This window comes from Vibrio nigripulchritudo, assembly GCF_027924785.1.
Classification (GTDB): Bacteria; Pseudomonadota; Gammaproteobacteria; order Enterobacterales; family Vibrionaceae; genus Vibrio; species Vibrio nigripulchritudo.
The window spans coordinates 1,901,354-2,016,696 of record NZ_AP027049.1; the positions used below are offsets into that span (position 1 = coordinate 1,901,354).

111 protein-coding genes, 2 tRNA genes and 2 pseudogenes (2 of these 115 running past the window's edge) are annotated in these 115,343 nt (G+C 44.9%); 44 read left to right on the forward strand and 71 right to left on the reverse strand.

Features of this window, described 5'->3' with window-relative positions; genetic code table 11:
- The 3 genes from QMG91_RS08700 to QMG91_RS08710 all read left to right on the forward strand — a co-directional run.
- Positions 1-947 carry the 3' portion of an extracellular solute-binding protein gene (locus tag QMG91_RS08700; protein ID WP_004400474.1) on the forward strand. 97 nt of this gene lie to the left of the window's left edge, so the window shows 947 of its 1,044 coding nt (coding positions 98-1,044); the start codon falls outside the window, past its left edge; the stop codon is at positions 945-947.
- A gap of 208 nt (positions 948-1,155) precedes the next feature.
- Complete coding sequence (locus QMG91_RS08705; RefSeq protein WP_281830336.1) at positions 1,156-1,548, forward strand: hypothetical protein; 393 nt, start codon at positions 1,156-1,158, stop codon at positions 1,546-1,548.
- A gap of 132 nt (positions 1,549-1,680) precedes the next feature.
- Positions 1,681-2,865: an aspartyl protease family protein gene (locus QMG91_RS08710; protein ID WP_281830338.1), complete on the forward strand. Its 1,185-nt coding sequence runs from the start codon at positions 1,681-1,683 to the stop codon at positions 2,863-2,865.
- A gap of 96 nt (positions 2,866-2,961) precedes the next feature.
- On the opposite strand, the gene cobB is transcribed toward QMG91_RS08710, so the two are convergent.
- From cobB to QMG91_RS08725, 3 genes are all read right to left on the reverse strand, one after another.
- Positions 2,962-3,699 (reverse strand): Sir2 family NAD+-dependent deacetylase, encoded by a 738-nt coding sequence (gene cobB, locus QMG91_RS08715; RefSeq protein WP_022590831.1) that lies wholly within the window; start codon positions 3,697-3,699, stop codon positions 2,962-2,964.
- Between the two features lie 146 nt (positions 3,700-3,845).
- Positions 3,846-5,066 carry an ammonium transporter gene (locus QMG91_RS08720; protein ID WP_281830341.1) on the reverse strand — a complete coding sequence of 407 codons (1,221 nt, stop codon included), beginning with the start codon at positions 5,064-5,066 and terminating at the stop codon, positions 3,846-3,848.
- Between the two features lie 281 nt (positions 5,067-5,347).
- On the reverse strand, positions 5,348-5,764 hold the full coding sequence (locus QMG91_RS08725; RefSeq protein ID WP_004400464.1) for a BLUF domain-containing protein: 417 nt from the start codon (positions 5,762-5,764) through the stop codon (positions 5,348-5,350).
- Between the two features lie 77 nt (positions 5,765-5,841).
- On the opposite strand from QMG91_RS08725, the gene QMG91_RS08730 reads away from it, so the two are divergent.
- Positions 5,842-7,548 (forward strand): sensor histidine kinase, encoded by a 1,707-nt coding sequence (locus QMG91_RS08730; RefSeq protein ID WP_281830343.1) that lies wholly within the window; start codon positions 5,842-5,844, stop codon positions 7,546-7,548.
- Positions 7,549-7,657: 109 nt separating this feature from the next.
- A complete protein-coding gene (locus QMG91_RS08735) occupies positions 7,658-8,863 on the forward strand; it encodes an MFS transporter (RefSeq protein ID WP_281830345.1) in 1,206 nt (401 codons plus the stop codon).
- 37 nt (positions 8,864-8,900) lie between these two features.
- Here QMG91_RS08735 and QMG91_RS08740 read toward each other — a convergent pair whose 3' ends face one another.
- From QMG91_RS08740 to QMG91_RS08775, 8 genes are all read right to left on the reverse strand, one after another.
- Entirely contained in the window at positions 8,901-9,872 is a 972-nt protein-coding gene (locus QMG91_RS08740; RefSeq protein WP_281830348.1) for a formate dehydrogenase subunit gamma, read from the reverse strand.
- A 9-nt stretch (positions 9,873-9,881) separates the two neighbouring features.
- The gene (fdh3B, locus tag QMG91_RS08745; protein WP_004401723.1) at positions 9,882-10,490 is read right to left on the reverse strand and encodes a formate dehydrogenase FDH3 subunit beta; all 609 of its coding nucleotides are present in this window, start codon (positions 10,488-10,490) and stop codon (positions 9,882-9,884) included.
- 11 nt (positions 10,491-10,501) lie between these two features.
- Positions 10,502-13,357 carry a formate dehydrogenase subunit alpha gene (locus QMG91_RS08750; RefSeq protein ID WP_281830349.1) on the reverse strand — a complete coding sequence of 952 codons (2,856 nt, stop codon included), beginning with the start codon at positions 13,355-13,357 and terminating at the stop codon, positions 10,502-10,504.
- A gap of 11 nt (positions 13,358-13,368) precedes the next feature.
- Complete coding sequence (locus QMG91_RS08755; protein WP_281830351.1) at positions 13,369-13,563, reverse strand: transcriptional initiation protein Tat; 195 nt, start codon at positions 13,561-13,563, stop codon at positions 13,369-13,371.
- Between the two features lie 42 nt (positions 13,564-13,605).
- Positions 13,606-14,220 (reverse strand): TorD/DmsD family molecular chaperone, encoded by a 615-nt coding sequence (locus QMG91_RS08760; protein WP_281830353.1) that lies wholly within the window; start codon positions 14,218-14,220, stop codon positions 13,606-13,608.
- A 10-nt stretch (positions 14,221-14,230) separates the two neighbouring features.
- Positions 14,231-15,907, reverse strand: coding sequence for a 4Fe-4S dicluster domain-containing protein (locus QMG91_RS08765; RefSeq protein WP_281830354.1), 1,677 nt, complete (start codon positions 15,905-15,907; stop codon positions 14,231-14,233).
- 179 nt (positions 15,908-16,086) lie between these two features.
- On the reverse strand, positions 16,087-16,674 hold the full coding sequence (locus tag QMG91_RS08770) for a DUF3306 domain-containing protein (protein ID WP_281830458.1): 588 nt from the start codon (positions 16,672-16,674) through the stop codon (positions 16,087-16,089).
- The gene (locus QMG91_RS08775; protein WP_281830355.1) at positions 16,610-17,041 is read right to left on the reverse strand and encodes a DUF3305 domain-containing protein; all 432 of its coding nucleotides are present in this window, start codon (positions 17,039-17,041) and stop codon (positions 16,610-16,612) included. The genes QMG91_RS08770 and QMG91_RS08775 overlap by 65 nt, the downstream gene beginning before the upstream one ends.
- Positions 17,042-17,156: 115 nt before the next feature.
- On the opposite strand from QMG91_RS08775, the gene QMG91_RS08780 reads away from it, so the two are divergent.
- Entirely contained in the window at positions 17,157-17,984 is an 828-nt protein-coding gene (locus tag QMG91_RS08780; protein ID WP_281830356.1) for a formate dehydrogenase accessory sulfurtransferase FdhD, read from the forward strand.
- Positions 17,985-18,238: 254 nt separating this feature from the next.
- Positions 18,239-20,146 (forward strand): methyl-accepting chemotaxis protein, encoded by a 1,908-nt coding sequence (locus QMG91_RS08785; RefSeq protein ID WP_281830358.1) that lies wholly within the window; start codon positions 18,239-18,241, stop codon positions 20,144-20,146.
- 90 nt (positions 20,147-20,236) lie between these two features.
- On the opposite strand, the gene QMG91_RS08790 is transcribed toward QMG91_RS08785, so the two are convergent.
- From QMG91_RS08790 to QMG91_RS08825, 8 genes and pseudogenes are all read right to left on the reverse strand, one after another.
- Complete coding sequence (locus QMG91_RS08790; protein WP_281830360.1) at positions 20,237-20,539, reverse strand: DUF6506 family protein; 303 nt, start codon at positions 20,537-20,539, stop codon at positions 20,237-20,239.
- Positions 20,532-20,969: a hypothetical protein gene (locus QMG91_RS08795; protein ID WP_281830362.1), complete on the reverse strand. Its 438-nt coding sequence runs from the start codon at positions 20,967-20,969 to the stop codon at positions 20,532-20,534. The genes QMG91_RS08790 and QMG91_RS08795 overlap by 8 nt, the downstream gene beginning before the upstream one ends.
- A gap of 190 nt (positions 20,970-21,159) precedes the next feature.
- Entirely contained in the window at positions 21,160-21,537 is a 378-nt protein-coding gene (locus tag QMG91_RS08800) for an NUDIX hydrolase (RefSeq protein WP_281830364.1), read from the reverse strand.
- 2 nt (positions 21,538-21,539) lie between these two features.
- Complete coding sequence (locus QMG91_RS08805; protein WP_281830366.1) at positions 21,540-21,881, reverse strand: hypothetical protein; 342 nt, start codon at positions 21,879-21,881, stop codon at positions 21,540-21,542.
- Between the two features lie 172 nt (positions 21,882-22,053).
- Positions 22,054-22,416 carry a VOC family protein gene (locus QMG91_RS08810; RefSeq protein ID WP_281830368.1) on the reverse strand — a complete coding sequence of 121 codons (363 nt, stop codon included), beginning with the start codon at positions 22,414-22,416 and terminating at the stop codon, positions 22,054-22,056.
- Between the two features lie 71 nt (positions 22,417-22,487).
- Positions 22,488-23,219: a class I SAM-dependent methyltransferase gene (locus QMG91_RS08815; protein ID WP_281830370.1), complete on the reverse strand. Its 732-nt coding sequence runs from the start codon at positions 23,217-23,219 to the stop codon at positions 22,488-22,490.
- A gap of 23 nt (positions 23,220-23,242) precedes the next feature.
- Positions 23,243-23,795 (reverse strand): annotated as a pseudogene (locus QMG91_RS08820) (GNAT family N-acetyltransferase).
- Positions 23,796-23,816: 21 nt separating this feature from the next.
- The gene (locus tag QMG91_RS08825) at positions 23,817-24,452 is read right to left on the reverse strand and encodes a GIN domain-containing protein (RefSeq protein ID WP_281830372.1); all 636 of its coding nucleotides are present in this window, start codon (positions 24,450-24,452) and stop codon (positions 23,817-23,819) included.
- 324 nt (positions 24,453-24,776) lie between these two features.
- Between QMG91_RS08825 and QMG91_RS08830 the strand changes: the two genes are divergently transcribed.
- From QMG91_RS08830 to QMG91_RS08840, 3 genes are all read left to right on the forward strand, one after another.
- Positions 24,777-25,595, forward strand: coding sequence for a class I SAM-dependent methyltransferase (locus tag QMG91_RS08830; RefSeq protein WP_281830374.1), 819 nt, complete (start codon positions 24,777-24,779; stop codon positions 25,593-25,595).
- Positions 25,596-25,924: 329 nt separating this feature from the next.
- On the forward strand, positions 25,925-27,046 hold the full coding sequence (locus tag QMG91_RS08835; RefSeq protein ID WP_281830376.1) for an NAD(P)/FAD-dependent oxidoreductase: 1,122 nt from the start codon (positions 25,925-25,927) through the stop codon (positions 27,044-27,046).
- 19 nt (positions 27,047-27,065) lie between these two features.
- Positions 27,066-28,049, forward strand: a complete 984-nt coding sequence (locus QMG91_RS08840) for an arsenic resistance protein (protein ID WP_022590854.1) — start codon at positions 27,066-27,068, stop codon at positions 28,047-28,049.
- 63 nt (positions 28,050-28,112) lie between these two features.
- Here the strand turns inward: QMG91_RS08840 and QMG91_RS08845 are convergent, their stop codons facing one another.
- Entirely contained in the window at positions 28,113-28,445 is a 333-nt protein-coding gene (locus QMG91_RS08845) for a YnfA family protein (protein WP_022550693.1), read from the reverse strand.
- A 206-nt stretch (positions 28,446-28,651) separates the two neighbouring features.
- The gene (locus tag QMG91_RS08850) at positions 28,652-29,596 is read right to left on the reverse strand and encodes a LysR family transcriptional regulator (protein WP_281830379.1); all 945 of its coding nucleotides are present in this window, start codon (positions 29,594-29,596) and stop codon (positions 28,652-28,654) included.
- Between the two features lie 119 nt (positions 29,597-29,715).
- Here QMG91_RS08850 and QMG91_RS08855 point away from each other — a divergent pair, with 119 nt between their 5' ends.
- Complete coding sequence (locus QMG91_RS08855; protein WP_022604174.1) at positions 29,716-30,402, forward strand: DJ-1/PfpI family protein; 687 nt, start codon at positions 29,716-29,718, stop codon at positions 30,400-30,402.
- A gap of 82 nt (positions 30,403-30,484) precedes the next feature.
- Here QMG91_RS08855 and QMG91_RS08860 read toward each other — a convergent pair whose 3' ends face one another.
- Both QMG91_RS08860 and QMG91_RS08865 read right to left on the reverse strand, forming a co-directional pair.
- Complete coding sequence (locus QMG91_RS08860; RefSeq protein WP_281830381.1) at positions 30,485-31,363, reverse strand: AraC family transcriptional regulator; 879 nt, start codon at positions 31,361-31,363, stop codon at positions 30,485-30,487.
- 169 nt (positions 31,364-31,532) lie between these two features.
- On the reverse strand, positions 31,533-31,901 hold the full coding sequence (locus QMG91_RS08865) for a DUF805 domain-containing protein (protein WP_281830382.1): 369 nt from the start codon (positions 31,899-31,901) through the stop codon (positions 31,533-31,535).
- Positions 31,902-32,207: 306 nt separating this feature from the next.
- On the opposite strand from QMG91_RS08865, the gene QMG91_RS08870 reads away from it, so the two are divergent.
- Entirely contained in the window at positions 32,208-32,384 is a 177-nt protein-coding gene (locus QMG91_RS08870; protein WP_281830383.1) for a DUF6435 family protein, read from the forward strand.
- Between the two features lie 121 nt (positions 32,385-32,505).
- Here QMG91_RS08870 and QMG91_RS08875 read toward each other — a convergent pair whose 3' ends face one another.
- The 12 genes from QMG91_RS08875 to QMG91_RS08930 all read right to left on the reverse strand — a co-directional run bounded on the left by QMG91_RS08875 (position 32,506) and on the right by QMG91_RS08930 (position 47,575).
- On the reverse strand, positions 32,506-33,411 hold the full coding sequence (locus QMG91_RS08875; protein ID WP_281830384.1) for an AraC family transcriptional regulator: 906 nt from the start codon (positions 33,409-33,411) through the stop codon (positions 32,506-32,508).
- Positions 33,398-34,891 carry a xylulokinase gene (xylB, locus tag QMG91_RS08880; RefSeq protein ID WP_281830385.1) on the reverse strand — a complete coding sequence of 498 codons (1,494 nt, stop codon included), beginning with the start codon at positions 34,889-34,891 and terminating at the stop codon, positions 33,398-33,400. The genes QMG91_RS08875 and xylB overlap by 14 nt, the downstream gene beginning before the upstream one ends.
- Positions 34,892-34,929: 38 nt before the next feature.
- Complete coding sequence (locus QMG91_RS08885) at positions 34,930-35,739, reverse strand: L-iditol 2-dehydrogenase (protein WP_022595191.1); 810 nt, start codon at positions 35,737-35,739, stop codon at positions 34,930-34,932.
- A 216-nt stretch (positions 35,740-35,955) separates the two neighbouring features.
- Entirely contained in the window at positions 35,956-37,338 is a 1,383-nt protein-coding gene (locus QMG91_RS08890) for a mannitol dehydrogenase family protein (RefSeq protein WP_281830386.1), read from the reverse strand.
- Positions 37,328-38,437: an ABC transporter ATP-binding protein gene (locus QMG91_RS08895; RefSeq protein ID WP_281830387.1), complete on the reverse strand. Its 1,110-nt coding sequence runs from the start codon at positions 38,435-38,437 to the stop codon at positions 37,328-37,330. Before QMG91_RS08895 ends, QMG91_RS08890 begins: the two co-directional genes overlap by 11 nt.
- Positions 38,434-39,246: a carbohydrate ABC transporter permease gene (locus QMG91_RS08900; RefSeq protein WP_004401241.1), complete on the reverse strand. Its 813-nt coding sequence runs from the start codon at positions 39,244-39,246 to the stop codon at positions 38,434-38,436. The genes QMG91_RS08895 and QMG91_RS08900 overlap by 4 nt, the downstream gene beginning before the upstream one ends.
- Positions 39,247-39,255: 9 nt before the next feature.
- Entirely contained in the window at positions 39,256-40,116 is an 861-nt protein-coding gene (locus QMG91_RS08905; RefSeq protein WP_022550684.1) for a carbohydrate ABC transporter permease, read from the reverse strand.
- A 121-nt stretch (positions 40,117-40,237) separates the two neighbouring features.
- A complete protein-coding gene (locus QMG91_RS08910) occupies positions 40,238-41,548 on the reverse strand; it encodes an ABC transporter substrate-binding protein (RefSeq protein ID WP_022550683.1) in 1,311 nt (436 codons plus the stop codon).
- A 246-nt stretch (positions 41,549-41,794) separates the two neighbouring features.
- Positions 41,795-43,387, reverse strand: coding sequence for an ABC-F family ATPase (locus QMG91_RS08915; RefSeq protein ID WP_022550682.1), 1,593 nt, complete (start codon positions 43,385-43,387; stop codon positions 41,795-41,797).
- 76 nt (positions 43,388-43,463) lie between these two features.
- Entirely contained in the window at positions 43,464-44,042 is a 579-nt protein-coding gene (locus tag QMG91_RS08920) for an RBBP9/YdeN family alpha/beta hydrolase (protein WP_281830388.1), read from the reverse strand.
- A gap of 22 nt (positions 44,043-44,064) precedes the next feature.
- Positions 44,065-46,098, reverse strand: coding sequence for a sensor histidine kinase (locus QMG91_RS08925; RefSeq protein WP_281830389.1), 2,034 nt, complete (start codon positions 46,096-46,098; stop codon positions 44,065-44,067).
- On the reverse strand, positions 46,088-47,575 hold the full coding sequence (locus QMG91_RS08930) for a sigma-54-dependent transcriptional regulator (protein ID WP_281830390.1): 1,488 nt from the start codon (positions 47,573-47,575) through the stop codon (positions 46,088-46,090). Before QMG91_RS08930 ends, QMG91_RS08925 begins: the two co-directional genes overlap by 11 nt.
- Positions 47,576-48,154: 579 nt before the next feature.
- On the opposite strand from QMG91_RS08930, the gene QMG91_RS08935 reads away from it, so the two are divergent.
- From QMG91_RS08935 to QMG91_RS08960, 6 genes are read left to right on the forward strand one after another with little or no spacing between them, the layout of a single operon-like run.
- On the forward strand, positions 48,155-48,967 hold the full coding sequence (locus QMG91_RS08935) for an ABC transporter substrate-binding protein (RefSeq protein ID WP_281830391.1): 813 nt from the start codon (positions 48,155-48,157) through the stop codon (positions 48,965-48,967).
- A 2-nt stretch (positions 48,968-48,969) separates the two neighbouring features.
- The gene (locus tag QMG91_RS08940) at positions 48,970-49,668 is read left to right on the forward strand and encodes an ABC transporter permease (protein ID WP_281830392.1); all 699 of its coding nucleotides are present in this window, start codon (positions 48,970-48,972) and stop codon (positions 49,666-49,668) included.
- Positions 49,669-49,679: 11 nt separating this feature from the next.
- The gene (locus QMG91_RS08945; RefSeq protein ID WP_022550676.1) at positions 49,680-50,384 is read left to right on the forward strand and encodes an energy-coupling factor ABC transporter ATP-binding protein; all 705 of its coding nucleotides are present in this window, start codon (positions 49,680-49,682) and stop codon (positions 50,382-50,384) included.
- Positions 50,362-50,946 (forward strand): molybdenum cofactor guanylyltransferase MobA, encoded by a 585-nt coding sequence (mobA, locus tag QMG91_RS08950; protein ID WP_281830393.1) that lies wholly within the window; start codon positions 50,362-50,364, stop codon positions 50,944-50,946. The genes QMG91_RS08945 and mobA overlap by 23 nt, the downstream gene beginning before the upstream one ends.
- A complete protein-coding gene (locus QMG91_RS08955) occupies positions 50,943-52,724 on the forward strand; it encodes a bifunctional molybdopterin-guanine dinucleotide biosynthesis adaptor protein MobB/molybdopterin molybdotransferase MoeA (RefSeq protein WP_281830394.1) in 1,782 nt (593 codons plus the stop codon). The genes mobA and QMG91_RS08955 overlap by 4 nt, the downstream gene beginning before the upstream one ends.
- Before the next feature lie 59 nt (positions 52,725-52,783).
- Entirely contained in the window at positions 52,784-53,047 is a 264-nt protein-coding gene (locus QMG91_RS08960; protein ID WP_022550673.1) for a DUF2960 domain-containing protein, read from the forward strand.
- 66 nt (positions 53,048-53,113) lie between these two features.
- Here the strand turns inward: QMG91_RS08960 and nagK are convergent, their stop codons facing one another.
- The gene (gene nagK, locus QMG91_RS08965) at positions 53,114-54,022 is read right to left on the reverse strand and encodes an N-acetylglucosamine kinase (RefSeq protein ID WP_004400394.1); all 909 of its coding nucleotides are present in this window, start codon (positions 54,020-54,022) and stop codon (positions 53,114-53,116) included.
- A gap of 107 nt (positions 54,023-54,129) precedes the next feature.
- A complete protein-coding gene (locus QMG91_RS08970) occupies positions 54,130-54,888 on the reverse strand; it encodes a tRNA-uridine aminocarboxypropyltransferase (RefSeq protein WP_281830395.1) in 759 nt (252 codons plus the stop codon).
- A gap of 138 nt (positions 54,889-55,026) precedes the next feature.
- On the opposite strand from QMG91_RS08970, the gene QMG91_RS08975 reads away from it, so the two are divergent.
- Positions 55,027-55,815, forward strand: a complete 789-nt coding sequence (locus QMG91_RS08975) for a sterol desaturase family protein (protein ID WP_022591125.1) — start codon at positions 55,027-55,029, stop codon at positions 55,813-55,815.
- Here QMG91_RS08975 and QMG91_RS08980 read toward each other — a convergent pair.
- Positions 55,812-57,845 carry a methyl-accepting chemotaxis protein gene (locus QMG91_RS08980; RefSeq protein WP_281830396.1) on the reverse strand — a complete coding sequence of 678 codons (2,034 nt, stop codon included), beginning with the start codon at positions 57,843-57,845 and terminating at the stop codon, positions 55,812-55,814. The genes QMG91_RS08975 and QMG91_RS08980 overlap by 4 nt on opposite strands.
- 107 nt (positions 57,846-57,952) lie before the next feature.
- On the opposite strand from QMG91_RS08980, the gene QMG91_RS08985 reads away from it, so the two are divergent.
- Positions 57,953-58,441, forward strand: coding sequence for an NlpC/P60 family protein (locus QMG91_RS08985; protein WP_409351256.1), 489 nt, complete (start codon positions 57,953-57,955; stop codon positions 58,439-58,441).
- Between the two features lie 72 nt (positions 58,442-58,513).
- Here QMG91_RS08985 and QMG91_RS08990 read toward each other — a convergent pair whose 3' ends face one another.
- The 3 genes from QMG91_RS08990 to QMG91_RS09000 all read right to left on the reverse strand — a co-directional run bounded on the left by QMG91_RS08990 (position 58,514) and on the right by QMG91_RS09000 (position 60,951).
- On the reverse strand, positions 58,514-58,858 hold the full coding sequence (locus QMG91_RS08990) for a DUF3802 family protein (RefSeq protein WP_004401229.1): 345 nt from the start codon (positions 58,856-58,858) through the stop codon (positions 58,514-58,516).
- A 174-nt stretch (positions 58,859-59,032) separates the two neighbouring features.
- Positions 59,033-59,989: a sensor domain-containing diguanylate cyclase gene (locus tag QMG91_RS08995; RefSeq protein ID WP_281830397.1), complete on the reverse strand. Its 957-nt coding sequence runs from the start codon at positions 59,987-59,989 to the stop codon at positions 59,033-59,035.
- Positions 59,989-60,951, reverse strand: a complete 963-nt coding sequence (locus QMG91_RS09000; RefSeq protein ID WP_281830398.1) for a response regulator — start codon at positions 60,949-60,951, stop codon at positions 59,989-59,991. Before QMG91_RS09000 ends, QMG91_RS08995 begins: the two co-directional genes overlap by 1 nt.
- Positions 60,952-61,211: 260 nt before the next feature.
- Here QMG91_RS09000 and QMG91_RS09005 point away from each other — a divergent pair, with 260 nt between their 5' ends.
- Both QMG91_RS09005 and QMG91_RS09010 read left to right on the forward strand, forming a co-directional pair.
- Complete coding sequence (locus tag QMG91_RS09005; protein WP_281830399.1) at positions 61,212-62,084, forward strand: fructosamine kinase family protein; 873 nt, start codon at positions 61,212-61,214, stop codon at positions 62,082-62,084.
- Positions 62,085-62,397: 313 nt separating this feature from the next.
- The gene (locus QMG91_RS09010) at positions 62,398-62,601 is read left to right on the forward strand and encodes a CPXCG motif-containing cysteine-rich protein (protein ID WP_004401225.1); all 204 of its coding nucleotides are present in this window, start codon (positions 62,398-62,400) and stop codon (positions 62,599-62,601) included.
- A gap of 106 nt (positions 62,602-62,707) precedes the next feature.
- On the opposite strand, the gene QMG91_RS09015 is transcribed toward QMG91_RS09010, so the two are convergent.
- Positions 62,708-63,319 (reverse strand): riboflavin synthase, encoded by a 612-nt coding sequence (locus QMG91_RS09015; RefSeq protein ID WP_022593345.1) that lies wholly within the window; start codon positions 63,317-63,319, stop codon positions 62,708-62,710.
- A 90-nt stretch (positions 63,320-63,409) separates the two neighbouring features.
- On the opposite strand from QMG91_RS09015, the gene QMG91_RS09020 reads away from it, so the two are divergent.
- Both QMG91_RS09020 and QMG91_RS09025 read left to right on the forward strand, forming a co-directional pair.
- Positions 63,410-64,780 carry an MATE family efflux transporter gene (locus QMG91_RS09020; RefSeq protein ID WP_004401222.1) on the forward strand — a complete coding sequence of 457 codons (1,371 nt, stop codon included), beginning with the start codon at positions 63,410-63,412 and terminating at the stop codon, positions 64,778-64,780.
- Between the two features lie 102 nt (positions 64,781-64,882).
- Positions 64,883-65,890, forward strand: coding sequence for a DUF3080 domain-containing protein (locus QMG91_RS09025; RefSeq protein ID WP_281830400.1), 1,008 nt, complete (start codon positions 64,883-64,885; stop codon positions 65,888-65,890).
- 20 nt (positions 65,891-65,910) lie between these two features.
- On the opposite strand, the gene QMG91_RS09030 is transcribed toward QMG91_RS09025, so the two are convergent.
- On the reverse strand, positions 65,911-66,753 hold the full coding sequence (locus tag QMG91_RS09030) for a DNA ligase (RefSeq protein ID WP_281830401.1): 843 nt from the start codon (positions 66,751-66,753) through the stop codon (positions 65,911-65,913).
- 339 nt (positions 66,754-67,092) lie between these two features.
- Between QMG91_RS09030 and QMG91_RS09035 the strand changes: the two genes are divergently transcribed.
- From QMG91_RS09035 to QMG91_RS09045, 3 genes are all read left to right on the forward strand, one after another.
- A tRNA-Val gene (locus QMG91_RS09035) sits at positions 67,093-67,169 on the forward strand.
- 26 nt (positions 67,170-67,195) lie between these two features.
- A tRNA-Val gene (locus QMG91_RS09040) sits at positions 67,196-67,272 on the forward strand.
- A gap of 426 nt (positions 67,273-67,698) precedes the next feature.
- Entirely contained in the window at positions 67,699-68,880 is a 1,182-nt protein-coding gene (locus QMG91_RS09045) for an EAL domain-containing response regulator (RefSeq protein WP_281830402.1), read from the forward strand.
- A 622-nt stretch (positions 68,881-69,502) separates the two neighbouring features.
- On the opposite strand, the gene QMG91_RS09050 is transcribed toward QMG91_RS09045, so the two are convergent.
- Positions 69,503-69,631, reverse strand: a complete 129-nt coding sequence (locus QMG91_RS09050; RefSeq protein ID WP_262415327.1) for a hypothetical protein — start codon at positions 69,629-69,631, stop codon at positions 69,503-69,505.
- A gap of 43 nt (positions 69,632-69,674) precedes the next feature.
- On the opposite strand from QMG91_RS09050, the gene QMG91_RS09055 reads away from it, so the two are divergent.
- Positions 69,675-71,759 carry an EAL domain-containing protein gene (locus QMG91_RS09055; RefSeq protein WP_281830403.1) on the forward strand — a complete coding sequence of 695 codons (2,085 nt, stop codon included), beginning with the start codon at positions 69,675-69,677 and terminating at the stop codon, positions 71,757-71,759.
- Entirely contained in the window at positions 71,746-72,759 is a 1,014-nt protein-coding gene (locus QMG91_RS09060; protein ID WP_281830404.1) for a GGDEF domain-containing protein, read from the forward strand. The genes QMG91_RS09055 and QMG91_RS09060 overlap by 14 nt, the downstream gene beginning before the upstream one ends.
- 59 nt (positions 72,760-72,818) lie before the next feature.
- Here the strand turns inward: QMG91_RS09060 and hppD are convergent, their stop codons facing one another.
- Both hppD and QMG91_RS09070 read right to left on the reverse strand, forming a co-directional pair.
- Positions 72,819-73,892 (reverse strand): 4-hydroxyphenylpyruvate dioxygenase, encoded by a 1,074-nt coding sequence (gene hppD / locus QMG91_RS09065; protein WP_281830405.1) that lies wholly within the window; start codon positions 73,890-73,892, stop codon positions 72,819-72,821.
- Positions 73,893-74,117: 225 nt separating this feature from the next.
- Positions 74,118-74,786: an SH3 domain-containing protein gene (locus QMG91_RS09070; protein WP_281830406.1), complete on the reverse strand. Its 669-nt coding sequence runs from the start codon at positions 74,784-74,786 to the stop codon at positions 74,118-74,120.
- A gap of 175 nt (positions 74,787-74,961) precedes the next feature.
- Here QMG91_RS09070 and QMG91_RS09075 point away from each other — a divergent pair, with 175 nt between their 5' ends.
- Positions 74,962-76,068 carry a M20/M25/M40 family metallo-hydrolase gene (locus QMG91_RS09075; RefSeq protein WP_281830407.1) on the forward strand — a complete coding sequence of 369 codons (1,107 nt, stop codon included), beginning with the start codon at positions 74,962-74,964 and terminating at the stop codon, positions 76,066-76,068.
- A 32-nt stretch (positions 76,069-76,100) separates the two neighbouring features.
- On the opposite strand, the gene QMG91_RS09080 is transcribed toward QMG91_RS09075, so the two are convergent.
- Together QMG91_RS09080 and QMG91_RS09085 are read right to left on the reverse strand one after the other, a co-directional pair.
- A complete protein-coding gene (locus QMG91_RS09080; RefSeq protein WP_281830408.1) occupies positions 76,101-76,478 on the reverse strand; it encodes an AAA family ATPase in 378 nt (125 codons plus the stop codon).
- A 70-nt stretch (positions 76,479-76,548) separates the two neighbouring features.
- Positions 76,549-78,537 carry a GGDEF domain-containing protein gene (locus QMG91_RS09085; protein ID WP_281830409.1) on the reverse strand — a complete coding sequence of 663 codons (1,989 nt, stop codon included), beginning with the start codon at positions 78,535-78,537 and terminating at the stop codon, positions 76,549-76,551.
- A gap of 389 nt (positions 78,538-78,926) precedes the next feature.
- Here QMG91_RS09085 and QMG91_RS09090 point away from each other — a divergent pair, with 389 nt between their 5' ends.
- Entirely contained in the window at positions 78,927-79,754 is an 828-nt protein-coding gene (locus QMG91_RS09090) for a DUF481 domain-containing protein (RefSeq protein ID WP_281830410.1), read from the forward strand.
- A gap of 47 nt (positions 79,755-79,801) precedes the next feature.
- Here the strand turns inward: QMG91_RS09090 and QMG91_RS09095 are convergent, their stop codons facing one another.
- The 3 genes from QMG91_RS09095 to QMG91_RS09105 are packed head-to-tail and all read right to left on the reverse strand — an operon-like array spanning position 79,802 to position 81,563.
- Positions 79,802-80,161 carry a hypothetical protein gene (locus QMG91_RS09095; protein ID WP_022601946.1) on the reverse strand — a complete coding sequence of 120 codons (360 nt, stop codon included), beginning with the start codon at positions 80,159-80,161 and terminating at the stop codon, positions 79,802-79,804.
- A gap of 60 nt (positions 80,162-80,221) precedes the next feature.
- Complete coding sequence (locus QMG91_RS09100; RefSeq protein ID WP_004407786.1) at positions 80,222-80,956, reverse strand: oxygen-binding di-iron domain-containing protein; 735 nt, start codon at positions 80,954-80,956, stop codon at positions 80,222-80,224.
- Positions 80,934-81,563: a hypothetical protein gene (locus QMG91_RS09105; protein ID WP_022613705.1), complete on the reverse strand. Its 630-nt coding sequence runs from the start codon at positions 81,561-81,563 to the stop codon at positions 80,934-80,936. The genes QMG91_RS09100 and QMG91_RS09105 overlap by 23 nt, the downstream gene beginning before the upstream one ends.
- Before the next feature lie 179 nt (positions 81,564-81,742).
- Between QMG91_RS09105 and QMG91_RS09110 the strand changes: the two genes are divergently transcribed.
- On the forward strand, positions 81,743-82,618 hold the full coding sequence (locus QMG91_RS09110; protein WP_281830411.1) for a glycerol kinase: 876 nt from the start codon (positions 81,743-81,745) through the stop codon (positions 82,616-82,618).
- A gap of 42 nt (positions 82,619-82,660) precedes the next feature.
- Here QMG91_RS09110 and QMG91_RS09115 read toward each other — a convergent pair whose 3' ends face one another.
- Complete coding sequence (locus tag QMG91_RS09115) at positions 82,661-83,317, reverse strand: DUF2726 domain-containing protein (protein WP_004407781.1); 657 nt, start codon at positions 83,315-83,317, stop codon at positions 82,661-82,663.
- A 144-nt stretch (positions 83,318-83,461) separates the two neighbouring features.
- Between QMG91_RS09115 and QMG91_RS09120 the strand changes: the two genes are divergently transcribed.
- On the forward strand, positions 83,462-83,920 hold the full coding sequence (locus tag QMG91_RS09120; protein WP_281830412.1) for an A24 family peptidase: 459 nt from the start codon (positions 83,462-83,464) through the stop codon (positions 83,918-83,920).
- On the opposite strand, the gene QMG91_RS09125 is transcribed toward QMG91_RS09120, so the two are convergent.
- The 3 genes from QMG91_RS09125 to QMG91_RS09135 all read right to left on the reverse strand — a co-directional run bounded on the left by QMG91_RS09125 (position 83,907) and on the right by QMG91_RS09135 (position 86,393).
- Complete coding sequence (locus QMG91_RS09125) at positions 83,907-84,671, reverse strand: substrate-binding periplasmic protein (RefSeq protein ID WP_022593378.1); 765 nt, start codon at positions 84,669-84,671, stop codon at positions 83,907-83,909. The genes QMG91_RS09120 and QMG91_RS09125 overlap by 14 nt on opposite strands.
- Before the next feature lie 19 nt (positions 84,672-84,690).
- Complete coding sequence (locus QMG91_RS09130) at positions 84,691-85,491, reverse strand: hypothetical protein (RefSeq protein ID WP_022550602.1); 801 nt, start codon at positions 85,489-85,491, stop codon at positions 84,691-84,693.
- Between the two features lie 113 nt (positions 85,492-85,604).
- On the reverse strand, positions 85,605-86,393 hold the full coding sequence (locus QMG91_RS09135) for an EAL domain-containing protein (protein WP_022601935.1): 789 nt from the start codon (positions 86,391-86,393) through the stop codon (positions 85,605-85,607).
- 416 nt (positions 86,394-86,809) lie between these two features.
- On the opposite strand from QMG91_RS09135, the gene QMG91_RS09140 reads away from it, so the two are divergent.
- The 3 genes from QMG91_RS09140 (at position 86,810) to QMG91_RS09150 (ending at position 90,540) form a co-directional block, all read left to right on the forward strand.
- Positions 86,810-87,775 carry a phosphate/phosphite/phosphonate ABC transporter substrate-binding protein gene (locus QMG91_RS09140; protein WP_281870254.1) on the forward strand — a complete coding sequence of 322 codons (966 nt, stop codon included), beginning with the start codon at positions 86,810-86,812 and terminating at the stop codon, positions 87,773-87,775.
- Positions 87,772-89,913 (forward strand): EAL domain-containing protein, encoded by a 2,142-nt coding sequence (locus QMG91_RS09145; protein WP_281830415.1) that lies wholly within the window; start codon positions 87,772-87,774, stop codon positions 89,911-89,913. Before QMG91_RS09140 ends, QMG91_RS09145 begins: the two co-directional genes overlap by 4 nt.
- A gap of 153 nt (positions 89,914-90,066) precedes the next feature.
- Positions 90,067-90,540, forward strand: a complete 474-nt coding sequence (locus QMG91_RS09150) for a DUF6795 domain-containing protein (protein WP_281830416.1) — start codon at positions 90,067-90,069, stop codon at positions 90,538-90,540.
- Positions 90,541-90,628: 88 nt separating this feature from the next.
- Here the strand turns inward: QMG91_RS09150 and QMG91_RS09155 are convergent, their stop codons facing one another.
- Positions 90,629-92,185, reverse strand: a complete 1,557-nt coding sequence (locus tag QMG91_RS09155; RefSeq protein WP_281830417.1) for a methyl-accepting chemotaxis protein — start codon at positions 92,183-92,185, stop codon at positions 90,629-90,631.
- 646 nt (positions 92,186-92,831) lie between these two features.
- Here QMG91_RS09155 and QMG91_RS09160 point away from each other — a divergent pair.
- Together QMG91_RS09160 and QMG91_RS09165 are read left to right on the forward strand one after the other, a co-directional pair.
- The gene (locus tag QMG91_RS09160; RefSeq protein WP_281825936.1) at positions 92,832-94,802 is read left to right on the forward strand and encodes a sensor domain-containing protein; all 1,971 of its coding nucleotides are present in this window, start codon (positions 92,832-92,834) and stop codon (positions 94,800-94,802) included.
- 442 nt (positions 94,803-95,244) lie between these two features.
- Entirely contained in the window at positions 95,245-96,126 is an 882-nt protein-coding gene (locus tag QMG91_RS09165; RefSeq protein ID WP_004407768.1) for an AEC family transporter, read from the forward strand.
- Positions 96,127-96,155: 29 nt separating this feature from the next.
- Here the strand turns inward: QMG91_RS09165 and rlmF are convergent, their stop codons facing one another.
- The 3 genes from rlmF to QMG91_RS09180 all read right to left on the reverse strand — a co-directional run bounded on the left by rlmF (position 96,156) and on the right by QMG91_RS09180 (position 98,384).
- Positions 96,156-97,157, reverse strand: a complete 1,002-nt coding sequence (rlmF, locus tag QMG91_RS09170; protein WP_281825943.1) for a 23S rRNA (adenine(1618)-N(6))-methyltransferase RlmF — start codon at positions 97,155-97,157, stop codon at positions 96,156-96,158.
- Between the two features lie 15 nt (positions 97,158-97,172).
- The gene (locus QMG91_RS09175) at positions 97,173-97,667 is read right to left on the reverse strand and encodes a M48 metallopeptidase family protein (protein WP_004407760.1); all 495 of its coding nucleotides are present in this window, start codon (positions 97,665-97,667) and stop codon (positions 97,173-97,175) included.
- Positions 97,668-97,769: 102 nt separating this feature from the next.
- Complete coding sequence (locus QMG91_RS09180) at positions 97,770-98,384, reverse strand: glutathione S-transferase (RefSeq protein WP_022550593.1); 615 nt, start codon at positions 98,382-98,384, stop codon at positions 97,770-97,772.
- 126 nt (positions 98,385-98,510) lie between these two features.
- On the opposite strand from QMG91_RS09180, the gene QMG91_RS09185 reads away from it, so the two are divergent.
- Positions 98,511-99,095: a TetR/AcrR family transcriptional regulator gene (locus QMG91_RS09185; protein WP_281825947.1), complete on the forward strand. Its 585-nt coding sequence runs from the start codon at positions 98,511-98,513 to the stop codon at positions 99,093-99,095.
- 2 nt (positions 99,096-99,097) lie between these two features.
- Here QMG91_RS09185 and QMG91_RS09190 read toward each other — a convergent pair whose 3' ends face one another.
- Genes QMG91_RS09190 through QMG91_RS09215 form a run of 6 tightly spaced genes read right to left on the reverse strand, consistent with a single transcriptional unit; the run spans position 99,098 to position 105,691 of the window.
- A complete protein-coding gene (locus QMG91_RS09190; RefSeq protein ID WP_004407755.1) occupies positions 99,098-100,219 on the reverse strand; it encodes a response regulator in 1,122 nt (373 codons plus the stop codon).
- Positions 100,219-103,410, reverse strand: coding sequence for a hybrid sensor histidine kinase/response regulator (locus QMG91_RS09195; protein WP_281825950.1), 3,192 nt, complete (start codon positions 103,408-103,410; stop codon positions 100,219-100,221). Before QMG91_RS09195 ends, QMG91_RS09190 begins: the two co-directional genes overlap by 1 nt.
- Positions 103,403-103,990 (reverse strand): SpoIIE family protein phosphatase, encoded by a 588-nt coding sequence (locus tag QMG91_RS09200; protein ID WP_281825952.1) that lies wholly within the window; start codon positions 103,988-103,990, stop codon positions 103,403-103,405. The genes QMG91_RS09195 and QMG91_RS09200 overlap by 8 nt, the downstream gene beginning before the upstream one ends.
- The gene (locus QMG91_RS09205; RefSeq protein ID WP_281825954.1) at positions 103,987-104,412 is read right to left on the reverse strand and encodes an anti-sigma regulatory factor; all 426 of its coding nucleotides are present in this window, start codon (positions 104,410-104,412) and stop codon (positions 103,987-103,989) included. Before QMG91_RS09205 ends, QMG91_RS09200 begins: the two co-directional genes overlap by 4 nt.
- Positions 104,412-104,780 (reverse strand): STAS domain-containing protein, encoded by a 369-nt coding sequence (locus tag QMG91_RS09210; RefSeq protein WP_004401027.1) that lies wholly within the window; start codon positions 104,778-104,780, stop codon positions 104,412-104,414. The genes QMG91_RS09205 and QMG91_RS09210 overlap by 1 nt, the downstream gene beginning before the upstream one ends.
- Positions 104,781-104,788: 8 nt before the next feature.
- The gene (locus QMG91_RS09215; RefSeq protein WP_022591163.1) at positions 104,789-105,691 is read right to left on the reverse strand and encodes a protoglobin domain-containing protein; all 903 of its coding nucleotides are present in this window, start codon (positions 105,689-105,691) and stop codon (positions 104,789-104,791) included.
- 233 nt (positions 105,692-105,924) lie between these two features.
- Here QMG91_RS09215 and QMG91_RS09220 point away from each other — a divergent pair, with 233 nt between their 5' ends.
- A complete protein-coding gene (locus tag QMG91_RS09220) occupies positions 105,925-106,152 on the forward strand; it encodes a glutaredoxin family protein (protein WP_004401025.1) in 228 nt (75 codons plus the stop codon).
- 5 nt (positions 106,153-106,157) lie between these two features.
- Here the strand turns inward: QMG91_RS09220 and QMG91_RS09225 are convergent.
- Positions 106,158-107,035: pseudogene (locus tag QMG91_RS09225) on the reverse strand (LysR family transcriptional regulator).
- A gap of 93 nt (positions 107,036-107,128) precedes the next feature.
- On the opposite strand from QMG91_RS09225, the gene QMG91_RS09230 reads away from it, so the two are divergent.
- The 3 genes from QMG91_RS09230 to dbpA all read left to right on the forward strand — a co-directional run bounded on the left by QMG91_RS09230 (position 107,129) and on the right by dbpA (position 110,415).
- Positions 107,129-108,346 (forward strand): MFS transporter, encoded by a 1,218-nt coding sequence (locus QMG91_RS09230; RefSeq protein WP_281825960.1) that lies wholly within the window; start codon positions 107,129-107,131, stop codon positions 108,344-108,346.
- Between the two features lie 74 nt (positions 108,347-108,420).
- Positions 108,421-108,978 (forward strand): DUF1415 domain-containing protein, encoded by a 558-nt coding sequence (locus QMG91_RS09235; RefSeq protein WP_281825962.1) that lies wholly within the window; start codon positions 108,421-108,423, stop codon positions 108,976-108,978.
- Between the two features lie 48 nt (positions 108,979-109,026).
- Positions 109,027-110,415 (forward strand): ATP-dependent RNA helicase DbpA, encoded by a 1,389-nt coding sequence (dbpA, locus tag QMG91_RS09240; RefSeq protein WP_281869968.1) that lies wholly within the window; start codon positions 109,027-109,029, stop codon positions 110,413-110,415.
- A gap of 23 nt (positions 110,416-110,438) precedes the next feature.
- Here dbpA and QMG91_RS09245 read toward each other — a convergent pair whose 3' ends face one another.
- A complete protein-coding gene (locus QMG91_RS09245; RefSeq protein ID WP_281825964.1) occupies positions 110,439-111,509 on the reverse strand; it encodes a sensor domain-containing diguanylate cyclase in 1,071 nt (356 codons plus the stop codon).
- Positions 111,510-111,683: 174 nt separating this feature from the next.
- Between QMG91_RS09245 and QMG91_RS09250 the strand changes: the two genes are divergently transcribed.
- The gene (locus QMG91_RS09250) at positions 111,684-112,259 is read left to right on the forward strand and encodes a nucleoside triphosphate pyrophosphohydrolase family protein (RefSeq protein ID WP_281825966.1); all 576 of its coding nucleotides are present in this window, start codon (positions 111,684-111,686) and stop codon (positions 112,257-112,259) included.
- A 98-nt stretch (positions 112,260-112,357) separates the two neighbouring features.
- On the opposite strand, the gene QMG91_RS09255 is transcribed toward QMG91_RS09250, so the two are convergent.
- The 4 genes in view from QMG91_RS09255 to QMG91_RS09270 are tightly spaced (at most 39 nt apart) and all read right to left on the reverse strand, a layout consistent with a single transcriptional unit that may run on beyond the window.
- The gene (locus tag QMG91_RS09255) at positions 112,358-113,503 is read right to left on the reverse strand and encodes a mandelate racemase/muconate lactonizing enzyme family protein (protein WP_281825968.1); all 1,146 of its coding nucleotides are present in this window, start codon (positions 113,501-113,503) and stop codon (positions 112,358-112,360) included.
- 39 nt (positions 113,504-113,542) lie between these two features.
- Entirely contained in the window at positions 113,543-114,511 is a 969-nt protein-coding gene (locus QMG91_RS09260; RefSeq protein ID WP_281869971.1) for a C-terminal binding protein, read from the reverse strand.
- Positions 114,508-115,284: an SDR family oxidoreductase gene (locus QMG91_RS09265; protein WP_281825972.1), complete on the reverse strand. Its 777-nt coding sequence runs from the start codon at positions 115,282-115,284 to the stop codon at positions 114,508-114,510. Before QMG91_RS09265 ends, QMG91_RS09260 begins: the two co-directional genes overlap by 4 nt.
- 11 nt (positions 115,285-115,295) lie before the next feature.
- On the reverse strand, positions 115,296-115,343 hold the final stretch of the coding sequence (locus tag QMG91_RS09270; protein WP_281825973.1) for an L-rhamnose mutarotase. The gene runs 270 nt beyond the window's last position; only the last 48 of its 318 coding nucleotides appear in the window; the start codon falls outside the window, past its right edge — the gene reads right to left on this strand; it ends in the stop codon at positions 115,296-115,298.

Sequence of the window (115,343 nt, forward strand, 5' to 3'; positions counted from 1 at the left end):
ACTGGTCCGAATACATCCCAAGCGAAGTCTTAGAAGACTTTACCAAGGAAACCGGAATTAAAGTTATCTACTCCACTTACGAGTCTAACGAAAGCATGTACGCCAAGTTAAAGACTCAGGGTTCAGGCTACGATCTTGTGGTGCCTTCTACTTACTTTGTATCTAAGATGCGCAAAGAGAAGATGCTGCAAAAAATCGACAAAGAAAAGCTGTCTCACTTTGCTGATCTCGACGCTAACTACCTAGACAAGCCTTTCGATCCTAACAATGACTACTCTATCCCATACATTTGGGGTGCGACGGGCATTGGCATCAACTCAGACATGCTGGACAAAGACAGCGTGAAAAGCTGGGATGATTTCTGGGACACGAAGTGGGAAGGTCAGCTAATGATGATGGATGACTCTCGTGAAGTCTTCCACATTGCGTTAACCAAGCTGGGCTACTCTGCAAACACCACAAACCCAGATGAAATCAAAGCTGCGTACGAAGAGCTGAAAAAGCTGATGCCGAACGTATTGGTGTTTAACTCAGATTTCCCTGCAAACCCTTACCTAGCTGGTGAAACATCACTGGGCATGCTTTGGAACGGTTCGGCGTACATGGCACGCCAGGAAGGTGCAACCATCGACATCGTGTGGCCAGAGAAAGGCACCATCTTCTGGATGGATAGCTTAGCGATTCCTAGCGGTGCGAAAAACATCGAAGCTGCCCATAAGATGATCGACTTCCTGCTTCGCCCTGAAAACGCAGCGAAAATAGCGGTAGAAATTGGTTACCCAACACCGGTGAAATCGGCTTACCCCTTACTGCCAAAAGAGTTTGCAAATGACCCGAGCATCTTCCCTCCTCAAGAGGTGATGGACAGTGGCGAGTGGCAAGATGAAGTGGGCGAAGCCAGCACACTCTATGAAGAATACTTCCAGAAACTTAAAGTGAACCTGTAAGTCACTTAAAGATTCTAGAAAAGTATCAAAACAAGAAGAGCGGATTTCCTCCGCTCTTTTTTATTTCTTTTCAACCATATACAAACTCAATTCTTATACAGGAAAAGTATTTGTATAAAAATCGAGCTTTCAGTGATCGTTTCGTTATTTGTGTCAGTACAAGTTCATAACAAGAACAAACTCTAAGAAAAGATCAAAGGAGCTGGTTATGGACAACAATAAATACGACTTCAAAGTCCCGACAACTTATCGTGAGCTTATGAAACTTGCAGAGCAGCTTCTTTCTGATATCCGAGCCCTGCAATCCAGCAAGTATCATCCTCATAGAGATTCACTCATCTCTCTTAAGAACTTTCATCTAGACATAGTTCATAGCAAAGCACAGGAATCACTTAACCAGCAGCCAGAACACAAAATCGATCACGGCACCAACCAATTGGCAGGAAATCTGAATGTCCCTTGCGAATTGAATGGTCTCGTTGAAGAGCTCGTTGCTTTGTACTCCAGTTCTGATAACTACTGCAAAACCGAAATGCTAGAACATATCAAGGACGTGAATCGCTTTGCTGCCATCAACAATGGTTCATTGGCTCTGGATTAGCCCAATAAGTTCCCACTTCAATTATTCTTTTTAAGTTTTTGTGCACTTGTTGATAATGTAGTTAACAAGTGATTGAGGCGGATTATATTTTGTATTAGTTTTAATTCTCCGAATAATAAAACAACAATACAAATGAAATTACTTCAATCAAAAACTTATGCTTCGCTGTCTGTCCTTTTAGGAATGGGTTTAGTGTCTGGTTGTTCCTCCCTTCCAACCGAAACCAAACATTCTCCTGTGATGACTGCGTCGCAGCCCTCTTCTGATGCCTTAATCGTTCCCGTGATTATCGATGGAAAACGCTATCACTTTCTGCTGGATACAGGTGCAAGCGTCACTTTCATTGATCCCGACGTTGCCAGACAAATTACTAAGCAGGTATCTCTAGACACGTTTCCACCTATTCTTCGCCGAGATTTTGGAAACATCACTGGGGTTTCTGGTGCTGTAGAACCCGATCGCATCTCCTTTTTTGAACCGGTGGAAATGTCAATTGGTGACAAAGTCATTCACGACCATGACCTGTGGATTGGGTTTGAGTTTGATGTGATCACTGAAGGTAACGGCATCCAGATAGACGGTATTTTAGGCGCTGACACATTCCGAAAACTCACCTGGCTCAAAGACAACCGTTCCAATCAGCTTTTTGCTTACGATTACGCCCTTAATGCTGCAGACTTTCAACAGTGTGTTGGCTATTCAGATACATACAACCGTGCTCCTTGGCTAGTCATGAACTATGAGGATCTTGATGTGACCGTTATGACGGATACTGGTGCGACGGACTCCCGGTTTGGAGAGGACTTTATTCAGCTGCTTGAGCAGGAAACCAAATCGATATATCAAAACCCTGAGCCACAACTCTCCTATGATGCAAATGGTTTTAAAGAGGAACACAGTTACATAGTGAAAGATCTCTATTTCGAAGGGATGCCTCTGGGTGAGATTGAAGTGTCGGCGAACATTAGCCAGTATGCGGTCGGCATGGACTTTTTCTCGCGATTTGATCGCTTTTCTTTTATGCCAAACAAGCTCATGTTCTGTTATGACGCGACTTCTATAGAAGAAACCTGGCAGCAACCGGAAAGACTGATTTATGTGCGTTTTTCCAATGAACAGTTAGAGATCTTCTACAACCCAGAAGAAAGGCTGGTTCAATACGGGCTGCAAAATGGCGACGTGGTTTTGGAAGCGAATGGAAAGCACTACAAGCCTATTGAAATACGTCAACTGGGTGATTTGTTCCGAACTGTACCCAAGGGTGAGTTAACGATGAAGATTCGCCGTAATGGTAAAGAACTGACAATAGAAATCTGATTGTCTTTATCAGTAGTGAAAACAAGTAGTAGCGACAAACAAAAGGCAGGCTCATACAAGCCTGCCTTCTCTGAAATCTTTCATTAAAGAAGTTGATTACGCATGAGCACGCAACGCGTCGGGTTCGCTTAATAACTCTTCGACCAGTTTTGGTACTTCGATGCTCGCTTTCCCGTATCGTTTTTCTTCGAATTCACTTTCGACCGCACTTGGTTCAAGGTTAATTTCGATGGTGTGTGCACCATGCATTCTTGCGTCGTGGACAAAGCCCGCAGCTGGATACACAACACCGGATGTGCCAATCGAAATAAATAAATCTGCCTCTTCAAGCGCTAAGTAGATTTCGCCCATTCGGAGCGGCATTTCGCCAAACCAAACAATGTGAGGTCGCATCTGAGTTGGCATCTGACAGCAGTGGCAAAGATCGCCAGATAGGATGTCTTCAGAGCAATCCACCACCTGATTCGATTCACTGCATCGCGCTTTCAGCAGTTCACCGTGCATGTGAATGATGTTCTTGGTGCCACCGCGTTCGTGAAGGTTGTCTATGTTCTGGGTGATTACGGTTACTTTGCCGTCCAGTTGTGCTTCCAGCTTTCCTAGCGCTTCGTGCGCAGTATTCGGTTTTATAGCGGGATCTTGCAGTTTTCTGCGTCTTTGATTGTAAAACTCCTGCACCAGTTCAGGGTTACGCTGAAACCCTTCTGGGGTCGCCACATCTTCAATTCTGTGGTTTTCCCATAGCCCATCCTGAGCTCGGAAAGTCTGAATGCCCGATTCGGCGGATATCCCTGCTCCAGTGAGAATCACAATGTTTCTGTAGGGGAAGTTCATACGACACACATCCTTGTAATTATGTCCCCTAACCTTAGCACTAAAGACACAATGGTAAAAAGGGTATGGCGCTAGACCATAGTCGTAAAAAGGGCGACTATCGTCGCCCTTCTGAAGAATGTTTTATTTTTGAACCTGATTTCAGATTAATCTTCACTGGTTGAACCAATTTTGTGAATCGCCAAATCTGCACCATTGAATTCGTCTTCTTCAGACAGTCTTAGACCTGTCACTGCATTGAGTAAGCCGTAAACAATGGCTGCACCAACCAGAGCAACCACGATTCCGATAACCGTACCCAGAACCTGCACAGTTAAGCTTACGCCACCTAAACCGCCAAGACTGCTCTGACCAAAAATACCGGCAGCAATACCACCCCATGCACCACAAACACCGTGCAGTGGCCAGACGCCTAGTACATCGTCAATTTTGGTTTTGTTCTGAAGGTAGGTAAACAGGTAAACAAATATCGCGCCTGCGACACCACCTGTAATGAGAGCGCCAATTGGGTGCATCAGGTCGGAACCTGCACAAACAGCTACCAGCCCGGCTAAAGGACCATTATGGATGAAACCCGGGTCATTGCGCCCTGCGACCAATGCGGTGAGAATACCGCCAGTCATCGCCATCAGAGAGTTCATAGCGACCAAACCGCTGATACCCTCAAGAGTCTGAGCCGACATAACGTTGAACCCGAACCAGCCTACGCATAAGATCCACGCACCAAGTGCCAGAAACGGGATGTTAGAAGGCGCAAAGTTGGTATGTTTCCCTGCCCTTACACGGCCGTTACGCATGCCTAAGAAAATAACTGCCACCAGCGCAATCCAGCCACCTACGCCATGAACCACAACAGAGCCAGCGAAATCATGAAAGCCTGCGCCAAATGAGGATTCGAACCAATCCTGAAGACCAAAGTTACCGTTCCAGATCATGCCTTCAAATAGCGGGTACACCAGACCAACCGTAAAGAAGGTTGCAATCAGTACCGGATAAAAGCGAGCTCGCTCTGCGATACCGCCAGATACGATGGCAGGAATGGCTGCAGCAAAAGTAAGTAAGAAGAAGAATTTAACCAGCTCATATCCATTCCCTGCCGATAATGTCTCTGCATCGGCAAAGAAGTTGGCACCGTAAGCCATCCAGTAACCGATAAAGAAATAAGCAATGGCAGACACCCCGAAATCCGCAAGAATCTTTACTAAGGCGTTGACCTGATTCTTTTTACGCACGGTACCCACTTCAAGAAAAGCGAAGCCTGCGTGCATAAGGAAAACCATGATGGCACCGAGAAGAAGAAACAAGGTATCTGAACTCTGAGTGAGTGTGTGGACTGCTCCCTGCACGTCCGCAACGGTATTACTCATCTTTAACTACTCCTTTATTATTTTTGCACGCTTCCTGTGCACTCTGAGTCTTATTCCCCAAATCAGGGAAAGATAATTGTCAGCTATAACGCAAGGATCATTCCAAAGAGAATTGGATTCGTTAAAAATGATTTAAGATATTGTTATAAATAATAAAAATATTATTGAGGAAGAATGAATTCAAAAGATGCGAATACTCAGGTGCACTATTATGGTGAGATTGCACCCGGTTGGGTTGATCAAATTGGTGCAAACTCTGCGCGTCACTCACGCAGAGCGGTTTACACTTCAGTCTGGCTTTTTGAGAGCTTGTACAAAATCTCGGCAGCTTGCTTGGGCGTGAGTTTATCTGGCTCAAAAGCGTCAAGGTTGAGCTCTTGTAGCAGAGACTGCAGCAACTCACTTGACCCTGCATAACCCATCTGCCAATTCTGGAACGCCGGCTTCTCTATCTGCTGTACCGACATAATAGCCACCCTGTCGTGGCGAACATCCTGACCAATCTTAATAAAAAGTTCACTCACTTCTTCACTGTCTCCTTCCAGAACCTGTAAGAAGAACTGGTTGTCGTAGCAGAGCATGCCGCATATATCCTGTGAAGAGTTGTTGTCTCTGGCTGTGCCTAGAATCTCTTTCAAATCCGCTAAAGACATCTCTTTGGTTGCTTCGCTATAGTACAAAAGACGAATTGTTGCCATTTGCCATTTCTCCTGAGCGCATTTCCGTATTCTTTACTATTCTAAAATATAGTCCAACTATATGAATTTGGGAAAATATGTCTGTTAAGGTTTTGCTGTCTGAAGAGCTCAAAAACACTTTTCAGTTTGTGAATAGTGCAGCCAACGTCACCATTGAGCACACCCCGTCCAGAAGAGTCATGCGATCCATTCGTTCGTTTGAACCAGATATCGCTATCCTGCATTGTAATATTGATAGTTTTGATGACATTCCTGAGATCTGCCAATACGCAAGAAGTACGCTAGGCAGAAAAACCATGACCATTTGGGTTGTTTTTGACGGTGAGCTTACCCAAACGTTGACCATGTCAGGTGTTGATCACTGTTTAAGCCTCACAACCACTCCGGAGAATATATTCCAGTTCTATTTCCAGCGAGATGTAGAGCGCCACAGCGCTATGAATGAAAACGAAGCCATGCTTCAGAGCCGGTTAACCATGCTCCATCAGGTCGGGCGTTCAGACACAAAGAATGCAGACGAGAAGACGTTTCTTGCGCTCGTTATCGATGCCATCAGCAATTTCTGTTCGGCAAAGCATGCGTTTCTTTACGATGTGTCCAAGGAGCGACTGGTACAGAACGTTTTCCAGCTTAAAGATAAAGCGTTGTCGCTGGCGAGTGAAAACGACAGTCAAACACTCAGAGCGAATGTCTCAATTGAAAAGCTGACGACGCGTCCTTTGGTTAATCTTGACCCGCCTGCCCCAATTCACAGCGCATTTGGTGGGGCTGCCATACTGCTCTTCCCCATCAGTATTTATGAGCGAGTCAGATACGCTCTGGTTTGTCTGATCGAGCAAAAGCATCTGGATTTGCTTACCGTTACCAACCTGAAAGTGCTCGAAGAAGTCGCGCATCAATTGCACTCACGTCTTGAACGCCGTTACGCCATGGCAGAAGTGAACCAAAGATTCCAACAGGCACAGGTGTCGCTGGCGCACATCAAAGATGATAACGAAGAGCAGATTCAGTCCGAGAAAATGCTTTCGCTTAGTAACATTGCTGTCGGCTTGCTGCATGAAATGAATAACCCAATCAGTTCTACGCTGGGAAATTTCGAACCTCTAAAGCAATACATTGATTCCATTTTGGAACTGCTGGAATTGCACAAGCAGTTATTTATGGAGCCTAACAATGAAGCCAAGCACGAAGTGGTCGCTATCTACTACGAAGAAACCGATATAAACGAAATTCTTGAAGACATTCAGTCCGTTATTTCGGATTCAGAATCCGGGTTGATGCGAGTGAAAGACGTGCTACTAAGCCTGCGGGTGTTTGCCGACAAATCCCTCGATGCCAGACTCACGCCTTTCAAATTGTCGAGCGCGTTTTCCAAGGATGATGCTTTCTTAAACCCTGAAGGGATTTCGGTAGAAAATCAGATGGACGAGAACTTAATGGTGACGGGCAACCGAAACATGTTGCGAAAAGTGCTGGAGCTGGTGTTTAGAAATGCTATCGACGCGATTGATCGCAAAGATCAACAAGGTGCCTACATTAGTATTTCGACCCGCGCAGACGACCAGTATGTAAGGCTATTGATAGAAGACAACGGAACTGGTATGGATAGCGAGGTTCTGGCTAAAGTCTTTGAACCGTTTTACACCAATAATGGCAAGAAGAACGCAACTGGCCTGGGGTTAACTATTGCTCAGTTTGTGATGCAGAAGCTGCATGGCTCGATCCGAATCGAGTCGGAACCAGATAACTTCACTCGGGTCATTTTGAAAATGCCAGTTGGTTGATTTGATAATCATATCTAAATCTCATAAAAAATAGTCATCGCCATGTACATTGGAGAAAAAGCGACATTGAATTGTGTCGCTCCAAAAACATGCAGGTGGTTAACTATTTATGAGTAGCGTTTCTTGTGACACGGCTGATACCCGAATCCTGAATCAAACCCAATGGCTGAGTATTGCTTTTCTCTGGTTCGCGGGAATATTTGCGGCAATGCAGTTTGCCAAGTTTTCCATATCCTACGAGTACTTACTCACGGCTTACCAGATTGATGGAACTTCAGCGGGTACTCTGCTCTCAATTGTGGGCATGGTTGGGCTGGTTCTGGGTGTGATTGGTGGCGTGCTGTCTGGAAAAATAGGCTACAGCCGAGTCCTTATAGGTTCTTTACTTATCGGTGGAGGTCTTTCTCTGCTTCAATCTTCACTTCCGAGCTACCCAGTTTTGCTTATGAGTCGGTTTATCGAAGGGGCATCGCATTTGGGTGTGGTGATTGCCGCCCCTACTCTTATGCTTCAACAGGCGCAGAAAAAGCATCACTCTCTGGTTATGGGGATCTGGGGGGCATTTTTCGGAGTTGCGTTTGCTCTTACCGGTTGGCTCGGAAATCAAATTCTATCTGTGTATGGTCTTTCGGGTCTGTTTCTTGGTCATGCCTTGCTGTCCATACCTTTGATCGTGTTCTTTGTCTTACACCACACTCGCAACCAAAATGGAGAAAGAGGCGGCATAGGAAGCCTGTATGCGCTTTTTCAGACGACAATTCGAGTTTATCTGAACCCCAGAACATGTTTTCCGGGCGTTGTGTTTTTCTTCCACACCTTCATGTTTGTGGCGCTTCTGACGTTTATTCCTAGAACATCAGCTAATGAAGAAATAAGAAGCCTGCTATTCGTCGTACTCCCGTTGGTGAGTATTCTTGGTACTTTTCTGGCGGGTGCCCTGACTCAGTATTCTTTGAAAGCGCCTGTTCTGTTATTCGTCGCGTATATCGCTATTGCCTTAGCGACGTTCTCTACGATCAAGTTACAACATCAGGAGTTTTACTTTGTCGCTGCGGCAGTGGTACTGATGCTGTTCTCAGGTATGGTTCAAGGCGCTTCTTTTACCTTGATCCCGTACTTATCCCAAACCGAATCAGAACGAGCGATGGGAAATGGCGCAATTGCTCAGTTAGGAAATTTAGGCGCAACCATCGGTCCACCTGTATTTGCGTATGCCATTGATTCATTCGAAGGTAACGGACTGTTTGGTATCACAGCTGCTCTTTGTGTAGCGGGTTGTATTACTGCTGTCTTTATCTGGCGGCTGCGTGACTAAATGAAAGAAGCCCCGTAAAGGGGCTTCTTGTTTATTTTCATTGCTGGCTTTCGCCTTCCTGCTTTTTGACTCTTTCAAACCAAATGTTGTGGTGCTGCTTTGCCCACGTTTCATCCACATAACCGGTTTTCATGCCTTCAAGAGCACCTTCTGTACCGACCGTACCGATATAGATATGCCCAAGCGAAGCGGCGATCAATCCGAGCGATGAAATACCGTGAAGGATGTTGACCACCATCATCAGTTCTCGGGTTTGATTGAATATAGGGAAATCCATAACCAAACCAGTCACGCAAACTGTTACCCCTGCCGTTGCCAGTAGCCAGAACCAGATTTTCTCGCCCCCGTTACAGAAATCTGCCTGAGGGTGCTTTCCGTTTGGCAGTATACCGCCGCCCTGTTTGAACCATTCCAGATCCACTTTGTTGAAGAAGTTGTTCTTCATCCATTTGATCAACATGGCGACCAGACCAATCACAAACAGCGGACCCAGATAGTTATGCGATACCTTAGATGCTGCAATAACGAAATCCCAAACTCCGTAAGGCACAACAGGTTTCATGATGTATTTACCGTACATCAACAGCAGACCGGACAACGCAAGAATCAGAAACAGTGATGCCGTATACCAGTGAAGCGCGCGCTCAAACGGCGTCCATCTTAATACTTTGTTTCCGGTTCTTTCTTTAGAGAGCTTGATTTGCCCTGCCCAGAGATAAAACGCCAGTAAAGAGGCGAAAGCCCCCAGGATGACGTAACCTCCGATGGGCGTCACCCATTTGTTACGCACTTCTCGCCAAAGCTGACCGCTGGCATTGATCAATACGCCGTGCTCAGGGGATTGAGACGTGGTATAGCCCTCTTCTCCATTTTTGACCAAACGCCAGTAATCCGCTCCGGCAAGCTGAGCGATCTCTTTTTCCGCGCTTGCAGATTCGTTGGCAAGCACAGGCTTGCCAACAAACACAAGAAACAACGAAAAGAAGGTAACGATGATGCGTGGTAACATTTTGGTCCTCTAGCTTTTGGTTGCGTCGAATGCGAGATCTTCACCGCTTGTCCAGCCGGAGCTAATGCCGCCTCTTTCCACCATACGCTGGCGGAAGATTTCAGACACGGTATTCGCATCGCCTGCTAACAAAGCTTTGGTAGAACACAGCTCCGCACACATAGGCAGTTTGCCTTCCGCAATGCGGTTAGCACCGTATTTCACTTTTTCTTCAGAAGAGCCGTTTTCGGTTTCAGGACCGCCAGCACAGAAGGTACATTTGTCCATTTTTCCACGCTCACCAAATGCAGAGGTTTGCGGAAATTGTGGTGCACCAAAAGGACAGGCGAACAGGCAGTATCCGCAGCCGATACACAGGTCTTTGTTGTGCAGTACGATGCCGTCTTCGGTCTGACGGAAACAATCCGTCGGGCAAACCGCCATACACGGTGCGTCGGTACAATGCATACACGCAACTGAAATGGAGTTTTCGCCCGCTTCACCGTCGTTTAGTGTGACGACACGTCGGCGTTGAAGCCCCCATTCGAGGGCATCGTCGTTTTCGTTCTTACATGCGGTGACACAGCCGTTACACTCGATACAACGTTTGGTGTCACATAGGAATTTCATCTTAGCCATTTTATGACTCCTTACGCTTTACGAATGTTGCAGAGAGTTACTTTGGTCTCTTGCATCTGGGTCACTGGGTCATAACCATAAGTGGTGGCGGTGTTTGCCGCTTCACCAAGGACATACGGGTCTGTCCCTTCTGGGTATTTATCTTGAAGATCTTTACCCTGGAACTTTCCGCCAAAGTGGAAAGGAACAAACGCCATTCCCGGTTTCACGCGTCTTGTCACCATGGCTTTCACGTGAATACGCCCTTTCTCGGCACCCTCAACCCAGACCATGTCGCCATCCCTAAAGCCAAGATCGTTGGCGTCTTTCGGGTTCACTTCTACAAACATTTCCTGTTGAAGCTCAGCCAGCCACGGGTTGGAACGTGTTTCTTCGCCCCCGCCTTCGTATTCCACCAGTCGACCAGAGGTAAGGATGATGGGGTACTCGCCCGACTTATCCTGATCCTGAATGGATTTGTATAAGGTAGGTAGACGATAGATGTACTCTCTGTCGTCCCATGTTGGGTAGTCGGCAACCAGATCGCGTCTTGGGGTGTACAGAGGTTCACGGTGCAGTGGCACTCGATCTGGGAACGTCCAGACCACAGCTCGTGCTTTGGCGTTACCAAACGGGATACATCCGTGTTTAATGGCGACGCGCTGAATGCCACCCGACAAATCGGTTTTCCAGTTTTTACCCTCTGCGGCGGTTTTCTCGGCTTCCGTCAAGTCGTTCCACCAACCCAGTGCTTTAAGCAGTTTGTCGTTGAACTCTGGATAGCCATCTTCCAGCTCACAGCCTTTCGAATAGCTGTCCACCGCAAGCAGGTTCTTTCCTTCGAATTCGACACCAAAACGTGCACGGAAGTTACCACCCCCTTCTGCAACTGGCTTGGATGTATTGTAGAGGATGTGCGTACCTGGGTGTTTCATTTCCGGCGTGCCCCAGCAAGGCCAAGGTAGACCGTAGGTTTCGCCGTGTGCGGGTCCGCCTTCTGCTTCCAGTGAGGTTTTGTGGAAGGTATGCCAGTTCTGCTGGTGTTCTTTCAAACGTTCAGGGCTTTGACCCGTATAACCAATCGTCCACATACCACGGTTGAATTCGCGTGTGATGTCTTCAATCAGAGGCTGGTTGTTTTCGACTTTCACGTTTTTAAACAACTGATCGGAGAATCCCAGTTTCTTCGACAGCAGATACATGATCTCGTGGTCGGGTTTGGATTCAAATAGCGGCTCTACCACTTTGTCACGCCATTGAAGTGAGCGGTTAGAAGCCGTAACACTGCCATAAGTCTCGAACTGAGTGGTCGCAGGAAGCAGATAGATACCGTCTTTGCGATCATTCATGACAGCCGCAACAGTCGGATACGGATCGACGATGACCATCATATCCAGTTTTTCCATCGCTTTTTTCATCTCGACGCCACGAGACTGAGAGTTCACCGCGTGCCCCCAATAGAACATGGCTCGGATGTTGTCTTTTTGCTCGATGTTGTCTTTGTTTTCTAAAACACCGTCGATCCAGCGAGATACAGGAATACCCATGTTGTTCATTGGCTTCTTGTCACGGTATTTGTTCTGGTCGAAGCGATTCTGAACCCACTCGAAATCGACGTCCCAGACTTTAGACCAGTGTTTCCAAGCGCCGTCAGACAGACCGTAATAACCTGGAAGTGTGTGAGAAAGCACGCCCAAATCGGTCGCGCCCTGTACATTGTCGTGCCCGCGGAAGATGTTGGCACCGCCACCACTCTTACCAATGTTGCCAAGCGCCAGTTCCAGAACACAGTAAGCACGGGTGTTGTTATTACCTGTGGTGTGCTGGGTACCGCCCATACACCAGACAACACAACCCGGGCGGTTTTCAGAGAGCAGCTTAGCGGTTTTGTATACTTCGGCTTCATTCACGCCTGCAACGCGTTCTACTTCAGCAGGCGTCCAGCGAGCGACTTCTTCTTTGATTTCATCCATACCGAATACACGTTGGCGGATGAATTCTTTGTCTTCCCAATTGTTTTTGAACACATGCCACAGGATGCCCCAGATAAAGGCGACATCAGACCCCGGACGGATAGAAACAAAGTGATCCGCTTTGGCTGCAGTGCGGGTACGACGAGGATCCGCGACCACGATTTTGCAGTTGTTCTTCTCTTTGGCGATCAGAATGTGCTGCATAGCGACAGGGTGCGCTTCAGCAGGGTTAGAACCAATAAACAACATCGACTTACAGTTGTGCATGTCGTTAAAAGAATTGGTCATTGCCCCGTAGCCCCAGGTGTTTGCCACACCAGCTACCGTTGTGGAGTGACAAATCCGAGCCTGGTGATCGACGTTATTGGTGCCCCAAAGCGACGCCATCTTACGGAACATGTAGGCTTGTTCGTTGTTGTGCTTGGCACTGCCGAGGAAGTAAACCGAATCGGGTCCAGACTCTTTGCGAATTTCCAGTGTTTTGTTGCCAATCTCTTCGATGGCTTGATTCCAGCTAAGCTGCTTCCACTTTCCGCCTTCCAGCTTCATTGGGTATTTCAGCCTGCGTTCGCCGTGACCATGCTCACGCAGTGCCGCGCCTTTCGCACAGTGACCGCCAGCATTAAACGGGTGGTCGAAAGCAGGTTCCTGTCCCGTCCAGACTCCGTTTTGCACTTCGGCATAAATGCCGCAACCCACTGAACAGTGGGAACAGATGGTGCGTTTAATTTCTACGGGGGTATTTGCCGACACACTCTTTGCTTCTGCTTTACGAATCATGCCCGGCGCAAACATAGAAGCCCCTACTGCGGCTCCCCCTGCGGCGAGTGTTGAGTTCTTCATAAAAGAACGGCGGCTAAGTCCGATTTGGCATTCTTCCTTGTTGACGCTATCGGAACGCTTGGTAAGTTTCATTCCATTGCTCCTTATAAGGTGTCGTAATAATCACGGATATGTTGCGTTTCTTTGTATCCAGTGGTTGATTCGGTCACCTCTGGTTGTGTTTCCTCAGCAGCAGCGACTTTTGAAGTGCCAGCGGCAAGTGTCCCCGCTACCGTGACCGTGGTCATTCCTTTGAGCAGGTTCCGGCGTCGAGGATCGATGGCTTGTTTGTCTTTCATACATTGCTCCAGTTACGTAAATGGATGCTTTGCATCTCTGTTTTATTGTTCGGTTGCGATCATCTTTGTTTCTCGAACAGGAACACGGGCGAAGCGTGTTTGCTCTATCAACAAAAACTGATTCATCACAGTTGCTAAGGCTGCGTAAAATTGCGCATGCTCAGCTTGTTTTATCTGTTTGGTGAGTTTTTCAAACCAAGGTTGTATATGGCGGTTAAAGAACACGTTTTGCTCGATTTCAGATTCCAGAAGCAACATGACTTCACACAATGCAGCGATATGATCTTCCGGTTCTTTGGTGTGTTCATTGCGTTCAAAACCCAGTCTTTCTAAATCCTGTCGAATTAGAGCCAGAGGCTTTTCCATGAGCGACCCTGTCAGGTGCCAGGATGCGAACGGCATCACTTCTCCTCTGCCAATTCCGATGAAGAGGAGTTGATATTCATCTGCAATGTCTTGTGGGCTGTATATAGCGGCTGCCAGACTGAGTTGAGTCCATGCATCAGACATTCGGCTGTCGGCACCTTCACTGATTTCAATGCCTTGAAGCCAGTCGAGCACGTCTTCTTTAGGAGCGGAGCGCATCAAAGCCGCAAACAGTGCGTAGATGTCGCTTCTCATTGACTCATTTTTTGTAGACTGTTCTGAAATAGTCATTAGATGTCCCCTACACATTCAGCTGTTTTTCTGGGTGTTCAGCAAAGTCGTTGAACATGTCGACCACACGGCAGTCTTCACACATCGCGATTCGGTTGATGGCGATTTCATCGCTGAAATGAGAGTGACCACGTAACTTATTCTGTAGCATGGTAATCATAGACTGAGGCGCAAAAGGTTTACCGCATCGTAAACATTCCGCTGCTTTCTCTTGATGGATCACTTTCGCTTGTATCCGCTCTTCTTTATCCCAGTTGAATCTCGGTTGGAGCGATAACGCACTTTCCGGGCAGGCTTTTTCGCACATGCCACACTGAATGCAGTCTTGCTCTACAAACCTGAGCTCCGGTGAAACTCCGTCATTGTGGAGTGCGCCTGTCGGGCAGACGGCTACGCACCCCATGCACAGCGTGCAGTCCTTGCTGGCACAACTTACGTTGCCGAAAGGCGCGCTGGCGGGGACTGAACTTTGAATTTTTTCTGGTATATGAAGGGAAGAAAGATGGTCTAGCGATTTAAATAATCTTTCACGCTTCGTGCCCTTTAGTTCACCGATGGGTGTACATAAAGACGAACTCAATAAAGTGGGGCTAGAATCTTTTAGGTCTTCGAGATACAAAACTTGAATTCGTTCACCCTCAATTCCTAACTGCGAAAGCAGCGCCTGTGCTGTGTCTATCTCCTGCCCTAAAACACGCAAAATGGTTTCTGGCATTTTACGACTCGCTGCAAACATCACCTGAGCCGCACCATTGGTCAGCGCCGCAAACCAGGTATCGATGCCAACAGACGGCAATTCTTCCAGTTCAACCGGAATCACATTGTCCGGTAGCGCATTAAGTGCCATCAGGTTGTATGTTTCATGGCGACTGCTGCAGAATAGTATAATTGGGTTATCGCCCTTAGCTTCACGGTAGTTTTTTAGCAGTCTTTCAACAAATGCCTGAGTTTGAGTAGGTTCGGGAATGGCATAATGAATGGCTTCTGTCGGGCAAGCCGTAGCACAGGTTCCGATACCCTGACAAAGGTATGGGTTGATTTGAATTTTGTGCCCAATTTCTTCATTACCATCACTGGTTAACGCTCCGGCTGGGCAGGCATCAACACAACGATCGCATCCTTTTACTCCGCGAGAGCTGTGTGCGCACTTATCGGTATCCAGCCGAAAATATTTTGGCTTATCAAACGTGCCCATCATGTCGGGGATCGACTCCAGTGCTTCTGGTAAGGTCGGGTACCCTCGTCCACACGGGAAATAACCAGGAACGGGGACTTCTTCGGTCATAAGTCCCTGCAAGGTCATGTCCAGCACGACATCAAAGCAGTCATGCCCAATCGCCGCAGTAGCTAAATTGACGGTATTTCCAGCGTGATTCACGGTGACTTTAAAGGCTCCAAGAAAACCATGAACGTGTGGCTGGTGACCAAAATACAGTCGGGATGGATCGATTAATTGATCGGATTCTGCATCCTGCTCGATACAAAGCAGAGTGAGCGAGTCTAGGTGGTTTAGCTGCGTTTCAATTTCAGCAAGAATTGGAAAAGGACCAATCACTAATGTATGACCCCCACTGTGGTAGCTGACCGTTGGGGGAATGAGATTGGTCAGCTCCACAGTGTTGGTTAACGCTGCTTTCCTTGCGAATCCGTTTGCACTTGTTGGCTCAGGAAGTTTCTGTTTTAACATTGCTTTATGTTCCATTTTTGAACGTATCTTCGTCCTATATCGGAGGTATAAAGCAATTTGCGATCCAACCGCTCCTAATTGATATTTTGATAGCTTCTAGTTTGGGAATATGTGCGCAATGTTAAGCAGTTGTGACATTTTGTCGCAGGTTAATTTTCTGAGCCTTAGTCAAAATGTACCTACTTTCCATGTGGTATATTTTGTCCAGTTGGATGGCTTTCTTGCATGTTGTCTGCAGAATCTTCCGGCTGAATATCTTCACAGTCATTAGTGTTTGGGACGACTTCATCTTGTTGTCCGATACTCTGAGGATTCTCCTCCTCTTCAAGCTGTTCTTTCAACCATCCGCGGAGTTTTTCGGAGACCTCTTTTGTCAGGTTTCCTACTGATGCGTAGTCGTGGTCGTAATCGTTTAGTGCATCGACTTCACTGAATTCACCGCTGAGGAACAGCTTTCTTAACGCTGCTTTTTTTATCGCGGCGTCAGCGCCCTCTTTTAAAAGAGAGGCAACGCTGGGCTCGTCGGTCTCGCTTTGTTCAGGCTCTTCGATATCGTCTGGTATTTCTGCTTTATCTGGCGCTTGTGGTGAGGCTTCCTGCTCTGCCGTTTTCTGAGTATCGGCTTTTTCAAGATCAAGGATTTGCTCTGATTCAGAGTCTTTATCTTCTTGTAATTTTCGTGCGCTCCAGCGCTTTAAGAAATCAGTTGCCACTTGCTCTGCCCGCCCCTCTGCGCTTCTTACGTCGTTGTTCCAGAAGTTCACCATGTCTGCCAATAAAGGCTTCCATCCACGCCTGAACTGGTAATGGCATATCAATGGAAAGAACCAGATAGTCACCATCCATATAGCTGCCTGCCACCGCCTGAGACGCTGTTAACGCAACAGGTTTTAGCTGGTCAAGGTTTTCAAGAGCCAGGAACAGTTTGGGCTGCACCGAGTTCAGGTTAAAGCGGTAGTCAGTGCGTTCATCCCGATGAAGTTCTAAAGGCATAGTCAACTCGGAATGGTTTTCCGGTTTTAGGTTGATACTCTTCCATTCCCACTGTTGAGTAACCCATCGACCTGTGCCGACATTCTTACTATTAAGGACACATTCAACCATCCAGAGGTCTTCGTTTTTATCTAGTGACATATTGCTTCCAATCTTTGTGTTGGTTAAAAGTCTTAAGGGTTAAAAGCAATTCTTGCGCCAATTGGCAAGGTAATTGCTGTTTGAATGAAGAACACACAAGAATAAGGAAGCTGCTTTGTCTTATCAGCCCAAAATAATAAAAACAGGAAACTCACCTTCTCCTACCCAAGAAGTTGAGGTGTTTGACGAATATGGCGAGCGCATGGTGAAAGAAATAGCTTGTGAGCGACCTATTACCGTGATGCTGAACTGGAAGGAGATCGTGACTCTGATGACGCTAGGGTCGCGACCCGATGCTTTGGTACTGGGTTATTTAAAGAATCAGAGTTTTATCGAAGACCCTTCAGCCATTGAGTCGGTCATTATTGACTGGGAAACCAACACGGCTGCCGTTATCACTAAAGAAAATACGGATCATTTAGAAAAAGCGCTAAAAAAGAAGACCGTCACTTCGGGCTGTGGTCAGGGCACTATGTATGGCAACGTAATGAAAAAGCTGGAAAACTACCAGGTGCCCCAGGTTGTGACTAAGCAGTCGGATATTTATGCTTCGTTAGAGGCACTCTCCCATCACAATGACACCTACAAAAAGGCGGGTGGCGTTCATGGCTGTGCGATTTGCCGAAAAGAAGAAATACTGTCGTTCGTTGAAGATGTTGGTCGCCACAATGCCGTTGATACACTGGCGGGGGAAATGTGGCTTAAACAAGAAACTGGTGACGACAAAATTTTCTACACGACAGGTCGATTAACCTCAGAAATGGTCATCAAAGTGGCACAAATGGGGATACCGGTTTTGCTTTCCCGTTCTGGTGTGACGCAAATGGGGTTAGATCTGGCAAGGCAATTTGGCATTACCACTATCGCCCGAGCTAAAGGTTTGCGTTTTCAGGTCTTTACTGGTGCTGAAAACATGAAGTTTGATGTAAAAGGCAATCACTGAGTTTTCCTCTCTCTTCCTTTCTAAGGTGCGTTAAGCGCACCTTCTTGCAATCCTCTAATACTATGCTATCTGTTAATAATACTGATTGTCATAAAAAATACACATAAATGAAACATAAGGCATTCAGTAGAACAATACTTCAGCGAATTCAGTAGTATCGTTTTGTTTAACGTCAGTCCAAACCAAGAATGGTCGTTGCTCTATCGGGTCTTTCCGAGGCGGCGGCGATAAGTTATTGGTGGAGGAGCTAGGTTATGCCATTGAATATGAAAATCGCAGGTGCCCTTTCTCAGTACACGATTAAGGCGAAATTGCTTGCTGTTACTGGTGCATTGTTAGTTTGTATTGGTACTTACGCGGTTTATGAAAGCACCATAATACAAGAGCTGGAAAGTCTGCAGTTTGCTGCTGAGCAAAACGCACAAAGTGAGACAGAGTTACTTCTGTTACGGCGTCATGAAAAAGACTTCTTAGCGCGCAAAGATCCCAAATACATCAAGAAATTTGAGTCCAGTTACCAATCCCTGCAATCGAGAGTCGGTAATCTGGACAAATTACTCGCCCAGTACGCGACCCAGAGCAACACGGATTTTGCTGATATTGAGCAGACATTAGAACAATACCTTCTTCAATTTAACCGACTTGCTACGCAAATGTCCTACATCGGGTTAGACGAAGAGTCCGGACTACTCGGCGAGCTTAATTCTAAGGAAGAAAAACTCAATAACCTTCTGGTTACCGCTGACCGCCCTAGCCTTTCTAATGAATTTTTACGATTAGTGGATAGCCAGAATCGATTTTTCCTGACTCAGCGACACGAGCAATATCAACAGTTTCAGGAAAACTGGCAGGGATTTCACTCCAAGATTCAGGAACAGCCTCTTTCAACTGCGATGATCGATGCACTTAGCCTGGCTTCTGACGACTTTAGAGGGGCTTTCGATGAACTCTATAAAGCGTGTGTAGCATTGGGGTTAGATCATAACAGTGGGATGCGTGGTGAACTCAGGAAAAATGTTCACGGTACTGAAGATAGTCTGAATCGGATGCAAACTCAGATTGGTGAGTTGGTCAATGAACTGCGGGTAGAAGCAAAAGTTAAACTCAGAAGTTTTGGTATCGGAATCGGTCTGTTTATCTCAACCTTACTTATCTTACTGAGCATTCAGATCTCTGGTCGGTTGATTAATGTTCGAAACATGATGCGCAATATTGCTGAGGGTGAAGGCGACCTTACGGTGAGAATGGAAGACAAAGGTAAAGATGAGCTGGCTCAACTTAGTCAGTCCTTCGACAAGTTTGTGGGTAAACTTCAGGGCAGCGTGCTGGAGTTGGCTGCTGTAACCGTTCAGCTCGCTCAGGCGGCGGAATCCTCTCAAAAAGCCGCTAACACCAGTCTGGATAACGCCGAGCAGCAACAGATGGAATCCTCTTCTATTGCTACAGCGGTCAACCAAATGCTAATGACCACCAATGAAATCGCGTCAAACATTGAGAATGCTGCCAGCACTGCGCACAAAGTAAAAGTTGATGCGGAAGAAAGTATGCGGCTCAGCCATATAGCGGGCGACAGCATCCAAGGGCTCACCGATAACATTACCAACTCGCAAAATCTGGTGCGTCAATTGGAAGAACAAAGCACCGAAATCCAATCTGTTGTTTCGGTGATCAGTGAGATTACCGAGCAGACGAACTTGTTAGCATTAAATGCAGCGATTGAGGCTGCCCGGGCTGGAGAAAATGGCCGTGGCTTCGCGGTAGTTGCTGATGAAGTGCGCCAGCTTGCGAAACGTACGTCTGATTCGACCAAGGTGATTGAACGAACCATTAGTGGGCTTTCTACAGGTGTACAAAGCACGGTGAACCTGATGCAGCAAAGCTTGACCAAAGCGGGAGACACCAACCAGCAGACAATACACGCAGTAGAAGCAATTCAAAGGATTGTGGAAGAAGTCAGCGCCATCTTTGATATGAACTCTCAAATTGCCACCGCTTCTGAAGAGCAAGCTATGGTGTCTGCGGACATTGATCGAAATATCACACACATTGCCGATCTGGCAAATAACACCAAAGACGCCGTGAATGTTTCGGTACAAAACAGCAGTGAAGTCCGTCAGGCTGCGGATAGATTGGAGCTGATTGTTGGGCAATTTAGGTATTAGGGTTTAACGATTGAAGTCATTAGATGAGAAATCGCCGTTTCGCTTCTAGGAGTAGCATGCTCCTAGAAGCATCGGAATAGGCGCATGGTTTTACCCTTCTGCCATTAACCGCTCAAGTTTTTGAAGTTCCGGTTCATCAAATGTTACGTAGCCAATGGGTATTTGGGCATCGACCTGAGTGATGATCAATTCTGCGCTCTCTTTCCCAAAGCCGCCACACAGCTCTATGACCTTAATGCCCTGCTCCACCATTTCCTTTGCCACGATCACCGCTTCTTCATCGCTGCTTACACAGATAATATTCGTTGAGAAGCCTTGCGTAGCGATTTTTGCTTTGTGTTCCAAATGATTGTAATTGTCTGCTTTTACAATAAAACCGTATCTTTCAAGCATGATCCGCTCCATCTTTGTCAATTGGGCGTTGGGATTTCGCGAGTTTTGCTACCCGTCGATACCAACGCTTTTTAGGGTAATGTACCGTCAGCTCATAATATTCAGAGTCGTTAAAAACCAGCTGATACTTGTCCGTTGCTAGCTTACTGAATGAAGTTAAAACATAGCTGTTGTAGTACGGTGTTAAATTGCAATCGCCGACCTTTTCGAACTGCTTACTGATAACGACGACTTCACAACCTTCTTCAAATATGCAGTCCCAGCTTAATATGAGAAGAAAATACGCACCGCAGTCGTACTGCTTTTCAATAACATACCCCGGGACTTTGAAGCTTAGTTGCTGTCCACGAAAATAAAGGTGTGACTCTAGAGGTCTATCCTCATATCGACCTTGATGAGTTTGTATTGTGAACGTGTCAACAGCTTCCATGTTCTTCTTTTCTGCGGTTGGTTTAGTACTACATTATCACCAAGACAAATTCGAATCATGCTCTGTAGTACCTTAGAAATTTATGGCGCTTTTATGACAAAACCCTTTTCAATATCGGATTGAAAACCAACTTTCTCATACAGCCGGTGAGCCGAAAAACTGTGGATTTTCATTTTAATGGGGTGACTCTTCAGAGCACTTTTAAAATTGCTTTTTGAGCGGCAGGCGCACAAAGGTCAAGTTGAGAATGGTCTAGCCAATCCATCGACTCAATCTCTGAGTTGGTAGAAATTTCTCCCATAAAATCAGCGTAATAACAGTGCATTTCAAGCGTTGTATCTTCAAATTCATAGGCTACATCGCAGACGGAAAACGCTCGTTTTATCGTAGCTGGATCTAAATCAACACAGAGTTCCTCTTTAATCTCTCGAATTAATCCAGCTTCATGGGACTCCCCGGGTTCCAGTTTTCCACCCGGAATAAAATATTTGTCTTTTCCTTTGGTTTTTACGCAAAGTACTTTTGAGTCACGCGCAAGAACCCAGGCAACACTTTCTAGTTTTTTCATTTTTAAGCCAAAAATATCAATCGAATAATCAGTGCAAATACATAGAGACCAATACAAATTGCCCACACTCTTGCCAGGGTGTGACCAATATTTCCTTTTGGATTATTCGCCGAGGTCCACAAGGATTTCACGGCAAAAATACCAAACCCGATAAACAACACTGAAGAGATCGCATATTGTGTCGTCTTGAGAATGGACTCAGAGCTGGTGAAAAATTCAAATTGCATAGCCACAGCTCCGATTGCCAGAGCGGTTAGCGTTGTCAGAAGATACCCTACCAAACTGACGAATACGACGGATTGCCAAACTGCGATGTCACCTTTCCATGCTTGACGTAGAAACACTTTATTCTCCAAAAATTATCATTTATTAGGTTGTAACTCTTTGTTAATTATTATTTTTAATTCACAGGTTGGGTCAACACTAAATGGATGGCATAGAGTGCGAAAGCTCGCAGAAAAGGAAATTTGGGATTAAAGCGGGAGAAAATATCCCGCTGCTCGTTTAGGAATGAGTTTAATCCGCAAACACCAATTTGTTTTTATCGAGATCTCTGACATATGCTGAGAATCGGAGACCTCTCTGGTTGGGCTCTCCCTCGCAGGTACCACCTAGTTCAAGTGCCTTATTGTAAAGCCTTTTGACTTCATCAACGGAACCCACACTAAATCCAACCATGGTTCCGTTTCCATTAGTGGCGGGTTCTTGGTTAAACGGGATCGCGACTGCGAATGCAAAATCTCTTGCTTCATCTTGCCAGTAAGTCATTCTTTCGTTGGATAAAACCTGGCTAAATGCAGTTTTCTCAAACAGCGCATCATAAAACTGTGTAGATCTGTCCAGATCGTTTGTGCCAACAACAAAATAGTTCATTTTCATGGTTCAGTTTCTCCTACTCAATGTTAGGAGAACTATATATTCACACCGCTGACAAGAAGTGTCAGCAGACCCTAGATGCTGAAGGATTCCGATACTTTAAGGCGGTATGTCGAATGGTATGTATCAATTGAAATTTGATGGTTATGGCTTAGCTTGTTTAGTGCTTCTACCACCCTGGAAAACGAGCTGTCTTTACCAAACCGCTCGACAAGTGCCGAATAGCGCCTGGAAGACGAAAACAGCACGTGTGCCAGCTCTTCTGATGTTACGGGAAGAGTGATTTCTGCTTTCGAAACTTTAAGTTCATGAAGGTTTGTATCCCCTTCAAAGTTCTCAGCGTGGTTATAGCTAGAGGATCTGGGTGGAATTGCAGCGCCCAGCTTATTTAGAAACGGTTCCAGTTTTACTTCAAAATCATAAACTACAATCAACGCGTCTGGGCGACAGACCCGAGCCAGTTCAGCATTCAGTGTTGAGGATTTTGCGTATGACAATGAGCCAGCAAAAGAAACGACATCAATAGACTGTTCACCAAGCGGGATACTTTCTGCTGCACCTTGTAAAAAGCTGATGTTCTCATGAGGTGTCGCCTGAGCGAGCATTGCTTCACTGGGTTCAAGACCTATAACACTCTCACAAAAATGGCTGAGTGCTTCTGTTGATGTACCTGTACCGCAGCCTATATCCAGACCGGTAGAAAAGCGTTGGTTTTCTGGAAAAATATCTTGGAGAATTTTTCTATGAATAGGTGGTCGATACGCTGCGTAATGTTCTGATACCTGGGTGTTATATTGCTCGCTCACATAGGTTCCTTATTTTGGTTAACTCAACCCGATTGAGTCCGATGTTCTCCTGCTAAAAGCCCGAAGAGTACGGAATCTGATACGACTCCGCCAATTTCCCATCTTTGCCTCAGAAGCCCTTCTTTCACAAAACCCAGGCGTTCTAAAGCGTTGCCTGATGCAACATTCAGGGGATCAATTTCAGCTTCGATTCGTCGCAATTCTAATGAGTTAAACGCGTATTCAATGAGTGCACTCGCCGCTTCAAACACTACGCCTTTTCCCCAAAAATTGCGGCTAATGCCAAACCCAATCTCGGCTCTTCGGGACTCTTGCTCTAAATTAAACAGCATTATTTTACCTAACAGGTTCCCGCTGTCTTTGAGGTATATTCCAAGAGTGAGTTCTTTGTTGTTATTCATCGATTCACGGCTGGTTTTGATGAACTGAGTCGCGACATCTAACCCATCCCAAGGCGCACAATTCCAATACTTCATAACTTGGTGATCCGAAAAAAATGTTGTAAAGGTCTTGTGCGTCGTTTTCGCTAAGCGCTCTTAATATCAAACGCTCTGTTTCTATTTTTGTTGTAATCATTCAGTGAAAAAGCTGTCTGTTTTATTGAGTTGAAGAGATGGAGCCACTGCCGTTAAACGAAGCTTTCAGATGTTTGGGTACTCCGGAATACTCGATACGACCAGAGCCATTCGCTTGGGCGTCTAGTGTCTCTGAAGCATGGACCTTCACTTGCCCTGAACCATTGATCCTGACTTTCACCTTTTTAGCTTTCAGTTCAGATGCATCGACATCTACGTCGCCGTCTGCAGTGACGGATAAGTATTCTGCATTGCCAGATACTTGCGATGTGGCAGAACCATAAACCGACAAGTCGAACTCACTTGCCGTCACTTCTGTGATGTTTGCCTCTTGGTCACCATTTAGGATCACTTCGTTCACGGAGCCATTGGTTAGGTTGAATTGATATCCTTTGCTGATTCGGACGTTGTTTTTAGTGTCTATTACGAGCTTTCCGCTTGAACATTTGTATCTGAGATACCCAAGTTCTTTGTCTGTTCCTTCAACGCTACCAGATGATTTACCTTGAACCACAAGATTCACGGTTGAAGGTGCGTTTACCACCAGCTTTGTGTAATCGCAGTCCGGTACGCTACCACCTGCGAAGGCGTTACTTACGAATGCTAATTGACTGCTCGCAAGAGTGAAAGCCAGATAATTCCAGTGCCGAATTTTCATTGTTTGTCCCTTTAATTTAACGCTATAAAAAGGTGTGGAGGACACCCTTTTTACCAACTGAATTGTGTTTGAACCACTCGATTGTCGAACCAAGGATCGCAGCGGCTTTAGAATAGAATCATCGGTATTAATTCAACAAAAAAGTATGGAGTAACAGGTCTAACTTTTACCTTCTGCAATCAAAAGATGCCATTTGTAATATACCTTGTACCGCAATCGGAATTGATATAGAAATCGAAACAATGGTCTTTCCCTTATAAGTCACACAACTTTTCGATATGAGAAGTATCGCTTCTCACTACATTGCTGATCAGGAGACATCCAATGAAAGTCGATTCTCAGTTAAAAGAAGTACCAGAAACCATGCTTTGGACATTGCATAACCGTGCCAATGAAGCGATGCGTGAAGATTCGGTGATACAGGACGATAAAGCCATTCAGATCTACCAGAGTATCAACTATGACTACGAAAAGAGCTTCGGTAAGGCAGATCCTTCACATGCGATTCGATCTCTGGATTTTGACCGTGAAATCAGTGCTTTTCTAGATGAGTATCCCGATGGCACCATTGTTAATCTCGGGGAAGGACTTGAAACACAACGGTTTCGAATAGATAACGACAAAGCATTATGGTTATGTGTTGATTTACCTGAATCAATCGAAAACAGAGAACAGTTTATTCAGCCCGACTCGCGTCATCTCCATATTGCTCTTTCTGCCTTGGATCTGACTTGGTTTGAAAATGTTCCCAAGGACAAGCCCGTATTCATTTCTGCGCAGGGACTATTTATGTACTTCACCGAAGAACAAGTGAAGTCTCTGCTTCAGGCAATAGAACGGAACTTCAATAACTGGATTGTTTTGTTTGATACCATCCCTGCGTGGCTTTCCAAGAAAACCATCTCACAAGATGGCTGGCAAAAAACACCAGATTATAAAGCACCTCCCATGCCTTGGGGGGTGAATCGTACTCAGATAAGGCGAACATTTAGTCAATGGCTTCCTGATCATGTGAGCGTGAGAGATATTGGGTATTCAACTTTCCCCAGAGGAATCATGAAGTGGGTATTTTTATTGTTCACGTCAACTCCTGGTCTGAAAAACGCTACCCCAACAATCGTTAAGCTGGAAAGCTGGCAATAATTTCTCCAGCCTATAGGTAGCTAGTAACCAAGTCAGAATCGCGGAACTTAGCGAAGTGTTTCTACACCCTATTGCTGTCGAAAACTGAGAGCGTAAAAGTGGTGCTCTTTTCCTGTTTTTGCGAATTCCTTCGCACGAAGATCCAATCGATCTAATATCTGAATTCAGTTTAGATAGTTAAGCTGCCCATACCAATCAATAGGTTATCTCCCACTTTCAATCTCATGAACAAAAGATAAATTTCATTCGCACAAATGATAATTACTATCATCTTTGTTAGTTTGTGATATGTTATAACATCTCAAATATTCAAAGGATGAGATTGTAGTTTGAAAGAGATAAATGTGGTCATCATTGGAGCAGGTCCAGCAGGTTTAGGCTGCGCTGCTCTGCTTAAACAAATGGAGATCGAAAACGAAGACATGTTGGTCATTGATGCTAATACCATTGGTAGTAGCTTTGAAGCGTGGCCAAAGGAAATGCGAATGATCACCCCGTCATTTCCCAGTAACGGCTATCACCAGGCCGACCTTAACGCGATCACACCGGACACTTCCCCTGCATTCAGTTTAAACAAAGAGCACCCAAGTGGTGCAGATTATGCCCAATACCTGCGTAGCGTGGCGAAGCATTACGACTTACCGGTGAAGGAAAATACTAAGGTTGTTGAAGTGACACCTCATAGCGAAGACCGCTATTTGGTAAAGATAGAATCCGATGAACCTATCCTATGCCAGTACTTGATATGGGCAGGTGGAGAGTATGCAGCCCCTCGGTTGAATGCCTTTGAGGGTAGTGAACTTTGTTTACACAACAGTCAGATCGATTCTTGGGCTGATTGCAAAGAAGAACATTACGCGGTGATTGGCACATATGAAAGTGGTGTGGATGCCGCATTTAACCTGGCAAGCCAGGGAAAACGGGTCACCTTGATTGATTCGGGTAGCGAACAAGAAGATACCTATGACCCAAGTAGAGTGTTGAGTCCTTACACAGCCGAGCGTCTATCGTCTATGGCAAACATGGATTTAGTCGAACTTGAACAGGGATTTAAAGTATTGGAAGTTCGAGCTTCAGAAGATCAGTATGAACTGATATCAACCACAGGTGACACGCTTATAAGTAAGGGAAAACCCATCAACTGCACCGGTTTCGATACCCACCTTGGTCCGGTAACTGATCTCTTTGATATAGCAGAAGACGGATTTCCTATCGTCAATAAATTTGATGAATCTACACTGCATCGCAACTTATTTTTGTCTGGCCCCAAACTGGTTCACGGAAACAATTTGCTTTGCTTCATATACAAATTCCGCGGTCGATTCGCAACACCATGCAGCATTATTGGTGCTGAGCTAGGGCTGGACACGTCTGTCTTAAATCACTACGAGCAGGCAGGAATGTTATTGGATGACTTTACGTGTTGTGAAACTCAGCAGTGTTTCTGCTGATTATTAGTGTGAGGATTTTATGTTTAAGAAGCACGTTACTAAAACGATCAGCTTATTCACCCATTCAACAAGCCTATTAATATTGGCCATTGTGGTGGGTTCAATAATTGGTCTTACCTCCCCTAGCCTTGGCAGTTCTGCAGGCAACTATATCGACCCGACTATTATGGCGTTAGTGGTTCTGTTGTTGTTTGAAGTACCGCTGAAAGGTGTGTTTAAAGGCGGAACCAATGTTCGTTTTATCGGATTGGCTTGGGTGATGAACTTTATCATCATACCCGTAGTTGGATTCGGTATTGCGTCGGTTTTCTTGTCTGGTGAAGCGCTGTTTTATACAGGTCTTGTTATTTACTTTATGGCGCCATGCACCGACTGGTATTTGGGCTTTACTCGCCTTGCTAAAGGTAACGTAGAATTGGGAGCCACTTTATTGCCAATCAATATGGTGAGCCAGCTTGTTTTGTTCCCGGTCTATCTACTCGCGTTCAATACAGTTATTGAATACAAAATTGACTTAACGGTTCTGCTTGAATGGTTTATCAAACCTTTGATCGCCGCCACTGTTTTGCGATTTGTTCTGCATCGCTTTATCGATAAATTATTGCCTATCTGTAATGCGTTGATTCCGTTGGTGTTGATGCTTTTGGTTGGTCAGATATTTGCTGCCAACATCAACCAGCTAGCGGCACACTTATCTATCGTTCCTCTATTGCTTCTTGCGATTTTCGTCTTCTTTATCGTGACATTTGCATTAGGAGAACTGGCAGCGAAGTTTGCAAAACTAGAGTACCCAGAGCATTGTTTGCTCACCTTCACCACCGGAGCAAGAAACGCCCCTCTGATGCTTGGTTTAACGACGGTAGCTATACCTGACCAACCGCTGATTTACGCGACCATCACGATCGGAATGCTGATAGAGTTCCCTCATTTAACGGCATTGAAAGCGATATTCCTGAAGCGTTTTAAATCTGAATCGTCCAGCAATTTAGCAACGTCCAGTTAATTACTTGAGAAGTTAATGAAGCCGCTTACACTTGTTTAGCAAAGAGTAAGCGGCTTTTTACTATCACGCAGCTCTTGGAGCAAACATGATAATTGCCATGCCTAACAGTGCGACAGACACCCCAACAATATCCCAAAGCGTTGGTCGGATCCCATCAACTAGCCACAGCCACACGATGGCAACAAAAATATAGACACCACCGTAAGCCGCGTAAACCCTGCCCGCCGCAGTCGGGTGAAGAGATAACAACCAGGCAAACAGAGCCAGGAATATAGCGGCAGGTACCAAAAGCCAAACTGACTTATCTTCTTTTAGCCATAAATATGGCAAATAACATCCTAATATTTCTGCAATCGCTGTGACAAAGAACAAGCCAAGTGTTTTTACTTCTAGCAACCGAATTTCCTCAATTTTTTAATACTGTCCATTCAACAATCATTTTGGTTTCGCCAGTGTTATGGCTGCTAAGCCAAAGTGTTCTGATGATCATCCATTGATTAACCCAATCTAATTGGAATCGAAGAGTAAGTGAAATAGCTTTACATTGGCGTTACCGAAAGCGCGACACTTAGGTTACTCTTCTGCAAAGAAATGATATCTCATTAAGGTCGAACAGTTTTTAGACCTCTAACCCAAGTGTGACGTGGGCTTTCGCCTTGATCCTGTATTGCCTCAACCACAAAATCCACAAATAGCTTTACCCGCAATGGAAGAAGTTCTCGCCGATGATAGAGAATGTAGACCCCTTCGTCCGCAGACCGAATGCCAGGGAATAGCGGGAGTAGTTCACCACTGTTGAGCCAGTCTCGGGCTATGAAATGCGGAATCTGAGTCAGTCCAAGCCCTTGAGCACAAAGTTCTGCCATCGATTCTCCATCATTAACGATGATGTTTTTGTCTATTGCTTGCGTTTGAGCCTCATCTTCAGGAGAGAGTTTTAGCCCAAGTATCTTTCCCGTTTGTTTATAGCGAAATCGAATCCAGGTATGCAGATGAAAATCCTCTGGTCCACTGGGTGTTCCGTGCTGGTCAAGATACTCTTTGCTTGCACAAATAAGGAAATCAATCGGGCTTAATTGCCTGGCAATTAACTGGCGATCCTGCACCGAGCCGGAACGAATAGAGACATCAATGCCCTGCTCTATCATATCGACATAAGAATCGTCGTAATGAATTTCTAAATCTATGCTGGGGTATTGTTGGCAAAACTGCTTAAGTAAAGGCTGGATATAGCGGCGGCCATAAGAAATAGGCAAATTGAGTTTTAGCGAACCCGACGGCGAACTATTCAGATGCTGTAACTTTTCTTCACAAGCGATAAGTTCGTCTAACACAAGCTTTGCTGTACGCGCATATTCGTGACCTGCCGATGTCAGGCTGAGTTGACGTGTTGACCGTTGAAACAACTGTACACCAATTTCAACTTCCAACCTATGCAGAGCTTTACTCACCGTTGATGGATCGGTGCCGTATTTTTTCGCTGCACCAGCGAAGCTCCCTCTCTCTAATGTTGCAACGAAAAAGCGCAACGAGCGTATTTTGTCCATGCTATATCCGTACCCATTCATGAATTATATTCACTTTAGATGAGGGATGTCGGCACTTCAATCATGAAAATCGCTCGTTAAGATGGTTACAGCTATTTACTAAATTAAAGGATGACAAAATGTTTGATGGCAAATTGAAGGGTCGTATCATTGCTCTGTTCACCGTTTTTCTCGCATTGTTTGTCTTGGTACCTACAGCATCAGCGGAAAAAAAGAAAATAGGTATCTTGGTCTATGATGGTGTGCTTACCTCGGACGTTACGGCACCACTTGAAGTGTTTGGCGTTGCAAGTCGACTAACTTGGTTCAGTGACTATGAAGCGGTCACTATTTCTGTCAGTGACAAACCCATGATCACCACTGAGGAAGGCTTAAAAATTGGAGTTGATGCGTGGATTGGGCAATCACCAGAGGTTGATGCATTAATCGTTACATCGAGCTATGACATGGATCCGCTGATCGAAAACAAAGTGCTGATCGACTATATCGCTTCAACGTCAAAAAAAGCCGAATGGATGGCAAGTAATTGTTCGGGCGCTTACCTGTTGGCAGAAGCTGGTTTGCTAAATGGTAAACAAGCAACCACCTGGGCTGGTGGTGAAAGAGATTTTCAACGTGACTATCCTAAAGTGAAGGTATTGAGCGACACAAACTATGTCGTCGATGGGAATGTCCTCACATCCAATGGCAGCCTTGTGAGTTATCAGGCAGCACTAAAGCTTTTGAATTTGATGACTTCACAATCTAAAGCTCAGGAAGTGGCGGATGCACTGCAATATTCTCGCTTCTCTCATCAGACTTTTTAAGTGCTAATATTTGGTTAATGTAAAGAGAAGGTGCAGAACCTTCTCTTTAAATCTATTCAAAAAGCGCATCCACAAAGTGTTCCTACTCTTTTTTGACAACAGGCACCCACCAACGAACACCCATTTCACTGAAGTGCCTGTAGGGCATCGGAAAATAAGCGACAACATCGGGCTTATCTCCATCCCTTTCGTAACCCGTAGCAGAAAACCATTCACCGTAAATATACCTGTTTGTTTTCATCGCACTTCGATAAGTGCACTCAAACTCCGCATAAGTGGCAGTGGGCACGGTATGAACCTCGAACTCTTCTGAGTTGCTATCGGGAATAAACTCTATACCAAGTAGATCCAAAAATTCATCGAGTTTGTCTGCTTCACTAGGGAAATATACGGTGAGAAGCGGAGCACCAGTTATTGTCCCCGGTCTGCCATTAGTCAACTGACAGAGCGCTTTATACTCATTTGATTTGACGTATTCTTTCCAAAACTTCTGACCATTTTTAGTGAAGTCATCAAACTTAAAACTTTTGCTTTTCCCAACAACATTGAAGGAAGGTCTTTCAACTATTTTGTAATCCATCTTTTCTGCACCTATAGCTTCAGAAGGAAAAGAGGCTCGGTTGTATGTCGCGATTTTTACCTGAGATGTCCGGGCGTCGCTTGGATTTACTCCATGCACACTGCGAAATGCTCGGGTAAAGGCGTTTGGGGAGTCGTATCCATATCTTGAGGCGATATCGATAATTTTTTCCTGACCACTTACCACATCCACAGCAGCCAAAGTAAATTTTCGCCGTCTTACGTACTCGGCAAAAGTCACATTGAAGTAGGCGTAGAATACTCTGTGAAAATGATATCTTGAGCAGTATGCAAGTTTTGCTGCCTCATCTATAGAAATTTCACCATCAAGGTTTTCCTCAATGTATTCAAGAACCAAATTCAATCTTTTAAGCCAGCTCATACATAAACCTCCACATGAGAGAATATAGTAGTTATTAAGCTGAATTCTCGTCTCACCTTTTTTTGCTATCTATGATTGATGAGTTCTGAGGGAAATAGGAAGATCCTTAAGATAGCAGAAACGTCTTGGACCCGACTTCGATTTAAGTAACTTGGCAGATTGAAAACCGTCAGAATTTTTGGGCGAAGTTCTCGTCTGATTCTTTTGGGTCAGCACCATAATCATTACTTCCCTTAACACCCTCTGTTGCAGCAAAAATAATGAGTACTACCCAGCCGATGAATGGTACTAGCGCAATTAAAACCCACCATCCAGTACGACCTATATCGTGTAATCGACGTACGTTTACCGCAATTCCTGGAACGATAAGCGCCAACCCATAAATGATGCCCAGAAGCTCAATCCCTAAAATTTTGTCAATTAGCCCCAAAATAGACGTGAAGATCGCGTTGAACAAAATGAACATCCAATACTCCTTCCGTCTCGCCCTTCCCTCAAATACCGCATACTTTTGTAAGACAGTTAAATACCATTCCATTATCTGATCCTTCCCTGTTGGTTACGTATATAGATAGGTATATTAATAACGTAAGTCGATGGTCTCTTTATAGGGCTTAATAAGATCTTAAGCTATTTGTAGTGGTCGCCTAGAAATTCGATAAGTAGATCCTCTGAATTGTAGCTGCGACGAATTCTAACTTTTCCATGAATGCCTCAACATGCACCGATACTTCCCTTTAACGAGGAATTGTTGAAAACCACAGTAACCTAGATTTTAGATTCGTTTGAACCATTGCCTATAGCCGTCCGTAATATAAACAACCAATTTGATACGGACCTAAATATGTTTTCATTTTTTAAAAACAACTCGGCTAAAAAGCTCAAAGAACGACACTCGTTGCTTCTTGAACAAGCGATGCAAGCTCAAAGGCGCGGAGACATCCGAACTTACTCACTATTAACTGCTGAAGCTGAAGAAGTTTTTGAGCAAATTAAGGGCATGGGCAACTCCAGTTCTTAAACTATTGCCTAATCGAAAGGACAAGGATCCTTTTAAATGACGTGGTTGATAGGAACTGTCACATCATTTAAATTACGAAAACTCGGCTTCGGCTAGCTTACCTATTCACAGGTAAGACAGACTAACCATCCACCGAGTTTTTCTTGCGGTATGCGAGCGGGGTCAGACCTTTAATTCTTCTGAATTGGCGGCTGAAATTGGCGAGGTTTGCGAAGCCGACTTGCTGGCTAATGTTGGCAATACTTTCTTTTGATTCAACCAGTTTGATGCAGGCTCGCTGGATGCGTATTCGGTTTACAAAATCGGTGAATCGATGTCCTGTTGATTTGTGGAAGAAGCGTGAGAAATAAGATTCCGTCATATCGATAAGATCGGCGACATCTTTCACACGAATGGTTTTTTCGTGGTTAAGCATAACGTAGTCCAGCACAAGGTTAATTTTGTTGTGCATAACTTCGGAATCTTTCTTCTCAGAGGGCGGAAGCGCGGAAAGAATTCTCGTTTTCTGCTCGTTTAGGAAATCCATAAATCTCAGGAAGTTAGTTAGCTTCTCAACGCCCCGGGTATTACGGACCGATTTCATGAATTCCATGCTGGTTTCCATGGGCACATCCAGAAACTCTACCCCCATTTTTGCCTGTTCTATCAGTCGTTTAAACAAGGATAATTCAGGAAAAATTTGTGCCGCTCTCTGTATCAGTTCAGGTTCAAACAACACCACCATGTCTCGCAGCTTATGAGTTTCCCCTTCTGCAAGATAGCTCACCCAGTTATGGGGAAGCCAAGGACCCACCAGAATAAGTTGACCCGGCGAAAATGGCCCAACGTGGTTACCTATCATGGCTTTACCTGTTGTTTTCACAATCAGATGGAGTTCGTATTGCTCATGCACATGCCATTTAATTCGGTGGTGAGGTACGCCATGTTCCGTATACGCCACCGATTCTTTGTCGAACGCCATGAACTCCCAAACGGGTTCTTCGCCCAGGCTTTCCCGATGATACGGCTTAATTTCATAGGTGGACATAAGAAGCTCCTACTCGACTCGAACGCTGTTTCTCATACTCTGAATATAGCGTCTTAAACTCTTGGTATTTCTTTTGATAGATGGCTTGATATTTTGGGTTGGGGAGAATCTCTTCAAGCACTTTAGGTGCGTGACAAACGGATGAAACAGGTTCTCCGGTATCGCAAAGCTTAGCCAGCCTCGCCGCTCCATAAGCCGGACCGCTCTCTCCGCCTTCGTAGCGAAGGATCTTTATGCCTAGAATGTTGGCGATAATCTGAAGCCATAACTGGCTTTTGGTTCCGCCACCAATGGCACCCAGAAATTCAACTTTAGTGCCGCTTTCCTGAATGGCGTTCTGACAGTCTAGCAGTGAAAAACCAACACCCTCCAATATTGCCTGAGTCATATGGTGCCCTTTTGTTGCCCATGTCATATGGTGAAAACTGGCGGTCGCAAATGGATTGTTATGAGGTGTCCTTTCCCCCATCAAATATGGGAGGAATAGCGTTGGTTGAGTGGGATCGTAATCGGCTTCGAGATCAGCAATCAGCTCACCGATGTCCTGCTTGGTTAAATCCGCAAACCACTTTAACGGGCTGGCACCGTTCAACATGCACGCCATTTGAAACCAACGTTCAGGAACAGCATGAGCAAAAGAGTGGACTAACGCATGAGGGTAAGGTTTATAAGTCTCGGTGGTCACAAAATACTGGGCAGATGTCCCTAAAGATATGAACGCGTCTCCCTGATTTATGGCTCCAATACCAATAGCTCCGCATGCTGCGTCTCCCCCGCCAGCGCATAAGGTGACCGAAGTGGATAAACCAAGTTCGGACGCAATCTCTGCTAAAAGCTGACCAGTTTCTTCTGTCCCTTCTTTTAAGGTAACCATCTGACTTGGTTGAAGCCCACTAAGTTCGAGCATTTTGTCCGACCACTCACGGCTTTCTTCATCAAGCCACAAGGTGCCTGCAGCATCACTGACGTCTGTCGCAAGCTCGCCAGTCAGCTTTAGCCTGACGTAGTCTTTAGGAAGGAGAATATGTCGAATAGACTTAAACGCGTCCGGTTCATGCTCTGCCATCCAGCGTAGTTTAGGAGCGGTAAATCCAGACATCGCCGGAACACCCGCTACGTTCCCGAGTTCAGGAAGCTCACGATTCATATCTTCTGCTTGCTTATGTGAACGTCCGTCATTCCAGAGAATGGCGGGTCTTACTGGATTGAGCGACTCATCGAGCATGACCGCACCGTGCATTTGCCCAGAAAGCCCTATGCACTGAACATCGGAAAATGGCACTGGGAAATCGTGTTTGATTTGCTTCAGAGTGTTAAGCGTTGCATTCCACCATAAATCGGGCTCCTGTTCGGACCATAGTGGTTTAGGAGTGGATGCAGGATAGGATTCGCCAGCGGTGCCAACGACGGTTCCATTCTCATCCATAAGCAACGTTTTCACCGATGAAGTACCAATATCAATTCCCAGGTAGTGCGCCATTTTCCTTCCTTATGCTGCGTTAAAGTATGCCTTTACTCTTAGTTCATCGCGTTGCCGCCATCGACATTAAATGTCTGAGCGGTAATGTAGTCTGACATTGGTGACGCCAAAAACAACGCCATTCCCGCCATGTCGTCTGGCAAGCCCATTCGTCCCAACGGTACTTCTTCACCAACCAGCCTTTTCTTTTCGCCGGGCTGACGGTTTTCATACTTAGCGAACAATGCATCCACCTGATCCCACATTGGAGTGTCGACGACGCCCGGCGAGATACTATTTACATTAATGCCATTGTCAGCCAGGGCCAACCCAGCAGACTGGGTGTAGCTGATAACCGCTGCCTTGGTTGCGCAGTAGTGAGCAACTAAAGGTTCACCGCGTCTTCCTGCTTGCGATGCCATATTGATGATCTTACCGCCCTTACCTGCTGCAACCATTTCTTTTGCGACTGCCTGCATCATGAAGAACATCCCTTTCACGTTGACATTATATAAGCGGTCAAATTGTTCAGATGTTGATTCAAGAATCGGTCCCATATCGAATATCGCAGCATTGTTGAACAGCACATCAATATGACCATACTGCGCTTTTGTTTTGGAAATTGCCTGCTCTATCTGATCCAAATCCGTCACATTGGTTGGGCAGTAACTTAGCGAGTCTGGGTATTGCTTTATTAACTCGCTTAGCTCTGCGGATGGAGAATCAGCCAGATCCAGAACCATGCAGCTTGCGCCATTAGCGAGATAAGTTGCGCAAACCGCTAATCCAATTCCTCCGTTTGCGCCGCTGAGCAGAGCGACTTTCCCTTTCAAAACCAGTTGGTCTTGATTAAATACGGTGATACTCATTTCATTTCCTTATGATTTTAAGCGTTCTACCTGATTTCTTGGCTTTGCGGCTGTTTTTGAATGTGTAGACACGAGAATCGCCAAGATGCTTAGAGTGAAATAACCCTAAGGTATATCTATATAATTCCGACCCAAATTTGTCTGAGAGCTGGGCTTTCCTATCACTATCAAGCCTGTCACATATGTTGGACAGAAGTACGAATTGACCTTTACTCATTAGCTCTCGGATTCCTCATATTCTTTTGATTGGGTTTCAATCTGCTTTTTAAGCTGCTCGGTAAAATCGGGAAAATGGGACGTCAGCCCCTGCCAGACATCTTCATTTGATAAAAATGTAGTGACAGGGTCACATGAATTAAGCCATTGTTCTGCTTTACTGAAATGCGGGTCTTTATAGTTAAACGCGAGCTTTCCGTTATGGAATCGCTCCAGAAAGCAGTACCAGTGGGCAATAAGGCAAATCGCATATCGTGGCATATGGTTTCTTTCGAGATTAAAGCGCACAGTGGGCAGTATGAACTGAGGAAACTTGCTCACGCTGTCCATCGCGATCCGCTCTATTGAGTCGGCAATATGGCTATTGCTGAAACGCTCAACAATTTTCTGACGATATTGCTCGAGATCGACAGGCGGATGGCTGATAGTCGGGATAACCTCGGTTTGATGATAACCCTTTAACCAATCGGCAAGCTGGTCGTCTTCCATGTTCTGATCGAAGGTGATGTAATTTCTTAACGCACCCACATAAGACAACAAAAAGTGACCGCCATTTAAGATGCGTATCTTGGTTTCTTCGTATTGATGGACCTGACTGGAAAAAGTGACCCCGACTTTTTCTAACTGGGGAAAGTCTGAAGCGAATTTGTCTTCAATGACCCACTGTTCGAAGTCTTCGCCCATAATTGGGCACTCGTCTTTTTCATCGATGATGGTTTCAAGCTGCCTCGCCAGCCCTTTCGGAGGAACGGGCGTTATTCGATCGACCATACAACAAGGGAATGTGACGTGTTTACTGACCCATTCTAAAAGCTCAGTTTCCTGCTTAGCAGAGAGAAACTGCTTAAACGCATTTTCCAACAAGGTTCCATTGTCGCGTAGGTTATCGCAGGTCAAAACGGTAATTGCTCCCGCCTGGCTCGCCGCTCGCTGTTTCAAAGCGTAACTTAAGTATCCGTAAACCGTTTTTGGCGCATCCGAATTCGCTAAATCGGATGCAATTTCCACATCCTTTAAGTTAACGTCGTTGGTATCCGTCAGATAATAACCGCCCTCAGTAACCGTTATGGTTAACGCCTTTACGTTCGGATCGGTAAAGATGCTATCAAGTTCAGAAACGTCACCCGAAGCATCAACAACCGTATCCATCGCTTCAATTTTGCGGATTTCGATATCACCGTATGCGGAGATTTTCTTTAGATGATATCGACCGCCTTGCTGTTGCAAGGTTTGAGTGATTGTTCGTGATTCTGGGCGAAGGTTGACGCCGGTATAGTGCCAACGGTCAGAAGGTGGAACCAAACGATTGAATCGGTCGACGTAATACGCCTGATGTCCACGGAAAAAAGATCCCACACCAAAGTGAACCAGTCTATTCGTCATAAGAGAGCTCCTCATAAATATTGAGCGCTTGCTCTTGTGAATCAAACAGATAGATTTGCTTCTTGTCCAAAGCCAACCCTACTTCCTGATTCAGTTTCGGGCTGTCTGCGGGCGCATGTTTAGAAACCAGGGTCTCGCCGTTTTCAATGCGGACGTAGCTCAGGGTTTCCGAACCAAGTTGTTCGATTACCTCAACCACACCCGTTACGTCGCCTTGCTCTGTCGGGACAATGGTGACGGCTTCAGGTCGAATTCCCAGCGTTTTAGCTTGCAAAACCGAACCACTGTATTTATTTACAGGTAACCGGATTTGAGCATCGTTAATTAACTGCGCTGTCAGGTTTTCGCCTTCAGAATGAACGGTTCCGAGGTTAAGCAAGTTCATTTTTGGTGTGCCGATAAAGGATGCAACGAACAGGTTCGCTGGCTGATGATAAAGCTCTAGCGGAGAACCAATTTGTGCCACTTCCCCTTGTTTCATGATCACCACTTTGTCGGCGAGCGTCATGGCTTCGACCTGATCGTGCGTTACGTAAATCATGGTGGTGCCAAGTTCATGATGGAGGCGAGAAAGCTCGATACGCATTTCAACACGAAGTGCAGCATCCAGGTTAGAAAGTGGCTCATCAAACAGGAATACTTTCGGGTTACGTACGATGGCGCGCCCAATTGCCACACGCTGCCTCTGACCACCAGAGAGTGCCTTTGGTTTGCGATCAAGCAATGGCTCAAGTTTCAGTGCCTTAGCGACTTGCAGTACTTTTTTGTCGATCTCATCTTTTGGTGTGTTTGCCAGCTTAAGGGCAAAACCCATATTTTCTTTCACCGACATATGCGGGTATAACGCGTAGCTTTGGAACACCATGGCAAGGTTACGCTTAGATGGGTGCACTTCGGTAATCAGTTCACCATCTAAATGAATTCCACCAGCAGAAGATTCTTCCAGCCCCGCAATGGTTCTTAATAGTGTCGACTTTCCACAACCGGATGGACCAACGAAGACCACAAATTCGCCCTTTTGAATTTCAAAATTGATGTTTTTAAGGGCAAGTGCATCGCCGTATTTTTTGTCGAGTTGGTTGACTGTTAAATAACTCATTTTACTGCTCCGAAGGTCAATCCTTGTACCAATTGTTTCTGACAGAACCAGCCAAGCACGACGATAGGTGCACAGGCTAATGTGGATGCGGCAGATAACTTCGCCCAAAACAATCCTTCCGGGCTGGAATACGTTGAAATCATGGTGGCTAATGTACCGGCATCTGCGGATGTTAAGTTGATCGCCCAGAAGGCTTCATTCCAGCTCAGGACAATAGACAAAAGCGCTGTTGATGCGATGCCACCAAATGAGAGCGGAAGCAGCACATATCGAATTTCGCCTAACGTGCTCGCTCCGTCTAAACGAACGGCTTCGAGAATGTCTTTTGGAATGTCCTTGAAGTATGAGAACAACATCCAGATGATGATCGGCAGATTGATTAAGGTGTAAATAATGGTCAGCGCCAAACTACTGTCGAGCAATCCTGCCTCTTTGCACAGTATGTAGATTGGCACCAAAACCCCGACGGCGGGTAACATCTTGGTTGAAAGCATCCAAAGGAGCATATCTTTGGTACGTTTGCCCGGATAAAACGCCATTGAATACGCCGCAGGAACCGAGATGATCAAGGCGATCAACGTGGAACCAAATGCAGTGATTACTGAGTTCTTGGCGAATTTCAGGTAATCGCTTCGCTCTTGAACGATGCCGTAGTTTTCAACCGTAGGTTCAAAGATAAAGCTCGGTGGAACCGAAATGGCCTGTTGTTCCGTTTTGAATGAGGTAATCAGCATCATGATGATCGGGAAAAACACGATCAACGCTATCACCCAGCTTAAAACGGCTCTAAATCGAAATGTCTGATTCATAAAGCTCTCCTAGGCGACTAAGTTTTTGCCAATGGCACGGATTAAGAAGAAAGCCACAATGTTGGCGAGAATAACCGCAATCAAACCACCCGCAGACGCCACGCCGACATCAAATTGCATTAGGGCTTGAGCGAAAATCAGAAATGCCAGGTTGGTTGACTCGTATCCCGGTCCACCACTGGTGGTCACGAATATTTCCGCAAACACAGAGAGCAGGAAAATAGTTTCGATCATCATCACTACCGCGATAGGTCGTGCCAAATGTGGAAGCGTTAAGTAGCGGAACACTTGAAAACCGTTGGCACCGTCCAGCACTGCCGCTTCTTTCTGCTCGGTATCCATCGATTGCAATGACGTCATAAAGATCAGCAGGGCAAATGGCATCCATTGCCAGCTCAACATGGCGATGATCGAACCCAGCGGATAATCCGAGAGCCAATCTACAGGCTCTAACCCAACCGATTCCCAGAGCGACGCTAAAACGCCATAAACCGGGTGCATCATCAGGTTTTTCCAGATCAATGCGTTCACCGTTGGCATAATAAAAAACGGTGAAATCAGCAATACCCGAACAATGCCTCTGCCTTTAAAAGGTTTATCCAGTAACACGGCAATCAAAACCGCAGCAATCACGGTTACGACCAACACCATGCCAACCAACGTCAGTGTGTTGGTCACCGCTGGCCAGAAAGCTTCGTCGGTATAGAAAAATTCAAAGTTAAGTCCGCCAATGTAATTATTCTCTCCCGGATACAGGAGGTTGTATCGGATGACGGAAAAATAAATGGTCATGGATAATGGCACGACCATCCACAGCAATAAGCTGATGAAGGATGGAAATACCAATATTTTGGGTAACCACCTTTGCATAAAGACTTCCTTGTAAAAAGAATTGGGGTGAAAGCCCCAAAAGTACTTCTGAAGTGAGCAGGAGCGCTATCGCCCCTGCTACTGTCTTGCGATGGAGCTTGGCTAAGCTAGCCTCGCTCGGTTACTTGTAGTAACCAGACTTACGCATCTCACGGTCGGCAGACTTGTTCGCGTTTTTCAGCGCCTGCTCTACCGAAACGTTTCCTGCTAAGGCGTTAGTAAACTGCTGTCCTGCAGCAATACCAATCGCCTGGAACTCAGGAATTGCGGCGAACTGTACGCCCACGTAAGGAGATGGCAGCAAAGTACTGTTTTGAGGATCAGCAGATTGAATCGCTTTCAGTTCTGCTTCAGCAAAGACCGCGGCATCTTTGAATGCTTGCGTGTCGTAAGTTGACTGACGAGTACCTGTTGGTACGTTCGCCCAACCATTCTCTTGCGCTACAAGCTTGATGTAGTCCTGAGAGGTCGCCCATTTCACGAACTTTTCAGCTTCAGCTTGGTTTTTACTGCCAGCTGGAACACCAAGTGCCCATGCCCACAGCCAGTTAGCACCGCGATTGGTTACCGCAATTGGTGCTTGCGCAAATGCGACCTTATCAGCAACTTTACTTTGCTTAGGATCGGAGATGAAAGAAGCTGCGATGGTGGCGTCGATCCACATACCACATTTACCTTCATTGAACAGCGCGAGGATTTCGTTGAAGCTGTTGGAGGTTGAACCCGGAGGACCGTAAGTGGTTAGAAGGTCAACATAGAAAGATACAGCGTGGTTCCACTGAGGAGTGGTGAGCTGCGGTTTCCATTCTTCGTCAAACCAGCGGGCACCAAATGAGTTTGCCATTGTAGTAATGAACGCGGCGTTGTCACCCCACCCCGGCTTACCACGCAAACAGATACCATAAACCCCATTGTCTGGATCATGGATGGATGCCGCAACGTCACGGATGTGACCCCACGAAGCGTTATCCGGAATTGCCATGCCTGCTTTATCGACCAGATCTTTACGGTACATTACCATCGAGCTTTCGCCGTAGAATGGGACCGCGTACATCTTGCCGTCGACAGACAAGCCAGAACGAATCGCCGGCAAAATATCGTCAGCGTTGTAGCTGGCGTCGTCTTTGATTTCTTTGAGCCAGCCTTTCTTACCCCAGATTGGTGCTTCATACATACCAATCGTCATGATATCGAACTGACCACCTTTGGTCGCGATATCTGTGGTCACACGCTGGCGCAACACCCCTTCTTCCAGAGTCACCCAATTGAGTTTCACCCCTGGATTCGCCTCTTCATATGCTTTGCTAAGCTTCTGCATTTCAATCATATGACCGTTATTTACCGTCGCGATGGTTAGCTCGGTAGCCGCAATAGCGGGCGCACTTGAAATGGCAGCAAGTACAGAGGCAGAAAGTAATGTCCTGAGTTTCATGTTCATTCCCTCGACTGTTTTTAGTTTATTTTGAGGCATGTTGCGTATTAACATCCCCGCAACAATCACAATTCAAAAATAGTCAAAAGAGAAATTATTGAGTGCAGAAAAGTACTTTTTAGTCTTTTAATGATCTTTTTCTGCGCTAAAAGTATTATTTATGAGACTGAAGGGTAAAAATTTGATAACAAAAAGGCGCTCAATTAATGAGCGCCTTTTTCGGGGTTTATCGAATAATTTTAGTGATTATTCTTCTACACCGCGAGATTTTAGGAACTCAGAATAGGTTCCTTTGAAATCGGTGATCTTGTTGTCTTTGATTTCGATGATTCGGGTCGCCAGAGAGTCAACAAACACGCGATCGTGCGAAACGAAGAACAGCGTGCCTTTGTATTGTTCAAGAGCAGTATTCAAAGATTCGATGGATTCCATGTCCATGTGGTTGGTTGGTTCGTCCATCAACAACATGTTTGGTTTGTGCATCATCAGTTTGCCAAGCAACATACGACCTTGCTCACCACCAGACAGCACTTTTACTGACTTTTTGATGTCGTCTTGCGAGAACAACATTCTGCCCAGAAAGCTACGAATGACTTGCTCGTCATCGCCTTCCTGACGCCATTGCCCCATCCAGGTCATCAAATCCATATCGGCTTCAAAGTCTTCCGCATGGTCTTGCGCGTAGTAACCGATATTGGAGTTTTCAGACCACTTGAATTCACCTGAGCGCGGCTCATGAACGCCTGCTAGTGTGTTCAGAAGTGTCGTTTTACCCACGCCGTTTTCACCGATAATCGCAACGCGCTCACCTACTTCAAAAATGGCATTGAAGTCTGAAAACAGGTCGTTTTCATAACCCTGACTTAGGTTTTCTACAATCAGTGCGTTACGGAATAGCTCTTTAGACTGTTCAAATCGAATGAATGGGTTTTGACGGCTTGATGCTTTTACTTCATCAAGCTTAATTTTATCGATCTGCTTAGCACGGGATGTTGCCTGCTTCGCCTTTGACGCGTTGGCAGAGAAACGCGCCACGAACGTTTGAAGTTCAGCGATTTGCGCTTTCTTCTTGGCGTTGTCTGCTAACAGACGATCACGAGCCTGAGATGCCGCCGTCATGTACTCATCGTAGTTACCTGGGTAAACACGAAGTTCACCGTAATCAAGGTCTGCCATGTGAGTACAGACACTGTTCAGGAAGTGACGGTCGTGCGAGATGATGATCATGGTGCAGTTACGTTCGTTCAGCGTTTCTTCCAACCAGCGGATGGTGTCGATGTCCAGGTTGTTGGTTGGTTCGTCGAGCAACATGATGTCTGGGTCTGCAAACAGGATTTGAGCCAGAAGAACACGCAGTTTCCAGCCAGGAGCCACTTCGCTCATCAAACCGAAGTGTTGTTCCAGTGGAATACCTACCGCAAGCAACAACTCGCCCGCTTTGGCTTCTGCCATGTAGCCATCCATTTCGGCAAACTGGGTTTCCAGATCCGCAACCTTCATGCCATCTTCTTCGCTCATTTCAGGCAAAGAGTAGATACGGTCACGTTCCTGCTTAACTTCCCACAGCTCTTTGTGACCCATGATAACCGTGTCGACAACGGTGAATTCTTCGTAAGCAAACTGGTCCTGATTCAGTTTCGCAACGCGCTCATTTGGGTCGTAGCTGACGTTACCAGAAGTCGGGTCGAGTTCTCCGCTCAAAATCTTCATGAAAGTGGATTTACCACACCCATTTGCGCCGATTAAACCGTAACGGTTGCCTTCGCCAAACTTAACTGAAATGTTTTCAAATAGTGGCTTCGCGCCAAATTGTTGTGTGATATTCGCGGTAGAAATCAAAACCGAACCCCTTAGATAGTAAAAAGCGCTGCCACGGTACTTGGCAACGCGTTTTGATGCAAGTGTTTATTGGGTTTCAGACCAGAAGGGACTGGATTTGGTCTTGAGATTTCTTCAAAAGTTTACTGCCTAGTAACTTCTCTATTAGCTTTTCACCTGCAATCCACTCGCCATACCCCGCATTGGTGTGGATATGACCCGCTCCGGGAATCTCTACAATTTCACTTCCCCATGATTTCGCAAATAAATGAGCTCTTTCCAGTGAAAGATGCTCGTCGTTATCGCTTGTAACAAGAATACTGGGGAATGGCAGAGGTTTAAATGTCAGAGGACGTAGAGTATGGATCTCAGAGATTGCACTGGGTGAATCAACATCAGCTGGCGCAACCAATAAAGCACCAATTACCTTGTCGGAACTGAACATTGATGACCACTGAGTAATGGTTACAGCACCACAACTGTGTCCAACCAGAACTACCTTAGAGTCAATAGAAGCAATTGTTTTTTCAAGAACATTGACCCATTTATCGCGTTCTGGCATATCCCAGTTTTCTTGTTGAACCCGAACAACATTTTGATATTTTCGTTCTATGAAAGTTTGCCAATGCTGTGGACCAGCGTTTGTGTATCCGGGTACTAAAATGATCGTAGTCATTACTGAGTTTTCTTTCCTTATTTTATTCCGTCATCACCAGTTCAACAGCGTTAGCCTTTTGTGGCAGATACACCGAGAACTGGCTCCCTAAACCAACTTTGGAAGTGACTTTAATTTCTCCACCCGTCTGGCTGAGAATGCTTTGCGACACGGAAAGGCCAAGCCCGGTTCCGTCTCGTTTAGTTGTATAAAAAGGATCAAACACTCGCTTGAGCTGTTCTTCTGGAATACCGCAACCCTGGTCAATCACATGAACGACTGCACCTTTGGTTTCGTCTTCTTCTTGCCAGTCTTCGGTGCGAATGGTTAATACCCCTTCCCCATTCATGGCATGGATGGCATTCATTTCCAAGTTTACCAGAATTTGCAGCAGGTGATGTCGGTTGACTTCGACAACCGATTTGGCATTCAGCTCGGTAACAAACTGAACGTCGCGTTTTTTGGCGCCAGTTTTAACCAAGGTCAGGCTTTCTTCGACGATTGGGTTAACGTGTTGCCAGGTAATTTCGTCTTGCACACCACCCTGACGGCTATACTGGAGCAGGCTTCGCGTAATGTTTCGAATGCGATCAATCTGATTCAGAATGGTATCAATTTCTTCTTCAATCGAATCTGCTTTGTCACCCAGTTCGAATTTCAGTAATTCTACGTTCCCTAGTATTACAGCCGTTGGGTTGTTGATTTCGTGGGCGATACCGGCGGTCAGCTCACCGAGTGCGGCTAGTTTTTCGTTCACCACTAACTTATCGCGGGTCTGGTTCAGCAGTTTGATATGAAGTTCGAGTTGTTCTGTCTTCTCATGAAGTTTAGCGGTTCGTCGCTCTACTTTGCTTTCTAGCTGATCCGCGGCCTGACGGATTTCGGCGTTACGCTGAGCAAGCAAGTCGAGCATGTTGTCGAATTGGCGCGCAAGCTGAGTCAGCTCATGTTCGTCATCCAGACCTAATTGTCCGATGCGCTTGTCTCTGCCCGCCTGCACGGATTTAACCACGTGGTGAATCCGCTCAATCGGGTGGAACAGATCACGTGAACCACGATACACAATCATTCCAGATATGAGTAGCAAAGTAAGAATGGTGAGACTGATTTCGCCAAGGTTGGTGATGTAAACTTTGATAAGCGGCCAGATTAGATACCCTGTATAAAGCATGCCAATGACATCGTTGTACTGGTTGTAAATGGGTTGGTAAGCGGTGATGTACCAGTCGTCGTATACATATGCACGGTCGATCCAGTTTTCCCCTCTGTCCAGAACCGCTTCTTTAACCTGAAGGGAAACCGTTGTGCCAATTGCTCTGCCTTTGTGTTCCTGACTGTCCAAAGGCACGTTGGTACTGATTCGCAGATCATCCATAAACAAGGTCACAGTACCGATTTGAGGCTGAAGTGCATTGGGTTTGGCGTAGATCAGGTCACGGATTTGGTCGACCAGACCGGTGCTGTTATTAAGAAGTAAGCCACCATCGAGATACCCTACAACCCGTTGGTCTTCATCTTTTACTGGTAATACGCTCCGACTGATTAAACCACGAGTTTCTACCCCTTCTCCGTTTAGCAGAGGAATCTGGGCTTTGGTCGCGAGGTCGCGGTTGAACTCTTTCATCTGATCAACGGTGAACACGTCGAAGAAAGACGCTTTCTGAGCGAGTAACTCTTGGTTAGTTGACTGCTCAATAGGGATCCAGCGAAGAAAATCGAGTTGGTAACTGTGCTTTTGTGCCGATACCCAGTCCCCCAGTTCGAGGGCATCGTGATGAGCCGACATCAACCGAATCTGAAATGGATAGGAGTTCGCGAGCGATTTCATACTCTGGACTTGTTTGTCCTGAAGTATCTGAATGCTGTTGTCGGCTACAGAAAGCTTTTCGGAGACATTCACTAAAGCATTCTGCCAAGTGTAATGGGTCGACCAGTAAAAAGTGATACCCACTAAGGCAAGCAATGTCAGTAATATTGGGGCTGACGTTAAGAAAAGTAGCCTGTAGCGCACCATTGACTTAAGGCGCATTCGCCAGACTTTGAATACATTAGATACACCGGGTTTATTATTCGGCATCGTCCGATCCTTCTGATTCCCATTCTTTGTATTTTCGTTCTAGGGTTTTTCGAGCAACACCTAACTGCCGGGCGGCAGCAGATTTATTGCCATCATGGTGGCTCACTACTTGCTGAATGTGTCTTTTTTCGACTTCTTTTAAACTCCATTCGTTGGGGTAACCAAGGATCTCGTCGCTTCGATAATCCGGAAGCTTAGGCATAACGGTTTCTAGTGACGTTGTCACTGATACGGTTGGCTGAACAGGCTGCGAATAGTCTGCGTTCAGTTCTCTCCAATGATGTGCCGGCGGCTTGCCAAGCAAAATACATCTTTCCATTAAGTTTTTGAGTTCCCGAATGTTTCCTGGCCAGTCGTAGTCGTGCATGGCCAGTATGTCTTCGTGCGCCCACTTAGGTTCTGGCATACCGAGTTCTTTCGCTAACGACTTGGTAAAGAATGGAACAAGATCGATAAGGTCAGATTTACGTTCTTTAAGTGGTGGAACATCAATTTTCAGTACATTCAGCCGGTAATACAGGTCTTTTCTGAAGGTGCCAGCTTCGACCTCATCTTTCAGGTTTCGGTTGGTTGCCGCGACAATCCGGACATCCACACTGACTTCTTTTTCACTGCCGACAGGTCTGATGGTTCTTTGCTCTAGCACCCGCAGTAACGACGATTGCATAGAGATGGGCATTTCACCAATTTCATCCAAAAACAACGTCCCACCACTTGCCACGCGAAACAGACCTTCACGGCTTTTCTTCGCTCCGGTGAACGCACCTGCTGTATGACCGAATAGCTCACTTTCCAATAATTCAGGCGCGATTGCGCCACAGTTTATAGGAACAAAAGGACCTGTTCTTCCACTCGCAGCGTGTACCCCACGCGCTACTAATTCTTTCCCTGTTCCCGACTCTCCTTCTACCAGAATCGAGGCACGCGATGGTGCAAATTGTCCCATTAACTGTTTGAGTGACTTGGTTTTTTCTGAGTTGCCAATCATTTCACTACTGATAAGACGATTCACATCTCGGGTAAGTGCGTGATGAAGACGTGTTGCCAGCCTTTTATCCATGCATCGCTGCACTGATTGCAACATCTGTTCCAGATTAAACGGTTTGAGTATGAAGTCAGTCGCACCGAGCTTAAGTGCGCTTATCGCGGTTTCGAGGTCGGCATATCCCGTCATAAAAATCACATCACAACGACGGTCGTCATCGTTAAATGCTTCTTTCCACTCTATACCCGAACGACCCGGTAAGTTGATGTCCAGAATGATCAGGTCGTAGTGATTTTCCTGTCTGAATTTTTCGGCCTGCTCAATGCTGCCGCAGCAGTCGACTTTGGAAAACCACTTGCCTAATGCCTTTTTCAATATGGCTTGCATGCCTGTTTCATCATCGACTACCAATACAGAAAACGCCTGATACTTACCAACATGGTTGGGTTGTGATTGAGAACTGGAAAGATAGGGATCGTGTGAAACTGACATATATGGCTCATTTAAGGTCTGTTGAACTGGGACAGAGTGTACCAATCAAGATCAATACAAAAAGAAAGTATGTGCGACATTTTGTCCTAGCTCAAATTTTTCGAGTGTATTCCGGTTGCCAATTGAACGACCTACTTCACATAAACAGGCTAAATTCATACCCAAGTGTCTTGGGTTTACTTGGGTATAGTTGGCACTGAGCTTGCTATATCCCTATATACTCAAACGACCTCAAGATGCAGGATTCAGAGCGTTATCTCCTGCTTCAGTTCAAGGAAAAGAACGCAGTGGAATGACAAGTCCTTTCCAAGTTCTTTGACGATGAAATGAGGCAGGAGATACGCTCCCAAGGGCGAGTTTGCTTGGCTTTCATACTTCGTTATCGATTCTCGATTTAGAACCACTAGATCTTCAAATCGATTTCTTGTCTGAAAACCAAGCAATTCTCGCTGAAACTAGCAGCTTGAGGTGGTTTGAGTATAAGCATCATTGATATGCCTGACCACCAAACGTATTGAATCCGTTTTGGCTGGAAGCAATAAGAAAAACGTCTAACAAAAACAAAAATGGAATTGAGTAATGAAAAAAATAGCGATGACCCTCGCCTTTTGTACAACTGTCAGTTATCAGGCTTTTGCCGACCAGGAAAAATCTCATATTCGTTTAGCGACGACCACCAGTACTTACCACTCCGGTCTTCTCGACTACCTGCTACCAGAATTTGAAAAGGAAACCGGCTACAAGGTTGACGTGATTGCAGCTGGCACGGGGAAATCTCTGCGTATGGGACAAAATGGCGATGTCGATCTTGTCATGACCCACGCGCCAAAAGCGGAAGCCACGTTCGTTGAAAAGGGCTACGGTGTGCTTCCCCGCTCCCTTATGTATAACGACTTTGTTGTCGTGGGACCTAAGAATGATCCTGCGAAAGTTTATGGTGGCAACGACGTGGCTAAAGCGTTCAAACATATCGCGAATAGTCAGTCGACGTTTGTTTCTCGCGGTGATGATTCAGGAACGCACAAAAAAGAGCTTAACCTGTGGGCGCAATCTTCTATTGAACCGAACTTTGGCGGCTATCGCTCGGTTGGGCAAGGCATGGGTCCAACGCTCAATATGGCGTCTGAAATGCAGGGATACACGCTGACCGACCGCGGTACATGGCTCGCATATCAAAACAAGGTCGATTTAGGCATTGCCGTTGAAGGTGACCAACGTCTGTTCAATCCTTATCAGGTCATTCTGGTTAACCCCAAACGCTACCCAGACATAAATTATCAAGGTGCTAAAGTTTTCAGTGACTGGTTAGTTAATTCCAAAGGACAAACTTTGATCAACAGCTTCAAGCTACAGGGCAAACAGTTGTTTGTGGCAAACGCAAAGAGTGAATAACCGTGAATCTATGGCAAACCACATTAGAAGCATTGCAGTTGCTGGTCAGCTTTGACCCGCAGCTCTGGACGATAGTCACGGTATCGTTCAGCGTTTCTCTGTCTGCGTTAATGCTGGTTATTGTGCCTGCTCTACTTTTTGCTTTCCTCCTTGCTTATTGTGAATTTCCTGGTCGCTGGTTCGTTCTTTCATTGGTGAACACCCTTCAGGCTGTGCCTACTGTTGTCATTGGTCTTTTGCTTTACATGATGCTTTCAAGAGCAGGACCACTTGGCGACTGGCAAATGTTGTTCACTCAAAAAGCCATGATCTTCGGGCAAATGCTGATTTGCTTCCCCATACTGGTTTCCATGATGCACGGTGCCCTTCAGTCCAGTGACAAAAGAGCTGTGGAAACGTCTTTAACACTGGGTGTATCCATTCCACATGTAGCGGTCACTTTATTGTGGGAGAACCGTTTCCCACTGATGGCCGCAACCATCACTGCTTTTTCCCGCATCATTACCGAAGTAGGCTGTTCGATGATGGTGGGTGGAAACATCGTGGGAGTGACTCGAAATATTCCGACGGCGATTGCTATGGAAAGCCAGAAAGGTGCATTTTCTCAGGGGGTTGCTCTGGGCATTGTGCTTCTTTCACTCGCCTTATTACTCAACTTCACCCTTTCCTCGGTTCGGGGGAAAGGCTATTTGCGGACTTAGGAGGCAGAGGGATGACGCTAAAACTGTCTGCACGCAACTTATCGATGCGGTTTAAAGATCGAGTTCTGTTTTACATTCCTGAAATTAAAATAGGACCAAACGAAGCGGTTTACCTGAAAGGTGATAATGGGGTTGGAAAAACTACCCTGCTGAAAATCTTTGCTGGCTTGGTGGAACCAACGGATGGCGAGATTGATTTCCCCTCACCTTCCTGGTTCAAACGTGCCCTTGGTATTCGTACCCGTCGAGACATCATTTACCTGCACCAGTCACCCTATCTATTTGATGGTACGGTGTATCAAAACGTTGCGTATGGCGTAAAATACGGTGGAGAATGCAAGCTGGAGAAGCGTAATCGGGTCATCACGGCGCTAAGAATGGTTGGGTTAGAAACTTTGGCTGAAGAACATGTTTCTTTGCTCTCCGGCGGTGAAAAACAACGAGTCGCCATGGCAAGAGCGTGGATTCTTAACCCGTCTATTCTGTTAATGGATGAACCAAGTGCCAGTCTGGATCAAGAATCGATTGATCGATTGGTGGTAATGTCAAAAGACTTATTAAGCCGTGGCGCGAGTCTGGTGATCACCAGTCATCAAAGTAATGCACTGACTCAGCTCTGCCAAAAACAGTGGTGTATAGAAAACAAATCACTGTCAGAAAAACCATTATTACAACTCATACAAGAGAAGCACTATGCAATTTCCAACGCAAATTAGTTGGGTCATTTTAGCTGGCGGAAAAGCAACACGAATGGGTGGACAGGACAAAGGTCTGGTCACCCTTAACAACATTCCTTTGATTAAGCATGTTCACTCTATTCTGAGTGAACAAACAGACGATATCCTCATTAATGCGAACCGAAACCAATCACAATACGCCCAATACGCGAAGGTGATAAGTGACGATTTCGCAGACTTCCCCGGACCACTTGGTGGTATCCACGCTGGCCTCAAACACGCCAGCCGTGACTGGGTTGGTTTTGTGCCTTGCGACAGCCCGAATATTTCAAACGATCTGGTTTCACGATTTCAATCGGCTATTCAGGACGATTCTGACATTTTAGTCGCGCACGATGGTGGTCATTTACAGCCCGTTTTTACGCTTTTCCATAAACGTGTTCTGCCTAAACTAGAAGCATTCCTTGAGCGAGGCGACAGAAAGATCGTTCTGCTTTATGACGAGTGTGTTACCCACCGAGTGGATTTCAGCGACGTAGCAGAAAGCTTCATTAACCTGAACACACCAGAAGAATTACAAGAGTTTGGCACCCTATTATGAACGTAAAACAAGCGAACAACCTGCCTGTACTGGGCTTTGCTGCTTATAGCGGAACCGGAAAGACCACCCTTCTTGAGTCTCTGCTACCTAAGCTTACCGAAAAAGGTATCCGAATTGGTGTACTGAAACACGCTCACCATAATTTCGATGTCGATAAGCCGGGGAAAGACAGCTACCGCCTGAGAAAGGCTGGCGCAAGCCAGATGTTAATCAGTTCACGTTATCGTCATGCTCTGATGACAGAAACCCCGGATTCAGAAGCCAACTTCGAGTATTTGCTGTCGCGCTTTGACCACAATGAACTGGATCTAATCTTGGTCGAAGGCTGTAAAAACATTGCCTTCCCTAAAATTGAGCTTAACCGAGAAGAAGTTGATAAGCCTTGGCTGCATCCGAGCGATGACAATATCATCGCGATTGCGAGCGACAGAAAAGTCGAATCGCCTCTTCCTCAAATGGACATCAATGATCTGGATGCCATTGCCGATTTTGTCATCCAATTTTCACAAGACAGTTTCGCTACGTCGAAGCCAGCTTCAACCGAAGCCTGTTGCGATACGCTTTCTCCGGCATTTCTTTCGGTAGAACAAGGGAGAGAGGCGATACTCAGCGCTATTACTCCTCTAAGCGATACTAACGAGATATCCTTGAAGAATGCTTATGGGCATGTTTTGGCTTCCGATGTGCATTCTCCGATTAATGTGCCTGCTTACACCAATTCTGCGATGGATGGTTACGCAATCAGAAGTGATGACATAGGGCGAACTGAATTTCAAATCGTTGCTGAAGTCATGGCAGGAAATGCGTTCAAGAGTGATCTTGAAGCCGGGCAAGCGGTAAAAATCATGACGGGTGCACCTACCCCAAGTAACGCTGATACAGTTGTCATGCGAGAACAGGCAATAGAAAATAGTGACATTGTCACATTTGGTAATGCATCCATAAAAGCCGGTCAAAACGTTCGCCAAGCGGGAGAAGACCTTGCAGAGAATCAAACTGTATTTCAGCAAGGCAAGCGCATTGAGTCAGCTGAAATGGGTATGTTAGCTTCCTTGGGTATCGATACTTGCCACACTTTTCGTCGAGTTAGAGTTGCACTTTTCTCAACAGGCGATGAGGTTCAGGCTCCCGGGGAACCGCTCAAAGATAGCTGTATCTATGATTCGAATCGATTCACCCTATTGGGAATGCTTGAGCGACTGGGTTGCGAGGTGATTGATTTAGGTATTTTGGAAGATGATCAGGCGAGTATCACTCAAGCCCTCAAAGACGCGTGCGTTGATGCCGATGTCATTATTACTTCTGGTGGTGTATCGGTTGGGGATGCAGACTTCATCAAAAACGCGCTAGAAGAACTGGGCAACATTGATTTCTGGCGCATCAGTATGAGACCAGGTCGCCCACTGGCTTTTGGAAAGATAGGAAATAAGCCATTCTTCGGGTTGCCCGGCAATCCGGTAGCCGTGATGGTATCTTTCATCAACTTTGTTGAGCCTGCACTTCGTAAACTTCAGGGTGAGACAGGCTGGAACCCATTGAAAGTGAAGGCTATCGCGACTGAGAACTTACGTTCTCGTCAGGGAAGAACGGAATTTAGCCGTGGAATTTACAATGTAAACTCAAATGGGCTGCTGGAAGTTAAAACAACAGGAAAACAAGGTTCAGGCATATTACGTTCCATGAGCGAAGCGAATTGCCTTATCGAAATTTCACCTGAAATCGACACTGTGAAAACGGGTGAAAGCGTCACCATCATTCCACTTCAGGGCAGAATATAATTGGCAACGTTCTGCTGTCTTGGTAGAGTGAGCCCAAATTTTCCAGATGAGTTTAAACAATGGCGCGTACCATTATTTACACATATAAAAAGCAAGAGAAAACCCTACTCTTCTCTTACGAAAAATTTCGTAGCATTCATGAAGCGGTAGCTGATGCTGAAGGCATTGATATTTCAGACTATTTAAAAATGGAACAGCAAGTTGAAGCGGTTTCTGATACCAAAGCCGTACGTGACTTTCGAGACAATCATTTCAAGAAACTGGGTTTTGGAAAGATAACCCTAGCCCAGAAAGAAAACTTGGGTGTTGGGAAGAAGAAATAAAATCCTTGTAAAAAAGAGCCGCGAAATATCGCGGCTCTTTTAGTTTTGGGTTTTAAGACCCTAAAATTATTTGATATTCAGGAATGCAGCACCACGTACTCCACCTGAATCGCCGTATTTGGCTTTCACAATTTTCGGTGCTTTGGCAATTGAAAGAAGGTATTTAGGCACACGTTTCGGCATTTCTTCGTAAATCAGGTCGAAATTCGACAGTCCACCACCTAGTACCACTACATTCGGATCAAACGAGGTAAACAGGTTACCCAGGCAAATTGCCAGAAGCTCCATAAACCTTTCAACGTGCTCTACCGCTTTCTCTTCGCCTTCCGCATGCAATTTGATAAGTTCAACCGCTTTAATTCGTTCGCCATAGTAGTGCTCGTACAGCAGTTCAAAGCCACGACCAGAAAGGTAGCTGTCCAGAGAGCCTTTTTTACCGCTTCCGCAGTCAAACAAAGGAGCGTTATCCCCTAGATGGAACCATGCATCAATAGGTAGACGTGTGTGCCCTATTTCGCCAGCAACGCTGTTGAGACCAGAGTGGGTTTTACCTTCAAAGACAAAACCGCCACCAAAACCTGTACCCAGGATAAGACCCATAACGACCGGCTCATCTTTTAAGTCTTCGTCCATCGCTTCAGACAGTACAAAACAGTTCGCGTCGTTTTCGATTTTTACGCTTCGACCAATTTTAGCTTCCAAGTCACTGCGCAGCGGTCTGCCTTTTGCGGCGGGAACGTTGACAGTCAATACCGTGCCGTCGTCCGCGTTTTCCATACCCGGAATGCCAATGCCGATAGTACCTTGAGTGCCAAATTCAGCGTCGTATTTCGCGACCAAACCCGCGATCGTTTCGACCAGCTTTTCGTAATCGTCACCGGGAGTCGGAACGCGCTCAGTTGCCTGACGCTCCAACTTGTCATTAAACGCCCCAAATTCAATCTTGGTGCCACCGACATCAAAGCCGTAGTACATGTTTCTCTCCTGAATACGTATAAATGGTGTAATTTAACTACCCATGCATTATCCACAAACCGCGCGCACAGTCCGTGATATAGCACCAATTAATGTTGTCAGTAAGTTTAACTGGCGACTCTGTGCTCAATGTTTGCGGTGCATTCGAGGTATTTGGTTAGCATAGGTTTGCTGAGGTCTGGTTTTATTCTTGTTTTGCTGAGTAAGTAGCTTTCTTTGAACACATCAAACCACAAAGACAAGGTTTCAGACGCTTGCTTTTCGTTAAATAACGCCAACACCATACTCGCCACCTCCGCAGTAGCCAGGTGAGTTTCATTATCTGATTTTCTCATCATGTAACTTGAAACGGTTTCTGGACGAATAGACAACACAGGTAATCTGGACAGGTATTCTGATTTTCTGAACATCTTTCTTGCTTCGCGCCAGCTTCCATCAAGAAAGATCAAAAGAGGCGTTTTGTCCGAATGAAAATGGTGAACGGACGGGTCTTCTATATCAATAAGACGCGACTTTTCATCAACATAGTCTTCCGGGAAAACAACGACGGGCTGATATTGGTCGTCTTCAAGCAGTCGAATCAAAGCTTCATCAGGTTCTGTGCGCGTCCATTGAAAGGCGTAAGTTTCTTCAACGGTGTCTGCTATCAGCCGACCCGTATTACTGGGTTTCAGAATCTCGTTATCCGACATGATGATCAAAGCCGCGACTTTGGTGGCAACTTTGGGTTGGTGTTCGCAAATACAATGTAAGGTGGCGACCTGACAGTATTGGCAACGTACAACTTTTGCACCACGGGCATTAAAAGGCTTTGTGGCTTTCGCAAGACGTTGCTGAAAAAGAGAGTGAACTTGATGGATGCGCATGAAAACGGACGAATTGAAATTTTGGGCAATTATATATGCTGCTTGCCTCTTTGTGCAGAGCTCACAGATAAATTAATCAGTATGCGCGTATACTGAAGCAACACGCTAATTAAACAGGCGTATCAAAAGGACGTATAAATGGAAGATCCAGCAATCATTCGATTAAGCTTTTTTATTGGCGGGCTACTGCTGTTTGCCTGTTGGGAGTATTACGCTCCACGTAAAAGCTTAACTCAAAGCAAATGGACTCGCTGGACGAACAACCTGGGGTTGGTGGGGTTGAACAGTATTTGTCTGGCGATCATTATGCCCATCGTTGCCTTTGATAGCGCATTGCAGGCACAACACTTTGGAATTGGCTTGTTTCATTACTTTGCCCTTCCCTGGTGGCTGAATGTTCTGTTGTCCGTTATTTTGCTGGACTTCGCCATCTACGTTCAGCACGTTCTGTTTCACAGGCTTCCGTTTTTGTGGCGCTTGCACAGAATGCATCATGCCGATCAGGATATAGACGTCACCACCGGAAGTCGTTTCCATCCTATCGAAATCATCCTGTCGATGTGGATCAAAATATTGCTTGTATTGGCGCTCGGTGTATCCCCAATTGCGATAGTGGTGTTTGAGATTATTCTTAACGTCAGCGCAATGTTCAATCACAGCAACGGAAAGCTGCCTTTAAAACTGGATAGCTGGTTGCGAACTTGGTTGGTGACACCGGACATGCACAGGGTTCATCACTCTGTGGTCGTCAAAGAAACGCATTCCAATTTTGGCTTCTTTTTATCTATCTGGGATCGATGGTTTGGCACGTATCGCGATCAGCCAGTCAAAGGGCATCACGACGTAGAAATTGGGCTTCCTTTATTCAGAAAGCCCAAAGAGCAACATCTATGGAAGATGCTTACTCAGCCATTTAGACACGATTAAGCGAGTTCGTATTTGTGGAGCATTGCCTGCTGATGTCCGGCAATGTCCGCAACCTGTTCCGCGCTTTCTATCATGGATTCAAGTTGAAATTTGGTGTTTTCACCCAGCTCTGAAATAGACTGAATGTTGTTATTCACGTCTGTCGTCGAGCGCTCCTGCTGCTCAGTCGCGACCGAGATTTGTTCAACACGTTGCTTTATTGCTTCTACTGAAGCTTCAATTTTTGCGAAGGTCTCTTTCACATCTATGCTGGATTGCATTGCCTGGGACATTTCTTTTCGACTATCCGTTACGCTTTGCTTAGCTGTCGCTGCGGCACTGTGAAGTGCTTCCATCATTTCACGGATGTTGGTGGTCTGGCTGCTGGTATCGCTGGCCAGTTTTCTTACTTCATCGGCAACCACTGCAAACCCTCTGCCCTGCTCACCTGCCCGGGCGGCTTCAATGGCGGCGTTCAATGCAAGTAAGTTAGTGTTTTCTGCAATACCGCTTATCAGGTCAACCAGCTCGCTAATCTCACGGACTTTTCCGTCCAGCTCTACCATAGATTCTTCATTGGTGGTCAACGTGTTATCCAGTTTAGCCAGACGACTGGAGTTCTGTTCAATGACTGACGAACCTCGAACTGATTCCGCTGCTGCGTTTCTTGATTCATCGTTCGACTCCGATGCGACTTTGGCAATTTCGCGAATAGCGCTTTGCAACTCACATACAGTAGAAACCATTTCGTTCAGAGAGTGGTTTTGATTTTCCAGACTCGATTTCGTTTCTTCTGCTGCGGAGTGACTAATTTCCGCTGTCTTATACAGGGTTTCACAGTTCTCTGTTACGGTTTTGAGTGAGTCACCCGTCGACTCAACAACTTTATTGAGTTGGGAAGCAACAACGCGCATTTCAGAAGGACCCACTGCAGAGACAGAATGTGCAAACTTGTGCTCGGTCAGCATTTGAAGCGCGCCTGTTATATTGCGAACCCCTTTGTTAATCCAACGCCTTAGCAATACACCGGTGACCGAGATGATGACAACCAAAGCTGCGCCAACCGCGAGTAAAATGACTCGAACCTGATCCATAGTTCGCTCTACTTCGTTCTCACTTTTCGTAATCAGTGTATGAGCGGTAGAGGATATATTGCTCAGCATTTCAATCGTTTCATCGGCGCTGACTGTGGCATCCCGTACTAGCTGTTTTTGCTTCTCTACTTTTTCAAGTTTGGTCAGAATCAACTGTAGAACACCCCCCTCTTGAAAACCTTCTTTTACCATTTCGTAAGGTGCCGTTAAGCTAGCAAATTCGTTGATGTCTGGGTACCACTCAGCAAAATCGTCGTAGGCCAGATTAATTCCAGCTATACGGTTTCGCATTTCTTTGTATTCGCTGGTCGCTTTTTCAATATCTTCTGCCATCATCATGACCAGAAAAGTACTTTCCATCGAACTGGCACTGGCGATAAACCGGTTAGCCGCGTCTGATGCTTCGGGGTTTTCCTGTACCAGGAAAGAAGCAACCCGATTCATTTCAGGTCCAATTGAGCTCAGTCCATAGCGAAAAGACGGAATCATTTCATCGAGTTCAGCTTGCGTTTTAAACACCGCTTTTTGATTTTCCAATACTTGCACAGAACCTTTTCTTAAGGATTCGACAGATTCAATCAGTCGCTCTTTCTGCTGATTGGAAACCACACCGCCAAACGCATCGGATAGCCGGAACAGCGAGTCGATCTTAGACTGCCCCTGTGCCGAGAGCGTATTCAAAACAGTCATCGTATCTTGCAGTTCTGCCTCACTTTCGCTTTGAATACCTTGATTTAAGCGCTTAACCTGAGTCAATATCCCTTGAGTTAACTCTGCATTATTCATTGCAAGGGGAAGTGCCTGATTAGAAAGGTGATTGAATTCCGAGCCTACTGTGTCTATCCCTCGCTGGCTGATCACTGAAAGTGACACTACCATTAGCGTGATAACAGCAAACACGGCAACGATGGCATGGATGAGTGAAAGAGAGAAACGGGTCTTGCTGGTTCTACTCATTAAGCGGTCCTAAAAACTTGTCCACATTGGTCTTGATGTGAAAGAGTCTATGGTGCGCTCGTGACAGCTATATTTCAGTAAAGGAAAAACTAAGAATTAAAACTTATATGAATTTTCAAAGGATTATATCGATAAAAGCCGTATTTGTGACCCTATTACTTGTAGGGTGTTCGCAAAGTGTCCCGTATAGCTCGTCACCGCCTTTTGAGCTAGGCAGTGAAAACCACACAGCTACTCAACAGGCGTTGTCTAAGGTTTATACCCGATGGGAAGGTGTACCCTATCGATTTGGTGGAAATGACCGTTACGGTCTGGATTGCAGTGCATTTACCAAGATTGCGTTTAGCGAGGCATTCTCCAAAACATTGCCACGCACTACCGAACACCAGAGCCAGCTTGGTACTAAAATTCGTTATCGGGACGCACAACCCGGCGATCTCGTGTTTTTTAAAACAGGATTCAAACAACGTCATGTCGGGGTTTACATGGGAAATAACGCGTTTATGCACGCTTCCACCTCGAAAGGCGTCATCATATCGCGCTTAGATAACCCTTATTGGGCGGACGCTTTCTGGCACTTCAGACGAGTCCATTAAGTCGACACGCTAAAGAATAGAAAAAGGCTGGTGATTCACCAGCCTTTTTCATGTTTGAACCGACCATTTGGTTTAGTCGTATTGGGCAACCGCGCTGTCGAACAGGTTTTTAAGTAGCGAGATATACTCGTCTAAGAATGCGATTTGCTCATTTGTCGCTTTCTTGCTCCACGCACCTGCTAACACTTCCCCTAAATCTTCAGCAACGGAGTCTGCTTCTTTCAGCAGTTTAAAACGTACGCTTGAATGCAGTTCGGGGTTCTGTTCGAAAATGGCCATGATATTGGTTGCGATAAGATCGGTGACGACATCTTCGATACTTTCTTCTCCAGTATCGCCGTCGACTTGGGCAAAAATGTCAAGGTTCATTGTCAGGTGCTCAATCAGAGCAAGGTAGCCATCTGTTTCTACAACCACTTTATAATCTCCACCGAGTTTGGTGTTTTATTGTTTCTACCTAAATTTTAAGACATATCTGACCAATTTGATATATCCAAAAGGTCAGTTGCTTAATAAATAACTCATTTTGAGCTGTAAAGTAGAAAGAACGGGCTTTTAAGTTAATACGTAAGCGGGCAAATTTTCGCTTACTCAGTCATGAATTGTAGATTGGTTTCGACCATTTTGTTTTGAGCTGTATAACGCTTTATCTGCACATTCCAACCAAGCTAGATAGGTTTCCATTTCTGGGCGGAACTCACTAATTCCCAGGCTAATAGTAAAGCTTACATCTCCCTGCTCGGTTGAAACAGCGGTTTCTTCGATACGCTGCCTGAGCCTTTCGGAAAAGTAGTGTGCTTGTTCTGAATTGGTATTGGGGAGCAATACGGTGAATTCTTCGCCGCCGTATCGACCGCAACAATCTGCTTGTCTGGCGGTTTTTTTCAGCAGATGTGCCGTTTGACGTATAACACCGTCTCCTGAACTGTGACCATAGGTGTCATTCACCTTTTTAAAATGGTCGATATCAAAGATCACCAGAGACGCTGGCGTATTGAGTGTCTGGCACTGGATAAACTGATCGCTGAGGCACTGTTCCCAATGCGCACGATTGTACAAACCCGTTAAGCCATCTGTTCGGCTCAGGTGGCTGAGTTTTTGGTTTGTTTCTCTAAGGTGGAGTTTCTTTTTAGCAATGTCTGACACATCGTGAATCATTAGACAGACATGAGTCACTTCGCCGGTCAGTGCTCTTAGTGGTGTAATCACCACGTTTTGGTACATCACTGCCAAACCATTTGATACCGGGGAAAAGTTATTAAACTCGAACAGGTAAGGTCTGTCTTCCCAGCTTGAAAAGCCTCTCATTTTTAATTTGATCGAGGCTTCAATTTTGGCTTTTAACCATTCGCTTGGAAGCTGAGGAAACAGATCAAACAGGTTATGTCCCATGATGATGTCTGCAGTAATACCGCTGTACGACTGCATAAAACTGTTCCAGGTGCAGACTTTGTAATTGGTGTCGAGTACCACTAACCCGGCGTCCATGTTATCCATCACCTGTAATGCCCAGTGAAATTCGGATATGTCCAGAGTCAGGTCTGACATTACATCGTCTCCAGTATTCGTTTTATCTTACCGACCGATCGAGAATCGATAAGGAACAGCACTTCACATTCAAAATGAATGGACTCAGCAAAGTAAGTGTATTCGACGGTAAAGAGCTCCCCTACACCGCCGACATTAAGGGAATTGATTTCTTGGTGAAAGTGGTCGATGACCGCTGGCTGGCGGAGCGCAAACTGGGTGCACATCTGTTCCCCAAGGGACACTAAGTAAGAAGCCACCAGCAAGTTGGCAATATTGATAACCACTTCGTTATATGACGACTCTTGAACCTTGTAGCCCAAGCTCTGCCCCATTTCTTCTATTTGGGTGCCTCGCATACAAACCAGAGCTTCGCCGTGAATACCGCCACCTACAAAACGCTGAGCGACGGCTACAGAACCTTCTCGGTGCAAAACGTCTTCAAGCGTCATCGCTAACTCGCCTGGGCTGAGCAGACCGACGTTTGGTATCGGTATGTGAATGAACTCGCCCAAGTGATCGGAGATGATGGCAGCCCCGCGCCCCAATGCGATATTGGTCAGCTCTTTAAACTGAGTAATAGGATCCAGCTTTGGAAGTGGTGTGGATGAAGAAGACTGGCAAAAAGTTAAGCCGATAATGGGAAAAAGCGGTCTGGCGGTTTCCGGATTCAGAGGCTTTTCGATGAATTCGTAAGCCCCAAGTTCTTTACAGCGCTTTTTGGCGGCTTGCTGCACGTCGCCGGAAACGACGATCACTTTAGTCGGGTAATCACTGACGGGCATTGCGGATAGGACTTCGTACCCGTCTAGTACAGGCATAGTGAGATCCAGAAACATAACGTCGATGTTCTGCACTTTGAGTATGTCTAGTGCTTCCTGACCATCCCCAGCGAACAGAATCTTCTGATGCTCGGAATCAGCAATACAACGCGCTACTGACTTACGAGCCAGTGCTGAATCGTCACAAATTAGTACTTTCATAGAAAACGCTTGGGATTACTTTCCTGAATCAACATCACACTATAATGGTTACACTTTACAAAACTATGCTTTAGTTTAGTTTTTGTTTCCAAAATCGGATTTGCTTCACATCTGATCCTGAAAAGAAGATCTCGATCAGATCATTTGATCTTTGTGTTATTTACGAGTCAGTTAGGCATATGTGGCATATTTAACAGTAACCACAAAAAGTATTGGGCTAATATTGGGGTGTAGAATCCAACCGACGGCAGGAATGGGATATGTGGCAATCTATTTCTCAGCAACTCTCTGAAGTATTGGTATTTGAATACAAGATTAAAGAAAAAGTTCGGATTAGCGGCGGTGATATCAGCCAAAGCTATATGATCAGTGATGGCGAACAGCGGTATTTCGTCAAAACGAATGATCGTTCCTTTCTGTCGCGTTTCGAGCTTGAAGCCGAGGGGTTACAGTCTCTCACCCAAACTGATTCGCTGTTTTTGCCCGAGGTGGTTCACGTTGGGCATTGTAAGGGTCATGCCTTTCTGATCCTCAATTACATACCCTGCAAACCTTTGGAAAGCGCAAAGGCCAGCTATCGCTTCGGGCTTCAGTTAGCAAAACATCATAACTGGGGTGACCAGAAAGAATTTGGTTTCGATAGCGACAACTATATAGGAGCCACACTCCAGCCGAATTCCTGGCACAAAAACTGGGCGCGCTTTTTTTCAGAGCAGCGTATTGGTTGGCAGCTTCAACTAATGAAAGAAAAAGGCGTGGAATTTGGCAATTCAGACCTGATTGTTTCGGCGGTCTATGACCGACTTTCGCACCACCACCCTCGCCCTTCACTCTTACATGGTGATTTGTGGAGCGGCAACGTTGCGAATACCCCAGTTGGTCCTATGGTGTACGATCCGGCACCGTATTGGGGAGACGCTGAGTGTGATATAGCAATGACAGAGCTCTTTGGCGGGTTCATGACCGACTTCTATCAAGGCTATGAAAGTTTGAGACCGCTTTCTGAAAGCTACGCATCTCGGCGAGACGTCTACAATCTTTATCACATTCTGAATCACTGTAATTTGTTTGGTGGTCACTATCTGGATGACGCGCAAACTATCGTAGATAGCTTACTGTCTGAAATTTCGTAGCCACATTAGCTCAAATTATTGGATGGATTAAATCCATCCAATTACATAATTAATATTTCAAAATATTACGTATCTGATTTTATATAAATAAGGCAATAATCGGTCTATTTCTGCGCTGACTTCACATCTTTCATTTCTTTTTTCATTGGCTCAGATGCATTTTTCTGACCGTCAACACGTGATCTAAGTCGTTTTTCTCTGAAATTTTGCACTTATTCATGTTTCATACTTAATTCAATTCGAATAGTAAGACGAAGAGCTAGTATGAATAAGAATTCAACAGGGGATTCTAATTGATGTAAGGACCGATGTTATGAAAGCTTACACAGAAAAGAGCGTAAAGTGCCCTCACTGCGGATATACAATACGTATTACCTTGGATTCATCAAATGGCAGCCAGGAATTTTACGATGACTGCCCTGCTTGTTGCCATGCGATTCACTTGAATATGCTGGTGGACGAACAGCATGACAAGGTACAGCTATTCATAGACGCTGATGACGAACAAATATTCTGAATTGAGCCTTGAATTTGCCTTTTCCATAGTCAATAACATTGATATAAAAATAAAGAGCACCTTACTAAAGGTGCTCTTCTTTTATCCATATAATCAGTTAGTTAGTTTAAACGTTGCGATTTTTTAACACACGTTCCACCGTATCAACAATTGCTTGTGTTTGTGGGTCAAACTCTATATTGACAGGCTCACCGATTTTGCGATTTCCGAACAGAGTCCTTGTTAATGTTTCTGGAATCAGATGAACACAGAATTGGTTATCTTCAACGGAACCTATCGTCAGTGAACAACCGTCTATCCCGATGTAACCTTTTTCCAAAACATATCGCATATGGTCGTTTTCAAGTTCAAACCAGATAGTTTTATTGTTCTCACTTTCTTCAATTTTCGAAATGGTAGCCGTAGTGGAAATGTGACCAGACATTGAATGCCCGCCGATTTCGTCGCCAAACTTCGCAGCTCGTTCAACGTTAACGTAGTCACCAACATCGCAGCCGCCCAAATTGGTTAACTTAAGTGTTGCCTGCATGAGATCGAAGGAAATACGATTCCCATCGATATGTGTAACTGTTAAACAGCAACCATTGTGCGCAACCGATGCGCCAATTTTAAGGTCTGAACCTAGCTCTCCTTCAAGCTCTAGAACGTGAGTTTGAAATTCCTGTTTTCTCTCTATCGATACAATCTTCGCTGTACCCTGCACAATTCCGGTAAACATTCTTGTCCTATCAATATATGTATCAAAGTTATTGGTATCTTACGATCAAAGCAGTATCATTCGCCACTCTAAGCTATGTTGGAGTTTTGTGTGCACCGCTATAAAAAAGAAGCTTCTCAATTAGTTAAGCTCGCTACCCCAGTACTCATTGCGTCTGTTGCTCAGACGGGAATGGGATTTGTCGACACCGTTATGGCAGGTGGTGTTAGCCCTACCGATATGGCAGCGGTTGCTATCGCTACCAGTGTTTGGCTGCCCTCTATTCTGTTTGGCATCGGCTTACTTATGGCATTAGTGCCCGTTGTCGCCCAGCTTAACGGTTCTAACCGTCAGGTAAAAATTCCTTTTGAAATTCATCAGGGCATCTTTATGTCCCTGCTACTTACTGTGCCTATCGTAGGTGTCCTTTTCCAGACACAGTTGATCCTGGACTGGATGGATGTAGAACACCTTATGGCAGAAAAAGCCAACGGTTACATGTTCGCTGTGATGTGGGCTGTCCCTGCTTTCTTACTGTTTCAGACTTTACGAAGCCTGACAGATGGTATGTCCCTGACCAAGCCCGCGATGGTTATTGGCTTTGTGGGATTGCTTCTCAACATTCCGCTTAACTGGATTTTTGTGTACGGAAAGCTTGGCGCTCCTGCCCTTGGTGGTGTGGGCTGTGGCGTCGCAACGACCATCGTCTACTGGATTATGTTCCTGATGATGTTGTTTTACGTCGCGAAAGCCAAAAAGTTACAACACATTAAGTTGTTTGATGAGTTTCATGCGCCTCAATGGAAAGCACAAACACGACTATTTAAGCTCGGCGTACCTGTCGCAGCCGCGCTATTTTTTGAAGTAACGTTGTTTGCGGTTGTCGCGTTACTCATTGCGCCTTTAGGACCTGCGATCGTTGCTTCCCATCAGGTGGCGATCAACTTCTCGTCCCTTGTATTCATGCTTCCAATGAGTATCGGCGCAGCAGTAAGTATTCGTGTCGGTCATAAATTGGGGGAAAACAGTACCGAAGGTGCAAGAATCTCTTCGCATGTCGGCATTTTTGTTGGTCTGGCAACGGCGTGCATCACTGCTTTGCTTACCGTGCTATTCCGCGAACAGATTGCCTTATTGTACACAGACAACAAGGAAGTGGTAGTCACCGCAAGTACTTTGTTAGTGTTTGCCGCGATTTATCAATGTACCGACTCTATTCAGGTGATTGCAGCTGGTGCGTTACGTGGATACAAAGACATGAAAGCCATCTTTAACCGTACTTTTATAGCGTATTGGGTATTAGGCTTGCCTGTTGGTTACGTGCTAGGCATGACGGACTGGGTAGTCGCCCCAATGGGTGCGACTGGCTTCTGGATTGGCTTCATAGTGGGTTTGTCTTCCGCAGCCTTTATGCTTGGTATGAGGCTTCACTGGATGCACAAGCAGCCAGACGACACTCAGCTCGAATTCTCCGCGCGATAATTCAGCGTAAACGTTCGGATTTTTGTTATAGCCCGGTTTTCCGGGCTTTATTCTATTTGGTTGATACATTTCAGTCTCGGTGGCGTAGAATTAGAAAAAACAATGGAATGTAATGCGTTGCTACGAATCACTTTTTTCGCCTCTATCTTCTTTCTGACAGGATGCTCTGATCCTGTCACCAACATGTATCAAGACTATCTGGAACGAGTCGCACGTGTCCAGGATGCCCCTGAGTTGGACGCCCCAGAAGAGCGATTTACTTCATTGCCAAATAAGAAAGTGCTTCAATTGACCATTCCTCGCCTGTCACTTGGTCTGCTTGAATCGTATGAATTGCGTAATTGTGGTTTGTTTGAGTTGATTGCAGAGCGCAACTCATCTCTTGGAAAGGTTCAGGATGAGTTTCGTCAGCTGGATTACGAAACTCAATTTGTTTCCAAAGCCAGTGAATGCCTTTCACACCCAGAAATTTCTGAAGAAGTGAAAGCCAAACTTACTAAGGCATACCAACAGAAAGTCAGGCAGTACCCTCTTCATTTCCAACATGTGTTTACTCAGAGTAGTGCCTGGCGGGCTCAACTGACCGGGAAAGACTGGTTGTCTGAGGATTTGATGTCTTCGGTAACAGAAGTAAAGCTCGCTTTGGATCCGTTCATCAAGATATCTCAGTCCATTAGGGGGAGTGACACATCTGCATCAGATGGTGTTACACCGTCACAAGAGACCATTGAAACAATTCCTGTAATTGGGAATCTTAAATACAGTCTGGATAACAGTACGCTTTGGCTCGAAACCCTGACAAGTCAGCTTAAAAAATACGACGGTAACATCCGATGTGGGGCAAACATCAACAGTACTCAGTTCAAATATCTTCGAAACGTTTTCCAGTCTCAATATATCGAGCAAGTGCAGCCTTATCTGGCACAGTTGGATTCCGCATACGTGAAAATTGGCGAGGACATTAACTTCTTATTAGAGGAAATAACCGAGCAGCATGGAACGTTTTTTAACATTGAACAGAGCCACAGAGAGTTTAAAATTGCGACTCTTGAACACGTTAAATACTGGCAAAACCTATTCGCCCGGTGTGGTGTAAAGCCCGGGCGTTAGAATCATCATAAACTCAGAGCTTACTCTATTCTTTCCCTTACAAATCTCGCGAATCTGGGCTTTCCTGTCGACGTTTTACCATTAAAGCGATAAGTGATTCGAGCTCCCACTGGTAATGGGTCTTTCCTCATCGAATCTTTTAACCCACTGCCAATATAAAATTCCTTACCGTCAGCACATCTTACAAAGTAAGAACCAAGCATTCCGTGGTACTTACCCTCACCCGGTTTGTATCCGATGATTGTGGCTTCTGCATCCTGATACTTTTTAAGTTTGAGTAGGTCATCAGAACGACCTGGTCGATATCTTTGGTTCACTTTACGCAGCATCACACCCTCGCCATAATTACCGTCAATGGTGTCGAGCATGTGCATTAGCTGAGAATGATTACCAGCAGGCAGGTGTTCGACATAGCGAACATGATGTTGGTTGATCACCTGAACCCAGTTTTGAATGTCGTAATAGCGTTTGGCGTAATCACCAGCAGAATGTGGAAGGTCAAAAACCATGAACTGAATGTCCTGCCACGCACGGTCAGATGGCGTTTTGTCCATCACAGTTTGTTGAACAACGTGAAACTTGCCTCGACCAGCCCAAAGTTCACCTTCCATCATGACGGGAGGCAGGTTTTCAATAAACCAAACAGGAGCATGAATCTTTGTACCCTTGCGGCTGTACAGTGTTTCACCATCCCAAACCACGCGTATTCCGTCGAGTTTCTCCGAAACCCAGTATTCATCAAGATTGACTTCGGATTTGTATTCGTTCGCCAGGAGCAGTGAGTGCTCGGTAGGTCGTTCTGCAATTGCTGATGTTCCGCTCAGCGCAGCGATAATCACGCACGCTAAAATCCTTTTCTTCATTCCTTTCCCTAGTCCTTTGGGTACGACATTAGATTGAATAATGTTGTTTATATTTATCGGAATCCGAATCCTCGAGCGAATTATCAGTTGATCAAATGCGATCTATTCTCACCTATTTACTTAACTCTTTGAAATGATTACAACACGATCTGACGGTTGTCACTTTTTCAATTTATCTGGTTAAAAGCTTCAAACATCCATCCTTTAGAAACTCAGAGACTAATTTGGTCGAATTTATAACCAAGGTGATCACAAAGACGCCAACCAGTTCAAAAACCTCAAATTTCCACTTGCACCCCTCGCCCGCAGTGGTTAATATCCTCCTCGTTCCAAGGGAATGCGTCCGTAGCTCAGTTGGTTAGAGCACCACCTTGACATGGTGGGGGTCGGTGATTCGAGTTCACTCGGACGCACCATTCCTTTTACTTGGAGCACAAAATTTGGGTCCGTAGCTCAGTTGGTTAGAGTACTACCTTGACATGGTAGGGGTCGGCGATTCGAGTTCGCCCGGACCCACCAAATTTAAACAAAGCCCGCTTATTCAGCGGGCTTTGTTGTTTCTGTCATACCTCTCCTCGCCTTCCTAATCCGTTCATTTTTCATATACATTTCCCCTTACTTTATACGGAATTCACACCCGTTTAAATGCAACAAAACTGTCACATAAAACTTATCAGATCAAATATCAAGAAAGACTCCGCAATTATTTGGCTTTTGATGCTTTACCCACAATTAGAGTGGTTAGTTTCTTTGTTAAATACCAAATATGATTTTAATCAAATAACATCTAAGCAAATAGAAACACTATTAAATAGTTAATTGAGGGGAATTTAGATTAGAAATATTTGCTTACAAATATAACGTGAGATATACCATTAAATAAAAGAACAACGGACTGTAAATAATACATATAAATATACAAGCCATTAATGTGGAGATATTGAAATGGCAAAGGGAATGAGAATTCTTATTATTGACGACTCTAAAAGCTCCCTATATTTAATACAGAGCATGCTACATGAAATTGGATATAAAAATGTGACAACGTCAACCTCCCCTTCTTTTGCTTTTAAGATGGTTTCAGACGATCCTACAAGATTTTCAGTCGTTTTGACCGACCTAAACATGCCAAATTACGATGGAATGCAAGTCATTAAAATGTTGGGGAAAATTGGTTATAGAGGAGGTGTTGCCATAATCTCCGATGCGGACCACAAGGTCATCAACTTAGCTGTTGAGATAGCAAGAAGACACCGGGTGTTTCTGCTTGGAAGCATACGAAAGCCAGCGTTGTCAGAAGAGTTAAAACGACTTTTAGAAAGAGTTTCCCTGCGAGAAGAAAAGGAATTCGCAAACCAGGCGTGCATTCCCAGAAACGATTTGATATCAGCTATCAGTAACCGTCAGATTCGAGCTTTTTATCAACCAAAAATCAATATATCGGATAGCGGTATTTCTGGCTACGAGGTCCTGGCCAGAGTAGAGCATAAAAAGTCGCGCATCTTGCTACCCTGGCAGTTTATCCCCTCTGCAATGAAATACGGGCTCATCAACGAGCTATTTTATGAATTGATGAACACAGCCCTAAGCGAGGTTCAGGCGAAAGATAAGCAAATTAATCTAAGCTTTAATCTTAGCCCGCTCCAACTCGAAGAAACCCGGCTGCACATAAAGCTAGCGGAAATTGTGAGTAGCTATGATATTGACCCAAAGGAAATCACATTCGAAATAACTGAAGAACATGCTTTGTCGAGCTTGGTACAACTAGAGACACTGAATCGCTTAAGAATTCGAGGCTTTCGGGTTTCCTTAGATGATTTCGGAACTGGATTTACGAACTTCAAACAGCTCAAGAAGTTGCCTTTTTCAGAAGTAAAAATTGATCGCTCTCTTATAAAGGATATTCATCGAGATACTTTTTCACAAACTGTGGTGAATAGTTTATATGAACTCGCTCAGTGCCAAAAAATTTCTCTTGTCGCAGAAGGTGTTGAAAAATCCGATGAATTTGAGTTTTTGAAAGGCCACTACCAGAAGATTTTAATTCAAGGATATTTGATCAGTAAACCGAAACCTTTAGATAAATTACTCTGTTGGAAGAAAAGTTGGGAATCTATTCGAAGCTAAATTCGATTTTATATTTATAGTGATGCATATAACTTACTAATTGTAATATTTTGTTTCGTAATCAAGTTGGTTTTATTAAAGGAATAAAAAACACAATGATTATATATCCTAAGCAAGGTCACAAAAACTTTATAGGTTTTATATTTAATTTGAGAAGCGGAAATATTCCCATACTTACTCATGATGACATGTTAGTTCTACTTCATGACCGTTCCCTTCTGAGAAGTAAAGTCTGTGGAGGTGATAAGAAAAACCGATACCTTATCGACCAGATTGACCCGTTCAGAGGGCAAGCTTATTTGCTTTTCTCAAGACCTTTTGAAGAGTGGCATGAGTTTATTGCAAATTATTTTATCAATGAGAATCTAAGCCGGACCACCGCAACAGTTTAGTGCCTTCGCTTGCGCACTCGCTACCAGGTTAAGCTGTCCTGGTAGCCCCTTTCCAGGTTCCTAACCAAATCCACGGTTTTGTATAACAAGGTTTCCCAACTTAATAACAGTTATATCTATAATTCTTCGCCAGTTGGTTCTGATGGAAATGTTGCAATGCCCACCTTGTTGGTTTCTTTGTTATTTACTTTTTGCACCTTGACTGTTTTCTCACAATTTAATTTGGAGAATCAGCTACTTGCAAAAGACAAGATAAGCTTTTCAAGCACAAGTTCTATTGCCATACCCAGCTTTTCAGATGGCTGGAATAAGAACGGACATTGTACTCCCAGGCTTATGGAAAGCTGTTGGTTTTCCATAGAAATTTCCGAGCAAGAAAGACAACATTATTCGCTGTACCTGGTGAATCGAACTCTCAGTAACGGTCAACTTTTCTTTTTCGAAGATCAACGACTCTTGCTGACAGAAGACTTCAAAGGCTTTCGAGCCATTCAACTGGATAAGCCCTTTTCATATGATCGTATTTACCTGAAAACGCCCAACGAACAATATGCCCTGTTTAACCCAATTTTAGTCAATAACGCACATCTACTTGGTCAACTCATCACGAGAGACATTTTTGTTGTTGCCCTGATGACAGTCTTTGCCGTTTTATCTGTCTTTTACGCACGATTTAAATGGCATGAAAGTAAAATATCTTCAGTGTCATGCATTGTCTATATGGCAGCACTTACCCTCTTTTATCTATACGGCTACGGCTTTTTGCCTTTGAGTCACGTTACAGAGAAAGGGATTCAAAATGTAGAATGGTTAAGTAACGATTTTTGGTATTCCTGCTACATCGTCTCTGTTTTTGCATTCTTTCTGACGGTGTATTGCAAGGAAAACAGCAGGCTTAACCCGACTCACATCGTCATTATGGTCGGATTCATTGCTGCTCAAGTTGTCGCGTTGAATGTACTTAAAGCGAGTGAACCGAATTTAATCATCAACATGGCAGGTGGTGCGTTGGTGTTCTATCACCTAATCACCCACAAAGATACGCGATATAAGCCTTTTATTATCAACATGTATGCGGCATGTTTTGCGGTGTCGGTGCTGATAGCCATTGCCACTTACCGCAATAGCGAAGTAACCAAGTATCTTTTCCTGTTGCAGGCGATGTTTTATCTGTTCCACGTATTAATCATCACGCTTTGTATCTATGAGCTGGCGGATATGCGAGTGGTTAATTTCAATGACTACGGACTTATCCTTCGCAAATCCAACAAAGATCCACTTACCGGTTTGCCAGATGTTGAAATATTGAAAGACAAAGCAGTCTTTGATGAGAAGCAGTTCCTCTATTTCATTACCATCAAAAACATTGACTCAATCAACCGACAACTGGGTCGTGCCAGCGGTAATCACATATTAATCAAGCTCTCTAGGGAGCTTAAGAATGTTGCAAGAGTGAATAAGGGGCAACTCTACAGGGTTAAGTCTTCTAGCTTTTTACTGATTACATCTCAAACCTCGTCCAGCCGCATAATCGACTTGGTTAAGAGCAACCTGACATATTCAACGGACATTAAAGTTGATATTTGCTTTGGTCGCTACGAGACCCAACCGTCTGATTCTTGTCAGACAAGCATGTTCAAAGCTCAGTTGTGTTGCTTAAATGCTGTCGAGCAAGATGCCATGTTTAAAGACTGGAATGACAACGATCACTTCATGCTTTACTCACTTCCAGAAAGAAAACAAGAAGCAAAGTCTCTCATTCTTTCCAATGCTTTGCGGCTGTATTCGCAACGAATATTTCCTCTTTCTGAAAAAGCCAATACAAACAAGTTTGAAGTACTTTGCCGCTTACACTACGAAGGTCAGAATCAACAGGTGATTCCAGCTGGTCAAGTTTTGAAAGTGGTGACACTGCATGGTCTTGAGCTACTACTTGATAAAACCATTTTGTCTAAAGCGGCTTCTTATCTGACTCAACATGAATGTTTGGAGCTCGCCGTTAACGTCACACCTAAATCTTTGCTCGACCCCGAGCTCGTCAGGTTTCTAAAAACATTGCCCCACTCTGTCCGTTCCCGTTTGTGTCTGGAACTGACAGAACAGGATTTTTACGCCATGGACACGAGTTTTTCTTCTATCCTGCAAGAACTCCGAAAATCCCAGTTGAAGATTGCTCTTGATGACTTTGGCTCGGGTTTTTCCAGCTACGCCACTCTCTCTAATGACGTGTTCGATTTTATTAAGATTGATGGTTCTCTGGTTCAGCACGTTGAGCACTCAAAATTCCAACAAAAAATGATTGAGTCGATTGTAGAACTTGCAGAAATCAACGGTGCAAAGGTGGTTGCAGAGTTTATTGAAAATAAACTTCAATGCGAAATACTAGAAAAGCTTGGGGTTCACTACGGTCAGGGATACGCCGTACATAAACCTCAGGAAATAAGCGCAGTACTGAATGAGCTGGAGGCAAGTCGTGAAGCAAGCTAACGATCTTGATAACCTGAGAGAGCGTGTGTTTCTGAAGCTTTCCATCTTTCTGGGACTTGTTGCCATTCCATTAGCTGCGCTGAATTACTATCTTGGTGATATGGCATTGGCGCTTATTCAACTGACATACACGTTTACAGCGATTGTTACCTGGAGAATATTTGATCGTTTTCAGACCAAGAGATCACTAATTCGCACACACATTTTGATTCTTTGTGCGGTGATTTTACTCTCCATCATAACCAAGCCTATAAACGAAGGTGTATTTCAGTGGTCCATCTGTTTGCCTGCGATATTTTTCTTCCTTTTGGACAAGAACGAAGGTGTAACCTATTCGCTGCTGTATCTGGTCATCAAAATCATTGCACTCATGTTTATCTGGGAACCTGAGATACAGATATCCGTGGTTAACTTTGTTCTTTCCTACCTGCTGACAGCATCGGTATGCTTCACGTACGAAAGCAAACGCACCAGTTATCAAAAAGACTGGAAAAAGCTGGCACACTTCGATTTTCTGACAGGAGCACTAAACCGACGTGCTCTGGATTGCCACCTTAGCGAGATTCAGAAAAATGAGGTTGATGTACCTGCCGTAGTGAGCTTTGACATAGATAACTTCAAGCAAATCAATGACAGACATGGTCATGATGGTGGCGATCAAGTATTGATCGAGCTGACCAAACGACTACAGAAATTTTGTGGAGAGCAATACGTCTATCGCGTCGGGGGAGAAGAATTTGTCGTGGCACTATCAAGAGAGTTACTTGCGTATTCTGGATCAGTAAAGAGCGCCGCTGAGTCAATTTTAAGGTGTGTCTCGATTCATCCTGTCAGCCACAATGAGAAAAGTATTTTTGTCACTGTAAGTGGCGGTTTAGTTACAAGAGACAACTTCGATACCGGAATGTGGTCGGTGTTGGATGAAAATCTTTATATGGCAAAAAAGCACGGTAAGAGCCGGATCTACAAAGACAAAAAGCTGCTGGCTTTGTTTGAGTAGTATAAATTCGAAAAGCTGCGTTAAGCAGCTTTCCTATTTCTGAGTTATTGTGTTTTTAGCTACACGTTTTGCAGTACACCGCGTCTGATCTGGTCTTCTTCAATGGATTCAAACAGAGCTTTGAAGTTACCCTCACCAAACCCTTCATTTCCTTTACGTTGAATGATTTCGAAAAACACCGGTCCGATGACCGTCTGAGTGAAGATTTGCAGTAAAATTCCGTCTTTCATTGGCGCGCCGTCGATCAGGATTTGTAAGTCGCGCAAATGGTTAACGTCTTCTCCATGCCCCTCGACACGTTCGTTTACTTTTTCATAGTAAGTATCTGGAGTTGGCATAAAGTCCATTCCACGATCGCGAAGTGTCTGAACGGTTTTGTAAATATCGTCTGTCGTTAGGGCTATATGCTGAATCCCTTCTCCGTTGTATTCCTTCAGGAACTCTTCAATTTGGGATTTATCATCTGATGATTCATTAATCGGGATACGAATCTTGCCACATGGCGCTGTCATTGCCCGGCTGACCAAACCTGTAAGTTTGCCCTCGATATCGAAATAGCGGATTTCGCGGAAATTACCGATTCGCTCATAGAATCCAGACCACACATCCATGTTGCCCTGACGCACGTTATGAGTAAGATGATCAATCACATTCAAACCAACGTCTTTGTTAGCAAGCCTTTGTGCTGCATCTTCATAGAAGGTGAAGTCTACATCGTAGATCTCGCTTGTGCCGTATCGGTCGACAAAATAGAGCAAACTTTCTCCAATGCCATAAATCGCCGGAATGCTGAGCTCCATCGGTCCAATTTGGGTTACGTACTGCTTGCCGCCATTCTCAAGTGCATGAGCCAGAGCCTGTGCTGAATCCTCGACTCTAAAGGCCATGCCGCAAACTGAAGGTCCATGTTCGGCTGCGAACTTTTCAGCCTGACTATGAGGCTGAGCATTGACGATGAAGTTAATGTCGCCTTGGCGATACAACCAGGCTTCTTTTGAACGGTGTTTTGCCACTTCTGCAAAACCTAAAGACGAGAAGAGATCTTTTAAATCCTGAATCCCTTTGTTATCTGCGGCTGTGTATTCAACAAACTCAAATCCATCTGTACCTAGCGGGTTGTATGAAATATCCATAGCCCTATCCTCCTTTGTATGTTCACGTTTAAATACAACATGGATGATTTTTTATCGGGTGGAAATAGATGTTAATGAAATGATAAAATTGGTAAAAAGATTAAAATCTGTACAGATAAATTTACAGCGCCATCACATTGACAAAAAATGTATGAAAATAAAGCATGTTACGGGCATTTCCTAGCCGTAAATTTTACTGCCCAACAATAAGAATGGGTGTTACATTTAATTAACATCCATGACTTCACCACTTTCGGCATCAAGATAAATTTTGTTCTCTCGTTCAATGCCACCACAGTAGGTGTAGTACACATCTCTTGGTTGATAGTCCACAGATTTAAGCCAGCCGCGCATTTCTTTGAAATCGCCATTGGAGCAGACACCATCGTCGATCAAAGCCTGAGACACTTTTAGGAACAAATTTCGGTGCGTGACAAAGTTGTCTGAATGTTTGATGGCGATTTCGAGTCTTCCTGAACGAACTGTTGCCAAATTCTCAGGTATGGAGGATGAAAGAAACTGTTCAGAAACCCACTGAGCAAAGTTGCCATCGCCAAATTCGTAATACTCTGAGATGCGAGCCCAGCCCTGATTAGATTCCAGCACGTTTACCTTATCGCCAATATCTAGGACTCGAGAAATCGGAGCATTGGTGCCAGGTTCCCTACGAACGTTAAGACGGCTTGAAGTGACATAGTATTCACCTAATTCAATGGTCGCCATATTCTTCTTTTCTTCAAGCTCCATCATAGGCTTTTCTGCTTGCTGGTCTGGTTCTATAACTTTGCCGTCTGAGCCGGCTACCATAGCCATTTGAGGCATCATGACGAAATAGTAGTATGCACCACCTCCGCCCAAACCCAATAAAATCAATAACAACAGAAGCTTTTTCATTCAATACCATCCTGATTGGTTCTCTTAATCTTAGCAGCTATGAAATTTCGAGCGTGATATTGATCTGGCTCAGCCTTAAAAAAGAGAGGTTTCATGTAATGTGCTTGTACTTCCGTGATGTAGCGTGCGGTTGCTTCGCCCGTTTTACGTCCATACCTACTCATACAGAGGTCTTATGTCAAAAGTAAATCAACAAAGGCTTGTCGAACACTTCATGTCACTGGTCAAAATCGACAGTGAATCCCGCTATGAAAAACAGATGGCAGAAGTAGTCTCAGAGGAATTGGGGCAATTGGGCTTTGAAGTAAAAAAGCTTCCCGTTACAGAAGACATTTCAAACGGTTTTAATGTTTATGGCAAGCTTGCTGGGAAACTGGAAGGCAGCGTTCTTATAAGTGCCCACCTTGATACGGTAACACCGGGAAACGGTATTGTTCCGATTCTTGAAGATGGGGTTATTCGCTCAGCAGGTGACACCATTTTAGGTGGTGATGATAAATCGGGTATTGCTGCACTGATCGAAGCGGTTCGCACCATTCAGGAAAATCATCTGGATCACCAAACTATCGAGGTAGCCTTTACTGTTCACGAAGAAGGCGGTCTGCATGGTTCACGCCAGTTCGATATGAGCGTTATCGAATCGGATAGTGCGATTGTTCTGGATTCAGGCGGACCGATTGGCAGTATCATTACCACGGCACCCGGTCAGCAAAACTTGAAAGTGACGATTAAGGGCAAACCAGCTCACGCAGGTCTGGCACCGGAAGAAGGTATCAATGCCATGGTTGTGGCATCGGATGCCATTTCAAACATGACACTGTCACGTATCGATGAAGAAACCACTGCAAATATTGGTGTCGTTACTGGTGGTCAGGCAACCAATATCGTTATGCCTGAAATTTACATAGAGGCAGAAGCCCGATCTCTCAAAGACGATAAGTTGTCAGCACAAGTGAAGCATATGGAAGAAACATTCAAAGCCGCTGCTTCAAAACATAGTGCAGAGGTAGATATTGTTTCAACTCGTGCCTACGACGCCTATCAAATTGATGATTGTGACCCTCTAATTGTATCTATTAAAGAAAGTTTCGAGCGCGTTGGTATGGCAGGACAAACCAATTCAACAGGCGGTGGTAGCGACGCCAACATTTTCAACAGTAGAGGATTGAAAACGGTAAACCTGTCGACGGGAATGGCGAAAGTACACACCACAGAAGAGTTCATTAAAGTCGAAGATATGGTGAATATCACTCGTTTCCTTGTATCCCACCTCACCCACTAACCAAAATTAAAAAAGGCAGCGTAATAGCTGCCTTATTCCTGCCAGTTAGACTTCATTTTTTCAATGGTATCTGATGGCACATCATGTATTGAGCCGAATTCTTCTCTGCACACCATGATGTCGATTTCAAAGCTGCTCGTTTTTGCTAAAAGAAGATAAGGCTCCATTTCCCATTTCTCGATAAAGGTGTTTGAGACGACGACATCTGATCCTTTGTTGAGCCATATCTTAGTCTGGTTAAAACACCAGTTATGGGCTTGTTTTAACTTCCTGGGCTGAAAACGGTATTCCCCTTTTCGGTCAACAAAATACATGTCCGCTTCGATGTGCTTCGCATTCATTGTTTTTGCTAAAGTCGACTTCCCTGAACCGGGTAAGCCGCGTACCAGTGTTAAGCGCGGTTTCGTCATGATCTGGATGTGTAAATTGCTACTGTGCGCATGTTAGCGTTTGACTCATGACAAAACAACGGCAGATCGATTATTCCATCTCCGGTTGAACATATACCTTGTTTCTTCCGGTTTTCTTGCCCTCGTAAAGCAAATCGTCTGCTCGGTGCATCAAATTGTCCATGGTGTCACTTTTGATCAGAGTTTCCGCCAGTCCGATGGTGACGGTAATGGATGCTTCAATCCCTTCATGGCTTATCACCAAAGTGCTCACCTGTTTTCTGATGGTTTCCGCGACTTTCTTTGCCCCTTCAAGTTGGGTGTCTGGCAAAATCACGCTGAATTCTTCACCCCCAATTCGTGCAAACACATCATTCACACGAAGCCGATTTTTGATAAGCGCCGCCACTTCACGCAGCACTTCATCTCCGAAAAGATGCCCGTGCTGATCATTAACCTGTTTGAATTCATCAAAGTCGATCATCATTAAACAGAAACTTCTGCCTGCCCGGCTAAAACGTTCAAACTCAGCGTTCAGGCGTTCCAGATAAAAACGTCGATTATAAGCGCCAGTTAGCGGGTCGGTTATCGCTTGTTCACGAAGCTGAATCTCAAGGATTTTCTGATCAGTAATGTCTCTGATGGTGCCAATGAGCGTGTTTGTACCGACCTGAAAGTCCGCCATTTCGTGTACCCAGATAAGTGTTCCACTGGCGTGCTTAATCATATGCTGCACGTCGTACTTACCGCTTATTTGGGCGGCGCGTTCACTTTCATCCACTCGGTTTCTGTGCTCTTCGGCAACTAAGCTTTTAAAGAACGACAGGCTTGGTTGGACCTGTCCCCGTTCATAGCCCAAAATGGTGTACACCATATCCGACCAATAAACATCGCCTGTATCTAAGTTGCATTCCCAGTGCCCCATCCTGCCAATTTGGTGCGCGGTTTTGAGCCGATACTGGCTGTCCTGCAGTTTGAGTTCCAGATTCTTTTGAGAAGTAATATCGGCTATCGAACCTATGTAGCCGTTGGTGTTGAAAGCGGGGCTTTTGAATTTGCGCACAGAGTCAGAAAGCCATAGATAGAATCCGTCTTTATGTCGGAATCGATACTGCCTTGTGAGTACACTGTCTCTGCCTTCTTTCTGCCATTGAACAAACTCTGTTCTCGCTTCGTCGTAAACACTCTGGGGTAATTGCTTTCCCCAGTAACCTTCGCTTTCAACAATCTCAGATTTATGGTGCCCCGTCATTTCGCTCACATCTTTAGATATAAAATCGATGCTCTCCAGTGGATCGCCTTGGCAGCGGTAGATGACGTTTGGGCTGACATCTATCATTGCATCAAGCTCATGGTTCATAGACTCAAGTTGGACAGCTTCAGATTTATTTGAAGTTACGTCTATATGGGTGCCAACCACCCACTCGGGATCACCCGCAGGCGTTCTGGTCATGAGTTTGCCAAAGTCACGCACCCAGACTTCCCTACCGTTTCGGTGTTTCATGCGTACTTCGCATTCATAATAGGGAGTGTCTCCAGAAAAATGTGCCATCAACTGCTCTTCTGAAATCGATAAATCGTCTTCATGCACATGTTTTATCCAAGTATCGATGGAAAGAGGTTTTAGTTCCTCTAGCTCGTATCCAATGATTTCCGCCCAACGTTCATTGAACACGACTTCTCCCGTCTGAACATTCCATTCCCAAGTGCCAGCGCGAGAACCTTCAAGCATGGTTCGAAACTTAAACACATCTGAAGATTCCTGATAGACAGATTCGCTGTCCTGACAGGCAAACCGTATCTGCCACAAATTATCATCGCTAAGTGAGATGGGTTCGATAACGCCTTCGCTTAGCCCTTCTTCACTTTCCACCATGACTTTTTGTTGCTGGCGACTTTCCCTTGAATAAAGGTGTGTTGGAGTGATCACCTGCCCAGACGTCAGCCAAGTGATTTTTAACGGGGCACCAATAAGTGATGTTGCAGAGGGGGCAATTATCCCACGTTCTGTAAAGCGTCGGTTCTTCCCCAGGATATTGAGTTCACTATCCAAGATAATGGCGTATTCGCTGTGTGACATGTGTCGCCTCAGGACGTTTTTATAATTTGTTTTTCGTGATGGTCGCTGTGGAGTTTTTATTATCGTCCGAGCAAAAATGCGGTTTAGGCAGCCACACTTTCCTCGCAGCCGCAGATAGACTCTCGAAGCGTTTCTTTAATAAATGTAGACACAGACTCGACGAACCTCATAAAAATAGGGCGACATAACATGGCTTTATGCCAAAACAGAGACGTCTGGCACAAAAATGAGAATTCGGAAATTGAGTTCTATAAATTTCAATATACAGCTCACTTACGTCGGATAAACAATTTGAAACGAATTGAACCCCATATCGAATGTTGTGTCCGTAGCTCATAACTGCTATCTATGTATTTAAACTTCTGATAACCAAACGGAACTTAACAAACATGATAACTAAAGGACGGTTGGCTACCTCCCTTTTATTGCTTCTTTCCGGGGCATCACAGGCTGGCGACCTGAGTGTGAAAGTGGGTGGTTTTTACTCCAGCGCGGATACATCCATGGGGGCTTACTCCTCAGATCTATCGAGAAGTTTCGATCTGGATTTTGAATCCGACTTAAGGCTAAAAGAACGCGAGGTCTTACCCTACCTTAAAGTTGAATACGCGTTTAACTCAAAGCATGCAATGTACCTTGACTGGCGTAGCTTACACCGAAATTCTTCGGTCACATCAGAACGCGCTTTTTCTGTCCCAATTGATGGGGAAATCTACGACGCTAAAATTGGTGCAACCATTCAGTCCACGCTAAACATCGACCTTGCACGATTGGGTTACTCCTATTCGTTTTTTGAAAACGAAAACTGGGACTTGGACCTGACGGCTGGTATCCACATTATGCAAATGCAGATTGGACTGGGGGGCGAGCTGAGTTTACAGGGTGGTAATCAGAATGTTGTGTTAGGTAAAGGAAACTATGCGTTTACCGATGTCACTGCACCACTTCCAGACATTGGCTTGGAAGCGGAATACAAGATTAACGAAAACTGGCGCGCAATTTCCCATGCTCAAGTGTTTTACATTGAGTTTAATAGCATCAAAGGTTTGTTAGTAGACGCCAATTTGGGTGTGCAATACCAGTTCAATGAAAACTGGAACGCCGAAGCTTCCTACAGCTATTACGAAGTCAATGTGGATTATGGGTCTGAGCGAACCGATCTGAACGTTAACTTCCAGTTCTTTGGTCCTATGGTGACTCTTGAATACCAGTTTTAAAATCAGACATAAAGAAAAGCCAGTCGTGTTGACTGGCTTTTCTGGTTTTACGTGTCTCGGTATATATTCGCAAGGCGGTTATGAAGGAAGTTCTCTATGAAACAGTCTAACTCTTCTAGCTTTGCGCCAATAACCCAAAAGCTTTCGTACTCAGCGACCAGAAAATCGTGCCCCGCTTCTGTTAACTGATAATCCGAGATGGAAGTGCTGTCGGCTTTTTCGCTTTTTTCTATCAGACCTGCATCAATCAGATCTTCAAACCGAATCCCAAAGTCCAGACAAAAATCGAAAAGAGGTTTGCTTCCCCTTTTCATTTGAGTGCTTTTCCATATGTCGCGCTGTTCAAAAAAGCATGCTGATACAGTCATTTGCTCATTACTGATGATTTCTACATTAGATACAGACATGGTATTTCTTCAAACCCGATAGTTGAATGAATTCAGAGTATCTTGACGTAGAACTGACAGTTATTTCGTCGCGACTCCTACGTCCAGACCATCTAGCCACATCAGGAAACGTTTTACATCGTCTCCTTTGAATATGCCGCCGTGCTGTGGGCAGAGCATATCAATTTCCAGCTTACTGACTTTTTCTATCCATGCGGTCTTGGCTCTATTTGAGGGCATCCACCTACGGTGAAAATACTCCATTTTTGGTATGTGAGCATCAAAATCCTGAACAAACATCGGCGCATCTACAGCATCTAGTGCTGCTCCGATGTCTCCCGACATTAATATTTTAGCTTGTGGATCGTAAACTGAGAAATTTCCTGACGAATGCATGTAATGAGCGGGAACGAATTGCAACTCTAACCCTGCCAGGCTGAGCGTTTTTCCTTCATCAGGAATCGGCATGTAATCGACGTTCTCCATACCAAAATGCTTTATGAACCCTTCCCACAACCAAGGCGAATGAAGTTTGGCTTTTGGAAGAGCCTGATCCCATAAACCCAGAGATGAAATAATGTCGGGATCCTGATGAGACGCAAACAGGTGGGTAATGTTTTCAACGGGTACTTCTTTAACCACACATCCCAGCATGGCGGAAAACAGCTCAATACCTCCTGGGTCTAGAAGGATGGCTTCGTCACGGTGAGTAATCATGTACTGGTTAGTGTCTATGATGCCGTCTGGCTTTTCCGGATCCCGTCCAAAAACTATCCAGCGATGAGTTCCTTGGTTAAACAGCACTTTTGTTTGCATAGACTACCCTTGTGAGTTCGGAGAATAAATTGAGTGACTGAAGCACATGGCTTTGAATTTCTTTGGCAGAATCTGCCACACTGGTCGCGATACTGTTTAGCTGTTCCTGATGCAGTTCTTCAGCCTGAGAAGCTTCTACACTGAGCATGGTGGATATGATTTGTGCGGTTTTCAGCTCACTGTAAAGCTCATCCAGCATGTCATTGAGACCTCTGGCTTCTTTCTTAAACTGAGCAATAAGTTGGGCGTGTTGTTCACGGGTCTGTGTGATTGCGGGTTCAAGGCTTTCAATGTAGCGAGCATCGGTATCTCGGCAAATTACATTATTGAACTTGGTGAGTGCGGAAGATGAACGTGTTTCGGAGGTCGCTATTCGACTTAATAGTTGTGCCTTTTGATTGATGACTTTGGACGTATCCAACGTTTTTCTAACCAAATCATCTATAGAATCCGTAATTGGTCTGAAGCCTGCTGCGCTTTCCCCTGCCCTTAGCGCCAGTGCCCGCGCATTGCTGGCTATTAATAATAAACGTTTGGCAATCACCATCCCTTTATTAAGCTCTGCAGCCACTTCCGCAGCAATCACAAATACTTTCTTCTCTGACATGCTCTTTTACACCAACTGTAGTTAGAGTTATTTTTTCTCTTTCTTTTGAATATAGCTCAGAGAGCTCACTTAACCATACATAAGCGATGGTTAATTCCTAAAGATTACGAAAATTAGGTGTTTGGGATTTCAATCGCTAATCCTTTGATTACAATAAGGCTGTAACCATCGGAGTGAATATGCTTTCAACCAGTCGATTAGCAGAAAAACTTAATGTGAAATCTGGCGCCCTGTTTCATGCACTTGAGCGTTATGAGTTCATCGTGAAAAAGGATGAATCCTGGACCTTAACTGACCTTGGTGAAGCACAAGGCGGCAAGTATCAGGAATCTAAGCAATACGGAAAATACATAGTCTGGCCTGAAGATATGTATGTGGCGGTTTATGAGCTCAAAAAAGACAAGCTGACCGCAAGCCAGGTGGGAGCTAAGTTTAAGCTCTCATCGCACCAAATGAACCAATTGTTTGGCGAGTTGGGGTGGATTGTACGCTCAGGTAAAGGATGGGTTACCACGCCGCTGGGCAAACGTATGGGGGCAGACCAGCGCAATAACGCAAGTTCGGAAATTGACTATGTTGTTTGGGATTCAGGAATATTATTAAATGCCAGACTGCTTGCTTCCGCGGAAGAACTACTCGGCTGCCATGTAAGCCAGCGATCAACCGATAAGTCTTATTCTAACTTCCGCCAGAAATTCGAAGCCAAATACCATTGTGCCGATGGGCACTATGTACGCACCATCGAAGAAATGCATATCGATAACTGGCTGTATCTCACAGGTGTTACACACGCCTATGCCCGGACTCTGCCAATCGAGCAGGACGTGCAGTCTTCTTTCTACCTTCCCAGAGTGAATGTTTATCTTGAATTTCAGTCGGCTGACCAATCGACCGAGCAAGCAACTGAATTTAAAGAGAAGCTAGAAACATACAGAAAATATGGACTTAAGGTGCTAGTCATCTCAGAGGATGAGCTGTCCGAACTAGACAAGTCGATGCCAACAAAACTTTCTGGTATTGGCGTGACAATGTCACAATTAAAAGGTCAAAAATAGCCAGCTTATTCGCTGGCTTCATTTATCTGCTTTGCTTAAGATTTAAGACCAATTGATTTCTTCAATGAAATCTTCAGTGTGCTTACAGTTTGGATAGCGGCTACATGCGTAATACCGTTTTCCTTTGTAAGCGCCCTGAACGCCAACTTTCACCACCATTGGTGACTGACATTCTTTACAGAATCTCACCTCAGGTTCAATTTCCAGCGTATCAATGTACTCAGCCAAAACTTTGCGAAGTCTCCCTACCTGGTACGCGTATTTTTCATTAGCGCCTATCAGGGGGATACCAGACGTTTTACAAACATGCATCAGGAGCTTTTCGCGCTCTGCCTTGGTTTTATTCAGCTCTTTTCCATTATCGAATTCAATGATGCACATCACTTCTAACGTACCGGGGCGGCAAATCACAAAATCCAGGTGCTTACGCGCAATCTTATTAAAGGCAGCAAGCCACTTCTTTTTGTCCTTATTGGGGACGGGCATGATCACGTCAGCCATATGGACTTTTGAAAAGACGATAGCGCGGTTATCTAATGCGGCAATCAACGCATTGTAAAAGGCAATTTCTTTGCTTCCCATTAAACTGCCGACCTTCTTATAGGGGTACGTTATGGGTGCATAGCGTTTCGCAAAATATTTTTGGTAAATGATGAACACAGTGACCAAGATAAAGAGCAAAATGGCAACGCTCTGCATATTGATTCCTTCTTGAAGTGGATAAGTCAGTTGGGAAGCCCAATTCAACAAGTAATTGAGCCTTATGGATTATGAGCCTTATTTTGCCCTTCGGCAATAAACATCTATACATAACCCATGGAGGATTAAGGTATAATTCGGGAGATGAATATTGAACTCTCTCTTAATGCGCTTCTTTTTGTTGCGCTCTGCATTCTTGGTATTGCTATTTGCGTTTCGGACATCCGTCATCGACGCATTCCCAACAAACTGGTACTGCTTGTTTCCCTTTGTACACTTCCTCTCGCTTTTAACAATGGTTTTATCTGGGACTCACTTCCCTATGCGGCGCTGGTTTTCGCTATAGGCTTTGTTGCAACTGTGATTGGAGTCTGGGGAGGTGGTGATACCAAGCTACTCACTGCTTTTGCCATTGGCATTCATCCAGACTACTTACTATTAAGTGTGATGAGCATGTTTCTACTTGGTGGTATTCAGGTAATCATAATGGCGCTGTACTACCGAAGCCTGAAGACATTTCGGGAAAAAGGCATTGCCTATGGAATACCTATTGTAATCAGCAGTACAGCGATGTGCTTTATCAGCGTGATCAGTGGCTTTTAAAATGCTGATCCATATAGTCTCTCATGATTTGATCAGCATCTATCTTTCCGAGACCTTGGTTAAATACTTCTAGCCAACGCTCGCCTTCAGGGCCACGTGTAAAGGCAATATACAAATCTTTGTACACTAGTGGCTTTTTGTTTAACTGAAGTTTCTCTTTAACCTGAGAAACTTCAGGATCATGCATTCGAAGGTATCGGAGTACATTTTCATCAATGACAGCGAGATCAAGTTCAGAACTCGCCACTTTCAGTACGTTTTGCGTATCTGTCATCGACTCTTGTGCTTCGAGCTGACCACTGTGGATCATTTCATCAAATTCGCGGGTGTTTCTGTAACCACTTACCACACCAATTGTGTATGGCACCAAATCGGTAAGCGCCCGCCATCGAATCGGCTTGTCCACATTTTCGACCAAACCTAGCATCCCACTCCCCATGGGTTCTGAGAGCAGTAACTTGTTGGTTTTGAAATAATAGGCAGGAAAATAGCCAACGTAATAATCGCTGGATTTGGCGAGAGAAACAGCTCTGTTCCAGGGGAAGAAGTCCACTTCCAGTTGGTGACCCATTGCGTCAAACGCCGCTTTAGCCACGGCGACGCTGGCACCTTGCTGCACCAGTTCTTCGCCCGTGTATGGAGGCCAATAGAGTGAGGTAAGCCTGACGGTGTCCGCCATTACGCAACCGGATACCGCTGCGGCAGCCGTAAAGATACAGCTATGCCATAGTCTTCTAATTTTAGGTTTCATCTGTTTAGCAACTAACGTTTTATGGTGAGATCAGTTCAATAATTGTCCGATCTTCTGGTTTTATGGTGTTGATTGTTTTTTTCCAATGCTTATCAATAAGCTGATGCATTAAACCACTCTCTTTGGCTTGCTTCAATGCCCTTTCGATAAGCAACTTGTATTCTATTGCTGATTCACTCAAATAGAACACCATGCTGCGGTTGTATTTCAGGATGAGTCGGTCTTCTATTTCTAACTGTGGTTGACCTTCTGCTTCAGCAAGAACTTCATGCATTCCCCGGGGAAAGTAGTTCACGCCACCAGTTTCTGAGAGCATTTCATACAGCTGTCGCCATTCTCCATCTTTTACATGATATGGCAGGTTACTCGCCTTCCAAACATCTATGTCATACCAGTTAGCTCCTAGCCCAGCTACTAGCCCGGATTTTTGCAAGTCCAGTAATGTGTTGATGTTTTTATAATGATGCTGCGCACCTTCAGGAATGAGTAAAATTCTCTGCCCAATCATGCCATTCGTTAATGGCACATCGACTAACGCGTACTTCTTATCGCGTTCATTTGTCTTAACTAGCCAGTAAAGGGAGATCTGATTTTTGTTCAACATGTGAACAGCACGCTTTTGGGGGGTGTGACGGGAAGGAGTAATAATGGTGACTTCAATACCCTGAGCTTTTAAGGATTCAGTCAGCAGCTCATGGAAAAATTCATGACCATTATCTTTGAAAGCAGGCAGCGTTAAAGTGACTTTGTTGATTGCAAACACGTTGAATGCAATTCCGTAGCATAATGAAAAACCTACCAGCCAATGACAAAGCCTCATACACCTCTTCCTAAAACAAAGACCCTCTTATTTAATATATACCTTAATAAGCTCTATGCTTAATTTCTGGTCAGATTTATGTTTAAGAATTATTAAGAATGAGGACTTTACATCTAGTTTGCAGTAAGTTGAGGCGGAAGTGGCTTGGGTCGACCAAGGTAAAAGCCCTGGAACATATCGATATTCATGTCTGCAAGCTTATCAAGCTGCGCTTTTGTCTCTAGCCCTTCAAGAATCACTTTAGCGCCAATGCTGTTTGCTAGCTCAAGCGAATCCACTAAATCGAAGTCATTATGACTTACGAAATTGTCCAACAGTGACTTATCTAACTTTATGATGGAAGGCAATAGAATTTTGGCTCTCGCCTCGTTCGAAGCACATTGCCCAAAGTCGTCCATTGCGATGGTAATACCATATCGGCTTAGTACCTGAGCACCTTTGAGAATTTTATGTACATCACCCTCATCGAATTCCATGATTTCGTAGACCAGTTGTTCTGGATTCAGGTGAACTGCTTGTAAGAAACCTAATAGAACGTCTATTGCGTTGTCATCGTGTGAAAGTACTTGAAATACTAATGGCGATGCATTGATGAAGATTTTCTTTTCGCGATGGGAGGACTGAGCAAAATTTCTCAAATGTATGCTTGCGCATAACAAAGAGACGTTAATCATATCAACAAAAGTGAGCTCTGCGCTTCTGAAGAAAAGGTCAGGTCTTACGGGTTCCTGATTTTCGTTTTTAATTCGAACAAGTCCTTCAAACCCAAACACATCTCCACCTGCTATTAAGATAGGCTGAAAGACACTACTAAATGTGTAGTTTTTGTAGTGAGCACACAAGTACCCTTCTTCATCCCTAAATAGATGTTTTTGAAAATCTTCCGGGCTTGAGAGATACATGCAACTTTTCCAAGTGAGAGCGCGTGAGTATCAAGTCATTATGCGTATGCTTTTTCATAAAATCAAACAACTCAATAACTGGTTGTACCTTAAACGTAATTCATATAGGGCGATTTATAAGAGATAAATCATTTTAAGGAAACGTCTTCTGAGCCAAAACTTCAAAACCTTCTCGTCGCAACTTAAACCGAACAAAAAACAATCAAAATATAATCTTACCTTTTGCTAACAAAATTCATAGTGAGCCAATTAGAAAATATAGTTATACGGTAAATATAATTGAAACATCTTGTAATGATTTATTGCACAGTTTCTGTTAACTTGCTTCCAATTATCGTTTACACAAATGAAAGATCTCCCTATTCTCTCAGATTAGCCGAACTCACTTTTTGTTGTTTTTAGAGGTTCCACTTTTCATGAAAATCACAGTTTCGACATTGCTGTCTTCAGCAACCATTGCATGTCTGACGATTGCAAATCCAGTGTATGCTGAATTGAGCAAACAAGACTCTATCCAATTGAATGACAAACCTTTTGTTGTTGGTGCTGTGTCTCAAAAGGTGAAGTCACGAATTAAATGGAGCTTACCACTAGCGAACTATCTTGCAGATTCACTCAAAGAATTTGGATACACGCACGGTGAAGTCGTGGTGGTTTCAACTCTGGAAGAAATGGAAGAAAAGCTAAGAAATCACAAGGTTCACTTGCTTCCTGCAACTGTGTATAGCGCCCTACTTTATGAAAAGAATGCTGATGCAAATATTCTTACAAGACGTTGGAAAAAAGGCAGGGCCACATACAGCTCCATAATTTTTTCTATAAAATCAGAAGAATCAAAATCTTTTTCTGAGCTAAATGGAAAATCTATACTTTTTGAAAAGCCAAGTTCAAATAGCTCATTCTTTATACCTGCGGTTTCGTTACTTAGCCAAGGGTATGAACTTCAATATTTAGACAGCCACCGCCAAAAACCAGATTCGGACAAGGTGGGCTATATGTTTATTGATCAACAACTCAAACAGTCTAACGAAATTAACATCTCCTACTGGGTCTATCAGGGAAGAGCAGATCTTGGTGCCTTCAGTGACAGTAATTGGAACGCTAATGAAGATATGCCAGCAAAGATTAAACAATCTGCGGAAGTTGTTTACGAATCGTCCCCTTACCCTAGGGATCTGATGCTGTCTTCTCCTGAATTTTCTGATGAAATGAATAATGCAATCAGACACACACTGATGAACATGCATAATACTGCTGAAGGTAAGGCAACTCTGGTTAGATTCCAGAAAACCACAAAATTTGATGAACTCAATGAAGAAACAAGGAAAGTTTTGGATGAAGCGCGCCTGCAACTACCAAAAATTGAAGCCCTAACAAAATGAGCCGTATTTCTTCGATAAAACTGAGCACCCGCTACATTATCGCGACAGCGAGCATCATTGCTGCGCTGTCGCTCAGTCATTTTATCCTGCAAAAAAATCTCTATAACGAGCACACCGATAGCATTATCGAAGAACTGAACAAACACACCCACAACAGCTTAAGCCGACAGCTTCAACTTCGTGGCAAGTCGATTGCACTTTATCTGTCTGAACACCTGTTTGATCCGCTGTACAACTACAATCTTGAGGCGACGTATTTAGCGATTCAGCCTGCCCTTTCACAGCGAGAAGTGATGGTCGTTAATGTCATTAATAAAGATGGCAATGTGTTCCACGATGGTACTGAAAAAATGCTTTCATTTGGCGCGGTGCCGCCGAATCAGGACCTCATTAAGCAGTCGATGCGTAAAAACAAACCCTTTATCAAGCAGACAAGTTCCAAGCTGATATACATTCAGCCCATCTCCCAGTCTGGTATGTCAATGGGTGCGGTCTACATTGAACTAAGCTTGGAAAAGCTCCTGAACGATATATCCGACAACCAAAAGATCATTGGTGAAGCTTACAAAGAGAACATTCGAAGCCTTTATCAGGGGCACTTCTGGATTACTTTTGCCAGCTTTGCATTTAGCCTCCTTCTCGCCACTCTTATGGCGCGCTCGCTTACTAAACCCATTCGCCGGCTGACCACACACATACAGGAAACGGGGCAAGGCAAGTTCAGAACTATGCGTGCTTTGCGTCGTTCAGATGAAATTGGTGAACTGGTAAACGCATACAATGACATGGGAATGCGTATAGAAAAGCATACCGAAGACATACGCTTTATGGCGTACCACGATGCTCTAACAGGTTTACCAAACAGAACGTATTTTATTAGCCATGTGAATGAGCTTATTGAATCCGGTCAACATCAACAAATTGACGTTTTCTTTATCGATCTTGATGAGTTTAAACAGGTGAACGATCACTTCGGTCATGCCTCTGGCGACCACCTGCTCGAAATCGTCTCAACTCGATTATCACGTGAAGTGGGATACGGTTTCCCTGAAACTGAATCAAACATGGTTGCTCGCCTTGGTGGCGACGAATTTTTGATTTGCTGCGCGGGATTGTCTCCAAAACAACGTGAATATATGGCGGGCAATATTCTTTCTACCCTTCAGAAAGACATAGTGATTGAGAGCGACACCATTGTCGCCGGTGGCAGTATCGGGCTTGCTTCATACCCAAGCCACGGTCAGGACGCCGAAACCCTAATCAAAAATGCAGACATCGCGATGTACCACGCCAAAGAACGTGGGAAAAACACCTACAGTTTGTTCACCAACGCGATGAATCAAAAGATAGAACGACGCATCGATATTGAGCAGGAACTGCGCAAGGCATTGAACCAGCCGGAGCAATTCGAACTTTGGTATCAGCCTAAGATTGATATGCAGTCTGGAAAGCTTTTGGGAGCAGAGGCTTTGGTCAGATGGCGACACCCTACTCGTGGGATCATCATGCCAGACGATTTTATCCCTATCGCAGAAAATACCGATATGATTCTGCCTCTGGGACAACATTTGATCGATCGCGCCTGCCAGCAGCTCGTTGTCTGGGAGTCCACGCTTCCAAAAGGCTTTTACGTAACTATTAACCTTTCTGCAAAACAACTCTACAGGCAGGACATAGGTGGCATTCTGGCAAAAAGCATGTTGAAGGCGGGTTGTCGTCCAAGGCAGTTACAGCTGGAAGTTACAGAAAGCCAGCTGATTCAGGACATCGATACCGCACGCGACATCATTCGAAATTTACGCGAACACGGTATACAGGTACTGCTAGATGACTTTGGTACCGGTTACGCATCTCTCAGCTATTTGCAAAAACTTCAGTTTGATGGGGTGAAAATAGATCGATCATTCGTTTCCAATACGGATACCAACGCCAACGATCGCTCTCTAGTAGAAGCCATTGTGTCTATGGCGAACAGCTTGGGAATGAAGACGGTAGCGGAAGGAATTGAAACTAAAGAGCAGGCTGAGTACATCCGTGGCATCGGGTGTGATATCGGTCAGGGTTTCTTCTATTCAAAAGCACTACCTGCTGATCAGTTCACCTCAAAGTGGATTTCTCAACCAGAAGCAACAAATTAAGCTGATACAAATCGTAAAAAATATCGTAACAAAAGCACCTACATCGTTTTTGATATTTTTCACAATGCATTTTGAACGGTAACTTATTGAAACTGGCTACCGTTTGTTAAGGTCAACAGGCCCTAGTGATATATGTTCAAAAAGTGCTTTTTAGTGTTGTCTGCAAGTTATCCGATTAGCGGTATAGCCGACATTATTTCTTTGTCTCCAAATCCAAATAAGGTTGCTCCGGCAGTTTCCGGGCAACTATTTGAAAATCAGCAGCCTGTGCCGGGGGCAACGGTCGTTCGCACCATCGCCACCAACCGAACCATTGTGGAGATTGTGAAAACAGATAAAAACGGCTATTTCAATTTCACTCCGTTTCACTACGACTTTCCTATTCAGACAAAGTCATCCGACACTATTCGTTCAATGATAAACATCACCGCTGAATACGGAAAAAACTCAAAAGCGATATGGTCTTCTGAGCATGCAGGAAGCCATTACCTGCCCTTTATGCCGCCAGCGATGAAAGACTTAAGCTGTGATATGAATGAATCTGTAAACCTTTACGAATTCTCATCGGGCTACCAGCAAATTCTTCCAACACGGGTAACCAGTGTCTGTCAGCTTTCAGTAGAGTAAGGTTGTCACTCCATTTTACTACTCAACAAAAAGCCCCGCTAAAAAGCGGGGCTTGGTTTTTGTGAATGGTAATTAAGGTCAACCGCCCCTAGATACGTCTGAACTGGCTTACCAACTTACCTTGCGAATCCAGGTTAGCTACTAAGCCTTCACATTCATCTCGCGTATCGCTCGCAAGAATATTCGTCGCGGAGCAAACTTCACTGATGGATTGAACGCTTGAGTTCATATCCTCTGTTACCCTTGCCATCTCTTCTACTGCTGTTGCAATCTGGCTATTTCTATCTGAAATGTCTGAGACTTGCCCCATCAGCACGTCCAGCTTGTTACCGGAAATTTCTGCGCTATCGACACATTGTTTAGACAGGCTGTTGCCTTCTTGCATTGCGTTAACAGCACTTTGCGTACTGGACTGAATTTGGGTAATCACCGACTGAATCTCTTCTGTCGATTCATGGCTTCGCTGTGCAAGTGTACGAACTTCATCTGCAACGACCGCAAACCCACGTCCTTGTTCACCAGCACGTGCCGCTTCAATTGCCGCATTCAGCGCCAGCAGGTTGGTTTGTTCAGCGATACCCTGAATCACGGTCAGCACATCGCCAATGGTTTTACCATGAGCTTCCAGTTCGGAGAACAAACCAGACGCTTCATCCAACTGAGCAGACAGCTTCGAAATTGCGTCTTTCGTTTGGCTAACCGCGCCAAGCCCTTCCGTTGCAGCCGTATTTGCATTTGCTGTAGCCTCTGATGCGCTCTGTGCGTTTTCTGCAATTTCGTTTGCCGTTGCGTGCATCTGGTTAACCGCAGCAGCGACTTGTTCAGTTTCAGCAGTTTGCCCTTCGAGGTTAGATGCCGTGGTTTCACAGTTATTGGAAGAAGACTGCGCCGCTTCACCAATCTGATCGTTCGAATCCTGTATGCGTCCTACTACGGCATTGAGCTCTGACTGCCTCATCTTAAGAGCCAGCTTAATTTCCGAAATGTCATCAATATGATCGTTGTAAACCAACTCCATCAGTGGGTTATCGAAGACTTTTCGAGATTCCTCGGATAACGCCTCCAGCCTTCTGGTTAGGGAATACACCGACGCAATAGCAAGAAGAAGCAAAGCCCAGACGCCAACGCCCGGAACAAAAGTGTTAGCAATTGCAGCAAGGATGGCCGCGGGAACAAAGTACATGGTGGCTCTTTGCCACAATCGTGTTCTTGGAAGCTTTAGCTTAAATGGCGTCTTACCAGCGCGAATTTGCGCGTATATTTTTTCTGCGTTATCAACATGATTGCGTGCTGGGCACAGTCTTACAGACTGGTACTCAACGGTTTTTCCGTTTTCCTTGATTGGTGAAGCAAAGGCATCTACCCAATAATGGTCACCATTGGCACAGCGGTTTTTAACCAGCCCCATCCAGGACTTACCTTGTTTAAGGTGTTCCCACATGTCTTTGAAAGCTTCTGGTGGCATGTCGGGGTGCCTGACCATGTTGTGCGGTTGACCAACCATCTCGTCCAGCTTATATCCAGCGACTTCGCAGAATTCTTTACTGGCATAAGTGATGTGACTGCTTGTTGAAGTTACTGACAGCAAATTATAGCTGGGTGGATACGTGACTTCTTTTTGTGTAACCGGTTGATTTACGCGCATAATAACCTCAGTTGTGAATCATATTTCTATTTCGATTTTTTTGGGATAACACTTTGTTTAGCAAAATCTAATGTCATTTATATGAATAGCTCTCATATTTCTATAGACGCAAAATTAGTGAAACTCAAACCAACGAATGAGACTTTTTGAATATTGATACTAAGTCGAATAAAAAGACGCATATTGACCACAAAAACACTGGGTTATTAAAACTCAACTGCTTTAATTACATTAGAAATCCATTGAAAACGAAGCTACCTTCTTAATAGAGCGATATTTACTATTTAGCTCAAAAAGTTATCTGGAAGATTTATCGTCTCGAAGTCGGTAATAAACTTTATAAATACCGCACTCTTTCCTGTGAAATCAGATGCTTACATAAGCTTACAAATACATGTGCTACAAATCGAAAATATGGAAATGCGCAGAAAAAGAATGATCTGCCGTGATTGGTTTGATCTCTACAATTAACTACTAACTTTGGCTGATTCTAAAAATTATTTGCTTATCCGGTGACGCAATACAGGCATAGATTTTATATTGCGACAAATAATCAAACCAGTGCATATGGATCAGGCATACCATTCAAGTCAATAATGGTGAAAACGATTACTCCAGTAAGAATCCAAAGAAACAGGCGTAGTACATGCGAGAATATGAAGACTTTGAATTACTTCATAACCCGATATGGATATTTGATCTCGACAGCAAGCAAATAGTCTGGGCGAATTCCCCAGCGCTGGTCTTGTGGGAAAGCGACTCTCTCGACGAGTTAAAGAAACGAAACCTTCACTCTTCAATGTCGATGGCCGTCGAAGCTACACTGGAACAATATCGAAAGAAATTCAACAACAACGAAAAAGTGCGTACCTGGTGGAGTTTTACGCCAAAGCGTAAACTCAAATGCGCGCTTTGCGTGTTTTCAGGAATCGAAATAGCACCAGGTAAAACTGCCATGCTGGTTGAAGTTGTGGCGGAACGAAATAGTCTTAAACGTGATCTCGCATTTTCTGGAGGCGGTAGCCTCTCACTTCTTTTCGATCACAAAGGCAACCTTGTCAGCGCCAATGAAGCATTTCGACTCACGTTTGCAACCAGCTTTTACACCTTGGGCGATTTACTTTCTTCAAAAATCCGAGCTTTTGAATGGCTAGAGTCCGCTCCTATGAAGCAGGAAATTAAAGAAGAAATTAGCTATGACATGGATGGAAAACCCCATCACTTCGATGTGACCGCACAGTGGTTGTTTGACAAAAATCAGTTGCTACTTACTCTGGTCGATATAACGGAAAAGAAACAGCGATTAGAGGAAGCCAGTTTCAATGCCTGTCACGATTACCTCACCGGTTTATACAATCGTCGTGGCATGTTAGACGTTATATCAGAACACACCATTCAGCAGATTCCCTTCACACTCGCCTTTCTCGACCTCGATGGGTTCAAATTGATAAACGATACCTACGGTCATGAGGTGGGTGACGAACTCCTAAAAGCCGTGACTCAGCGTTTGAAGCAGTGTGTGCCTGACGGATGCATATTAGGCAGGTTTGGAGGCGATGAGTTTGTTCTTCTGTTTCCGCAAAAAGGTCTTGATCAGGTCTCGTCTACACTGGGGCAGATCATTCACCTAGTTGCCAATCACTATCCTATTAATCGAATTGGCGACCTTTCCATTACTGCCAGTATGGGTGCCAGCCATTATCCAACCAACAGCCAGGATGTTGAAACGCTCATCAAGCAATCTGGAATGGCAATGCATCAGGCCAAAAATGAAGGTCGCAATCGCTTTGAATTGTTCTCTCCTACCCTTTCCAGCACACTCAACCGAAAAGTATTGGTCAGACAACGCCTTTCTCACGCGATAGAAAGAAAAGCGTTTACATTGGTTTTCCAACCCATTTTGGAAACTCAGTCAGATACCATGGTTGGTGTTGAAGCACTTCTGCGCTGGGAAGATGAAAAGCTTGGTAATGTGCCACCAGAAGAATTTATTCCACTGGCAGAAGAAACCGGGCAGATCATCGAAATTGGGAATTGGGTTTTGAATGAAGCATGCAAAACGTTGGCGGAGTGGAAACACGTTCTCCCAGAAAACTTCACCATGAGCGTGAATATCTCTCAAATTCAGGTCAACAATTCACTCAGCAAGCAGCTGGAAACCATGCTCAATTACTATCAGGTTCCATCAACACGTCTGGCTCTTGAACTGACGGAATCTGCCATGGTTTTGAAGCATGAGGAATGCGGTAAGTGGCTAAATGACATCGTGGATCTGGGGATCAGGATTTATCTCGACGATTTCGGCACTGGTTACTCTTCTCTTTCGGTATTGGATGCACTTCCGATTTCAACCATCAAACTGGACAAAAGCTTTGTCCACAAATGTCATAAAGGAAGTGAAACCATCATTAAAGCGACAGTCTCTCTTTGTAACGCTCTGGGTATGACGCTGATTGCGGAAGGTATAGAGACAGAGGAGCAACTTTCAATGATTGAATCTCATGGTTGTCGTTATGTACAGGGCTTTCTTCGCAGTTATCCGCTACAGAAGCACACTTTGGAAAGTCGATATTTGAATGCCGGCAATGATGAACTCATCGAAGTTTGTTCGGAATGACTAGTTTTCACCTATAAATTAAGGGTTTGCTAATGTAAGCCCTTTTATTTCTTCTTACTCCCTACTTTCAAGCGGTTAATCCTTTTGTGACACTAACAGTGAGCTCAGAACGAATACAAATCCTTATTATTTCTTGTTCGCATTAGACCTTTGTCTAATAAAACACTCAATACGATATTGATTTAGATCAATAAGACCCACACAGTCGATAAGGTATTGTTAACCCCGTTACAGCAATGTGAAATATATGAACAAATCATGCCGCTCGTAACGGTTTTCCCTACTTTTACTAAACACCCATCGGTGTTTATTTTGTAAGCTCAGGACACTGCGGGCGCCTGAGCTTTCTTTTTTTAACCCATCAGTTCTTATTTTCAGTGACCTTATTCAAGATCGCTGCTAACTTGTTCACCTCTTAACACCAATTTTCCCAAGGATGCGAATGTTCGAGCAGGTCGTTAACATTATTTTTCCGGTTATCGCTCTGGTTTTTGTTGGCTTTATCGTTGCCAAATTTATTAAACCCGACTTTAAACCCATTAACCGAATAAATATGGATGTGTTTACACCCTCGTTAGTATTTTCATCCTTGGCAACCATGTCGTTAGATGCGCAGCAACTGCCATTGATTGGTGCTGCCCTGATTGCCATTCTGGTCCCGGGAATCCTGATGATTCCTGTCTGTAAAGTTCTGAATCTAAACTACAAAGCCTGGGCACCACCCCACATGTTTCGCAACAGTGGTAATCTGGCTATCCCGTTATTTACCTATACGTTTGGCGATACAGCGTTAGCACCGGCGGTTCTTCTGTTTGTGATGTCAGCCAGCACTCATATCAGTGTTGGGCTGGCTTTGCTGAGTGATGGGAACCCGTTCAAACAAATTATTAAAATGCCTGTATTCATCGCGGCTTCGTTGGCACTGGCATTCAACCTGTCGGGAATTGAGTTGTGGCGACCCGTCTATAACGCCACTTCGTTGCTAGGGCAAGCAGCCGTTCCTGTGATGCTTCTATCCCTTGGTTCTCAAATGTGTCATATGAAATTGGCGGGATTGAAAGCCGGTGTGATGTGTTCACTACAATCACTAGCGACCGGGCTCGTCGCCTTCTTGATTATTTATCACTTTGTTCCGCTTCCGCCGATGCAAATGCAGATGATGGTGCTATTTACCATGCTGCCACCAGCCGTTATGAACTATCTGTTTGCAGAGCGATTCAATGTCGAGCCAAGAAATGTTGCGTCTATGGTTCTGTTCGCGAATTTCTTCAGCATCTTCACTCTTCCGATCCTACTGATGACCGCACTTTCGATGGGAACGTAATTATACCCAAGTAAACTCAGTCATGTGAGCTATTTGGATACAAACCAGTTTGCCTGTTCGTGTTCATCCAGAAACGTCCAGGCAACAAACCGAGTGATCTTCTGACCGTGCGTCATTTCCACGATGCGAACTTCATGAGCCTCTAATTTTTCCAGCGCTTTTCGTAATGGTCGAACGTTTTCTTTTTTAGAAACTAAAGTCGTGAACCAGAGACACTGTTTAGCAAAGTGCTTACTTTCAAAAGCCATGTTACGGATAAATTTTTCTTCTCCACCCGGACACCAGAGTTCAGCTTTTTGTCCACCAAAGTTGAGTTTCGATGCAGTGCTCTTTTGCTCGCTCCCTTTCTTTGCTCGGTTTTGTGAAAGGTTTTTCAGCTTTCTCTCTGTGCCTTTCGCAGCTTCCTGAAGCGACTTATGAAACGGAGGATTACACATAGTGAAATCTACCCTTTCATCCGGTTTTAGAATGTTTCTAAAATAGCACTTTGGATCGCTTTGCAGTTCCACCGAGAGATTACGTTTTAACGATGGATTGTTGTCGACAATCTTTTTCACGTTCGCTACGGATTTTGGGTCGATATCAGTTGCTCTCATCACCCAGTTATACTGGCTTATTCCGACAATTGGGTAGACACCATTCGCTCCGGTACCAATATCCAGCCCCGTCACTTCATATTCTTTTGGAACATTAATTAGAAGATCAGAAATATGATGAATGTAATCAGCCCTTCCCGGTAGTGGAGGACAAAGGAAGCCTTTGGGAATATCCCATTTTGTGACACTGTAATGCTTGGCTAACAAAGCCCGATTCAAAGCAATCACAGCCTGTTCATCAGAAAAGTTTATCGATTCGTCACCTTTAACCGTTTTAATTACAAACTTCTGTAGCTCTGGGGAAGCTTTGCACAAAGATGGGAAGTGATACTTGCCCTTATGAGGGTTTCTTTTATGTAACGCTCCGAAGCGTTTCTTGATTACTTTTGTTTTAGCCGTCTTGTCAGAGGCTTTGGACTGGCTTTTTGAAGGCACGAAGCGATTTTCCTGTTAAGAAAGTTCTTGATAAGTGAGGTACAAGCGAGCGTCCAGCTCTAGCTGGTGATAGTCTGGCTCCATATGACAACAAAGTTGATAGAACGCTTTGTTGTGCTCTTTTTCTTTTAAATGTGCCAGCTCATGAACGACTAGCATCCTCAAAAGCGGCTCGGGCGCGTTTCGAAATAAGGTCGCTATGCGAATTTCGTTCTTGGATTTGATCTTGCCACCATGAACCTTTGATACGTAGGTATGAAGCCCAAGAGCATGATTGACCGTGTGGATCTTCTTGCAATACACCACTTTGCTTAAAGGCGCTGACTTCTTAAGATATCGATTCTTGAACTGCATGGTGTATTCAAAAAGCGCTTTGTCAGAAGTGATGTTGTGGTTATTTGGATAGCGTTTTTGTAGCCAGGGTCCGAGATTACCCTGATTTATGAGCTGCTGAATCTGATCGAGAATGTGTTCAGGGTATCCCTGAAGGTACTGGAGCTGAGTGTTCATTGTCTCTTCCCGGCTGGAACGTCAGGCATTCTACACCTAAAAAGAGCATTTAAAAAAGCCCCTTTATCAAGAGGCTCAGAGTGTACGAATTATGAATACTCGTTATTGCTGGAATGATTCGCGTGCAGAAACGCTATCGAACCACTTCTTAATTGCAGGGTAAGATTCAAATACTTCAATCTCTAATCCATTCGCCGCAAAGCCAATAAAGATCGCGCCAGTGATGTCTACAATTGTGAAATGGTCTGCCGCAACGTACTCAGATTCCGCCAAACGTTTTTCAAGTTTTGGTAAAAAGCTCTCTACACGTTTCTTAGACTCTACACCCCAGGCTTCAACACACGTCTCGCGATCGCTGTAGATACCTGTCAGGTTTCGAAACGCCTGAAAACCGGCATAAAGACCTTCAAACTCCATGACACGATGCCACATTTCTACGTTAGCCTGCTCAAGCGCATCTTTACCAAATAGAGCTTTGTTGTTTTCTGTAACAGCATCCAAATAACGACAAATTGCCACACTCTCCGAGATCACTTCGCCGCCATCCAGTTCAAGTAGGGGCACCTTACCGTTTAACGACTTAGCCAGATATTCAGGTGTCAGGTTATCGCCGGCTCTTACATTGAGCTGTTCTTTTTCCATCTCAATTCCCAGCTCTTTCATAAAGATAGTTACGCGACGCGAGCTAGGAGTCATTGCTGTTTCGTAGAGTTTCATTTTGTTTTGTTCCTTTATCTGAACGTTCGTTTTGAATTACTTTAAAAGAATACTAAACGATCGGTCAAGTATTAAATTTTTCTTTCAAAGCTGATATACTCCGTCGAGCAAGAAGTGAGAGAAACTATGCCTAGAAAAAGTAACTTTGATAAACAAGAAAAACTCATTGAAGCCATGACCCTGTTTTGGGAAAAGGGCTATGCCAATACATCGGTAGCGGATCTGGTCGATACCCTGGGTATCAACCGTTTTAGCCTGTACAACACCTATGGCGACAAACAGGCACTTTACTATTCCGCTCTGGATTTCTACCTGGACAACATTTCGTTCCCTTCAATGAAATCACTTCTTGAAGAAGACGCTGACCTAATAACTATAGAAGAATTCCTAAACCGCTTTGCCAGTATTCAAAAAGATCAGAAAAGCGGCTGTTTTTTGCAGAATGCACTCATTGAGCATGGCGGAACCGACGATATGGTGAAAAGTCGTGGAGAAGGTGTATTTGACTTGCTTCTGAGTAACTTTGAAAAAGCGTTGATTAACGCTCAGTCAAAAGGACAAATTGACAATAAAAGTGATGCAAAAGCCTTGGCGTCGCTACTACTGACTCAGGTTCAGGGTGTCAGGGTACTGGGAAAAGCTAAAGCGTATGACCAGTTAGAAATGGCAGTGAAATCCCTATTCCTATTGCTCAAAGCCTACAAAATTTAACGTCAGTTTTGTTTCTCTGACCTTTCTTCTGGCTCATCGGCAAACCGGTGGGCTATTTCATCAAACGTCTGCTCTACCCGTCTGAAAGCTTCTACTACATCCGGATCAAAATGGGACCCGGATGAAGATTCTATGATCTCGACGGCTTTGCTGTGAGGAAATGGCGGCTTATAACACCTTGAAGAAATAAGCGCATCGTACACGTCTGCAACAGCCATCAACCTTGCGCTTAATGGTATATCTTCACCAACCAGATGGTCTGGATAACCTGAGCCATCCCATTTTTCCTGGTGGTAATACGCAATGTCTTTAGCGTGTTGCAAAAATGCGCAGGTCACTCCCAAGGTTTTTTCAACCGCATCTATGGTGTCGCCACCAAGCTTGGAGTGCCCTTTCATGATATCGAATTCCTCGTCGGTCAATTTACCGGGTTTGAGGAGAATGTTGTCTGGAATACCGACCTTTCCAATATCGTGCAGAGGCGCTGATTTATACAAGGCTTCGATGGTTTCTGAGTCCAGTTTACTGGCGTATTTAGGGGATTCCGCCATGGTTTCGGCAAGAATCTTCACATATTTTTGCGTGCGTCGTATGTGGTTGCCAGTGTCGTTATCCCGAGTTTCCGCTAACGATGCCATCGCCAGTATCGTCGCATCCTGAAGCAATTCCAGCTCCTCGGTTCTTTCCTTAACTCGCTGCTCCAAAACATCGTTGTGCTCTTTCAGGCTTTCCATCGCGAACTTGAGCTTGAGGTGAGTCTGCACGCGAGCAAGCAGAATCGGCGGACTAATGGGTTTCAGAATGTAATCCACAGCCCCTACATCAAACCCTTTCTGCTCATCTTCAATCTGCGATTTTGCGGTTAGAAAGATGACGGGAATCGATTCCGTTTTTGGGTTCTTTTTAAGCTTGTAACAGACTTCGTACCCGTCCATTACAGGCATCATGATGTCGAGCAACACCATATCCGGGTTGAATCGTTCGCATAGCTCCAGAGCTTGCATACCACTGACAGCCGCAAGCACTCGATAGTCGTCTTTAAGCAAACCGGTAATCAGAGTCCGGTTTTCTGCTGTATCGTCGACAATCAGAATTGTCTTTTTGTCACCCTGCTTAAACAACATTAGGCTCCTTGCACTTTACCCATGTCCAAAGGGTATAAATTCACCAAGCTCCTGAGGATGGATGCTGCCTGGTCAAAATCACAGTCGTGGATCAGCTGGCAGCAGCGTTCAAATTCCTCGCCACCCAATACCGCCTCGAAATCGTGGTGATGCTCTTCCAGAAAGTCGATTGCACTTGCATCAAAGTTTTGCAGCAGTTCATCAAGCTTGTGTGCCCTTCCTAAAATATTGGCATCTACTTCTTGTTTTTTGGTCGGCAGCTCGTGCCCAATAACGCTCGACAGCTCAGGGAAAAGATCCTGAATGTAGATGTCGATGTCATTGAGTAAAACGCTCATTTCATCTGGTTTTTCACTTTCTATCAGCACTTCCAATCGGGAAGCCATGTCTGACAGCCTCATTAGCCCCATATTCGAACCAGAACCTTTAAGAGTATGGGCAGCCATTGACGCACTTGCACTATCCCCTTTCTCTATCATGATCTCGACGCGCTTGCGGAAATCGAACTCTTTATTGATCAACTGACCAAGAAGTTTCTTAAATAAGGCTTCATTGCTTCCAACGCGTAGCAATGCATTTTTATAGTCGATAGCATCCATGTCGTATAAGGTGCGATTTTCACGTTTTACCTCATTAACGATCGGTGCTGGTTCAACCGTTTGAACCTCTTGTTCTTCTTTAGGTTCAGTTACAGCTTCTGGTGGGGGGCTCGGTAACTCTTTTATTTTATTACCAACCCATTTGCGAATAAGTTGGTACAGAGTCTCGGGGTCAATAGGTTTAGATATATGGTCATTCATGCCTAAATTAAGGCATCGTTCACGTTCCTCAACCATGGCATGAGCCGTCATGGCGATCAATGGAATGTCTTCATAACGACAGTTCGAACGAATTCTCTTACTCGCTTCGTATCCGTCCATGACAGGCATCTGTAAGTCCATAAACATAATGTCGAATGGTACTTCGCCTTCCCCGGACTCCGACAGATGCTCCAATGCTTCTTTCCCGTTGTTTGCAATCGTGACTTCCATTCCTTTGCCCGACATGAGTTCGAACGCAATCTGCTGATTGATTTCGTTATCTTCAGTTAACAGAACTCGCAAACCTTTAAACTCATCGTTATCTTCAGAGCGGACTTCCTCTGCTATTTCAAGCGCTCTATCCACATCCGTAAACAACTCTATCAGGCAGTCGTACAATGAAGACTGGCTCACAGGCTTAGTCAGATAATTTGCTATTTCAATGTCGTTAGATGCTTTCTTAACTTCGTCTTTGTCATAGGCCGTCACCATAACCACTTTAGGCAGGCTTTCGTTGCCAATGCTGTCACGCATCATAGATACGGTTTCAATGCCGTTGAGTTCAGGCATATTCCAGTCCATTAGCACCAGTGAATAAGGGTTTTCATCCTTGATGTGTTGCTCAACCATATCGAACGCTTCTTTACCGTTGTGTGCCACCTCTGGTTGAATCGGCAATGTTTCGAGCATTTCAGACATGATTTCTACCGCATGTCGGTTGTCATCTACAATAAGCACTTTTAGCTCATCCAGCATATCCGGGCGCAAAGCCGTTAAACGGTCTTTGCTGCTTGCAATTTGATCTGCCAGATCAAACCAAACATTGAAAACAAACCGGCTTCCTTCATCAGGTTCGCTGTCAACCCGAATGGTTCCACCCATAAGCTCTACCAGTCGGCGACATATGGAAAGCCCAAGTCCTGTTCCGCCGTATTTCCGGGTGGTACTGCCATCCGCTTGAGTGAATGCGGTGAACAGCCGACTGGATTGCTCTCTGGTCATCCCTATACCCGTATCAGCGACGGTAAACTCAAGCTCTATGCGGTCGCCAATCTGCTCAAGCAAGTCTACGGATACTGTGATTTCCCCCTGCTCTGTAAACTTAACCGAGTTGTTCACCAGATTTATGATCACCTGACCAATACGCAGGGGGTCGCCAATTAGCTGCTGTGGAATAGTTCGCGGGATGTGAAACAGAAGCTCGAGATTTTTTTCAAACGCTTTCTGTCCGGTAACGGTCGACACATTTCGGAAAACGTCATCTAAAGTAAACTCGATGCTCTCCATTTCGAGCTTACCCGCTTCGATCTTCGAAAAATCGAGAATGTCGTTAATGATGCCAAGTAACAACGTGCCCGAGCTGTGGATTTTTGAAACGTAGTCTCTCTGCTTTGGCGACATGTCGGTTTTAAGCGCAAGATGTGCCATACCAATAATCGCGTTCATTGGTGTACGAATTTCATGGCTCATATTGGCAAGGAACATGGATTTTACTTCGACCGCTTCTTCGGCTTTCGCCATCGCCGCATTCAGCTCCCGCTCCGCAAGTTTTCGCTCGGTAATATCACGAATAAATAATGTCGCCTGACATATGTCGCCAAGCTGAAAAATGGTCATTCCTATTTCAGCTGGAACCAAACGCCCATATTTGTCTTTGGTTTCAACTTCAAAAAACTGCCCCGCAAGACTCTGCTGTACCTGTAAATCAAGCTTGGCACCAAGAACATCGTCCAGACGACTTTCGCCTTCCATGTTCAGTAGTTGCTTAATAGGCTGATCCAACGCTTCATCGGCGGTGTAGCCATAAAGTTCCTCGGCGTTCTTATTCCAACTGATGATTTGGCAATCTTTGTTAAGCAGGATCACCCCTATTGGTGCACTGTCGACGATGGTTCGGGAGAGTTCTTCTGACTTTTGCAGATCCAGCGTTTGCGATTCGATCTCTTTCTCCAGACCCTCCTGATGGTGAGCAAGGGCGGCATTTTTAGCCTGTAAATCAACCATCAGTTCTTCGACGGTTTTTACCGAAAGTTCGCGTTCCAGTAAATCCAGTTCAAATAAGTCAAATGGGTTTTTGGCTTTAAGTTCGATTTCAATGAGAGAGTCAGAATGCTTAAATGGAATTCGGGCAGATGAAATGAGATTAAAATCGATTTCCTGTTCAATGGTGTTACTGACAAATCGAATCGAAGCTTCATTCGCCAGAATTTTGAATGTGACGGGCGCGTAGTTCTCGTTCACCACTCTAAGAAGCTGTGAGAATTTAAAACCCCACATATCGACTTCGACGGGGGTATAGCCACTGCTTTTCAATATGCTGGTGACTTTTTTGCGCGCCAGAAGCAAACTCGCGTCGCTACCGTCTATTGTCAGTAATCCAATTTCATTCATCACTGCACCTAACTACTATTACCGTTGCATCGTCATGTCGTTTACTGAAACGTTCCATGATGATGCCAGAGGCACTATCGGCAGTTTCGTACTTCAACGTCGGGCACTCGGACAAATCAAAATGTTCCTTGATACCGTCCGTGGTGAGTACGAACATATCTCCATCAATGTAACGGTCGGAAAATGGATTAAGCGTTGGGATTCTTTCGCCCACAATACCCGGCTGGGAATCAAGGTTCATCGTTGATCTGGAAAAAACCCTGACGCTATTGTTTCCGACACCTACACACTCAAAGGTTCTTGTTGCCCGGCTAAGGGTAAACAGTGTGATTGCCGCGCCAATACTGCCTTTAAATTCTTCATTTAACTTGTTCAGAAGCCATTTCAGGTCAAACGAACTCTCGTTTTGAATCGACTCTTCAATCTTGCGAGACAAACTCGCTGCATGTTGACCATGCCCTAGCGAGTCGATTACCGCGACAAACAGTCCTTCATCGCTTTCGAGAATGACTGAGCCATCACCACACACCACCTCGCCGTAGAAAGGTCGGCTTCTGACGCTATAACTAAAAGGACTCATTGCACCCATTTACTCGCCACCACCTGTGTCCCGTCACTGGAAGACTCAATGTGAAAATCGTCCATCATTCTTTTCACACCGGGCAAACCCAACCCAAGCGTTCCAGAGGTACTTTCGCTGTCTTTGAGTGCGCGTTCGATGTCCTCAATACCTTGACCTTTGTCGACTGCGCGAATCTCAAGTCCTTTTTTGGTCGAGCTGTTCATTACATGCAGGAAGACGTCTCCATGGTTTGCATATTTCACTATGTTCATCGCAAGCTCTGAAACGCTGGTAGAGATTTCGTTGACTTCAACGTCGCTGAAACCAACCTCTTTCGCCATTACGTAGGAAGCCATCACGACTGTCATGACTTCAGACTCGGACGACACATGATAGACCTCTTCCCGATAGTCCTGAGATTGCTCTAGAAATGCTCCCATTAAGCTCCTCCTGTCCGGCGCTGATTAATGAGCTCGATACCCTGTTCAAGACTCGTCACCGTTTGAAGACCATCGGTATTCACGTTTAGCTCAACCAAAGCGCATACCAATCCGGGTCTAAGCCCGACCAGAACGCATGTTGTTCCCATTACTCCCACCGAATCGATGATTTTTCTCAAATGCTCGAAATTGGTTCTGTCTAATGTTCCGACACCCGAAAGATCGAGTAACACGCCATCAACCGAACGTTTATGGATCTGTTCCAATAACTGCTGCTGAAACCCCAGCAGTACGTTGTTGGTCAAATCCACCTGAATTGAGGCAATGAGTGTTGAATCCAGACTATTGATGGTAATGGCTGATTCCATGTCTACCCTCAGCTAGCTTTGTCTTGGACGTCCAGACCGACTATGTTGAATGCTTCTTCCAAAGCATCTCTTAGCGTTGCGTTGGTTCTAACTTCACCCACGTTTATTCCCAACTGCACCATGGTTTGAGCTATCGCCGGAGAAACGCCAGACACAAGGCATTCACACCCCATAAGGCGTGTCGCTTTGGTAATTTTGATGAAGTGATTGGCAACAGCGGTATCCACCACTGCAACACCCGAGATGTCCATGATGAAGATTTTGGCACGTGCATCGGCTATTTTTCCGAGCACCGCACTCATGATGTCCTGAGCACGTTTTGAATCGATGATCCCCACGATTGGCAACATTAGAATGTCCTGCCAGATCATTGTTACTGGTGTGGACATGGCAAGAAGTGCTTCACTCTGCTCTGAAATACGTCGGTTGATCAGATTTGAGTAGGTTTCCACTACTATGGTGGTGTCCATATGAAGGAGTTTGGTGAACGCCGTAACCAGAGCGCTGTATTCATCGCTGTATAAGCTACCGTCGTACATTCTTTTGGTGAAAATAACGAGCGACATATTCATACCAGCAAAATAGGTAGGAAGAGAAAGTCCAACCCGCGCATGAACTTCCCCCAAAGCAATACGCTCTGCTATGTATTTATTATTGATATCAGCTTCGAAGAAGGATTCCCAGTAGCGTAATTGCTGAGTCTGAACCCGATTGAGGCGACTGCTGTCGTTGAAAAACTGCTTATATTCCGGCAGCGTTTCAAGCCAGGTGTAAAAATGGCGTACGTACTCGTCCATTTTTGGGGTCATGATTTTGCCAAATTTACGGATCAGAGCGAGGTCTGTCTCCGTTAAATCGTGTAACTCCATTAAGGCTTTTGGATCAGCTTGAACGCCTTGACTTGAACTCATACATTCCTCCCAAAGAGACAACATTCACTCTAAAAACCCCGTCAATAGTAATGTTTTTAATTGGTGACGGAATTCACACTACTTTTTCTTAATAGTAGTAAAAGATCTTGTAAGTGAGATGTTTTCTTAAGCAGAGGACAAGAGAATACGGTTTCAATGAGTTTTTACTCATTGCTTTTTCAAACGGCGCAAATCCGTTAGAATGCCGAACTTTCCTCAAGCCAGAGACATTTATGAAACGCGTTGTTCTCTACATTAAAGATAAGTGCCCTCACTGCAAATCAGCACAGCAATACCTTGATTCGAAGGGAATAAAATACCGCCTGTGCAACGCTAAGATGCAGAGAGGAAGAAAAGAGCTGGATGCCATCGGCGCACGCTCTGTACCGGTACTAAAAATAGGCGATCAGGTGATGATTGGCTGGAACCTGAAAAACTTTGAAAAGATGTACAAATCTTAAGTTTCTCACCCTTGGCTATTCTGTTTTACAAACTCAATAAACGTCCGGTTGGCTAAAGACAAATACCCGCCTTTTCGCCATGCCATGGCAAGGTCTAAGTAGACAGGCTCTGAAAACGGAATCCCTTTGATGCCCGTTTCATTGTCTGTCACCAGTTCAAGTAACGCGGTTACTGCAAACTCCTGCCTGACAATTTTAAGAATCATGGTGAGTAGATTGCTTTCAAACGAAAACTTCGCCTTCAGCTGATTGGATTTTCACAGATTTCATCGATAAAATCGCGGTGAAAGTAACCTTTCTTAAACATCACCAGTTCCTGTTCAAAAAACTCCTGATAAGAAATGGACTCTTTTTTCGCTAAAGGGTGATGCTCCCCGACGACAGCCACCATTTGCGACCGAAATATAGGGTCGACGTCTAAAACATCTGGCACGTTTTCATTGATCACCACACCGATATCCAACTCTCCGTTTAGGAGCATCTTCCGAACAGATTGCGTACCAGCCTCAACGATTGTCAGTTTTAAGTTGGGGTAAGACGCTTTGAATGCCATTAATATCTCGGGAAAATAATAAGACCCCATCATGCTCGGCACGCCTAATCGTACTTCACCTTTTTCCAACCCTTTCAGCTCTTCCATGGCCAGTTTAGCGTCGTTGAGTTGCTGCAATATCCCTTTTGCGAAAGGCAGAAGGACTCTGCCTTCATCGGTTAATGCAAGCTTGCGTTCATCACGATGAAACAGTGAGAGTTCCAGTTCGGCTTCTAACTTTTTGATGGCAATACTCAGGGCAGGCTGAGCAATGTTTAATTTGGCGGCGGCTTTAGTGACGTTGCCGGTTTCAGCAACAGCAACAAAATAGCGAAGAGGTTTGCTTTCCATATATTTTAGATATAGCGATGATATTTTTTATATATTTTCACTATAGAGTACAGATTGCTAGTCTTTCCTTGACGTTTTTCAGAGTAAGTCCGCATGATAGATACCCATTCCCCTTCTTATCGTTCTGTGAGTTTCGCATTAGCTTTTGGCTCATTCATTGTATTTAACAACCTCTATCTGTTTCAGCCTATGCTGCCTCTGATGGCAGAACATTTCGGTGTCTCCTCAACACAGGTTAACTGGATTTTAGCTGCAGGTACTTTTGCTCTTGCGTTTTCCCTGGTTCCTTGGGCGGTCTTGTCTGAAAAGATCGGCCGTAGAAAAGTGATGCTTATCAGCTTATTTCTGCTTCCGTTCGTGGGCTTGACACTATTAACTTCTGAAAGTTTGCTTACTCTCACCCTTTCACGAGCAGCAATGGGCTTTGCACTGGCTGGCTATGCAGCGGTTGCGGTTGGGTACATGGCAGAAGAGTTTTCACCTCAGGCACTCGCATTGGCAGTAGGCACCTACGTAAGCGCCAATTCTCTTGGCGGGATTGCGGGTCGTTTATTTGGAGGGTTAGTCACTCAGTATTTTGACTGGCAATCCGCGGTGATCGGAATGGCGATATTCAGCTTATTGGCAGCCATTTTGGTGTTAAAGCTGTTACCTCCTCAAAAACACTTTAAACCTCAGCCCGGTTTGTTTTTCCACCATAACCGTAGCGTTTTAAAACACCTTAAAAATCGAGAATTACTGCTTGCGATGTTACTCGGTGGCGTTAATTTCGCATTGTTCGTTAATCTCTACAGTGTGGCAGCGTTCAGATTAGTTGAACCTCCTTATGAGCTTCCTGTCGGGATCGTCTCTATGATTTTCCTTTGTTATCTGGCGGGCACCATCAGTTCGCGACTGAGTGGCAACTGGCGTAAACGCTTTAGCAGTGTTTCAGGCATGGTATTGGGTACAGTCATCAGTGCTTCAGGAATGCTACTCGCCTACGTCGATTCTATTTCGGCACTGGTTGCAGGACTATTACTAGTAGGATTTGGCGCTTTCTTCGTACATTCGCTGGCGTACGGATGGGTAAGCCAAAGAGCCAAAAACGCTAAGGCAACCGCGACTGCTCTCTACCTTGTTCACTATTACATAGGAGGAAGCTTAGGCGGCTTCCTATTGATTTACTGCTGGCAACACGGTGGTTGGGGAAGCGTCATTCTTGGGGGAAGCGGTCTCTATATCGCTATGTTTTTGCTGTGTTACAAGTTGAGAGGGTTTGAAAGGCTCAAATCAGATTCAATGATGCATTTGAGCAAAAAAGTTGGTTGAAGGTTAGTACACTTGGGATTGGCGTTTTGAATGTGGTAGGCTTGCGCCAAAATTTGCCTAAAGAAGCCCGAGCAATGTCGAATTCAAAAGATCAACAAATCCACCAGCAGGTCACTCAATGGCTGGAAGATGTCGTTATTGGTCTCAATCTGTGCCCTTTTGCTGCCAAACCCAACCGCAACAAGCAAATTAAGATCGCCATCAGCCATGCCACTCGTGAAGAAGCATTGCTTGAAGATATTCTTACTGAGCTGGTTGAGTTAAACAGCTGTGAACCAGAAAAGCTTGAAACGACCTTAGTTGTTGTCCCTGACATGCTGTCTGATTTTACGGACTACAACTTTTTCATCGACTGGGTTGAGGCTCTGATTAAACAGCAAGACTGGGAAGGTATCTATCAGGTGGCGACTTTTCATCCAAACTACTGCTTTGGTGGTGCAGATCCAGAAGACGATGAGAATCTGACTAACCGGGCGCCTTATCCGATATTCCACCTTATCCGTGAAGAGAGCATGGAGAAGGTTCTGAAACATTACCCAGATCCGGAGTCAATCCCAGACACCAATATAGAAAGAGTCTCAAACCTTTCGGAAGCGGAACGGAAAAAGCTGTTCCCTTACCTCTTTGTCTAGGGTCTACAGCCCGCGAATAACCCTTAATCCAAAATCTAGGAAAACACTTTGTCTAACACATCATTTAAATCTTTAGGGTTAAAACCTGAACTTCTGACCAACCTTGATTCACTGGGTTATGAGGAAATGACTCCAATACAGGCACAAAGCCTGCCTTTTGTTTTAAAAGGTCAGGACGTGATTGGGCAGGGTAAAACAGGCTCTGGTAAAACGGCAACATTTGGTTTGGGTTTATTGCAGAACCTGAATGTGAAAAAGTTTCGCGTACAGTCATTGGTTTTGTGCCCTACCCGTGAGCTTGCCGACCAAGTAGCAAAAGAAATCCGAAAGTTAGCGCGAGCAATTCACAATATTAAGGTGTTGACGCTTTGTGGTGGAATGCCAATGGGACCTCAGATTGGCTCCCTTGAACACGGCGCACATATTCTGGTTGGTACACCAGGTCGTATTCTGGATCACTTAGATAAAGGTCGAATCAGTTTAGAACACCTTAATACACTGGTTTTGGATGAAGCGGATCGCATGCTAGACATGGGATTCCAGGATGCGTTGGACGCCATCATCGAACAAGCCCCTACAGACAGACAAACTCTGCTGTTCAGTGCTACCTTCCCTGACTCCATTGAAGCGATATCCAAACGTATTTTGCGAAAACCACAGCGAATCACCGTGGAATCAACACACGATACTGTGAGCATTCGCCAGCATTTTTATGACGTAGCAGGCTTTGAAGAAAGACTGGAAGCGACAAGAAGGCTTCTAATGCAGGATAAACCTGAGTCGACGGTCATTTTCTGCAATACCAAACGCGATGTAGATGAGGTAGCGGACGAACTTCGTTACCACGATTTCAGTGTTATCGCACTGCATGGAGACATGGAACAAAGACAGCGTGATCAGGCTTTGGTGCAATTTGCGAACAAAAGTGTATCGATACTGGTTGCAACGGATGTTGCCGCCCGTGGGTTGGACGTCGACAACTTAGACGCCGTAATCAATTTCCACCTAGCACGCGATCCGGAAGTTCATGTTCACAGAATCGGGCGTACTGGTCGTGCAGGAGCAAAAGGTTGCGCGCATTCCTTTATCAGTGAAAAGGAATCCTACAAAGTTGCTCAAATTGAAGAGTATTTTGATTTCGATATTCGAACAAAAGATCTTCCTAGTGCGGACGTACTTAACCAGCGCGCGTATTACGCAAAGATGGTGACACTTCAAATTGATGGCGGGAAGAAACAAAAGGTTCGCCCGGGTGACATATTAGGCGCGTTAACTGGCGACGACGGCATCCCGGGGAGTCAGGTAGGAAAAATCAATGTATTCCCTATGAGCGCGTACGTTGCTGTTCATACTGAAAGTGCCAAAAAGGCCTTCAAGAAGCTTGAAAAAGATAAATTAAAAGGCAAGCAGTTCCGGGTAAGATACGTAAAGAACTAGTAGAGATAGATTTAAGCAGCGCCTCATGCACTGGGGCGCCGTGAGAATCTATGATTGGCAACACATACCCTGTTTCGCCCTTTCGCTTTTGCTTCATACAGAGCATTGTCTGCCGTCAGGATAAAGTCATCAAGTAAACTCTTAGGGTCGTTAACTTTAGAATCTGAAAACTCGAAGAAACAGACACCAATGGAGACGGTGATCGTTGATGTCCCGGATTTGATTTTCGACACGCTCGACATGATTCTGTCGCAAATTTTCATGATGTCGTTTTTGTTGGTTCTTGGCAGCCAAACCACAAACTCTTCCCCACCAAACCTCGCTATTAAATCGATTTCACGAATCGCATCCGCGATACTATCGGCGGTTTTCACTAAAATCTTATCGCCATACAAATGCCCAAACGAATCATTTACCAATTTGAAGTGGTCGATATCAATCAAAGCCAGTGCACCTTCGGTTTTGTCAAAAGCCAGACGGCGAATGGATTTGGGCACAACATCCAGTAATGAATGGCGGTTTGGCAGCTTGGTCAGCGGATCGAACAGAGCCAGTTTTTCTAACTCTCTGTTCAGTTTCTTTAGCTCCGTCTCGTGTTGATGTCTCCTCAGTTCTACAGAAATCCAAGATGCCATCAGTTGCAAAGCGTCGACATCCGACTCGTTGAATTGCCTTTTATATGGCTTATGGCTAGAAAAATTAAGTGTACCGTAGAGGTTACCCTCAATGTATATGGGCACGCCGATGTACGATTCTAAACCAAAGTTTCTGTATGCAGGATGCTGAGCCAGTTCGTCACTTTTGCTCATACGATCAATCATGACAGGTTTATCTGATTGGCAGGTGATCTGGCAGTAAGTGTTAAGGAGAGGAAACGAGTATCCGGCATTGAGCTCGATATGATCAGGGCGCTGGACCTGTAATACCGTGTAATCTTCCCCTTCGATATGTGAAAAGATGCCTATATCCAGCTTAAAACGTTCGCACCCGAGCTTTAGCAGCCCTTGGATCTGTGCGTCTAATCCGTTTGAGTAATTATTCGTTATTTCATAAAGGCGTCGTATAACCTTTTCACTTGAGCTCGACTCACTCATAATGACATTCCCAGTATTTCTGACTATCCGTTAGTTCACGTGCTTATTTTTATTGCTTTGGTGATGTCCCCCACCCTTTTTAATAATCTTAGTTATAAAGCTCACATTTTAAAGCCAATGAAGAGAATTAATTTTTCTGGTAACATGCGGAAAAATTCAAACGAGAAGCATACAATGCAACTGACCAAGCTGACTCAAGACCTATACGATCATCTATATCAAGACATTACTGAATTCCGCTCTACTTTTGACCTACCCGTCGCACAACCAGATTCACTGGATGAAAAAGCCGACCAGCTTCATTCTTCTCTAGCGATTGAAGAGCTCACAGAACTGGCAGAAGCTGACTGCAAAACTGAGCAGGCAGATGCCATTGTGGACACGGTATACGTTCTTATGGGTCGTTTAGTACACCTTGGGCACAGCAAAATCGAAGACAACAATGCAATCAGCTACCTGATTGACCTGCTTCTTCATGTTGCCGCTAACCGTGAGATTGATTTTGTACCGTGTTGGGACGAAGTGCATTCCAGTAACATGAGCAAGGTGTGTCGCAACGAGAATGAATACAGCGAAACAGAAGCGCATTACGCCAAACAAGGCGTGAAGCTGGTAGCGGTAACTAAAGGCGAATACATCATTGCTAAATGTGCAGAAGATGTAACGATTGAAGGCAAAACGATTCGCCAGGGTAAAGTACTTAAGTCGGTTTACTACCGTCCTGCCGATCTAGCAAAACTGACGGCTTAAGCCAACAGCCAATCAGAGTTATAGCAAGCCCGAGTCTCAATACTCGGGCTTTTTATATCCAACACACTCTATTCATTTCCGTTTTACTATTCCCTCATTTAGCCTTTAAACGTCATGTGTTGTACGCAGTATTTCTCTACAGTTTTGAGCTGAACGTCGATGCCTAACCCCGGTCTATCGGAGGCAGCAACCCACCCTTGATTCTGCACTATAGGTTCGCTTACCAAATCAAATTGGGCAGGACCCGGAATTGGCTTCAATTCGAATACGATGGAGTTATTGCTGGCATGAGAACAGTGCAAACTGGCCGCTGTCGTAATGGCTGTACTCCAGGCGTGGGCGTTAATAAATCGGCGCTTCGCAGAGATATGGTATTGAATTTTCATATATCCAGTGATGCCTTCAACACGCCCCGGGTCGACGCCAAATACATCTACCGTATCGGTGTCTAGCAAGGCTTGATAGCCTTCGACGTTCCATTCGCGTTCTCCACTGGCAATGGAGACACCAACTTTTGACCTCAGTTCTTTGTACCCTAGTATGTCGGTTGGGTATAAAGGTTCCTCCATCCAACGAATATTGGATTCCATCATTCTTTGTGTGGTTCTGACAGCAGTAGGTACATCCCATTTCACGCCATTCCCTGCATCGACCATGATGTCTGGCGTGTCTCCCAGAGCTGACCTTAGATCCGCAACAAACTTAACATCGATGTCTGGTGAGACTTTACCAATGGGTGAAGGTCCTTTCTTGGCAAATCCCAGCTTGCAGGACTGGTATCCCTGATCGTGTATATAACCTTCCAGCACTTCGACGGTCTCTTCTGGCGTAGGATGGTTGACGTGGATACATGCGTTTGCTGGCAGCTTTTCCGTTACTTTTCCGCCAAGAAGCTCGTATAAAGGTGCACCGAGTACCTTGCCTTTGATGTCCCATAGTGCGATGTCTATGGCACTTACGGCAAAGTTCGCAATTCCGCTTCGACCATACCACCAGGTATGATCACGCATCTTGTGCCAGATCTTTTCAATTTCCAACGGGTTTTCGTTTTTAACGACCTCAAAAAGCCCTTCCACAATCGGCACTGCTGCTTTTGTTGCCTCCGGAAACTGAGCAATACCTTCTCCCCAACCTTCAACGCCATCACTGGTGGTCACTTTGACTAACAAGGCACAGCGCTGTGAAGAGTAGTCATTCGGCTCTGGGTAGAACAGCACATAGGTATCAATCGATGCAATTTTCACAGTATTCTCCTTAAATCTTCCCATTAGGGTCTGTTGACCTTAGTGCTTACGTATTGGGCATCGCAGTGTTTGCCCTTTTAAACCCCGAACAATCTCTTCCGCCGCAAGGCGTTGTAGCCGCTGCATCGATTGAGTGGAATACCAGGCCGAATGGGGGGTCAACACAAGATTCGGTGCTTTCAGCAGCGGAGAACCAAAGCTCATGGGTTCCTTGCCAAATACATCCAACGCAGCACCACCAATCGAACGTGTTTGAAGTGCTTCCGCCAGCGCCGCTTCATCGACTAATTCGCCTCTCGCGGTATTCACTACCAGCGCGCCTGATTTCATTTTCGCCATTGTCTGTTTGTTGATGATTTTTATGGTCTCTTCCGTCGCGGGCGCATGAAGCGTATAGGCATCGGCGGATGACCAGAATTCGTCAGAACTCGATAACGTCACACCAAGCGATTCTGCTTCGCGCTCTGTCATCAGAGGGTCACAGACCAGAAAATGAAAACCAAAAGGTTTTAACCTGTCTAACACCGCTTTGCCGATGCGACCGAAACCGAAAAAGCCGACAGTGGTTTCTTCAAACGGTTTCAGGTCGCCTCCGACTTCTACTGCTCGCCAGTATCCGTCTCTAATCGACTGGTCGAAAGCAACATTCTTGCGAAGGCACATTAGAAGCAAGCTGGCGGTATGATCCGCGACTTCGTTGGTGCAGTAATCAGGAACGTAGGCGAGTTTTAACCCATGCTCGTGCCCAGATAAAACATCGATATTGTCGTAACCCACACCGTATCGAACCACAGTTGTACCCGGATTAACTGCGTTTACAGCCTGAGGGCCAAACGGAGCAAACTGCACCAGTACTGCGTCTGCATTTTTAACGACTGAACAGACTTCCTCTTCGGACCGACATTGATGCGCTTCAAGCTCGTAGCCCTGCTCTTCCAACACTGCTTTTTCAATGTCCAGATTTGGAAAGGTATAGTCCGTACAGACTACTCGTTTCTTTTCACTCATAACCCCTCATCCTCGTTCTCAAAATCTCCGATTAAAGGGGGATGTCTGACATCAAGCTCCTGTCCGTTGTATTGTTTTTCAGTATCGCGAATCAGCCTTGTGATGCCTTTGGCGGCATGAATCGGAGGCATAAGGTTTTCTTTCGGAATGTTCGCGTGCGGAATGTCGTTGATCTTGGCGGCACGAATTTCATCCTGCATTCGGGAGTTCACACCACCCGGTCTTAAGCTGTAGACACGAATGCCGTATTCGTTGACTTCCTGATGCAAGACAGAAGAGAATATTTTGAGTGCCGCTTTACCACAGTTGTAACCGCTCCAACCGTCTAGCGGCACTTCGGAAGCCCCCGAGCTGATGTTGATGATGCTTGAGTCGGCTTGCTGTTTGAAATGAGGTATAACAGCTTTTACACAATGAAAACTGCCGAAAATGTGGGTGGAAACGCACTGCTTCCAAGCTTCTGAATCGGTATCTTCGATCAAAGCTAATGGCTGAATGAGCCCAGCGTTATTGACCAGATCGGTGATTTTGCCAAATTTTTCGACGGTTTGATCGACCACGCTTTGGACGGCTTCTCCATCTTTCACATCACAGGTTAACGCAAGGCAACGTCCTCCGCTTTTAATAATAGCGCTCTCCACTTTTCCGAGCTTTGATGGTTCATTCGAAATGATAGTGACGGCAGCCCCTTTCTTTGCCAGCAACTTTGCCGTTGCTTCTCCAAGACCACGGCTTGCCCCTGTGACCAGTACGACTCTGTTTGAAAAATCCATTGCACCTCTCCTTATGCCTTAAATGAAAACTGATTGGGAAGTAAAAACGGGAAGCCAGT

Coding starts and splice junctions, on each gene's coding strand:
- QMG91_RS08705 (WP_281830336.1), top strand. CDS start 1,156: ATGGACAACAATAAATACGACTTCAAAGTCCCGACAACTTATCGTGAG.
- QMG91_RS08710 (WP_281830338.1), top strand. CDS start 1,681: ATGAAATTACTTCAATCAAAAACTTATGCTTCGCTGTCTGTCCTTTTA.
- cobB (WP_022590831.1), bottom strand. CDS start 3,699: ATGAACTTCCCCTACAGAAACATTGTGATTCTCACTGGAGCAGGGATA.
- QMG91_RS08720 (WP_281830341.1), bottom strand. CDS start 5,066: ATGAGTAATACCGTTGCGGACGTGCAGGGAGCAGTCCACACACTCACT.
- QMG91_RS08725 (WP_004400464.1), bottom strand. CDS start 5,764: ATGGCAACAATTCGTCTTTTGTACTATAGCGAAGCAACCAAAGAGATG.
- QMG91_RS08730 (WP_281830343.1), top strand. CDS start 5,842: ATGTCTGTTAAGGTTTTGCTGTCTGAAGAGCTCAAAAACACTTTTCAG.
- QMG91_RS08735 (WP_281830345.1), top strand. CDS start 7,658: ATGAGTAGCGTTTCTTGTGACACGGCTGATACCCGAATCCTGAATCAA.
- QMG91_RS08740 (WP_281830348.1), bottom strand. CDS start 9,872: ATGTTACCACGCATCATCGTTACCTTCTTTTCGTTGTTTCTTGTGTTT.
- fdh3B (WP_004401723.1), bottom strand. CDS start 10,490: ATGGCTAAGATGAAATTCCTATGTGACACCAAACGTTGTATCGAGTGT.
- QMG91_RS08750 (WP_281830349.1), bottom strand. CDS start 13,357: ATGAAACTTACCAAGCGTTCCGATAGCGTCAACAAGGAAGAATGCCAA.
- QMG91_RS08755 (WP_281830351.1), bottom strand. CDS start 13,563: ATGAAAGACAAACAAGCCATCGATCCTCGACGCCGGAACCTGCTCAAA.
- QMG91_RS08760 (WP_281830353.1), bottom strand. CDS start 14,220: ATGACTATTTCAGAACAGTCTACAAAAAATGAGTCAATGAGAAGCGAC.
- QMG91_RS08765 (WP_281830354.1), bottom strand. CDS start 15,907: ATGTTAAAACAGAAACTTCCTGAGCCAACAAGTGCAAACGGATTCGCA.
- QMG91_RS08770 (WP_281830458.1), bottom strand. CDS start 16,674: ATGGTGAACTTCTGGAACAACGACGTAAGAAGCGCAGAGGGGCGGGCA.
- QMG91_RS08775 (WP_281830355.1), bottom strand. CDS start 17,041: ATGTCACTAGATAAAAACGAAGACCTCTGGATGGTTGAATGTGTCCTT.
- QMG91_RS08785 (WP_281830358.1), top strand. CDS start 18,239: ATGCCATTGAATATGAAAATCGCAGGTGCCCTTTCTCAGTACACGATT.
- QMG91_RS08790 (WP_281830360.1), bottom strand. CDS start 20,539: ATGCTTGAAAGATACGGTTTTATTGTAAAAGCAGACAATTACAATCAT.
- QMG91_RS08795 (WP_281830362.1), bottom strand. CDS start 20,969: ATGGAAGCTGTTGACACGTTCACAATACAAACTCATCAAGGTCGATAT.
- QMG91_RS08800 (WP_281830364.1), bottom strand. CDS start 21,537: ATGAAAAAACTAGAAAGTGTTGCCTGGGTTCTTGCGCGTGACTCAAAA.
- QMG91_RS08810 (WP_281830368.1), bottom strand. CDS start 22,416: ATGAAAATGAACTATTTTGTTGTTGGCACAAACGATCTGGACAGATCT.
- QMG91_RS08825 (WP_281830372.1), bottom strand. CDS start 24,452: ATGAAAATTCGGCACTGGAATTATCTGGCTTTCACTCTTGCGAGCAGT.
- QMG91_RS08830 (WP_281830374.1), top strand. CDS start 24,777: ATGAAAGTCGATTCTCAGTTAAAAGAAGTACCAGAAACCATGCTTTGG.
- QMG91_RS08840 (WP_022590854.1), top strand. CDS start 27,066: ATGTTTAAGAAGCACGTTACTAAAACGATCAGCTTATTCACCCATTCA.
- QMG91_RS08850 (WP_281830379.1), bottom strand. CDS start 29,596: ATGGACAAAATACGCTCGTTGCGCTTTTTCGTTGCAACATTAGAGAGA.
- QMG91_RS08855 (WP_022604174.1), top strand. CDS start 29,716: ATGTTTGATGGCAAATTGAAGGGTCGTATCATTGCTCTGTTCACCGTT.
- QMG91_RS08860 (WP_281830381.1), bottom strand. CDS start 31,363: ATGAGCTGGCTTAAAAGATTGAATTTGGTTCTTGAATACATTGAGGAA.
- QMG91_RS08865 (WP_281830382.1), bottom strand. CDS start 31,901: ATGGAATGGTATTTAACTGTCTTACAAAAGTATGCGGTATTTGAGGGA.
- QMG91_RS08870 (WP_281830383.1), top strand. CDS start 32,208: ATGTTTTCATTTTTTAAAAACAACTCGGCTAAAAAGCTCAAAGAACGA.
- QMG91_RS08875 (WP_281830384.1), bottom strand. CDS start 33,411: ATGTCCACCTATGAAATTAAGCCGTATCATCGGGAAAGCCTGGGCGAA.
- xylB (WP_281830385.1), bottom strand. CDS start 34,891: ATGGCGCACTACCTGGGAATTGATATTGGTACTTCATCGGTGAAAACG.
- QMG91_RS08885 (WP_022595191.1), bottom strand. CDS start 35,739: ATGAGTATCACCGTATTTAATCAAGACCAACTGGTTTTGAAAGGGAAA.
- QMG91_RS08890 (WP_281830386.1), bottom strand. CDS start 37,338: ATGACGAATAGACTGGTTCACTTTGGTGTGGGATCTTTTTTCCGTGGA.
- QMG91_RS08895 (WP_281830387.1), bottom strand. CDS start 38,437: ATGAGTTATTTAACAGTCAACCAACTCGACAAAAAATACGGCGATGCA.
- QMG91_RS08900 (WP_004401241.1), bottom strand. CDS start 39,246: ATGAATCAGACATTTCGATTTAGAGCCGTTTTAAGCTGGGTGATAGCG.
- QMG91_RS08905 (WP_022550684.1), bottom strand. CDS start 40,116: ATGCAAAGGTGGTTACCCAAAATATTGGTATTTCCATCCTTCATCAGC.
- QMG91_RS08910 (WP_022550683.1), bottom strand. CDS start 41,548: ATGAAACTCAGGACATTACTTTCTGCCTCTGTACTTGCTGCCATTTCA.
- QMG91_RS08920 (WP_281830388.1), bottom strand. CDS start 44,042: ATGACTACGATCATTTTAGTACCCGGATACACAAACGCTGGTCCACAG.
- QMG91_RS08925 (WP_281830389.1), bottom strand. CDS start 46,098: ATGCCGAATAATAAACCCGGTGTATCTAATGTATTCAAAGTCTGGCGA.
- QMG91_RS08930 (WP_281830390.1), bottom strand. CDS start 47,575: ATGTCAGTTTCACACGATCCCTATCTTTCCAGTTCTCAATCACAACCC.
- QMG91_RS08935 (WP_281830391.1), top strand. CDS start 48,155: ATGAAAAAAATAGCGATGACCCTCGCCTTTTGTACAACTGTCAGTTAT.
- QMG91_RS08945 (WP_022550676.1), top strand. CDS start 49,680: ATGACGCTAAAACTGTCTGCACGCAACTTATCGATGCGGTTTAAAGAT.
- mobA (WP_281830393.1), top strand. CDS start 50,362: ATGCAATTTCCAACGCAAATTAGTTGGGTCATTTTAGCTGGCGGAAAA.
- QMG91_RS08955 (WP_281830394.1), top strand. CDS start 50,943: ATGAACGTAAAACAAGCGAACAACCTGCCTGTACTGGGCTTTGCTGCT.
- QMG91_RS08960 (WP_022550673.1), top strand. CDS start 52,784: ATGGCGCGTACCATTATTTACACATATAAAAAGCAAGAGAAAACCCTA.
- nagK (WP_004400394.1), bottom strand. CDS start 54,022: ATGTACTACGGCTTTGATGTCGGTGGCACCAAGATTGAATTTGGGGCG.
- QMG91_RS08970 (WP_281830395.1), bottom strand. CDS start 54,888: ATGCGCATCCATCAAGTTCACTCTCTTTTTCAGCAACGTCTTGCGAAA.
- QMG91_RS08975 (WP_022591125.1), top strand. CDS start 55,027: ATGGAAGATCCAGCAATCATTCGATTAAGCTTTTTTATTGGCGGGCTA.
- QMG91_RS08980 (WP_281830396.1), bottom strand. CDS start 57,845: ATGAGTAGAACCAGCAAGACCCGTTTCTCTCTTTCACTCATCCATGCC.
- QMG91_RS08985 (WP_409351256.1), top strand. CDS start 57,953: ATGAATTTTCAAAGGATTATATCGATAAAAGCCGTATTTGTGACCCTA.
- QMG91_RS08995 (WP_281830397.1), bottom strand. CDS start 59,989: ATGTCAGACCTGACTCTGGACATATCCGAATTTCACTGGGCATTACAG.
- QMG91_RS09000 (WP_281830398.1), bottom strand. CDS start 60,951: ATGAAAGTACTAATTTGTGACGATTCAGCACTGGCTCGTAAGTCAGTA.
- QMG91_RS09005 (WP_281830399.1), top strand. CDS start 61,212: ATGTGGCAATCTATTTCTCAGCAACTCTCTGAAGTATTGGTATTTGAA.
- QMG91_RS09010 (WP_004401225.1), top strand. CDS start 62,398: ATGAAAGCTTACACAGAAAAGAGCGTAAAGTGCCCTCACTGCGGATAT.
- QMG91_RS09015 (WP_022593345.1), bottom strand. CDS start 63,319: ATGTTTACCGGAATTGTGCAGGGTACAGCGAAGATTGTATCGATAGAG.
- QMG91_RS09025 (WP_281830400.1), top strand. CDS start 64,883: ATGGAATGTAATGCGTTGCTACGAATCACTTTTTTCGCCTCTATCTTC.
- QMG91_RS09030 (WP_281830401.1), bottom strand. CDS start 66,753: ATGAAGAAAAGGATTTTAGCGTGCGTGATTATCGCTGCGCTGAGCGGA.
- QMG91_RS09045 (WP_281830402.1), top strand. CDS start 67,699: ATGGCAAAGGGAATGAGAATTCTTATTATTGACGACTCTAAAAGCTCC.
- QMG91_RS09050 (WP_262415327.1), bottom strand. CDS start 69,631: ATGGAAAACCAACAGCTTTCCATAAGCCTGGGAGTACAATGTCCGTTC.
- hppD (WP_281830405.1), bottom strand. CDS start 73,892: ATGGATATTTCATACAACCCGCTAGGTACAGATGGATTTGAGTTTGTT.
- QMG91_RS09070 (WP_281830406.1), bottom strand. CDS start 74,786: ATGAAAAAGCTTCTGTTGTTATTGATTTTATTGGGTTTGGGCGGAGGT.
- QMG91_RS09075 (WP_281830407.1), top strand. CDS start 74,962: ATGTCAAAAGTAAATCAACAAAGGCTTGTCGAACACTTCATGTCACTG.
- QMG91_RS09080 (WP_281830408.1), bottom strand. CDS start 76,478: ATGACGAAACCGCGCTTAACACTGGTACGCGGCTTACCCGGTTCAGGG.
- QMG91_RS09085 (WP_281830409.1), bottom strand. CDS start 78,537: ATGTCACACAGCGAATACGCCATTATCTTGGATAGTGAACTCAATATC.
- QMG91_RS09090 (WP_281830410.1), top strand. CDS start 78,927: ATGATAACTAAAGGACGGTTGGCTACCTCCCTTTTATTGCTTCTTTCC.
- QMG91_RS09095 (WP_022601946.1), bottom strand. CDS start 80,161: ATGTCTGTATCTAATGTAGAAATCATCAGTAATGAGCAAATGACTGTA.
- QMG91_RS09100 (WP_004407786.1), bottom strand. CDS start 80,956: ATGCAAACAAAAGTGCTGTTTAACCAAGGAACTCATCGCTGGATAGTT.
- QMG91_RS09105 (WP_022613705.1), bottom strand. CDS start 81,563: ATGTCAGAGAAGAAAGTATTTGTGATTGCTGCGGAAGTGGCTGCAGAG.
- QMG91_RS09110 (WP_281830411.1), top strand. CDS start 81,743: ATGCTTTCAACCAGTCGATTAGCAGAAAAACTTAATGTGAAATCTGGC.
- QMG91_RS09115 (WP_004407781.1), bottom strand. CDS start 83,317: ATGCAGAGCGTTGCCATTTTGCTCTTTATCTTGGTCACTGTGTTCATC.
- QMG91_RS09120 (WP_281830412.1), top strand. CDS start 83,462: ATGAATATTGAACTCTCTCTTAATGCGCTTCTTTTTGTTGCGCTCTGC.
- QMG91_RS09125 (WP_022593378.1), bottom strand. CDS start 84,671: ATGAAACCTAAAATTAGAAGACTATGGCATAGCTGTATCTTTACGGCT.
- QMG91_RS09130 (WP_022550602.1), bottom strand. CDS start 85,491: ATGAGGCTTTGTCATTGGCTGGTAGGTTTTTCATTATGCTACGGAATT.
- QMG91_RS09135 (WP_022601935.1), bottom strand. CDS start 86,393: ATGTATCTCTCAAGCCCGGAAGATTTTCAAAAACATCTATTTAGGGAT.
- QMG91_RS09140 (WP_281870254.1), top strand. CDS start 86,810: ATGAAAATCACAGTTTCGACATTGCTGTCTTCAGCAACCATTGCATGT.
- QMG91_RS09145 (WP_281830415.1), top strand. CDS start 87,772: ATGAGCCGTATTTCTTCGATAAAACTGAGCACCCGCTACATTATCGCG.
- QMG91_RS09155 (WP_281830417.1), bottom strand. CDS start 92,185: ATGCGCGTAAATCAACCGGTTACACAAAAAGAAGTCACGTATCCACCC.
- QMG91_RS09160 (WP_281825936.1), top strand. CDS start 92,832: ATGCGAGAATATGAAGACTTTGAATTACTTCATAACCCGATATGGATA.
- QMG91_RS09165 (WP_004407768.1), top strand. CDS start 95,245: ATGTTCGAGCAGGTCGTTAACATTATTTTTCCGGTTATCGCTCTGGTT.
- QMG91_RS09175 (WP_004407760.1), bottom strand. CDS start 97,667: ATGAACACTCAGCTCCAGTACCTTCAGGGATACCCTGAACACATTCTC.
- QMG91_RS09180 (WP_022550593.1), bottom strand. CDS start 98,384: ATGAAACTCTACGAAACAGCAATGACTCCTAGCTCGCGTCGCGTAACT.
- QMG91_RS09185 (WP_281825947.1), top strand. CDS start 98,511: ATGCCTAGAAAAAGTAACTTTGATAAACAAGAAAAACTCATTGAAGCC.
- QMG91_RS09190 (WP_004407755.1), bottom strand. CDS start 100,219: ATGTTGTTTAAGCAGGGTGACAAAAAGACAATTCTGATTGTCGACGAT.
- QMG91_RS09195 (WP_281825950.1), bottom strand. CDS start 103,410: ATGAATGAAATTGGATTACTGACAATAGACGGTAGCGACGCGAGTTTG.
- QMG91_RS09200 (WP_281825952.1), bottom strand. CDS start 103,990: ATGAGTCCTTTTAGTTATAGCGTCAGAAGCCGACCTTTCTACGGCGAG.
- QMG91_RS09205 (WP_281825954.1), bottom strand. CDS start 104,412: ATGGGAGCATTTCTAGAGCAATCTCAGGACTATCGGGAAGAGGTCTAT.
- QMG91_RS09210 (WP_004401027.1), bottom strand. CDS start 104,780: ATGGAATCAGCCATTACCATCAATAGTCTGGATTCAACACTCATTGCC.
- QMG91_RS09215 (WP_022591163.1), bottom strand. CDS start 105,691: ATGAGTTCAAGTCAAGGCGTTCAAGCTGATCCAAAAGCCTTAATGGAG.
- QMG91_RS09220 (WP_004401025.1), top strand. CDS start 105,925: ATGAAACGCGTTGTTCTCTACATTAAAGATAAGTGCCCTCACTGCAAA.
- QMG91_RS09230 (WP_281825960.1), top strand. CDS start 107,129: ATGATAGATACCCATTCCCCTTCTTATCGTTCTGTGAGTTTCGCATTA.
- QMG91_RS09235 (WP_281825962.1), top strand. CDS start 108,421: ATGTCGAATTCAAAAGATCAACAAATCCACCAGCAGGTCACTCAATGG.
- QMG91_RS09245 (WP_281825964.1), bottom strand. CDS start 111,509: ATGAGTGAGTCGAGCTCAAGTGAAAAGGTTATACGACGCCTTTATGAA.
- QMG91_RS09250 (WP_281825966.1), top strand. CDS start 111,684: ATGCAACTGACCAAGCTGACTCAAGACCTATACGATCATCTATATCAA.
- QMG91_RS09260 (WP_281869971.1), bottom strand. CDS start 114,511: ATGAGTGAAAAGAAACGAGTAGTCTGTACGGACTATACCTTTCCAAAT.
- QMG91_RS09265 (WP_281825972.1), bottom strand. CDS start 115,284: ATGGATTTTTCAAACAGAGTCGTACTGGTCACAGGGGCAAGCCGTGGT.